The following is a 115,343-nucleotide window of genomic DNA, read 5'->3' as shown; positions in this document are numbered from 1 at the left end:
TTTGGCTGGATCATGAAAAACGGTTTGATAGCGGGTATTGTCCGTGGCGTCTGCATGACGCTCAAAATATGGCGGGATAGGTAGCTCGCCATATCGCTCTAGCTGCGGCAGGATAGGAGCATCAAAGGCTAGGATAAATAAATTATCCTGACGGCCAATCATGACCGCATGTATATGACCATCGCCGAGCTGCAAGCGCTGTCCAAGCTTGGGCGCTTTGCTGGCTTTTATGTGACCAAGTGCGATATGGTCAGTGCAGACCGGTTGATCATCCGCGGTCGTCAAATGCAGGGCGGCGGGCGCCAAGTCTGCAATATCGACCAAACGCTCGATCAGCACCTCGATCTTACCGCCCGTGTCTTTTTGTCCAAACAGGCGCGCTTTCATCACCTTGGTGTCGTTAAACACAATCAAATCACCCGCATTTAGTAAATCTGGCAATTCAGAAAACATGCGGTCTTCGGCACGGCTATCTGCCACAGTGGCAGGATTGTTGGCGGGTAAATACAATAATCTTGAGGCCGAGCGCTGCGCTAGCGGATAGCGGGCGATTAAGTCATCTGGCAGCTCATAGTCATAGTCATTAACGCTCAGATAGTCTAAGTCATTATGGTTTTTATGAGCATCAGTTATGGTATTACGATCTAAATCTACAGCGTGGGAGTGGGTCATAATGGGTCTTTCAATGAAGAGTGGTGAAGGATGATATGAGCGTAATTGTAGCAGAAATGACAGGATAAACGCATGCCTCATTGAGTGACTCACAGGCATAATGTGTCATAACGACCACGTTATTACGGCCATGTCGTCATGACCGCGAGCGCTGCCACAAAAACCTGACAGCCATACTGATGGCTTGAGGTAACCATCGCTCAGATATCAATCAGATATCAATCAGATATCAATCAGATATCAATCAGATATCAATCAGACTCATCTATTCAAATAGTTTTAACTGAGGCAAGAGCAGGGCGGCGGGCACCAATGAAGAGAAAGTCACACCGACCAGACGTATGGGCAGCTGACGCGGGATGTCCAAAAACAGCTTGTCTAGCCAATAATGGGCGGATTCGGCGCTGTCAAAGGCCGTCGATAATGTGTGTGAGCGCGTGACTTGAGTAAAATCCGCGTATTTAACTTTTAAAGTGATGGTATGCGCGACCAGTTGTTTTTTTTGCATTTGATCAAACGCGTCTTCATTTTGTGCATAAATTTGTACTTTTAGCTCAGCATCGTCGTCAAGATTATCCCGAAAGGTGGTCTCAGAGCCTACGGATTTGTGCGTGCGCTGCGACTTGACCGTACGCTCATCGCGGCCATGAGCGATATCATGATAGAACTGACCACGTTTTCCAAACTCCTGTACCAATGCCGCCGCTGGCAAGCGCCGCAAATCAGCACCCGTGCGCACGCCCATGGCATGGAGGCGCTTGGCAGTGGCTTTGCCAATACCATGAAAGCGCTCGATGGGAAGGGTACTAATAAACGCATCGGCATCGGCTGGGGTGATAACTGCGATACCATTGGGTTTGTTGATATCAGAGGCAATCTTGGCCAGCATCTTATTAAATGAGACGCCAGCAGAAGCGGTCAGCCCTGTGTGCGCCAAAATCTGCGCTCGTAGCCAATTGGCCATCAACGTCGCTGAGCCCTTATGTACAGATAAGCCGGTGACATCCAGATAGGCTTCATCCAATGACAGCGGTTCGACATGAGGCGTCAATTGATGCATGATTTGGCGTATATCGCGACTGACCGCCCGATAAACCTCAAAGCGTGGCCGAACAAATATCGCCTCAGGACAGCGTTTACGCGCTTCATAGCATGACATCGCTGAGCGTACACCAAACTTGCGCACCTCATAACTGGCTGCTGCGACAACCCCGCGCCCGCTTGGGTCACCACCGACTACCAAAGGCAGACCTCGTAACTTTGGAAAGTCACGTTGTTCGACACTGGCATAAAAAGCATCCATATCAATATGAATGATTTTGCGGGGTGAAAGAGGAGTAGAAGCAGTCATGACCACTATTTTACCCCAATTAGCAAAACTATTTTAGCGGCAACCATAAATATGGCTTGATTTTATAAATAAATAGGATCTTAAAACAATTTAAAGAATATCAGTGGGTTAAACCCGCCAATCTCCCTAAGCTCGTACCTTTTGTTTACCGTTTAACCTAAAGGATTTGCCGTCTATCATGAATAATGCATTTAGATGTTACGCTTTTGCTTCAGACGTTCTACACTAAAGTAAGTATCGAAGTAGACGATTGTTAAAAGGATAAACAACTTCTTTATACGCCCTAGTCTATAGCGAATAAAAAGGTTGTTTATGGCTCGCACCACACTCGCCTATAGAGTATTGGTAAACTCGCCGCCTAAGGGAACATACTTAGGGGTGCATGAGGGACTAAGGAGCTGATGATGAATAAACTAACAGGGAGCGAATTGACACGCGCAATGCTAGCACGAGGAGATAAAGATATCTGGTGTGCAGTTTGTGATGAGAGTGATGAGCTGGCGATGATGGATCTGTATGGCAATGATTTTACCGTCTATATTGTAGATTATCGTGACGGATATTTTTACTGCCGTAGCGGCACATCTTGGGCCTGTGCAGTACCTATAAAGATAGCAGCCATCACGCAAGAAGATATTGATAGCCCAATGATACAATAAATCTTATAAACACAAAAAAACCTCCCATATAGGAGGCTTTTTTGTTAAAAATGGTACCAGTGGTCGGACTCGAACCGACACGCTTTTAAAGGCAACGGATTTTGAATCCGTCATGTCTACCAATTCCATCACACTGGCATGTAAGTAGATAACGTTTATAAAAACAACAGTTATCGAATTGGGCTACGGTGTTCGCCGTATAGGCTGCGTATTATAGCAGCCTATTTTTTGTCGTCAAGAATTATTTTAAATAATTTGCAGTTATTTGACGATATAGCAAAAAACGCAGACCTAACCGACAAAGGCTCGTTCAACGGCATAGTCGGCTTGTACGCCCATACGTGGGGAGACAGTGAGGCCAAAGCCGTCTAGTATCTCTGATACTTCCGCGTTAAATGGCATGCTACCGCATAGCATGACACGATCATCGTCTTTGTTCATCGGTGGCAAGCCGATATCGTCAAACAGCTTACCTGATCTCATCAAATCCGTGACTCGGCCTTGGTTTCTAAATTCTTCACGGGTCACGGTGGGGTAGTAAATGAACTTTTCGCGGTACCATTCGCCAAAAATTTCATCGTTAGGCAACTGGTTTTCAAACATATCGCGATAGGCCAAGTCTTCGACATGACGCACGCCATGTACCAAAATGATTTTGTCAAAACGCTCATAAACCTCAGGGTCACGTGCCAATGCCAAAAAAGGCGCAAGTCCAGTACCCGTCGATAGCATGTAAAGATGCTTACCTGGTAACAGGTCATCCAACACTAACGTGCCTGTGGGTTTTTTACTGACCAATAACTCATCGCCAACTTTGATGTGTTGCAAGCGTGAAGTCAGTGGGCCGTCTTGTACTTTGATCGAAAAGAACTCTAAATGCTCTTCGTAGTTGGGACTGGCAATAGAGTAAGCGCGCAGCAGCGGTCTGCCATCGACCACGATTCCAATCATCGCAAACTCGCCATTACGGAAGCGTAAGCCATCGTCACGCGTGGTTTTGATGCTAAATAGAGAGTCATTCCAATGATGAACCTCTGTAACCGTTTCGGTGCGAAGTTTTGACATAAAGTCCTCGTTAATAAGTGATTATCGGTATCGTATGGGTTAAATAGGTATAAGATAAAATTTTTCAATGACCGTTTCGGCGCTAATAAGGCGTTGGGTTTTATAGGCGGTATGAAGCGCTATTTTAGCCTTTTATATACTTTAACTTATATATTTTAACATTTTATATAATGTTATAAATGACAGCGAATGCCTGTGGCGTCAAGCCATGAAAATCAGTTTGTTCAGCCAAATCTGCCCACTAAGATAAGGCAAAACACGACAAGGTATCACTATTTTTATCAAAAGCGGTTTCGTCAGCGCGCCTAGCCTATCAAGTCGCCTCTATTGAACTGCCCATATCAAATTGCTTTTATAGAGCTGTTTCTATAAAACTGTTTTTATAAAAATAGGGGCGGTCATCAAATTCTCGCTCATAATACCAAACTTTAAAATAAAAATCCGTCTGGCAGCGACTATGTGGCATGATAAAATAGAATATCGTTAGTAAATAATTTTGTATCATGCAATAAGCGTGTTTTTGGAGAATTTATGCCTGTATCAGGTGACGATGTGCTCGCCGATTGTCATCGGGCGCCTATTATTGGCTATCATCGTGCGCCGCTCTCGCAAAAGTTTGGGGCGCCAAGACAACCAAACTTGGTGGCGATGATGAGTGTAGTTGAGATGGTTGCGCCTTATGATACGCCCGCCGCTTTTGTTGGTTTAGAGGCGTTTAGTCATATCTGGCTGAGCTGGCAGTTTCATCATAATGATACGGCCAAAGCTGGCAGAGTGAGTGCAGCCGCACCTGCCGGCGAAGAGGATGCGACAGCGGCGCGCACGACAGCAAAGGGGCATTTTCGTCCGCAAGTGCGGCCACCAAGATTGGGCGGCAATCAAAAAATAGGCGTGTTTGCCAGTCGTAGTATGTATCGCCCATCAGCGCTGGGTCTGTCTGTGGTCAAGCTTGAGCGCGTCGAGGTAGTACAAGGTCGCGCGTTTCTTATCATCAGTGGCGCTGATATGATAGATGGTACGCCCATCATCGATATCAAGCCCTATGTGGCGTATAGCGATGCGCTGATCGATGCTCGTAGTGGCTTTGCTCCTACGGCACCTGAGCTGCTAGAGGTCACAGTCACTGACACCGCTTATCAGCAGTTTTTGCAGCTAATGCCTGATGCGCTTACTAGAGAAACTGCGCAAGGTGCTGGCAGGCAAGTGTTAATTGATCAGGCGCGCTGGCAACTTGTCGATACGGATATGGCCATTATTCAAGCACTTATCGCTCAAGATCCGCGTCCTGCCTATCGCCGCAAGGAAGTGCACAAAACCTTTACGATGCGCTATAAGTCTGTCGATATAGCGTTTTGGCGGCTTGCCTCAGGGGCGCTGCAGATCACAGAGATTACCGGCATAGCATAACGTTATATAGTATCACGCTAAAGAGCTTATATAATGCTGCAGCTGAGCTTGGCCAATCTAGACAATGGCCTCACATGTACTGACCAAAAAAGAAGAAAAATATGTCTGAGCAGAAGTATTCGATAGTCATAGATTTACGGTGGTGCCTAGATGAGTTACTGGCGGATAGAGTCATTGATCAACGCAGCTATAATTTGGTCATTACCAGCCGCCGAGCCAAGGAGCAGCACCCACTACTGACCATTAGCGAGTTTGGTTTGCCCAATGCTCATGCGCTAGACAGCGCCTCTGAGGCCAAACTAACGCTGTCATGGCTCAACCAATGGCTGGCAGCCAAAGCGGGTATGGCGATGGTGCGTATTGATCCGCTAAAGGTTGATGTGCCAGCAGTCACGCAGCTGATGTCTTTTGAATATGCTCGCTCGCAGCATATTTTGCCGATTGAGGTCACATTAGATGAGGTCGTCATTGGTACAGACCAGCCGTTTTTTACCGATTGGCACGCCAATATCGAAAAACTGATCAAATCCAAAACCTATCGCACCGTCTATATCAGTCCTGATCAGCTCAAGCGCTATCGTCAAGAGTTTTATCAAGTGACACAAGCGATTGCGGGTGCCAACTCTTTACATAAGCGTGCTGCCGCTGATGTGACCAATGTCGAGGCATTATTGCAGCTTGGGGACAACACCAACCCCGATGCCAATGATCAACATATTGTCAAAGTTGTCGACTGGCTGCTGCAGTATGCCTTTGAGCAGCGTGCCAGTGATATTCATTTAGAGCCTCGGCGTGAGATGGGGAGGGTGCGCTTTCGTATCGATGGGGTGCTGCACACAGTATATGAGATGCCGCTGGCCATCATCGTCGCAGTGACTGCGCGTATCAAAATCTTGGGGCGGCTAAATGTCGCCGAAAAGCGCAAACCGCAAGATGGCCGTCTAAAGACTCGTACGCCAAAAGGGCTAGAAACCGAGTTGCGACTCTCTACTATGCCGACCGCCTTTGGCGAAAAGCTGGTGATGCGCGTCTTTGACCCTGAAGTGTTGGTACGCTCGTTTGCTCAGCTTGGTTTGTCGGGTAAGCAGCTCGAGACATGGCATGAGCTGACCGCCCATCCAAACGGTATTATTTTGGTCACCGGCCCGACAGGCTCTGGTAAGACCACCACCCTATATAGTACGCTCAAACAGCTGGCGACCGAGCAGGTCAACGTGTGTACCATCGAAGACCCTATCGAGATGATTGAGCCGAGCTTTAATCAGATGCAGGTCAATGCGGGAGTGGATTTGCATTTCGCTGATGGTATCCGCTCATTGATGCGTCAGGATCCAGATATCATCATGGTTGGGGAGATTCGCGATACTGAGACGGCCAATATGGCGGTACAAGCATCGCTAACTGGGCACTTGGTACTCTCAACACTGCATACCAATGATGCACCAAGCTCACTGACACGTTTGCATGATTTGGGGGTGCAGCCGTTTTTGACCTCAGCGACCATACTCGGAGTCATGGCACAGCGTTTATTGCGTACCTTATGTCCACACTGCAAGCAAGCGCTAGAGGTACGCCCCGAGAGTGAGATTGCCATTCAATGGCAGGAGCTGGTGCAGCCTTGGCGCGCGCCCTTGCCTGCGCAAATCTACCGCGCAACAGGCTGTGAGCATTGCCGCCAAACGGGCTATCAAGGCCGTGTGGGCCTGTATGAAATCATGCCGCTATCCAATGAGTTAAAAAAGTTGGTCGCAACCGATGCCAATGTAGAGGCACTAAAAAAACAAGCCTACCGCGAAGGGGTGCAGCCGCTGCGATTATCGGGTGCCAAGCGTATCAGTGAAGGGGTGACGACCATAGAAGAGGTGATGCGCGTGGTACCGCTGCATTAAGTGTATGCGGCAAATAGACAGCTGTCCTTCATGTCTGCATACTGCCTTAGCGCTCCCAGCGTACATTTTGGCGCATGATTTTCGCGGGCGTACCTGCGACCATGCAGTTTGGGGTGGTAATGGGTTTGTTGACAAAAGACCCTGCGGCAATGATACAGCCGCTAGCGATGGTGACATTTTTGGAGATAGTGACGTTGGCTGCGATCCAGATATGATCTTCCAATACCACATCAGCGCGGGCCTGGTTTAGGCGCTCGTTGGACTCGGTGTCGTAGACTTTGTGGACATCGGTTGCACGGATTTCTATCCCGCGCGATATCATGCATGCTTTGCCGATGCGCACGCTTTTGTCACGTGCCAACACATAGCAGTCAATCGCCGTGGTCCGATCGCCGATATTAATGTGCAAATGATCGCCCACAATCAGCAGATGGCCTGAAAATTTGACGTGCTTACCGATGGTAATATGATTATGACTGCCATTGATATCGATATTGAGCTTGTTAAACTTCCCGTGCTCGCCGATACTGATTTGATTGTCATGACCTTTACGTATGGTAATGGCTGAGCCGCCGATGATACGTGCATCATGGGCGATATCGATATGATTGTCCTGTCCATTATCTGTCAATAAAAACCGCTGTCTGTAGAGTTGTTTGGGGAGCAGGGTTTTGAGGATAAGGGGCAGGGTCACTGTCTTTTTTGGCATCATAATAGCAGGGCTTATGTGGATGAATGTTAGGCGTGATAGGCCGCTGGTCGCAGCGCTCTATGGGTCTTTATGGATTATGCCTTGAAAACAGCGCAAGTCAGAGCAATAAATAGCACAGAGACGAGGTATTTTATACTGTGAAGGTCATTTTTTAACTGTCATTTCTCAAGTGCCATGTCTTATTTTAAAATTTACCACTTATGTATTTAATTAACGAGATTGTTTATGTTTACTGATACGCATTGCCATCTAAACCGTCTGGATTTAACCAAATATGATGGTCAACTGTCCGGCGCAATTGACGCGATGAAAGCGGCCAATGTCACGCGCGCGATGGCGATTATGTGTGATTTTGCTGAATATGATGACATCGCTCATATCGTCAGCACTCATAGCGATGAGGTGTTAGAGCTGGGCATGAGTGTCGGCATTCATCCTTGTGAAGATATCACAGTGCTGCAATCCGCGACAACCGAGCGGCTGATACAAACCGCTGATGCTGAGCATGTCTGGGCCATCGGGGAGACGGGACTGGATTACTACTGGTCAACAGAAAATAAAAAAGAGCAGCAAGCAAGTCTTGCTCGTCATATCTATGCCAGCCAGCAGCTCAAAAAACCCTTGGTGGTGCACATGCGCGATGCCAAAAAAGATACCCTTGATATCTTAAAAGCAGAAGGCGCTGAGCATGGCATCATTCATTGTTTTACTGAAGATTGGGAGACGGCCAAACGAGCGCTGGATCTAGGATTTTATATCTCATTTTCAGGCATCGTCAGTTTTAAGAGCGCACAGATGATTCAAGATGCGGCGCGCAAGATGCCCAAAGATAGAATCCTCATCGAAACCGACAGCCCTTATCTGGCTCCTGTCCCCAAGCGCGGCAAACCCAATGAGCCTGCCTATGTGCCGTATGTCGCCCGTTATCTGGCTCAGATGTATGAGTGTGACAGTGAGGAGGTTGGAGCGCTGACAGCAAAAAACTTTGAAAATTTGCTGGCACAGTACTGCTAAAATGGTTATGCTATGACCACTCAGTCATTTGTCGGGTAATGTGAGGGTTTTGTCTCTTTTTTATTTCTAATGTCGAGCATAATCAGGCAGTTGCCCATGACTATTTAGCAAACACGAGCATATTCCCTTTGGCAGTTCTCGAGCAGTCTTCATATAGTTGCATACGCTTGTTGCCGATACATCCGTATAAACGATGGTTATATGCTTAATCTTGTCAAGTTTTAGGAGAGATTATGAGTCGTCAGCATCAGTTCAAAGCACGAGAAGAGAATATCTTAGCGATGGCAGAGCAACTGTTACTTGAGTCCGGCGATGGTGATATCACTTTGGACAGTTTGGCAGATCAGCTGGATTTGGCCAAAGGCACGTTATATAAGCATTTCTCCAGTAAAGATGAGCTGTATCTGCGTATTATTATTCGTTATGAAGAGCAGTTGTTTGAGATCAACCGTATTGATGACTGCCCATCAGCGGGGGTGGCTCGTATGATTTTGCAGCAACTGTTTAACCCCCAAAAAGCCATGCTGCTCAACCAGATAGAAGAGCGTCTGGCGGCCTCGGTGACAGGTCTTAATCGCTTGTTTGGCGAGCTATACGATATTCGCCGTCAGCGTATGAAGCGTTTGATCGACATCATCAGCGCGTATCTAAAAGACGAGCACAGTAGTTTGAGCACTCGTGACTATTTGTCGTCGATTTGGGCGATGGGTCAAGGCGGGGCGGGGTTATTAAACTCAAGTTTTTATCAGCGTTATTTGGGTCGCCGCGACACCTTGCGTTATGCTTTTGTGCAGCAAATGCTGGAATTGCCAAGTCACTACCCAGCTGCTGACGATGACGTGATGGATGAGGATATGCAAGAGTTGGTAGAGCAAATCGATACAGAATCAGAAGAGCACCGTAACACCAATTATTAGCGCGTTTCTCGTGTTAAAAATGATGACTTACATGAGTTAAGAACACATATCCCAACAGATAAAAACAGTGCCCAATGTAGGCAGTCACATCGCTCTGTGCTGTGGCCTTTTGGCAGGCAGCACAGCAATTTTTGTACTTACCTTAATATAATCATGAGCTTATAGGTGCAATATGCCGGTCACTGTCAAGACTCAGACTCGCTCAGCGACCAGCTCTCTAAGATTGATTCAATCAGAATTTAGTCAGTATAAGCTGTATGATAAGGCGTTTATGCCTGATGCTGATGACCCTACACTTCCTTTCATAAAAAACGCCCGTACTTCTTTTGTTCATACATCTGCTTCGGCACACTCGCACTTCATGTCTTCTAAATCTCAAACAGGTTTTACGCTGGTCGAAATCGTGGTAGTGGTGGCCATCTTGTCGATATTTGCTGGTATGATGAGCCTATCTGTGGGCAGTAGTGAAGCGCGTAAAAACCGCGCGTTTTATGAGCATCTGACCGACTCACTCAGCTATGTACGGTTATTGTCCGCTGAGCGTATGCAGCCGATGGGTCTTAGTCTGCAGGCCGATAAGCGCGGTCAGATGACGCCTGTGATTGTGACCTTGTCCAATCCCTATGCCGCGTATCAAGCAGCGAGCATCTCAGCAGATACCAATGATAGTACGCCCAAAAATGCCATGGAGCTGTCGGCAGAGCTGACTACCATGAGCGGTGGTTCTGATGAAGCTTTGCCAACGCCAAGCTGGGAGACTGAGACGGGGGTGACGCTGCCTGAGCTGCCATCTGGTGTTCATATCAGGGTGCAGAGCTTGGCGGCTGTAGAGGTATCAAGCACTCAGCAAGCTCAGACATTGCAGCCTTGGTTTGTCGGTCAAATGGTGCCGCAGGTGGTTTGGTTTGGTACAGGGCAGGCCACGCCGGTGACCATCGAGGTGCTGCATGAGGCGCGGCTGGTGGGTGATGTAATCACGATTATGCCCGACGGTAGTATGATGATTGGACAAGGACAGTAAGTGATGAGCCAACACACCAACGCTTATGATAAAGCTGCCTCATCACATTTAGAGCAGAGCCAGCGCGGCTTTACGTTGATAGAGGTGATGGTGGCGCTAGCGATTTTGGCTGTGGTTGCTGTTGCAGCCAGCCGTGCCAGTAGCGCTTATTTAAGCTCAGTCGACATACTGCGAACCCGTACACTGGCGCATTTTGTGGCACAAAACGCGGCGGCGGATTTACGTATTCAAGAGACGTGGCTGACGGCCAATCGCACCCAAACGATCAATGCCCAAGGCCGAGATTGGCAGGTGGTCATGACGGTCAATGAGGCGATCACGCCTGCGCTAAAGGAAGTAAATATCTCAGTTGCGCCGATAGTAGATGGCCAAGCACGTACGGCTGTGACCGATATCAGTGTGATGCTAAGCAATAGTGAGCAAGACATCGGCAGCCTAGATATGGCAGGTTTGGCCGCATCTGGCGGTGCGCCATGAGGCAGCAGCGGGGCTTTACTTTACTAGAGCTACTGCTAGCAATGGCGATATTTGCCATGCTCGCAGTCGCAGGGTGGCAAGTGTTTGACAGTGTTAGCAAGTCGCGTGAGCGCGCCCAGCGTCATGCAGATGATTTGGCAGTATTACAATACGCGTATTTGCAGTTGCAACAAGATATGGGGCAAGTCATTGCTTATCAGGCGAGTGAAGCGTCAACGACTGACGACTTAACCAATAATAGCAGCACAGATCCGCAAGCAACACTTCCGCCGCCTCAGCCGTTTATGAGCGTGGATGGCGAGTCTGTCAGTTTTGTACGATTTGCCGATCCGGATCCACGCTATCAGAGTAGCGCTAGTGTGCAGCGGATCGCCTATGTGTTTGCTAACGATCAGCTAATCCGCCGTCAATATTATACTATTCATAGTATGAATGGCGAGAGCCCAAGCTTAGATAGTGTGCTATTAAAAGGCGTGAGTGCAGGACGCTGGCAGGCTTTAATACCAGAGCCAAGCGATCAGTTCCCTAATACAGAGGGTGGCCGCTTGGACGCATCGGCAAATCAAACGAGCCGCGTAGCCAATACAGCCAATACACAGGCCAAAATCACTCTTTTGCCAGAAGGTATGGCGGTGAGCTTTACTTATCAAGACATGCCAATCACGTGGCAATGGGCGCTCGCTCCTAAGTCGCTAGCTGTTGGTAGCTTTAAAACAGCAAATACAGTTAATGATGGTAACAGTAACAATGATGATAATGGCGGTGCCCAAAACGATGATGCAGGGGGCGGTGTCTAAATGCATCATTTATTCGATACTAGAGGGCAGTTATGTCGATGACAGCGAACTCACAGCGCGGGGTTGCCTTATTGACGATATTGCTACTGGTGGTCAGCATCACTGTCGTGGCAGGTGCCATGCTGGCCAGTCAAAAGATTGCCATCAGACGCAGCGGGTTGTTGTTTGAGCAAAACCAGCTTTTACAAGACATCCATGCTGGTCAACAGCTGGCCGTGACGCTGCTTCGCGCTGATGATGCGCTAAATGATACGGACAGTGAGCAAGATATTTGGGCGCAGTCGATCCCGCCGTATACTTTGGATGGGCACAGTATCAGTATCGAGGTGCGTGATGAAGCCAGTCGATTTAATATCAATAACTTATATCATGACGGCGCAGTGGATGGCACCGCATTGGTGGTATTTCAGAGGTTGTTGGTACAGTTAAATTTGGCACCAGAGATTGCTATAGCCGTGCTTGACTACCAAGATAGTGACAGCACGGTTTATCAAGATGGCGGTGATGAAGGTGTGGTCTATGGACAGCAATCGAGGGGCGCGGCCAGCACACTGCCCAATCAGCCATTTGTCAGTGTGGAGCAGCTGCAAGATATCGAAGAGGTCAGCGCTGAGGATTTAGCAGCACTACGTCCTTATATCACTGCAGTGCCTTATTATTTGCCTATCAATATCAACACTGCCAGCCCGGTTTTGCTCGCTGCCCTGACAGAGACGGCTGATCGTCAGCAGATGCAGGCGCTGGTCGATATGCGCGGCCAGCAAGCATTAGCGGCGATTGATGCGCTGTGGCAACTACCAGCGCTTGGTACGGTGAGCGCTGACGAGCGCCAAGCGTTGACTCCGCTGCTTGCTACCGAAAGCCAAGCATTTATGGCGCTGATCACGGCCGCTGATACTGGTGCAGGAAAACAACGCTTTGCCACCATACTGATCAGCAAAACGCCTGCCAATGTCGCAAACAGTAGCGGCGGCAACAACGAGAGCGTCGCGAGTGAGACCGATAAAACCACTAAGCATATTCAGGTGGTGGCACAGCGCTTGTGGGCCTTTAGACCCAGCTTTTAAGCTGTAGAGCCGCTAATCTTTTAGACGGGTCTCTTCGCTTGATTTCCAGTTGTACGCACCATAAAACAGCATCTGTGCTTGCCGAGTACAGTTATGGAGCATCAGCTGTTTGTTTTTTTCGATTTCATTTAGATCGATCTCATCATCATGATCTTCGGTGTAAGTCAGCTCCAACCAATCGATGATCCAAGAAAAAAACATATTGATGCCAGCTTCAGCCAGTAGCCGTCGATCATAAGCATTGATGTGAGTAAAGGCTGGCTGCAACGCTAAGTCATCCGCTAAGTTTTGCGTGTGGTTTTTGACCAAATCGCTGATGGCTTTGCGCACCGCATCAGAGCCGCCATAGCGCTCACTGACCAAAAACTGCCAATAGTACGGCTGATCGCTGACCATATACAAAAACAGCTGGATACTTTTGGCAATTTGCCGATCAAAACTGCGCTTACGGCCAATCTGCAGGCTGTCACTCAATATAGCGAGTGTGCTGCCAAGCTCCTCAATCACTAAGGCTCGACCAAGCGATTCCATATCGTCAAAATGCCGATAAAATGCCGTCGGCACCACACCCACCTCGCGGGTGACCTGCCGAAGACTAATAGAGCTAAAAGCTTGCCCAGTCATACATAAATCGAGCACCGCATTAAAAAAAGCGTGCCGAGTTTGAAGTTTTTTTTGTTCGCGACTACTCATAGTATTTCAAAAATTATCCAGTAAAGGGTTATCATACGCATTTTAGCGCACAAATACGACCAAAATACGCAACGACTGTTAACTCAATAGTCGCCATATCGCACCCATTCATTTTTTTATCACGGTTTTTCAAACGGACGCGGTTTATACCATCGTCCCCCAATGCCCCTGTAACTCTTGCGCCAGTCGATAGGCTTCATGATCGTTCATACCCGTAATAAAATCTAGAATGCTTAAAATATTATGATAGACATTGTCTGATAACGTACGGCGCTGCTCATCTAAGTGCGGCTGTAGCAGCTTTAGCAAACGCTCCTGCTCAAAAGACATAGGCTGCGCGGCGCTTATGATCGTACTCCCCGTCCACGCCAGCGGCATAAAGGCATCTAAAAGACGATGCAGGCATTGATTGGCCATCAGCTCCATACGTACTTTACTTGGATGGTTAAATATTTGCTCACGCGCCAGCTGTTTGGCTTGATGGATGCCGTTTTGTACGCTGGTATCACAGTGGGCAAACAGACTACCGCTGAGGTTTCCGGCCAGTAATGCGTCATCATTGGCAACAAAAGCATCCGTCACTGTGTTGACCAGGCGCATCATAGCCCGCGCGCGCAGTGATGCCAGACTTTGCCTGACAGACATATGAGCAGGTAACTCGATGGTACAAGGTCGCTCACCGATCAGCTCATAAAATATCGCCGCCACATCTTGATAGGTCAGCATATTTAGATTGATGCCGTCTTCTAAATCAATCAATGCGTAACAAATATCATCCGCCGCCTCTAATAGGTACGCCAGTGGGTGACGGGCAAAACCATCATGCTGCTTGGAGCGTGGCAGGTTTAAACACGATGCTAAGGTTTCTAGCTGCGCCGTTTCACTATAAAAGCAGCCAAATTTTTGTACTTTTTTGGCTTGCGATGGACGGGATTGTAAGGTGGCAACAGGGCGCTGCGGATAGGTAAGTTGTGAGCTGTCATTGCTGTGGGTGGCCAGCCAAGGATATTTCATAAAAGCGCCCAAGGTTGCGCAAGTCAAACGCATACCGCCTTTATCAGGATGATGCTCGTTACGTGCGAGCAAACGAAACCCTTGTGCGTTACCTTCGTAGGCCAATAAATCCAACTGCTCAGAGGGGGATAAATGCTGCAAAACCGCCTGCCGCTCAGTATGGGCAAACCAGTCGCGAATGGCGTACTCACCTGCGTGCCCAAATGGCGGGTTGCCGATATCGTGGGCCAAACATGCCGCTTGCACGATGACGCCGACATCAGCAGGCGAGACCCCAGCGGGCAGACCGTGGGACAGCTTATCATGGAGCTTTTCTGCTGCCATCATACCCAAAGAGCGCCCAATACAAGAGACTTCAAGAGAGTGGATCAGACGGGTATGAATACCCAGCTGATTGGTCAATGGATGTACTTGGGTCTTTTGATTGAGCTGACGAAAAGAGTGCGAAAATACCAGCCTGTCATAATCTTTATGAAACTGAGAGCGAGTGCTGGTATTGGCATTGTGTTTTTTATGAGCGCCGAGGCGCTGAGCGTTTAGAAGATGAGACCATTGGGTGGTGGCAGACGACAAAGACATAGAGGTGCCTAGCATATAAAAATATCCAAAACCAAGGGAGCCTCTAGCATAGCAAAAATAGCATCCTTGGCACAGCTGCTACTTAGTACCGCTTTCGTATTTCATACCACCGCTCAGCGTGATGATTGCTAGGCTGTATGGCAGTTAAAAAGTATCTGCTCATCGCTGATGGCGACCTCATCATCTAAGGTTTTGTTCAGTAGTATCGCCTCATCACCACTGACTTGCCAGATGATGCCGTGGCGGTCATCAAGACCGATATCGCTCATATAGGTTTGTTGGTCATTGCTCTCAGCGCTAGCGGTCAAGTCGTATTCGATACCATCGATGAGCAAATGCGCTGTCTGCGGTGTACTGTCGCTATGATAAGAAACGCCAATAGTAGCAGTAGGCTCACAAGAGAAAGGAGTGCTGTTGCTGGTATGAGCGGCATGATCGTGACCTGCGTGCGCATGTTCCTCATGACTATGACTCTCATGACTGTGATCTTCATGATTATTAGGCCCTTCATGACCGTGTTCCATATCGCTATGCTCTTCGTAGCCGTGCTCTTCATGCTCTTTATTGTCATGCATTTCATGACCTTGTTCATGATCGGCGTGATTATCTACTGGTGCTTCTTCAGATACCGCTGTATCGGTATCGTTGTTTGGCTGACAGCCCAATAAAGAGCCTGCCATCACACTTCCTAATATAGTAATACCTGCAAGTCTAGAAAAATAATTATTCACAGTATGAGTCCTCAAATAAGTAAAATAAAGATATGTTATAATATAACAATGTAGTGATAAAATAAAGCCGATGATGGAGAATATCCAACATCGGCCAATTAACTTTAAACAAACTATACTATTGAAAGTTACACGTTAAATCTAAAGTGCATCACATCGCCGTCTTGGACGATATAGGTTTTGCCTTCTAGGCGAGATTTGCCAGCGGCTGCAGCGCCTTTTTCGCCGTTATACTCGATAAAGTCATCATAAGCGATGACCTCAGCACGAATAAAGCCGCGCTCAAAATCGGTATGGATAACACCAGCAGCTTGCGGTGCAGTAGCGCCGATAGCGACCGTCCATGCGCGCACTTCTTTGACCCCAGCAGTAAAGTAGGTCTGCATATCAAGTAAGTCGTAACCTGCACGAATCACTTGATCAAGACCAGCTTCTTCCATGCCCATGTCTTCTAAAAAGTCTTTTTTGTCGTCTTCGTCGAGCTGCGCGATTTCAGATTCGATTTGGTTGCACAAAGCGATAACGATCGAGTCTTCGCCTGTGGCGTAGTCGCGCACCGCATCAAGGTAAGGGTTGTTTTCAAAACCATCCTCGCTCACGTTGGCGATATACATGGTCGGTTTCAAAGTGATCAAACCATAGCTGCGGATCAGTTTTTGTTCATCTTTATCCAGACCTGCTGCGCGTGCTGCTTTGCCTTCAGCCAATAAAGGTTCGATTTTCTTAAACACCTCAAGCATGGCCTGCGCGTCTTTATCACCGCCTTTGGCTTTTTTGCTTTGGTTTTGAATAGCGCGCTCGACTGCTTCTAAGTCTGCGAGCGCCAGCTCTGTATTGATGGTTTCGATGTCATCGATAGGGCTGACACGGCCGTCGACGTGGACGACGTTGTCATCGTCAAAACAGCGTACTACGTGTGCAATCGCGTCGGTCTCACGGATATTGGCCAAAAACTGGTTACCCATGCCTTCACCTTTTGATGCTCCTGCGACCAACCCTGCGATATCGACAAACTCCATGGTCGTGGGTAGCACGCGCTCAGGATTGACGATATCGGCCAGTTTTTTGAGACGAGGATCTGGCACAGGCACGATGCCGGTATTGGGGTCTTTGGTACAAAACGGAAAGTTCTCAGCAGCGATGCCCGCTTTGGTCAACGCATTAAATAAGGTGGATTTGCCCACGTTTGGTAGGCCGACGATGCCGCAATTAAAACCCATAATGCTCTCTCGATAGTATTATAAAATAAGGTCGGCCGATGCTCGATGAAAGCGCCAGCCAAAATTGGGCATATTGTAGCAAATTTTCCGAGGATAAGGGTGAGGTTGTTGCGGTGTATTTGGACTCAAATATCTATCGCAAGACTGTGCTTAGTACTGACATTAAAATACACATATGACGATGCCCTTGTTATGGGCGCTCTTATGATATATCACATGTATGATTTGCGCGCAGGTGCGCCGCTATATCAGGCGAGTGGGGTGCTTGCGGGCTTTATGTCTGATAAAATAGCCTGTTATTCCTGAAAAAAATACCTTTATTAAAAACGTATAACCAAAAGTATTTTTCGGCGAAAAAATCCGTTAAATATGGGTTTATTAATTATCAGGTTCGCGTTATTATCACCCCCTGATATGCAAGACTCTACTACCTGTTAGGAAAGGATATTCTATGCGCTATGAGGTTATTGTTATTGGTGCTGGCATGGTTGGCACCTCAATTGCGTGGCATCTACAAAAAAATAATTCGCAAGTACTGTTACTAGATAAAAAACTCCCAGGGTCAGAGACCTCTTATGGAAATGCTGGCTTGATCCAGCGTGAAGCCATCCATACTCATCCTTTCCCGCGTCAGCTGACAGAGATGATTCGCGTACTGCCCAACCAAGGTACCGATATCCGTTATCGGATACCGGCTCTTTTGCGTTATCATCAAGCCTTGCTGCAATACTGGAAGTACTCGGCGCCAGCCACGGTTAAAAAAATCGAAGCTGAATGGCAGACGCTGATTGCGCATTGTACCAGCGAGCATCAAACCATGATTTCGGCATCTGGTGCAGATGAGCTGATCACGCGTGATGGATGGTTGCAGCTGCATCGCTCTGAAGACACCTTTAAAGAGGCGATCGAATCAGCCATTGCGGCTCGCGAGCAGGGCGTCGAGCACAACGTACTGAGTCTTGCAGAGTTGAAAGCGATGGAGCCGAGTGCCAACTTTGATGGGTTTGTGGGCGCGATTCATTGGCTCAACTCGTGGCAAGTTTCAAACCCAAGCGCCTTGGTCAAAGCTTACGCCAAAAACTTTGAAGAGATGCAAGGGACAATCAAAGAAAGTGACGTAAAAGAAATCGTCAAAGAAGGTGAAGGCTGGAAAATCATCACGGATAAAGAGACCTACTATAGTGATAAGCTGGTCATCGCCGCCGGCCCTTGGTCAAACGACTTGATCAAACCACTGGGTTATAACCTGCCGTTGTTCCCGATGCGCGGTTACCATCAGCACTTTAAAGTGACGGACAAAAACACCATCCATCACAGTATGTTTGATATGGACAAAGGCTTTGTCATGGGACCGATGCAGCAAGGTATTCGCATCACCACCGGTGCTGAGATGACCACCATGAACGCGCCAAAAAACTTCGGCCAATTACAGACCGTCCTAAAATTCGCGCGCAAAATTCTACCGCTAGATGACGCTGTCGAGAGCGAAGCGTGGGCAGGCTCGCGTCCTTGTATGCCAGATATGAAGCCGGTCATTGGTCCTGCACCTAAGCATGACAAGCTCTGGTTTGCCTTTGGTCATAGCCATCAAGGCTTTACTTTGGGGCCGATGACAGGACGCATCGTAGAAGAGATGATTCATGATAAGCCGCTATTGGTCGATATCACCCCATTTAGCGCTCAGCGTTTTTCTCGCTAGGCGTTAGAGCTGCTTACCGGACAAATGCAACTTAACTTTCGTTAGATATTAAGGATAAAATACGATGAAAAAGCTACACAGCAATCAGCGTATGAGTAAAATCGTGGTACACAATCAGACCGTTTATCTGTGCGGTCAGGTGGGTAACGCAGAAGACGACATCAAAGCCCAAACCCTCACTTGCCTAGAAAAAATCCAAGCATTGCTCGAAGAGGTTGGTAGCGATAAATCAAAGCTACTCTCTGTGACCGTTTGGATTAAAGACATGGCAGACTTTGCCGCGATGAATGAAGTATGGGATAAGTGGTTTGAAGGCATACAGCCACCAGCGCGTGCTTGCGGCGAGTCTGCACTGGCGCGTCCTGAGCTACTCGTCGAGATGATTGCCACTGCCGCAGAGTAACTTAGCGTTGCTACGAACGTAGTGCTGCTATTATAGTGAGTTCAATATAAAAACGATACAGTGGGACTGGGATAAATTTTACGCAGCATCGAGCAGCGCAGGCACAGCACGCAAGGAAAATTTATACCAGTTCCACGTTGATATATAATGTATCTGTTTTATTTAGAATTGACTATAGTAAGCAGTCAGAGCCAAACAAAAAGGACATGATAGCGATATCGTGTCCTTTTTTATTGGTGTTTTTTATTAGTATTGTCCTTTGGCTTCTTGCTGTTAGCTTTTTTGTCATTACTCTACTGCGGTTTATAAATGCCAAGTTAAGCCCCATATCATAAAAACCATATACAACAAAAAAGAGTCTTATGATTTTTATCAGCCATACCATGCGTCTGAGCGATAGCGACGTGGACATGCATGCCATTCGTGCGCAAGGGGCAGGCGGACAAAACGTCAATAAAGTCGCCTCGGCCATTCACCTACGCTTTGATATCCATGCCTCAAGCTTAAGCGAGGAGCACAAACAGCGTTTATTAAACAGTAAAGATAGCCGTGTCACCAAAGATGGTATCTTTGTATTAAAAGCGCAGCAGTACCGTACGCAGGAGCGCAATAAGATAGATGCGCTTGAGCGCCTCAAAGCCTTTATTTTGCAATCCACGAAAACGCTGCCGACACGTAAACTAACCAAACCCAGCAAAAGTGCTAAGCGTAAACGAGTCGATCAAAAGACGCAGCGCGGCAAAATAAAAGCGTTACGCGGCAAGGTGGATTTTTAATCACATGTTTAGTCATGCTTTTCAATCACATTATGGTGGCCAGTCACACTGGCGCGTGAGTCTTATCGTCCCGTCCATACAGCATCGCGCTTTTCGATAAACGCATCAATGCCCTCACGCACGTCATCTGCCATCATATTGCAGCTCATCACTTTGCCTGCATAGTCATAGGCGTCTGCCAAGTCCATCTCCAACTGCTGATAAAACATATCCTTGCCAGTTTTGAGCGCGACAGAGGATTTGGCAGTGATGCTATCGATTAAAGTGTGTAGGCTGGCCGCCAACTGATCCGCTGGCGCGACACGGTTAATAAGCCCTTGCTGCAAGGCGGTACGGGCATCGATAAATTCACCAGTGATGAGCATCTCAAACGCTTGCTTGCGAGAGAGGTTGCGACTGACAGCGACAGCCGGCGTCGAGCAAAACAGCCCGACATTGATGCCAGAGGTGGCAAACTTGGCTTCATCAGCCGCCACGGCGAGATCGCAAGCGGCGACCAGCTGACAGCCTGCGGCAGTGGCGATGCCCTGTACTTTGGCAATCACGACTTGCGGCATCTGATTGATGGTCAGCATCATCTGGCTGCATTGTTTAAATAATGCGCTGTGAAATGCTTCATCCGAGTGGGCGCGCATCTCTTTTAGATTGTGACCTGCACAAAATGCCTTGCCAGCCGCCGCGATGACGACCACACGGATATTGCTGTCTTGGGCGATATTGTCCAGCTCTGTCTGCATGGCGGTGAGCATATCGCTTGATAGCGCATTGAATTGTTTGGGGCGATTGAGAGTAAGCGTGACGACGCCGTTTGCCTCTTTATGGTTTTCTCTGATAACGAACGGCTCATTGGTCTCAGGCATAGGGTTACCCGTAGGTGTATGGGTGTTGTGCATTTATCTTCCTTGATAATAGGGCATAAACCCAAATGATAGCATGGCTTATCAGTGATATAACAGCTGGCTTGTGATAAAAATAGCGTACTCAAATCATGAGTACGCTATGTATGAGGCAATAAATCTGCGGCCTAGTATGCACCCTCGCTATATATCAGCTCATAGCTGTGGCTATATATCTCAACGATATTGCCAAACGGGTCTTCCATATAAATCATACGACAAGGCTTTTGGTTAGGGTAATAATAGCGCAGTTTTTCCATACGCTTTTTGCCACCAGCGGCGACGATGCGCTCGGCCAGCTCTTCTACGTTTGGGTCTTGCACACCAATTGCCATCGAAGCAGTAAAAAGCTGGCTAACCTAACAAAGATAAATATCATATTTTACCTACTGTTTAATGATCAGGGCAGTGGCATTATATCTTGCTCGAGAGATTGCCCAAGTTTAATAGCCGCTGCAATATTGACCGCAGTGGTCTCAATATTGTCATAAGCGCTGCCTAATACCTTATCTAGGCTATCTAGTTTTTGGATACTGGGCATGACGATGTCAAAGTGACTGGCTTGATCCGCGGTCAGTCCATCCACGCTACCACAAATGGCAATCACAGGTTTGCCGCCAGCTTTGGCAAGTTGGCTGATACCACCTGCGACTTTGCCCATGGCGCTTTGGGCATCGAGCCTGCCTTCACCAGTAATCACCAAGTCAGCGTTTGCAATGTGTGCTGGTAAGCTGACCGCCTCGGCCACGGTATCAAACCCTGATTTTAGGCGAGCGCCGCAAAAGCTCATCAAGGCAAAGCCAAGACCGCCTGCAGCGCCGGCACCCGCGACTTCTTGACAGCTTTGATAGCCATGCTGTTTAGATACCTCTCCAAAATGACTTAGTGCCTTATCTAGTAGCGCTACTTGCTCAGGACTGGCACCTTTTTGTGGCCCAAAGATAGCACTGGCGCCCGATGATCCGCATAACGGATTGGTCACATCGCAGGCCACTTCAAAGGTGGTATCTTGCAGTTTTGGATGTAGTTTTGAGATATCTAGCTGTGACAGATGAGCAAGCGCACTACCGCCTTGTACCAAAGGCACGCCATCATGATCACAAAACGTAATACCCAGCGCCATTAGCATACCGAGTCCGGCGTCGTTGGTAGCACTACCGCCTAGACCAATAATGATGCGCTTGACGCCTTCATCCAACGCATCGGCGATCAGCTCACCCACTCCGTAAGTGCTGGTAATGAGCGGGCTGCGCTCCTCCGTCGTCAATAAATGCAGACCGCAGGCGTGTGCAATCTCAATCACGGCCGTCTCGTTTTCTAGTAATAGATACTTGGCGGTGATGGGGCGCATAAGTGGATCGTTGACCGTCACTTCTTTCCAGCGTCCGCCCCGTACATAAGAGAGCACCGCAGAGGTGCCTTCGCCGCCATCAGCCATAGGCAGCAGCGTATAGTCGGCATTGGCAAACACCTGACTAAAACCAGACTGAATAGCGCGGCACACATCCAGCGCTTCTAAGCTTTCTTTAAATGAGTCGGGGGCAATTAAAATATTCATGTATGTCTCTTTGTTTGTCTTATATTTTTTGCTTATATGGTCGATTCAATTTTATAAACCAGCAATTAAATAAATACCAAGGTTAACAGCCAGATAAAGAGGATACTGGTCACCCCTTGAATGCCAGTCGCCATTGAGTGCGCTTTGTACGCTTGCGCGACACTCATACGACTAAACTGACTGACAATCCAAAAGAAGCTATCGTTGGCGTGTGAGATCGTCATGGCACCGGCGCCAATCGCCATCACACAAAACACGCGCCCAAGCTCGCTGTCGAGACCAATTTTATCCAATAACGGTGCAACCATCGCTGAGGTAGTGACCAGCGCGACAGTGGTCGAGCCTTGCGCGGTTTTTAGCGCAGCCGAGACGATAAATGGCATAAAAATACCCAGCCCCAATGCCGACAGTGTGGTGCCTAAATAGTCGCCTATTGGCGTGATCTTTAGCATAGCGCCAAACGCACCGCCTGCGCCAGTGATGAGCAAGATAGGTGCTGCCACCACGAGACCTTGCGAGATGCTATCGCTAATCTCCTGCGTTTTTTGTTCAGTGTTGATCAGTAAAAACGATAAAAACAGCCCAATAAGCAGCGCTGTCAAAGGATTGCCAATAAAGATGAGGATGTCTGCCAGCATGCCGCTACCAAATGGCGCGCTTGGGAAGTTGGCAATAGAAGATAAGCAAATCAAGACGATAGGCACGATAATCGGCAAAAACGCCATCGTGGCTGACGGCATGTTGCCATAATCATCGCGTGTTTTGATATTGTCAGGCATTGTCGCTGCGGGTGCGCTTGCATTATCAGGCGTGACATTCAAAAAGCGATTGGACCACCACCAGCCGGCCAATACCGCAACCGCTGTCACTACCACGCCGACCATGATGACCAAACCCAGATTGGACTCTAAACCCAAGTTACCCGCTGCAGCGATGGGTCCTGGGGTTGGCGGCACAAAGGTATGAGTGGCGTATAGACCAGTTGCTAAAGCAATACTCATCGCCACGCTAGATACTTTTAAGCGCTCGGCCAAAGACTCTTTTAATGAGTTTAAAATAATATAACCTGAGTCACAAAATACAGGAATTGAGACGACGGCACCGACGATAGACATGGTCAAAGTCGGGAAGCGTGGCCCCAAAACTTTGATGACAGACTCCGCCATCACAATGGCAGCACCGGTCTTTTCTAGGATAAGCCCGATGATAGTACCAAAAACAATGACCAGACCAATATAGCCTAAGATACCACCGAAGCCATCAGAGATAGTCTTGGCGACGGTGTTGAGCGGTACTTGATAAAATAGCGCGACCAAAAAGGCAGATAGGATCAGCACTAAAAACGGATGCCATTTTAGCTTTGCGGTGGCAAAAATAATAAAAAGAATGGTCAGCACAAGCCAAAATACAATCATTACTGTCTCTACATAATAGGGTGGATATCATCACTGCTTGTGTCATTGGTTATGCTGGTGTCAGTGCCCATATGCTTATCAGCAAGCATCTGCCATCAAGCAAAGCCATCATAGAACAACAGCAGTCATGATATGAGTTTTTAAAGGCGCATATTCTATAGCAAATACAGGCAGCGAGGAAATTTATTTAGCATAGTAGTCGGTGTCGACTGCCTTTGGTTATGCCAAAAACCCCATACTCTGCTAGTATGTCTCTTTGTTTAATAGCATCGACATTAGGATGACTGCCTTGACTATCTTGCCCACCTTTACTGCCCCAACCATTGCCACGATAGAAAACAACGAGCGACGCCAACAGCTACAGCAAATCATTGACCTCAAAACCAAACCACGTGGCGCGCTGGGTCGTTTAGAGTCGCTGGCGCTGCAAATCGGCATGATTCAAGGGACGACGAGGCCGCAGATTTATCAGCCGCAAATTCGAGTGTTTGCCGCCGATCACGGTTTGACCAAACATGGCACCTCAGCCTATCCAAGTGCTGTCACCGCGCAAATGGTCTATAATTTCTTGCAAGGTGGTGCTGCTATCAATGTGTTTGCTCGTCAGCATGATATCGAGCTAAAGGTCGTCGATGCGGGAGTGGACGCAGACTTTGCCAACTCTCCTTTTAAAGATCATCCGCAGCTGCTCGATTATAAAGTTCGATACGGTAGCCGAGATGCCATGAGCGAGCCTGCCATGAGCGAAGCGGAGTGCATCGCTGCCCTAAGCAGTGGTATGGAAGTGGCTAAAGGCTTGGCAGGTAATTTGCTCATCGTCGGTGAGATGGGGATTGGCAATACGTCGGCGGCGAGTTTATTACTGGCACGCTTGGGTGAGATGTCGATTGCCGATTGTATCGGCCGCGGTACGGGACTTGACGATGCGGGACTACAGCATAAGACAACAGTTTTGACCCAAGTATTGCAGCGGCATAAAAACGCACAGACGCCATTAGAAGTGCTGGCGGCATTAGGCGGGCTTGAGATCGCCATGATGGCAGGGGCGCTGATTCAGGCCGCCAGTGAGCGCCGTATTTTATTAATTGATGGTTTTATTGCCAGTAGTGCATTATTGGCTGCCGATCATCTAGCGCCAGGTGTCGCGCAGTATGCCATCTTTGCTCATCACTCAGTCGAGCCAGGACATGCGCATTTATTAAAATTACTTAATGCTGAGCCATTACTCGATATGGGTATGCGTCTGGGCGAGGGTAGCGGGGCTGCGCTTGCTTATCCACTATTGCTGTCCGCGTGCAGCTTTATAAACGAGATGGCAAGCTTTAGTGATGCTGGCATCAGTGAGCAAAACAGCTAATGTCAAAGTTGCTGAACGAGCCACCAAACCAATTGCCAAACCAGCCAAAAGGTCAGTCAACGGAGCAACCAACACGGCAGTCAGAAAACGCGCCTTTAGATCGATCAGCGCCGCCACAGCAGTCTGTCGCAACGCCAAGCATTGGTCAATGTATCAAACAAGAAGGCATACTGTTACTGGTTGCGGTGCAGTTTTTGACGCGCCTGCCGGTGCCCGCGTTTAAAACCTACGATCCGCAGTGGTTACACCAGAGTAGTCGTCATTTTCCCGCCGTTGGTTTGCTCGTTGGGCTGCTTTGCGCTGGCGTGTTTTGGCTGGCCAGTTTGCTGTTTACGCCCTTGGTCGCGGCGGTGATAAGTACGGTCTTTGGAGTTAGGCTGACTGGCGCTTTTCACGAAGATGGTCTTGCCGATAGCTGTGATGGACTGGGCGGTGGTCTGACTCGTGAGCGCACGCTGACGATTATGAAAGACTCACGTTTGGGCGCTTATGGCGTGTTAGGGTTAGTCTCTGCGCTATTGATTAAGATTTCTTTATTAGCGTCCATGCCGTTATCGGTGGCTATCGTCGCGCTAATTATGGCTCATACCGCGTCGCGCTTATTATGTATCAGTTTGCTTGCGCTATTGCCGTATGGCGGCGAGGTCGAGCATGCCAAGGCCAAACCAATGGCGCAGCAGTTGACACCGCTACAAGCGCTGTTTAGTAGTGGTTGGCTATTGGTGGCAGGCGCGCTCGTTGTCTTCTTGCTCCCGAGCACGGTGCAGCAGATTGGTCTGAGCCAGTGGATAGTAGCGCTGATATTGGCGCTGCTGGCGACAGACTATATGCGCCGCTTATTACGCAGGCGGTTAGATGGCTATACGGGTGATGGGCTAGGGGCGACGCAGCAGGTAAGTGAAATCGCCATTTATGCTGGGCTGGCTGCTTCTATACCTTTTGTCTGAAGTATATAGTCAGTCCTAAATGAAAAGAGTACAAGTATTATGACGCGCTATTGGTATAAATTTTCCTTGCTTGCTGTGCCTACGCAGACAGATGCTACGAAAAATTCATTCCAGTAGCACTGTGTTTATTTTATGGTGAATTGACTATAAAAAAACAGGAGGCAAATCCATCAATGACGCTTTATATTTGGCGGCACCCCAAACCCATGGCCACTGACGGGTGCTGCATCGGCCAAAGCGATGTGGCCGTCGATAAGCGCAAATTAAAACGTCTGGCGCATCGTATCGAGCGTTTTGTGCGGCGGCATCAACTACCAAAGGTGATCTGGGTAAGCCCATTACAGCGCTCACTAAAAGTCGGGCAGATATTGGCGCAGCGCGGTTTTGCCTGTCATGTCGCCCCTGAGCTCGCTGAGATTAATTTTGGTCAATGGGACGGTCAAGATTGGGCGCAAATCGCCAAGCAAGAGATCGATGACTGGTGTGCTGATTTTGCTCACTTTGCACCCGATGGTGGTGAGAGTTTGCAGCAGTTATTTGAACGTGTGGAGAACTGGTTAAATGACATGGCTGCGCAAAATAGTGGTCAAAAACCAGTATTAGCAGTCGGTCATGCGGGCTGGATAACTGCTGCAAAAACACTCGCCGCTGGGCAGGATGTACCGAAGATAGCAGCAGATTGGCCAGCTTCAGTGGCGTACGGAGAGCGCCAAGACTTGTCTTTTCTTTTTTGAGCGTATTTTTAATGCCAGCTTCCATAATAATCCAATTAAAAAAAAGCCCTAATAACATGCTCTAATAAAAAGGCTCATAGCAAAAAACTGGCCATGTGTAATGACCAGTGTATTTTATCTTCTGCAGCGATGGACAAGAGCTTTTGCATCATTTAAGCAATCTTATCAAACCATGCTTTGTTATTATCAGGCGTCATAGAATCAAAGCTGACATAAATACCTTTTTCATCTAGTGTGGCATACCAGTGATCCTCATTACTGCCAGTTAACAGTTGAAAATACTTATTATTTACAATTCTACCGACGGTATAAACCTCACCTTCTGCATAAAACTTATTACCTTGGATACATAACAATTTATCATTGGTATTGATCACACGACTGTCTAATGTTTTATCGTTCAACGTATCGTTATTTGGCATACTATTCGTCGTACCCTATCAACAAATGAGAGGGCGATAGCATAACAGTCAGATAATTAAATATATAGAGGGTTTTATAGAGGTTATCTTATCATTAAGTATAAGATATTTAAGGGTTTATTGCAGATAGTTGCTAGAGTATATCAGCGGGTAGCAAAAAATAAGTCAAGCGAGATTAGCAGCGATCAAGAATAAAAAAAGCCAGCAACATGATGTCACTGGCTTTTTTAGACTGCTACTAAGGCTTACTCTTCTGAGTAATCTTCGTTGTCGTCTTCTACATCGTCAGCTGCGTTTTCATTGTCGCCATCTTCAGACAAGATAGTAACCAAGATGCTAGCAGTAACGTCATGGTGTAGCTGAATATCAACATTGTATTCGCCCACTTGACGTAGAGTGCCTTCAGGTAGCTTGATTTCAGCACGGTCTACTTCTAGACCTGAGTTAGTCAAAGCTTCAGCGATATCGCGAGTACCGATAGAGCCAAATAGCTTGCCTTCGTCACCTGATTTAGCACGCATGATGACATTAACGTCAGTTAATGCGTCAGCACGCTCTTGAGCAGTAGCGATTTCTTTTGCTTCTTCAGCTTCAAGCTCAGCACGACGTGCTTCGAACTTTTCAATGTTAGCTTTGGTCGCAGGTAGCGCTTTGCCCTGAGGGATAAGAAAGTTACGACCGTAACCTGGTTTTACATCGACAGTTTCACCGAGTTTACCAAGGTTGACGATACGCTGTAACAAAATAATTTGCATGAGTCATTCCTAGTTAACGGTTAAATTACTGATGGTTGTCAGTATACGGAAGTAGTGAAAGGTAACGAGCTTGCTTGATAGCAGTGGCTAGTTGACGCTGATACTTAGTAGACGTACCGGTAATACGGCTTGGTACGATTTTACCATTATCACTGATGTACTGTTTTAGCAATTCAACATCTTTATAGTCGATGTGAGTGATGCCTTCAGCAGTGAAACGGCAGAATTTGCGACGGCGATAGAAACGTGCCATGAGTATTCTCCTTTAATTAGTCTTCACTGTTGTCGTTGTCGTCGTTTTCACGATTGTCTGGACGACGAGTAGTTGCTTTGCGTGCGCGTTTTTCATCGGCATTCTTGGCTAACTGCGACTCTTCAGTGACAGCTTCGTCACGGCGCATAACTAGACTACGAATGATCGCGTCGTTATAGCGGAATAATTCTTCAAGTTCAGCTAAAGTATCACCGTCAGTTTCGATGTTGAAAAGAACGTAGTGAGCTTTGTGAATCTTGTTGATTGGATAAGCCAATTGACGGCGGCCCCAATCTTCAAGGCGATGGATAGCACCACCGTTGTCTTGAACCAACTTGATATAGCGTTCAACCATGCCGACCACTTGGTCGCTTTGGTCTGGGTGTACAAGTAACACCAGTTCGTAATGTCGCATTATGACTCCTTACGGATTAGTAGCTATTGACCCTATGTCAATAGCAAGGAGATTTATAAGGTAAACCCAACGCCCAGTTTTATAACACCCTATTTATAAAAATAGTTCTTATAAAATCTTGGAGATAAGCTTAGTTTATAAAGCGCCGTATTATAACAGTAGTGAGTGGCTAATACAAAGGTTAATCACTCATGCGCTGCTTATAGTACTAAAAAAGCAACGATCATACGCCGCTTTTTTAGTATGTAAAGATGTATTTAAGGATGAATTTAGAGATCGAGTTTGTTATTTATCGGTGGATTACTTCAGAGTTGGCTCTTTTGTCAGCTGACTGCTGTCGGCTTTGACCACCAACGTCTTAGCCAGTTTGTCATGCCAACCGATGTTTTCAGGGCTTTTGGAGGCCATATAATAATGAACGGCGACAACAACAAATCCTAAAAAGCTGGTAAACGAAAACAGCAAATTATAAATAATAAACAGCAGTAACGTACGCATACCGATGAGCTTGGTAAATGAGGGCAGGCGATGGGTGGTTTGATCGACTACACGAATACCAGTGATTAGCTTACCCAGTGACTGCCCGCGTAATGCGATAAATACCAGTTGCAGCGCAAATAGGCCAAACACCATGATTTGCGACATCATCAATGTGCTACTAGGTAGGCTCTCCATTAGTGTCATAGAGTACTGGTACGCGGCGTCCATGTCTTGAATGTTTTGAAACTTACTATAGTCGACATCCATTTTGGTCAATGCCATCACCAGCGGAAAGATCGCCAGCAGATATAGCAGTCCATTGATGGCAGTCGCTAAGACCCGTGACATAATTGGCGCTAGTACGACGTCGCCAACGACTTTGTCTTGGTTGGTGGCAGCTTTATTCAGCTGGGTTTTGTTTAATGAGACGTTATGATGCGGGGTGTGGTGACGATTGGTCGTCATGTCGACCTTGGTATTATTCGCCGTATCTTTACGCTCAGGCTTGCCGTACAGTCTATCTAAAGACACAGGCTTGTCGGTTTGATTACCTGAGGCATTGTCTTCTGGAAAGATAGTGACGTTGTTGATGATAGAGTCGTTGACCTCAGCGCCATTAACCGGAGCGGGTGTATAGACCGTTTGGTTGTTGGTTAAGGTGCCGACACGTTGCCATTGCTCCAAGCCTTCATGCCACATTAGGTCATCTAGCACCACTTCGCCAGATGCCAACATGATATTGAGCTGCTCCAAATTGTATGGACCAGCTTGTACGTTATTTCGAGCAAGAAAAATTTGCATAATTGCCTGCATAGTTAGTCAAATATTAAGTCACTGTTTTTAAGCCACTACTTGTCTCACATTATATTAGGGTCTATTTGAAAAAATCAAATAGACCCTAAAAGTAGTACTTGTAATGACTGTATCAATCACCGTCGTGACTTAATGTAACGGCTTATTTTTGGTCTTCACCAGCTAAGAAGAACCAAGTGTCTAGCACTGAGTCAGGGTTTAGTGACACAGAGCTGATGCCTTGTTCCATGAGCCAGAACGCAAGATCTGGATGATCTGATGGACCCTGACCACAAATACCGATGTATTTGTCGGCTTTGCGGCAAGCCTCAATCGCCATAGACAATAACTTTTTAACCGCAGGATCACGCTCATCAAATAAATGTGAGACGATACCTGAGTCACGGTCAAGACCGAGCGTTAGCTGAGTCAAGTCATTAGAGCCGATTGAGAAACCATCGAAATGCTCAAGGAATTCTTCTGCCAATAGAGCGTTGGTCGGTAGCTCACACATCATGATGACGCGTAGGCCGTTTTCACCACGTTTTAAGCCATTTTTCGCGAGTAGCTCGATGACTTCTTTGGCTTCGCCAACGGTACGTACAAATGGAATCATGATCTCAACGTTGGTCAAGCCCATCTCGTCGCGGACACGTTTTAGTGCTTTACACTCAAGCTCAAAGCAGTCGCGGAAGTTGTCAGACACATAACGGCTGGCACCGCGGAAGCCTAGCATTGGGTTTTCTTCTGATGGCTCGTATAGCTTACCACCCAATAGGTTGGCATATTCGTTTGATTTAAAGTCAGACATACGAACGATGACAGGCTGGTCCATAAAGGCAACTGCTAGGGTTGAGATACCTTCGACCAATTTATCAACATAAAAATCGACAGGTGAGGCATAGCCTGCGATACGCTCATGAATGGCTTGTGAGATTTCGCGTGGCAAGCTATTCATGTTTAGTAGCGCTTTTGGATGCACACCAATCATACGGTTGATAATAAACTCAAGACGGGCAAGGCCGATACCTTCGTTTGGCATTTGGGTAAATGAGAAGGCACGGTCTGGGTTGCCGACGTTCATCATTACTTTAAATGCTAGCTCTGGCATGGTCTCGACAGAGTTTGTTTGTACTTCAAAGTCGATCTGACCTTCGTAGATAAAGCCTGTATCGCCTTCGGCACAAGAGGCGGTGACGTCTTGACCGTCGACCAATAGCTCAGTGGCGTTACCACAACCAACAATCGCTGGTACACCTAGCTCACGAGCAATGATAGCCGCGTGACAGGTACGGCCACCGCGGTTGGTGATGATCGCAGAGGCGCGTTTCATGACCGGTTCCCAATCTGGATCCGTCATGTCTGATACCAATACGTCGCCTTCTTCTACTTTGTCCATCTCGTTTAGGTTGGTGACGATGCGTACTTTGCCTGAGCCGATACGCTGACCGATTGAACGACCTTCGCACAATACTTTGGCATCAGTGGTATCGATGACATAACGCTCCATGACATTGCTGTCTTGGCGGCTTTTGACGGTCTCAGGGCGCGCCTGTACGATAAAGATTTCACCGCTGTCACCGTCTTTTGCCCACTCGATATCCATCGCTTGGCCATAATGCTGCTCGATGGTGACCGCTTGCTTGGCAAGTGAGGTTAGCTCTTCTGTGGTGAGTGAGAACTGCATGCGATCTTGTTTTTCAACATCAACGGTCTTCACTGATTTTGACGTGCTGCCTTCATCGCCATACACCATTTTTTTATGCTTGCTACCGAGGTTACGGCGAATAACTGCAGGCTTACCATTGGCAAGTAATTTTTTAGAGATGTAGAATTCGTCTGGGTTCACCGCGCCCTGTACGACCATTTCACCTAGGCCGTAGCTTGAGGTGATAAAGACCACTTGATCAAAGCCACTTTCGGTATCAAGGGTAAACATCACGCCCGCGGCGCCTGTTTCTGAACGTACCATACGCTGTACAGCAGCAGACAATGCAACACCTTCGTGCTCAAAACCTTTGTGCACGCGATAAGAGATTGCACGGTCGTTATACAAAGAGGCAAATACTTCTTTAATGGCGATTAAGACGTTATCAATACCGCGAATGTTCAAGAAAGTCTCTTGTTGACCGGCAAATGACGCATCTGGCAAATCTTCGGCAGTCGCAGAAGAGCGTACCGCAACCGCGATGTCTTCGCCGCCGCTCATGGCTTCAAATGACTTGCGTACTTCTTGCTCAAGGTCGCTTGGCAGCGCTTGCTCAATGATCCAAGTACGGATTTTTTTACCAGTGGCAGCAAGTTTGTTGACATCGTTGACGTCTAAAGCTTTTAGCTCGTTGTTGATCTTATCGAGCAAGCCTGTTTCGGTCAAAAAACGATTGAACGCATTGGAAGTCGTCGCAAAACCGCCTGGAACACTAACGCCTAAATCAGATAGGTGGCTGATCATCTCGCCGAGTGAGGCATTTTTGCCACCGACCATATCGATGTCGTCTTTTCCTAACTGATCTAGATTGATTACAAGTGCTGTAGATTGCGCTGCCATGATAACTCCAGAAAATAAGGTTATTTAGTAAAGATTATAACGGTGAATTATACCGCTATATTTGCAGAATTTCGAGGGGTTGACCTAAAAAACTTGTGAAAAAGATACAAATTGTCGGATTTGCTACATAATTTATGATGACGCTATAAAAGCAGCTCTTATAAAGGTCGATCTGTGTCCAAAAAATCTAAGCAAACAATCCGTTCATTGATATCTTCAAGTGCCCACCGTTTCGACTGATTTTACCAAAATCACCAGCAATGATAACCACTAAAACCATCGATGGATGTTTTATAAAGCCTGTCGCCTCAAAAACCACATAACATGGCTGGTTTTTAGGAAGTATGGTGAGGCTGATAGATCGCCGTTGCAGCGCACAGCCTTTGAGCCGGCATGGATGTTGGTGATAAGTGTACGCCTGTAACATTGATTTCTATTAGACTTTTATTATGCGTATAATATACAGCAGAAAAACAGGGCGCTCAGCCGTGCACGGTATGTATAATAAAGACCCAGATGCTATATATCAGACAACATATCAGATAACGCCATATAATAGACAAAAACTAGATGAAGACTCCTATTGAGTTTTCAATCGATGAGTTTTCAACCGAGGTATCCACGCATGTACTCAAGCAATCCAGCTGAACAAGTCAAGCCCACCATTCAAAACCGCCACGCGCTAAACTTGGACAGCTCTCAGGCCATCAGAACCGCGTTTTTTATCTCAGATGGTACGGCGATTACGGCGGAGACGCTGGGACGCGCGATCTTAAGTCAGTTTGCCTCGGTTCCTTTTGAGACCAGAGTGTTGCCTTATGTCGATAGCCTAGAGCGTGCTGAGGATGCGGTTGAGCAAATCAATATGGCTTATCAGCGTGATGGTTTGCTGCCATTGGTGTTTGATACCATCGTGAGCCCCGAGATTCGCGAAACAATCAACTCAGCGCACAGCTGTAACTTGGATATGTATGAGGGGCTAATCGGCCGCGTCGCAGAAGAGACTGGGGTAGAGCCAGACGGTCATTCAGGCCACGCTCATGATGATGTCGACTCCGAGACGTATAAAGAGCGTATCGACGCGGTGCACTTTGCATTAGATAATGATGATGGGGCACGCACCCGTCATTATAATGCTGCCGATATTATCTTGGTGGGGGTATCACGCTCGGGCAAAACGCCGACGTCACTATATCTTGCGTTACAATTCGGTATTCGCGCCGCCAATTATCCATTGACCGAAGATGATCTGTATGACAATCAATTACCAAAAGCCCTGCGCGAACACAAAGACAAGCTGTTTGGTTTACTGATTGATACCGATCGCTTGGTCAAGATTCGCCAAGAGCGCCGCGCGGGTAGCCGTTATTCGAGCTATCAGCAGTGTCAGCAAGAGCAGCGCGCCATACAAGGTATTTATATCACTCATGGTATCCCAAGCCTCGATGTCTCTGAGATGTCGGTAGAAGAGATTGCCACGCGTATCTTGCAGATGACGGGGCTAAAACGCCGCATCGGTTAGAATGCTGAGCGCTCACATTTTATACCTCCAGATTTATCACACTATCTTTATCAAACGGTCATTTTATATAGAGAAGATTATGCGTTCACTTTATCAAGCCAAAAAAACGCCTTTATTATTGGCAAGCGTCATTAGCGCCGCGACGCTATTGAGTGCCTGCCAGACATCGCCATTCGCTCGTGAGCCTGTGCCTGAGCCACGTTATATTCCGAGTATTGTGCTTGGTGACGCTCAAACGCTCACCATTATGCCCAATCGTGTCGCCTGCGCCTCAGCGCTACCGATGCAATGCTTGCTGGCCAAATCTAGCAAAGATGGCAGTGTGTTTCAGATTCCTTATGACTGGATTGATGATTTTGCGCCAAGCCTTGGCACCGAATACGTCATCAGTGTACGGCCACAGATCGACGAGGGGCAACAACGTCTGACGGGTCATTGGACGTTGCAAAATATCCTATCTCAACGTATGGTAGGCACCCCTTAGAGCTATGATTAAAGCTATGATAATGAGAAGATCCATGACGCTGTTTCATGGGCGATACGATACATACATTAATATATAAAGAGGACATAATGGGAAGTAAAAAACCAAGCGATGCGACCAACGATGTTGGTGAAGATACCCATACCGAAGTATCTAACAAACAAAGCGCGCCTATACCAAACCCTGAACACACCAAAGGTAAAGATAAAAAAGAGAAAATCGAGCAAACCCACGAGCAAGTCACCGAAGACATCATGCATCATCCTGACTTGGTCAATCCGCTCGATGATACTCGTATCGATATCCAAACTGGTTTTACCAAAGACTCGCGTCGTCTAAAGGGCGATAAGCATCAGTATGAGTATGATGTAGTAGTCTTAGGGGCGGGTCCTGCTGGTGAAGCGGCGGCCATGAAGCTGACCAAAGCGGGCAAAAAGGTGGCGGTAATTGATCCCCGTGAGCAGGTCGGTGGTAACTCAACGCACGTCGGCACCATACCGAGTAAAGCGCTGCGTCAATCGGTGTTTAACTTGATCAACTTTCGCCGTGATCCCATGTTTACCAAAGCGATGGAATACAAGCAAGTCCCGCTCAATGAAGTGCTGGCCAAAGCGCGTCAAGTGATTCGCCGGCAAGTTAATACCCACACGCGTTTTTATGAGCGCAACCGTATCGACGTGATTCATGGTTGGGCAAGTTTCGTCGATGCCCATACTCTGCGCGTCGAAACCGATGACAATATCTTTGAGACCGTCACGTTTAACAAAGCCATCATCACCGTCGGTAGCCGCCCTTATCGCCCAGATATTCTTGACTTTGATCATCCACGGGTATTTGACTCTGACAAAATCTTGCAGATGGACTATGTCGTCAAAAAAATCATCATCTATGGCGCAGGGGTTATCGGCTGTGAGTATGCTTCTATCTTTACCGGCCTTGGCTACAAAGTTGACTTAATCAATAACCAAAACCAGCTACTGAGCTATTTAGATAGTGAAATTAGCGATGCGATTGCTCATGACTTTAGGCAGTTTGGCGTTCTGATTCGTAGTAATGAAGAGATTGACTATTTAGAAACGCATGACGATTATGTGGTCTTGCACCTAAAGAGTGGCAAACGCATCAAGTCGGACGCGATCTTGTGGTCCAATGGCCGTTCAGGCAACACAGAAGGCCTAAACCTAGAGGCCATCGGTCTTGAAGCCAATAGCCGAGGCCAGCTAAAAGTCGATGATACTTACTGTACCGAAGTCGACAATATCTATGCAGCCGGCGATGTGATTGGCTGGCCGTCTCTGGCGTCGGCCGCTTATGATCAAGGGCGCTGTGCGGCGGCCTTTATGGTCGGTGACAGTGATGCAGAGCCTGTATCCAGTGTACCGACTGGTATCTATACCATTCCTGAAATCTCTTGTATCGGTAAGACAGAGCAAGAGCTGACGGACGAAAAAGTCCCTTATGAAGTAGGTCAAGCATTCTTTAAACATCTGGCGCGGGCACAGATCATCGGCGAGCGCTCTGGTGTATTAAAGATATTATTCCACCGTGACACGCTGGAGATTTTGGGTATTCATTGCTACGGCAATCACGCCTCAGAGATTATCCATATCGGTCAAGCGGTGATGAAGTGCAAGAGCAATAACACCCTTGAGTACTTTGTAAATACCACCTTTAACTATCCAACGATGGCTGAAGCGTATCGCGTGGCTGCATTAAATGGACTAAACCGCGTTTTTTAAAAATGACGCGCGACGTTCAGCCAAATAAAAAAGCGCCTGCTTATGATTAGCAGGCGCTTTTTTTATGGCATTTTTAGATGGCTATCGATTGAATTGAGGACACGCCCTAGAAAGCTTTTAAACGAGCCGAGCCGCTAAGAGATTTGCGTATGCTTTGGCGCATTGTACCAGCGAAGCCACATGAGTAACGCAAAATACAGCATCCATAAGGCCGCTAGCGCATAAAACCCAGTCGCGACCTGAGAGATACTCGCGCCCATTTGGTTTAGCTGGACTGAGGTATTGATGGCGGGCGTAGTCGGAATAAACCAGCGCACTATTTGTAAGAAAGTAGGCAACTGGTCGGCAGGCCATGGGTAGCCGCTGACAAAAAACATCGGCAATGAGCTAAAAATCAAAATCTGCATGCTGCGCTCACGCTGACGAAACCAAAGCCCAAGTAGGCAGCCCAGTGTCGCCACCGCCGGACAAAACAGTAAAAGAAATAGCAGGCTGCCGAGCATATTTTGCCCGCGTGGGTAGTGATGTAGCTCAAACGCCCAGCCATAATAAAAGCAGCCGATCAAAAAGCTTAGTGCACTAAGCGCTGTGATGCGCCCAAGCCAGCCGCTAATGCTGGTCTGATGCCGCCGCTGCTCATACCAAGTACCAATGAGCATGGCAGTGGCCATGAGTAGTGTTTGCTGCAAGATGATAATAGAAACGGCGGGCACCACATAAGCGCCATAGCCTTCTGTCTGGTTGTATAGTGGGACAATCTGTAGCGGTACGGCCTGTGCGTTTTGTGCGGCTGTCGGGGCATAGGCACCTTGCGCGACACTCTTTGTGATTTTGACACCAGCGGAGACCGTGCTAACCGCTTTTAAAAACCCCATCTGTACGTTTTTGTTGAGCAAAAAATAACCGCCATTACCAAGAACACTGACACTAGCTGCTTTACCCGACAGCACGTTTTGCTCAAGCCCACTTGGGATCACCATATAGCCTGCAATTTCATCTGCCCAAATGGCTTCCTTAGCGCTTTGTTCGTCTAAAAACCGTCTGGTGTCGAGCTGCGGGCTGGCGCTGGCATAACGAACGATGGTGCGTGATAAATCGCTGTTGTCTTTATCAATGATGCCGACTGGCACATGATTGACGACCTCCGATGAGTATGGCCACGGATAAAAAAAGCCATAGATAATGGGGGCAATAATCAGCATCAATACAATGCCTTTGTCCGTAAAAACGTCTGTTAGGGTCTGAAAAAAGCTTGCAAAAAAGCCTTGTACTGGCGGCTGCGGCTGGGTGCCTTTAGCGTTATGATCTGTTGATAATGGCGGCATTAGCGTGCTCCCCAGCGCTCAGGATGTGCCAGTGCACGTTTGGTGAGTAGGGTAGTCAGCATCATAGCGACGACAGTGGCGATGGCAAGGCCATAGAGTATCGGCAGGGAAATGGCGACAGGCGCTTGCATCTGCATCTGCGCGATATGCAGCTTAAGATAATGGGTAAGTGGCAGGGCATCTGACCAATGCTTGGCGCTGTCACTGATGGCAATATAAGGAAAGGTCACGCCAGCAAAGGCATACGAAGGCGCGGAGATAAAACCAGTGGCAGACAAACCCATACGTAATGAAAAAGAGCCTAAAGTAAAAATAGCGCCCAGCCAAAACGATAGCATCATCAAAAGCAGCAGGCCAAGATATGTGGCAAAAACAGCGCTGCTCGCTACGGACTCTTGCGGCGTGGCCAGCCACAGCGCCAAGATAGACCAGAGACCATAAGTCAGCATCGGCCAAAAGTACTTACCCAACAACCCAAAAAGCAAAACACCCATGTGCACGCTCGGCAGCGTAGATACAGGTTTTTGATTGGTATTGTCCTTAGCGGCACTATTTGGCAGTTTAGTTGCAGGTTGACTGAGCGCGGCTATCTTTTGCACAGTGTTATCAGCTACATTATTATTCACATTGGCACTAATATTGGCACTAATATTGGCACTAACACTATCACTAATACTGCCACTAATATTGTCATAAGCCTGAGCAGAGGCGATAAAACCATACCAACGGCCAAGCTGCCTATCTCGTAGCTCACGGCCGATGGTCGTGGCACCGATGACCATGGCCAGTATGTGTAATAGCGCTGGTATCACGGTAGAGGCCAAAAACTGCTGATAGTCGGTGGCGGCATTAAACAGACTGATGCGTTGTATGCTGATTGGCGAATAGGCGATTGCCGCTTGTGATGGTGCCATGCCTTGTTTGATCAAGCGCTGAATCTCAACACCTGCTGACAGAGTACCTGCAACCGCCTGCACACCAGTCTGAATAATACCTGAGTGCGTGCCATACTGGGCATTTACTTGTAAAATAAGCGGTGCGGATTTGCTCGATAAGATATTGCGCGAGAAGTCTTCAGGGATGATGACAACAGCGTAGATATCGCGCTGCAAAATAGCCGATTCTGCCTCTGCGGCTGAATAATACATCTGTCTGACGCTCAGCGTTGGGCTGGCATCAAGATAGCGCACGGCGGTATTGGCCACTGGGCCATTGTCTTGATCAATGACTCCAATAGGCAGGTTGGTAATCTGAGTCTGCGAAAATATCCACCAAATCAGCAAGACGGTGAGCAAGGGAATCCATACCACCATGGTCAAGTCCCATGGGTTTTTGCGCAAAAACCGCCGCTCATAGGCGGCGCTACGTATAAAAGCCTTACTTAGCTGAGTTAGGCGCATGGCTTACTCTTGGCTCATGGTGGTTGGGTCGATAGGTACGATGACGCTCATGCCGGAGCGGATACGAGCATCGGGCACAGTCGGGCGAGCCTTGACCTCAAAGGTGCGCACATCAAAACCATCATCGTTATTGGTCGGTCGCCATGTGGCAAAGTCGGAGAGGGTCGAGGTGGCATAAACGGTAAATTGTTTTTTGTAGGGCTTGCCGGCAGAAGATAGCGCTGGGATGGTGCCTGTAAACACTTGACCGATGGCAAATTGATTGAGATGCGACTCGGTGACATTGAGCACCACCCACTGATCGTCGGTGTTGACCAGCGTCAAGATTGGCACCCCTTGACCGACGACTTCGCCTGCGCTTACGATGACATTATCAACGATACCAGCAATCGGACTTTTAAGATTGGCTTCTTCTTTTGCGACCAAAGCCTCGTCAAGCTGGGCATCAACCTGTGCCACTTGTGCGGTGGCCGCTGATTTATCCTCACTGCGCGCACCTTCTAATGCCAAGTCATACTGCAGCCGCGCCGCTTCGGTCTGATCTTGGGTGGCCAGATACTGTGCATAAGCCTCATCGCGTTTTTGCCGTGCCATCAAGCCTTCTTTATAAAGGCGATTGACACGCTGATAGGTGTTTTGTGCCAAATCAGAGGCGGCTTTGTTGGCCTGCCATGCCGCTTTTGCCTGCGCAATCTCTTGCGGGCGCGCGCCGTTTTCGGCTTTATCCAACTGGCTTTGAGCCATTTGCTTGCCTGCCCGTGCTTGAGCGATCTTGGCGTTGATCTCAGGCGAGTCCATTTCAATCAGCTGCTGGCCGGGTGTGACGTCATCACCTTCGGTAACTAAGATTTGAGCGATGCGCCCTGGCACCTTTGCGGCGATAGACGTTTGCTGCATTTGCATCTGTCCTTGCAGCGTCACAAGCGGCGGCTCACTTTGCGCGGTGCTTTTGTATAGGCCATAGGCAATGACAGCAATGATGATGAGTGCCACGCCAGCCAGTAGGGCTTTTTTTCGCATGGCTGCATTATCTGACTTTGGCGTGCCGCGATAATAATCGGCCACGGCTGGTGCTGGGCTGTCATCAGGCGTCTCTTTTACAGACTCCGTTGGCGTCTGTGCATCATGAGGCCGCGCTGATTCATCAGAATCAGGGAGTTTGCGTGAGTCGTCTGATTCGTTTGGAAATTCAGTCATGACGGTGAGAGTCCTAAAGCAACAAAGTTGAAAACAAAGAGGATATTAATACACACGAATCGCATAAGGCTTGGCGTTTTCGATCGTCTCAGCGTTAAAAATAGCACCAAAGGCGACGATAAACGCTGAATAATACAGCCATAGCATAATGACCACAGCAGCCGAAAGCGCGCCAAACTCAGCGCTATAATTATTAAAGTTTTGTACATACAGTGAAAACAATATCGACAGCACAATCCAAAGGACGGTCGCTACCAGCGCACCTGGCACCAGTTTTTTTAGCGCGACCGCGTCCCGATTGGGCGCTAATCGGTATAAACCCAAAAAGCATAAAAATATAATGCCTGCCAGTATCGGCCATCTGCTCCAAAGCGCCACTGTCTTGGCGACTTGCGGGAAGGGCAGATAAGCGGCGGCGACAGGAATAATCGCGATAGAGGATATGGCTATAATCAAAACCACCACTGCCGCCAAGGTCAAACCAAGGGCGCGTATGGTGCCTTGAATAAAACCGCGCTCTTGGCTGATATGAAAGGCCAGATTGATAAGAATGATTAATGATTTAATCCCTTTGGAGCCTGCATATAAAGCAAGTAAGGCTGAAACAGTCAGGCCAAAAGTGAGGGTAGAGGCGGTGTTAGAGACCAGATCGCTTAGGCGCGAATCTAAGACGTCATATACCGTATTAGGTATAAAGGGGCGTAGCAGTGATATCTGCTCTTGCATCTCGGCGGGCGAAAACGCCAAGCCGTACAGCAGCACAAACACAGCCATGACTGGAAAAATCGACAAAAAACCAAAATAACCGACGCTTGCGCAGTGTGCCCAAACGTTTGAGGTATTGGCAATACGCCACGTCTCTAGTAACGTCTGTCGCCAATTGCGGGTCGAGGTAGCAGTCAGATTTTTCATAAAACAATCATTCATACTAAAGGTTAAGGTTAGGTGTCTCTATCAGCCATGTTAAGTAAATGACGGTAGCTTACTTAAGTCGTTGTGATTTTTTATGGTTATTTGTTTTTTTATTGCTGAGTATATAAAGTCGGCAGTTGAATGTCAGCGGCATTGAGGTAAGCATTGAATGCCAACGGTGTGCCGCAGCTTTGCATCAGGGCGGCCAGTGCTTGTACATAGTCATGTGCTGCTTGTGCCTGCTCGGTACGGGCTTTGAGCGCTTGTGTTTGTGCTTGTACCACCTCTATCGTGGTATTGACACCTTCTTGTAATCCCAAACGGCGTAAGCGCAGCACCTCTGCGGCCAGATCTACATTGCTCTGCAGGGCTTGATAGCGTGCTTGGGCATTATTGACATCATGCCAGTTTTTTTCGACCAGCAGGAGTAAGTTGTCACTGACCTCGATCTCAGACAAGTCGGCTTGACGAATCTGCGCGCTACTAGAGGCCAGTGATGCGGTTTTGTCGAGCCCGCCCCACAGTTTCCAGCTGGCAGAGACACCAGCGACCCAGCTTGGGTCTTTTTCAACTTGCCCGTAGCCATAAAGCATGATCGTCGGCTTGTAGCCTGTATCGGACAAGGCATGTAGCTGCTGCGCCTGCGCGCGCTTGGCTGCAACTTTTTGTAGCCCTGGGTGATTGTTGAGCGCCAAGTCCTGAAAGTAGCTGACATCAGGCAACGGGCGGCTGGAGACAAACAGTGGCGTAGTGGGCTTGATACGGTAGTCAGTGCGCAGCAGTCTTTGTAGTGCAATCATCGCAAGGCGAGCATCGTTGTTGGCTTTGACAGCTTCGCTTTTGGCATCTGCCAGCGCCGACTGTGCCTCTAGTCTATCGACATGAGAGATAAAGCCTTCTTCATACAAGCGCTCGGCCATATGGTCGGTCTGTTTTAACGTGTCATAAGCATCATCGCGTAAATAGGCGGCAATGATGGCAAGCTGCGCTTTAAAATACCGCTCGATTAATGTGTTATATAGTGCGTTTTTATCCAGTATGCTGTCTGCGAGTGTTTCTTGGGTACGGGCGCGGGAGGCTCCCGTTAGAGCTGCGGTGCGTCCGGCGGTATAGATGGGCCACGCCACGCCTAGGCCAGCACTGGTCGTCTCGCCTGATCGCTTAAAATCATAAGAATCCGGCAGGCGTTCGCCGACGAGCTCACCGAAGTTTGGCAAATCTGGGACAGGCGGCGGGACAATGCCATCGACGCTGTTATTGATCTCATTGACAATGCCGCTTCTGAGTGAAGACAAATCGATATCCTCATCGAGGTGGTAGGCACTGGCTGAGACGCGCGCAAACACCAGTGGGTTGTCTAAGGTTTTGAGAGCGTCGGTTTGGTATTCACTGGCGGCGATGGCTGCATCATTGGCCGCGATCTTGGGTGAGACTTGCAATAAGATGTCTTGTGCTTGCTCAAGGCTCAAAAAACTAGACACATCCAGCGCATAGCTGTTGTCCACTGTCTTATGCGTGATGGGGTCGATAAGCGTACTTAAGGGCTTTGTCGTACGCTTATGGTCATGACTCATCGCACTGTGTGTGATGCGGATGTCGTCGGTTGCCTGAATATGCGCCGCGCTATCCTCTGCCTCAACGATTTGCGTGATGGTTTGTATCTCATTTTGAGAGCTGGCGTGGCTAGGCGCTGCCGTGGGGTTTACATGAGTGTCTGTGTTTGCATGGGTAACTATCGATGCACTCATTAGAGTCACCGTCGTCATAGCAATAGAGAGAGCCGATAAAGCAAATTTCATAAGTCACATAAGCCGTTAATGAGAGTGCAAGGTATGATTCAAGACCATCAGACCTGAATAAAAAAGTACACTGGTATACAGATTGCTACGGGTATGACTGCATATCGCAAGCCGGCAGCAGATAGCATTGTACATTTATTATAGACTATTCATCCAAAGCAAATAAGTGAGGATGTGCCCTATTATGAGCACACTGTAGAGCCTCAATCGTGACGGGTCAATGCTCAGTATTTTGACTTTTTCTATTGTGTATTAAATAGCGCTATGATAGACAATCAGCTACAGTAAATAAATAGACATCAAACCGCGCAAAAGATGGCTATACATAGGGCAAGCAGTGCCGGCAAAATACCGCGCTATAATCGGTATCATAAACCTAACATCAAAAATAGAAGACTTAGCGTTATATAGGACATATAGTCAGTTGAAAATGAAACGGTTATATAAACTTAAACGCGCTACTGGTATAAATTTTACTTGCGTGCTGCGTTCCCAGAGGCTGCGCAACCGACGTTTAAAAATAGCATCCCAGTAGCGCTATGCTCTTTTTAGAGTACATCGACTATACTCAGAATAGGACAGACTCAGGACATATTGTAAACTGAGCTGACGATTATTTAGCATATCAGTAAAAAAGGGGCAGGTAATGGCAGGATATATATTGGCCTTGGACCAAGGCACGACATCGAGCCGAGCGATACTCTACGACGATCACGCCCGCCCCATTAAGATGGCGCAGCAACCGACGACCTTGCAGACACCTAAGGCAGGTTTTGTGGAGCAAGATGCCCAGCAAATTTGGCAGACGCAGATTAGCTGTGCGCACGATGTGATCAACCTCGCAGGCCTGCTGGCCACCGATGTCAGTAGCATTGCCATCACCAACCAGCGCGAATCTATTGTGATGTGGGACAAACAAACCGGCAAGCCATTAGCGCCAGCGATTATTTGGCAAGACAGGCGTACGGCCAGCTATTGCAAAACTCTGGCCGCTGAGCCTGCAAGTCGCGGCGAGTCTGACAGCGGTGTACGGGGCAAAAGCGCATTGAGCAAGATTGCAGGTAGCGACACGGGTCTCAATAGCGGCGCGCAGCATAGCATGGCAGAAGAGGTGCAGCGCCTGACTGGCCTGCGCCTCGATCCATATTTTAGCGCCAGCAAAATCGCTTGGCTGCTCGAAAACAACCCTAAGCTGAGCGTGCGCGCCAGTAGAGGTGAGATAGCGGTGGGCACCATCGATAGCTGGTTGATATACAAACTGACTGGTGGCGAGCATGTCATCGATGTGACCAATGCATCTCGGACGTTATTGTTTGATATTCATAAACTGGCATGGTCAGAGGCGCTGTGTGCCCGTTTTTCGATACCCATGAGCATCCTACCCACCGTTTTGCCGTCTGACGGAGATTTTGGTAAGACCAAAAAAGGCCTGTTTGCCAAGCAAATACCCATTCAGTCGGTATTGGGCGATCAGCAAGCGGCGCTCTTTGGCCAAGGCTGTCTGGACGCGGGTATGGCCAAAAACACCTACGGGACTGGGTGCTTTATGCTGATGAACATAGGCAAACAACCAAAAATCAGCGAACATAAACTGCTGACCACCATCGCGTGGCAGCGAAAAACCAGCCCAACGCGCCCAGATAACTTATCATTTGACCAAATCGTTCAGTCAGGTATGCGCCTATTACAGCCACCAAAAAAAGAAGTGACCTATGCCTTGGAAGGTAGTGTGTTTATGGCAGGTGCCATTATCCAGTGGCTACGAGATAATTTGGGTATGATTAAGACAAGTGGTGAAGTGGAGGATTTGGCACGGCAAGTAGACAGTAGTGAGGAAGTGGTACTATTGCCAGCTTTTACAGGACTTGGCGCGCCTTATTGGTGCTCTGATATCAGCGCTAGTATCACTGGGATGAGCCGCGGCACTACTAAGGCGCATATTGCTCGTGCAGCGCTAGAAGCGGTCGCTTATCAAACCTATGATGTGCTGATTGCAATGCAAAAAGACAGCCCCCATCCGCTTACAGAGCTCAGGGTAGATGGCGGCGCGGCCAATAATGATTTGCTGATGCAGTTTCAGGCAGATCTACTGGATGTGCCGGTGCTACGTCCTAGGGACACAGAAATCACCGCAAAAGGTGCAGCAATGCTCGCGGGTCTAAAAACAGGGCTGTATGATGACACCACGATGCAAGCGTCTTGGCAAGTAGAGCGTATATTTGAGCCGAGCATGTCGGCAGATATGCGTGAGCAGCATCTGAGTAAATGGCAGCAAGCCATCAAACGATCCTTAATGACGCTATAAAACAACGCGATAAATAATGATATAGAAAATTAAGGAGACGATAAAATCAATAAAGGAGTATTACTGAAAACCTGAAACGGCCGTACACGAACGTGAGAAAGATACAGGCTGTAACGTAAGGCAATCTGAAGTGGGACAGAGTTTACATAACGCGTCTATCGAAGCTTATTCATAAATTCCTATACTTTAATGGTATTCACAAGTCCGCAAGCTTGGCGGTCTGAATAGTTAAAATATAACAAATAATTTAAGGATAATATTATGAGTAACCATGACGGTATCGATCGCAGTGAAGTAAAACACATGTCAAAAGAGTCTAAAAAAGACCTAAACGCAGACATCATTACCGGTGAGCCAGGCTCCCATCCTGTTGGCACAGGTGTTGGCGGTGTTGGCGGTGCAGCAGCGGGCGCGGCTATTGGTACAATGGCAGGGCCGCTAGGGACACTAATTGGCGGCGCGATTGGTGCGGTCGTCGGTGGCGGCGCCGGTCATGCAGCTGCAGAAGCGATCGATCCGACACGTGAAGAAGCATACTGGCGCGCTGAGTATGCCAATGCAGACTACTATCGCGATGGCCTAGATTTTGATCGTGATTTGCACCCAGCATATGCAGTAGGCTACGCCAATCGTGCGCGCTATCCAGCCGATGCGCGTTTTGAAGACCACGAAGCTGACTTAGAGCGCTCATGGCATGAAGTAAAAGGCGAGTCTCGCCTAGAGTGGAATGATGCTCGCCGAGCCTCACGCGATGCATGGAACCGTGTTTCTTAACTGGCTTCTTTATAAGACACTAAAAGTCTTATAAAAACTCATCAAAAAATATAAATAAAAAGGCGTAACAGTCTAAAAACTAAGCAGTATTATAAGAACTTACTATGACGTTACAGCAGAGAGTTTAATTGTACATTAGTTTCTTTCAATCGCTTTTATTTATATTATTTATGTTATTTTGAGGCTTCCGAAGGCATCTTTGGAAGCTTTTTTTATGAAAAAAGTTTATTATGTATGGATGTTAATGAATATATCAGACATTATAAAAATAATAGGGAATATATGAATAATAAGGCTGATAATCATCAATTTTATATCGCGACTGCTAACTTATTGAACTTTGCAAATCCCAATCGCATTTATTATGACAATGCCCCTGCTTATAATGATACTGAATACAATCATAAGCTACGCGGTATCAGTGAGCTACTGGCGAAGGCTCATGCCGATATTATCGCTGTACAAGAAGTTTGGGATAGTGCCGCTTTAGTAGCGCTGGCGGCGTCTTTGGGTTTTGAAGCAAAGCACGTCATCGCACCGCTGGCAAGCAATGATGCGGCCAGCCCTCATACCCAAGGGCAGGGTGCCCAAAAGACACCAGCGGTAGGCATGATCAGCCGTTTTGAGCCGTTAGAGGTCAGTTTGTTACAGGAGGTGGCACCGAAGGCGGTGATTGATGTCCCTGATGTGGGCCTCTACCAGCGCTTTAATCGGCCACCACTGATGGTGCGAGTTGATGCTTATGGTCAGCCAATCACCATCGTCACCGCGCATCTAAAAAGCAAACGTGCTTTTTTCCTGCGTGATGAGGCCGGCAACTTGCTAGAAGATATGGATGACCCTAATATCAGGGTCCGTGCCAAGCTACGAAGTCTTTGTATGCGTGCGGCCGAAGCGGCTTCGATTCGTATGTCTATCATCGAGCGTTTGCAGAATACCCGTGAGCCGCTGATTTTGTTGGGTGACATGAATGATGTGACGAATAGCGTCACCACGCAGCTGATGACGGAGACGGGCGAGGTCAATTATGATAAAAGCATGCGCGATGTCGCACTATTTGATGCTGCCCGTATTCAAGCGCGTTATGGCTGGATGAAAGATGTGGCTTATACTCATATTTACCAAGGTATGCCAGAGGTCATCGATCAATTATTTGTGTCAGAAGAGTTCTTACCTGATAGCAAGTTTTCCCTCGGTCAGGTAGAGCGGGTGGACTATTTTAATGATCATTTAAAATGGGATTATGCAGATAGGGTCATCGATCATGGTATTATAAGAGCGAAAATCAAACTAAATAATTAGCAGTATCATACAGTTATATCGACATTGTTATGTTGTTGACTCATATATTATTTTTAACCCACTAAACTGCCTTGCTTGATAGTATACAAGCGTTTATGATGCCTCCTTATTGAAAGGGGTGGCGATGATAGTAATGACTTATTGTTAGTCAATCATCGTTGTTTTTTATTTAAGACCAAACTTTCAATAAAGACCGTATTTATAAAATAGGGCGTAACATTAAGAGACTTACAATGAGCGAAAATAAAGACGAAAAGATTGAAGACGTATTGGTAGATTCGGAGCTGGCCAAAAAGCTAGTGCCAAATAAGTTTAAGTTTACCAGTCAGCAGGGTCGTGCACGCCGTCAAAAGCTATTGGCTGGTGCCAAAAAGCTAAGCGAAACCCATGCTATTAACGATATTACCCTTGCAGCGGTGTGCGAAGAGGCAGGTATTCCGCGCGCATCTGCTTATCATTTCTTCCCTAATATCGAAGCGATATTTTTAGCGTTGCGTTTTTTGAATGCAATCGAGATATTAGAGATGGTAGAGACGGTCGATATCGGCAATTACGACAGATGGCAGGGGTATTTGACCGCGTTGATCGATAAGTGCGTGACAATCTTTCATAATGATGAAACCAAAGCCAAGCTGATCTATGACACCAATACGCCTGATTTTGAAGGAGACAGTTTCGGTGAAGATATCGATCATCAAATCATAGACTTGGTGTATAAGCGCTTATCAGAGCGCTATGAGATGCCGAACTTTGATGATATTCAAGACACGTTATTGATTGCTTATAGCATCGTCAATGCGATCTTTACTTTGTCTTATCGTCGTCATCAAAGCATCACCAGTGACTATATTCAAGAAGCAAATACGGCATTTATCGCTTATTTGCGCTGTTATTTGCCAGAAAAACTACCGCGTAAAAACCGTTAGTTGACAGTATGCTACTGGTCAAATAGCAAAGAAAAAGCCGACATGCTCACTGCATAGTCGGCTTTTTTATGTCTGTACTTATGCTTGGTGCTTGGTGCTTGGTGCTTGGTGCTTGGTGCTTGGTGCTTGGTGCTTGGTGATTAGTTAGCAGGGTAGGTGGCTTATATAGGAGAGAGCGCTTGCCCATGACATGTGTCTTCTCCTGAGTCAAGAGGGGCGTACGCCTCATAATAGCGAACGATACGCGCTTGCAGGGCAACATTGGTCTGTGAGTCGTGAGAATTGACGTAGGCTTGGCGTGCTTGCTCAAGCCAGCGATCGGCCATGCGAAAATGAATCCCTGACTCTCGCCTGCCGCGCGCGCATTGATTGGTGGCCGCCCAAATCAGAGCCACTTCACTAAACGCCATCTCACGCGGGGCAACAGCGATGCCGTCACTGTCTTTGAGGGCACTTATAGTTGCCCATAGGTCTGGCCGCATCAAGGCAGACATCGCAGGGATGTCTTGATACAGGCTGATATTTTTTTCTGTGCCATTCTTTAATGAGTGCAGTATGGACTCTGCCGCTTGGGCAGCGTCGGCACCAGCGGTAGAGCGACTATTGATACTGTCTTGATGAATGGCGTAATTCAGCCATGCTTGCGCTTTGTAGGCCCAGTAGCGCTGGTGTGCTGTCTTATCCGCTTGCTGATAGGGTTTTACCTGTGTGAGCATACAGCTCAATGCCTGCTGCTCGGCGCTTTGGTATTGATAAGAAGGGATATGATTTTCTAAATTGCTATGGCAGTAGTCATTACTTATCAGTGTATTCGCTTTGACACGGTCGCTTGCTGCCAATGCTGATGAAGCAGACGTGAGTAGCAATACTGTGGACAGTGCCGTATAAAAAGAGCGTTTGTAGGTGGCTACTGTGCTGGCAGACTTCGACATATTACAACCCTTTTATTCAGGCAATCGGTTTTATTTTTAAGTGTTTGTCAATATCAGGACATACCCTAATCACTATATCAAACGTTTATCAGTATATATGAGCCAACTGAAAAATATCAGTACAGTAATGAAAAAATTGCCGCAGCTCAGAGCGACGACAGTTTTGTTAGATTATAGCGTCGCGTTGCTCGGCAAACGCTTATTTTTGCGTGGGTCTTCGCGTTTGAATAAATCCTCATCAAACTTAAAGCGTAATCTAAAGTAAGCGCCTTCTTGCGTACTGTCGTCATAAGCGATATCTTCATCTTCAAAGCCCATAAAGTTGTAGCCAAGTGACAGCCATAGGTTGGTCATCGGGCTGTAGCCGACTTCTGCCCCAAGCATATATGACATATCATCCGCTTGCTTATTCCAGTAAGTACCGGCTTGTAGGCCTATATCCCAGCGCTCGCTGATGTCATATAAACCGCGTGCATAGGCAGCATGCGCGGTATTTTCGCTGACGATATCATCAGCGTCATATTGGGTATATTTGCCCGCATAGCGACCAGAGAGGGTGAGCGCGCGCGTTGGATGGTAGTTGCCGCTCCACGACCATATCGTTGTATCTTTTTGATATTGGTCAGTGCCAGTAGCATTGTCGTCTAAGCGGTACTCAAGTTTTGCTAGCATGTCTAGCTGATTGCTATCATAGTCGCGATAGGCAGCGCCTAACTGAAAACGGTTGATGGTGCGATGGCCATCATCATAGTCGACCTGTGAGTAGATGTCCTTGGCAAGTAGGGTAATGTCATCAGTATAACGATAGGCGATGCCTGCACTTCCTAATAAGGTGTCGCTGGTCTCGCCCCAACGTTTCTCAAAGCGTCCTGAGGCTTTGTAGTTTTCTTTGGCTAAGTATTCGACGCCAATGCCCGCTGCGGTTGCTGTATTGGCTGTCTCGCCTTCTAGCGATTCGACGCGCTCAAACAACGTGCTTAGGGTCAGGCCTTCTTGCACGTACCATTTGTTTTTGAGACCGATAGCAGCTTCGGCTTCGCGCGCACTGATGGCATCACGCATGCGGTATTCGCTATAAACTTTGCCGTCTTTCATGTAGGTAGCATCAAAGCCCACGACCGTACGCTGGCGCTCGTCTGTATCATCAAGGCCATAACTGCCAGATAAGCTATTGATTAAGTCGTGACGCGCATACAAGCGACCGAGGTTACCCAGCGCTGTCTCACCGCCGATAGAGGTGGCGCTGCGCTCGCTATTGTCAATATCTTGCTCATATTCGGCAAATACCAAAGCGTTATTAAGTTTAGGCAGCCGCGCGGTAATACGCGCGCGGGCGGTGGTGCCCTCGATGTCTTTATCTGTATCACTGACGCCATTAAGCGCTGATTGATTGATGATGTCATCGTTAAATACCGTATCATCAGTGATATTTACCACATCAGTTGCCGCTTGCGTATTGCGTGAGGCTGCCGTGGCATCTTGCTTATAGTAGCGCAGACCAACTTCGCCCACGATGTTTTTGCTCAGGCGCTGTTCGACACTGGCCTGTACGCCTTCACGGCTGGCATCAGTGGCGTGGTCTTCTGTGCGTACACCTTCTAGTTTTAAGGCGGTACTTTTGTCATTAAAGGTATGGGTGACTTCTACGCCAGACTCATTACGGCCAGCGGTTAGCGGCGATGCACCGGTGACAAACCCTATATCGGCATCATGATAATAGGCTTTGGCGCGGGTGTTTTTCTTATCATCATAATCAAGCTCCACTCTGAAAGCGTCGCCTTCGACGTCATTGCCAGTAAGCTCATTGCTGTTGATCTGATTGCTGGGGTCGTAATTGGGGTTTTCTGCTTTGTTGCTAGCATATTCAGCGACCAGTTTTAGCTTGTCGTTAAACTTAATAACGCTGTTAATACTCGCCAGCTCTTCTTTATTAAGTGGGTCATCACTATGGATATAGCTACCACCGATAGCGACTTTTTTAGTCAGTTGTTGCTTGGCGGCCACACCACCTACCCAGTATTTTTCGCCACCTTCATCGACCTCGACCGTCACCCGTAGGTAGATCGGGTTGCCATCGATATCGAGACTGGCAATTGGCGATTTTAGATATAAACTGCGGCTAATCGGGTCGATTTCATAATCGGCAAAGCGGGTCAGTGTTTTACGGCTGATAATAAGCCCTGAGTTGTTGGCATCACGAGTGATGACTTCGACCGTCTCTGAGTTTTCAAGTACCGCATCAAAGTCTTCGCCAAGGGGATAAGGGCCTGAGATACCAAGACCACGAGTCTCATTGACGCGTTGTGAGGTGCTGGTTTCGGCAGCAAAGGCGGTAATACGGGTATTATCGTCCTCAAATTGCGCTTTTAGACCAGTCAAGGTGCGATTGTACTGACCAAGCTCAATCCCTTCATCGTTGTCGATTTGGGTTTTTAGATCACCGTACATCGCAAACGAGCGGCCTTTATCGACACGTACATAAAGCTTGCTGGTCGATTGGGCATCAAAGCCTTTGGCCGATGAGTCGCCATATACAGGATAATACTCGCCCGGCTCGATATCACGGAACAGGCGCTCGCCTTTTTTGTCGCTATCATAGGCCAGTGTCAGCAGATAATCGCCGCGTACTTTGCCTTTTAGGAACATTGCTGCACGACCAGTGGCAGAGTAATTATCATTGCCTGATATTTCATGCAGCTCTTGCTCAAATGCGCCTTGTGCATCTGTGATATTGCTGCCATCAAAGTCTTTGAGTGAGATGGTGCCTTCTACGATACCCACAGCGATCAGCGGGCGCAGCTTGGCAGTGAACTGTAGTGGAACCACTTGCTTGCTACTACCCGTATCGATGACCAGCTCACCTTTGCCCGGCGCACTTGGCGCGATGACGGGGATGAGCAGCTCGCCACCATTGACGGTGACTTGGGTGCCAGCCTGGTCTTTATTGCTATCAGGCAAATTGATCCGACCGATGCTGGTGTCGATGGTCATCGGGGTAGAGGCGACATAAGGACGGCCATCACGGTCTTTTAGACTGATGACGATTTGATATTCGCTGACGCCATCGGCTGGTACTAAGCTATCTTGGGTACGATAATCAATCGCCTGTAAGCTATCAGGAGTGAGCACTTCAATAGTCTGCTCTGAGATAACTTTGCCAGTCACGTCAGTAGCCACACCGCGTAGAGTATTGCGTCCACGCTTTAGGTCGACGGCATAATAGTCAAAAGCGATGACTTTTTGTTTTTCTTGCTCAGCGGTTTTACCGATTTGCTGTTCGGATACGGGCTTGCCATTGGCATATAGGGTAAAGTTTGAGACCAATGGCGCTTGTACTTGAACCAATTGCTTATGTGAAGCGAGCTGCTGACCGCTGCTCAAGTTAATAAAAGCAACCTCATTGCTTGCCACTTCTTTTAGGAACTCTTCTAACAGTTCAGCTTTTGGCTGCTTGATGGTGTTGACAGCCATTTCTATACGCTCAGCACTAGGTGTAGTCATGTCATTGACGATCGCCGAATCGCATGTAATACCTTGATCTAAGACATCATTAGATTTGCAGCCGCTGGCCTCGATATCGTCTGTACTATCACGGTTGTAATCAGGCTCTAAAGTCAGCTCGTTTTGTATCGCTTTTTCTAAAGCATCGTTTTTTGTACCTATACTCTTGCTACGCTCTGCCAGCTCTGCATTTAGACGATCTGTGCTATCGCTCATACCACCGACGATAGCGAAGTCAGCGCGATGCAGTTCGCCATATTTTAGGTCAACGAAACGGCTGCCAGCATCACCAGCATTGCGGTTACTTTGAATAACCAGCTCAGTGTCTCTAGGTATGGTTGTGCGGTCAACCTTTAGCACATGCGTCTTGGCACTCACGCCATAAAAGTTATATTTACCTTCAGGGTCAGTGACGATAAAGTTACCGTTTTCCATATAGATGCGCACACCAGCGACACCCAGCTCACCATCTTCTTTTTGCTGGATACCATCGCGGTTGATGTCATGGTAGACCTTGCCGATGATGATGCCGTCCGTATTCATCACCCCGCGGCTGACCTCAATTGGCCACTGCGCTTCTCTAGAGGTAATGGTCGTGCCGCCAGCTTTAGAGTCGCGACCCTGTGCAATGGCGCGGTTGATACCGTCGCCGCCTAATGCTGATGAGCCAATGAGCACGCGATAAGTGATATTTTTGGTTTCTCCAGCAGTCAGATCGCCTAAGGTTAGAACCTGATATTTGCCATCTGTTCTAAACTCTGTCGTTTGTGCTTGTTGGATCTCAACGTTGCTGGTGCCTTTGTCGACACGTACGCTGCCTTTGACATAATCAAAGCCGCGCGGCAGTGCGTCTTTTAGCTTTACATCGTAAGCGGTTGCTTTACCATCGTTGGTCACGCTGATTGTGTAATTGACGTAGTCGCCAAACTCAGCAGCTTTGACATCGGCTTCTTTTTGTACCGTCAAGCTAGGAGCATCATCGATGATGGCAATGCGGCTGCTGATGTTTTCTGTCAAAAAGTTTAAGTCAGCAGTGGACGGCTGCTCGTTTAAGCCGACTGAAGGTGCGATACAAGCGTCTAAGCTGATGACTAAGTCATCGCCCTGCAATGTTTGGATGACTTGATCATTAATAGCGTTGGCGTTGTCTTGCGTGGCGGCAGATAGGTGGTATTTACCCGTATTGTCGCCCGTCTCTATGCCCTTTAGCGCATAGCTATCGCCAGTCTGAGGAGATTTTATTGTCACCCAGATTTGATCAGGTTTATCATACTGGGCATTACACTGAGCGTAACCTGCTTCGGCGTAGACGCGTTTGCCCACTTGAGAGGTGTCTTTATCACCAAGAAAATCAGCGTTGGTAAAGCGAATGTTAGGCTCGACGATGACCAAGCTATCTGTGGCTGAGGCAATCACTGACTCATCGTTTGCCACGACGGCACCGAGCTTAATATCTGCGGTGTCACCATCTGCGGCATCGGCTGCAGCCAGCGCTTGGATGATGAGCTGAATACTCTCACCTTGTCCGATTTTTATTTGATTTGGATTGCGCAGCGCGGACTCATTATCATCAATACGGCCATTTTTATTCAGGTCTTGATAAACCTTAAAATTAGACAAGCTGCTTGGATAGTCGTAGCTTAAGGTGACGATCTCATCATAAGTGCCATTATTGGATAATACATTGACCCACTCGATAGTGTCACCGCGCTCGATGGTCTGCATCGGCGGCTGAGTGAGGCTGATCGCATACTGAGGGAGGGTAAAGGTTTTGACTTTTACATTGTTAGAGGTGCCTGATTGAGGGCTGCCATCGGCCACGACATAATTGACACTGGCGATATTGTCGATATCAATCACACCCTTGCCGTTTTCGGCATGAGCGATATTTGCTTGCATAAGTAGCATCGACGCTGCCAGCGTAGTCAACGCACCGGTCTGATAGCGTGGGTTACGAGACAAAAATACGGCTTGGCGCATAATTAGTAATCCTACTTATGTGAGAAAATATGATAAAACCGCTCCAAATGTTTAGGAGTAAGGGGCGCTTTCCTGACCGTGGGTGAAGAAAGCGCCTAAAATATCAATAATGTTTAAGATGGTGGATTAGGGTTTAGTTTGTGCCTGTCTGAGAAATCTTGGCAGAAAAATACACATTCCCCACTTCTTTTCCGACCAATTTACTAAACGTACCAGTTATCAAGCTGCCGTTGATGCTAGGCGTTGCCACTGGCGAGTTGGCAGAGGTATCAGAGGCAAAATCATTCTGATATGTAGTGCTTTTGAGCGTATCTGACAACACCACATTGTTAATCTGAGTGTTGGTAAAGGTGTTGATGGCTTCTAGTTTATAAAAAATACAAGCACCAGCAGTGGCGTTGATATCAGAGGTAACCCAGTTAGTAATCGCTGTTGGCGCTGTGCCACACGCTGCCACTGCTTGGAATTTATCCAAATCAATGCCTTGCATGGTAGTGGTTGAGGTGGTATTCACATTGGCAGGTGCTGGCGTGCCATTGATCACCGTTTGCGGTAGTACAGTGATCGTCATTTTTTCAGAGGTACCAATGTCAGTGACGTTTGGAGATTTTTTGCTACCTGAACCGTTGGTATTTACCACAACACCGATGACAACTGAACCTGCAGGAGTATTGCCTTTAGCAGATACTAGACCATTTGGTGCCGCTTGGTTTAGGTCGTACTGGTTGTTTGGGTTGGCAGTCAGTATCGTTTCACCATTGTCCAATTTGCCATTGTTGTTTGCGTCGACGAATACTTGGCCGATATTAATTTTTTGGTTGTCATCGGTTGGCAGTACAGTAAACAATACTTCACCTGGGTTGGCCGCTTCGGTCACATCACTACCTTTGTTGGTGATGGTGTAGTTGTACACATTGTTTTGACTTTGTAGCGCCACTTCTTTGTCGGCAGAGGCAGTAATTGTCAGCTCACGGTTTTGACTGGTCGGCGTTACCGCGGCATTGTCGTTATTGTCTTTGCCGTCACGATCTGCAGGTAGGTTTGAGTCTTCGTAGTTGTTTTCTGGCGTGCCGTTTAGTGTTTTGTCACCTGAGTTATCGATCAAGTCAAACGTACCATCGCCATCGACATCATCTTTGACAACCGCGTAGTTGACAAAATCACTGGTCACAGAAGCATTGGTGGATTTTTTTGCACGGAAGGTGACAGTGATGGTTTGTGTCTTAGCGATATCTACACCAGCAAAGGTGATTTTATCGTCGGTGACAGAAGGGGTGATATTGACGACAGTGCCATTACGCTTGATGGTAGGGGCAGTGTAATTGGCCTCGCCATTTTTGATAAGCATCAAGCCGTTTGGTAGCGCGTCTTCAATAGTGACGTCTGTGCCGTCAGCGTTACCTTCGTTGGTCACACTGATGGTGTAATCAACATAAGCATTGGCATTATTCAAGTCGATATTACGAGTGCCCAAATTGGTCACTGCAGACTTGGTGATGGCATAAATAGGGGTCGTGGTGATAGCGTTATCAGTGTTGCTGGCGGTTGCAGTTTGTCCCTTACCATTTAGATAAGCACTGGTTGCCGATACGGTCAAAATACCGTTTTTACCAACGGTACGAGCAGCATCAGTGGTGGCAGCGATAGTAATCTTCGCAGACTCACCAGCACCTAGCGCGATATTGCCTCCATTGGCGACGGTCTCAACCCCACCAATATTGTTGTTATTGGCATCTACTTTTTGATAGGTAATGATGCTTTTGGCAATGGCATAGTCAAATTGATCGTTTGAAGCATTACCAATATTTACCTGATAGGTATCGGCGACGTTACCATCGTTTTTGAGCGTATGATTGAAGTTTACAGTCGCGCCGGCTTTTGGCGCAATGTTTTGATCTTTATTCAGATCGTCATTAGGATCGTTATCCACTGAAGTAGGAATTAAGCTAAAGGCCCCAGTTTCTGTGACATTGACGGTGACTTCGTTCGATTCGGCAGTCTGCGTTGTATCGTTACCCACGACTTTATATGTCGCTGTTGCGATGTTTCTGACTTTAAATGCATTGTTTTGATCATAAGTGACATTGGCAGCATTGCTACTGATTGCTGTGCCCATCGCAGCGATGACACCAACGGTTAACACGGAATGTTTAAATAATTTCGCTCTCATGCGGTAACTCTCCTAAGGGGGTGTAAGGTGTCAACAAAACATCAGTCAACAATGGTATTCAGTGCCACGGAGGCAGATTTCTTTGCTGGCAATAATTTGATATTCCAACGAAGGCTACGGTATTCAGATAAAGGGATTTTGACCAGCTTGCCATCGACCTTACGCATGAGTGGCATATCTGCATAGTTTTTGCCATCAATACTGGCTTGCGCGCTAGTAGGGAAGACCTCGCCAGTAAACGTCATGTTTGCTGGAATAGGTAAGGTCACGGCCAGATCGTTGATGTTTTGATTGATGGTGTTGGTGTAGGTTGCTTTGTATTGAACAATAGTGCCTGCAGGCGCTGTACTGACCGGTAAATAGCTGATTTTACCTTCTGCATTTTTGACTACTTTATTGGCAGTTAGCTCCATTTTTAGAGATTCGTTAGCGTGTGCCATGTTTAACAAGCCAGCGGATACGATGGTCGCCAATACAGTTGTGCGGATAGCGGTATAAAATGTCATATGATGTCCTTACGAATATCGTTGCTGTAGATTTGGTATTTGCTCGATGACAAACAGGTATTTAGAATGTGCAATATATATGCCATATGTCCTAAAAGCGCAAATAACATCGACAGCGCCGAGGTGTATTCCATACAGGCATTATTACAAGTGGATAACAATTAGTCACCAGAAACATGATAAGTGGTAGCTGAAGGGAGGTGGATGGTATAAATCCAAAAATAACCATATAGGAAGTTAATAAATATTTTTGATTTTTTCTTATATATGCTTGATATTATTGATTTTTTATATGGTTTTAAGGCGTGTGATTTAAGAGAAAAGAGGGTTTTATCGATCTAATCGACAGGATATTGAGAAATAAAACGCCTCTATTATTCTTTAATAGAGGCGTCAGTTGCTGATACGATGCTGATAGGCATAGGTTACAAAAATATAACTAACGGTTGGTCCTTATCTTAACGGAAAACTTCATGGTTGCTGTCCCTTGGGGGACTAATTGAGCGTATAAGTGTCATTACGGTTACCGGTGCTGGTCAACGTATGCTGGAATACTGCAAAGCCATTGGGCGTGGCATCTAGGTTTTCATTGATCGTGTCATTTGGTGTGCCATCTTCATTGTTTGCCGTTAATGAAAAAGACAATTGCTCAGAGACCTTGACGACAACTTCGTTAGATCGCACTTCTGGCTGTTTGACACCAGAAATATCATAATTCGCTGTCGCTATGTTTTTTATCAATACATCAGTCGTCGTGGTACCAGTAGAGGTATTGGCCATTGCACTGGCTGAGATACCTAATGCAGCGGTAACGCCAACCGTCATTAAGCCATATCTAAAGAGACTGGGTTTCATAAATAATTCCGAAACGAGAGTTAATGATTCAGGCAATCGTAATAAACGTCATATGGGTCGCGTCATAACAACAGCAAGCATAGATAACGGCGTTAAAAACAGGCGGTATAACGCACCCTATCGGCTTAACTGCATAGTTACAAAAAGACTATGGCATGTCATGGGAAAATTGATAAATGGCGGTTTGAAGTGGCTATCTTCTCAAAACGAACCATGAGAGATACAGTCAGTTCAAAATAAAATGGTCATAGATTTAAGCGCGCTACTGCGTCGTGCCATATCTGGTATTGAAATAAAAGTCACGTTTAGAGCGTGGCGGTAGTACAAAAGGCTTGGTCTTTACCGTACCGTTTTGGCCAACGGCGGGACTGCTGCTGTCGTAGTCTGCCGATGTGAGCGCGGGGTTTGCCAATGTCGATGTCACTGTGGCATTGGCCACCCCTTTTTTCTGAAGCTCATCTTGCATCACAAAATTGTCAATATTGACATTAGCGCGATTGGTGGCCGTGATTTTATAAGCGATACATCTACCCGGTGCGATGCCAGCTATCAAGTTTGTACTAAAACCGGTTTTTGGACTTGTGGAGTCGTTGATATTGGTATAGTTGAGTGTCGCTGGGCAGTTGTTTACATATTGGGACTTTCGCAAGACCAACGCGGCATTTTCGGCAATCACTCTACCAAAGTCATTATTTGGGTAGTGATAGGTATTGGCCGCTACATTAATCGTTTTTATGGATGAGGTCGTGCGAATAGGGTAGGAGGTGCCAGTTCTTTTTTCTAGCAAGCAAAGGTTGGGGTTGTTAGCCAAAGTCGTTTTAGGAATACTGATCTGATACTCTCCGAGAGGTGCATTATTTCTAATCACCGACTGAGTAGGGTAGATAGCGTCTGTATTAGAGCAATTGACCAACTGTACAGTACTACCTGCAATACCTGTTTCAGAAGCATTCGGGTCATATCGACCATTAAAATAGTTGGGTCTATTGGCATAAACACTGCTTGCAGAGGTTATGTCAGCATTGTCTTTGTCCGCTTTATTTTCAGGAATACCTCCGTTATCGTCGAAGACTGTACCAGAAAATATATATTGAGGAACATAACAGTAGTTATCTACTCGAAAGTCAATTTCTTGGTTAGTGGCTGTAGCCAAATATCCTGTATTCGAGTAACGGACATTTACAGATTTTACAGGTTCAGAAAACTGAACAGAGCCTTGGCATTGAGTACCTAGATTCTTAGCTGGACAGTTAGGATCATTGGTTGTTCTGGTTAATAAACCTTGCAAGTTTTGGCTGAAAATAATGTTGGAGTTAGTGATAGGTTGAAAGGTACCAGTAATGGTAGCACCCGCTTCATTTACTCCAGTAATTTGTATAAAGTCATCAAAGCTATTACCGCTACTATTTGCATAATCAATATCAAACGCACTTAACGCAACGTTGGTCAAGTAGATTGGTTGCATGGTAATGCTATTACGAAAATCTAGACGGATATCTGTAAAGGCCGTGGTGTTAGGGAACGTTCTTCTGACATTGATGGCTCTGACTCCTTGAGCCTCAATAACACCAAAGTTACCCAATATGGTGTTCGAGCTCGACTCTGTAGTATTCATCTTAATCTGTAAGGGAATACTGCCTGATGCATTGCCTGCGATGTTGACATAATTATCAGTATTCACTGCTGAGACTAGGTTAGTGTAGTCTGCGTTTGTCAGGCTGCTTTGAGAAGCACCAGTCACACCTTGGCAGTTGGCTCCTGGGTTAGGCACAATCGCATAGGAGGAGTGATTGATAGAAAGTAAACCTATAGCTCCTACAAAAGCCAAGAATAATAGTTTGTATCTTTGGTATGAATCTACATGCTGAGATTCTGTATAGTGCTTAGCCATATACATAATAGTATCCCTATCTATTCATATCGACATCTAAACCATGGGCGAAATCCATACACTGCTGACTTAATAAGCACATGTATAGGTTATGTAATTTGATACCTTACTATAAAGTATGAAAGCTTGTTGTAAGGAGTCGATAAGCGGCATATTTATTATGATAGAACGTAGTCAAAGTAACGCTTTAGATGGTTTTTACATGAATAACAGCTTCTCGCCTCATGGATTGTGCCTTAGAGCTGTATGTATTTTTATTTCAGTGTTGTTATTGCCTGCCTAGCTTCAAATAATAAACAAACCATTCACCCAATCACTAATCATTATTTATTTAAAAAATACATCTCATATCGCCATTTTTTTATCGCTATAAACAACTTTCCCATAAGCGCCTATAATGGAGAGTTATTATCATTTGATGATCAAATATAGCAGTCGATACATCTCTTAAAGTACGCCAGAACCACTCCGATAAATTTAACAAGGAAGTCCTTGAGTAAACCATGTCCACACGCCAGTATGAAGTAATACTTTGATTTAATAATACCCTGCCACCGAGTAGGGATGACCGATAGAAAAGGATTCATAACGATGAACTATTATAAGGATGCTGACAGCACCGAAACCCAAGAATGGCTTGAAGCCTTTGAGTCTGTGATCAAACATGCAGACAAAGATCGCGCGCAGTTTTTACTAAAAGCCTTATACAATATGGCGGTGCAAGAAGGTCTGCCATTCAACCGCCTTGATACTGCTTATATCAACACCATCGCAGTCGAGGACGAGCCGATGTATCCTGGCGACTTGACCATTGAGCGTAAGATTCGTGCGCTGATTCGCTACAACGCACTGGCGATGGTGATGCGTGCCAACAAAAACGATGACGATCTAGGTGGTCATTTGGCGACATTTGCCTCTAGTGCCACGTTATATGAGACAGGCTTTAACCACTTTTTCCGAGCCGCAAGTGACCATTTCGGTGGTGACATGGTTTATTATCAGGGTCACTCCGCGCCAGGTATCTATGCCCGTTCTTATTTAGAAGGCCGCTTGAGTGAAGACCAGTTGGATAATTTTCGCCGTGAGGTCGGTGGTAAAGGCTTATCAAGTTATCCGCATCCCTATCTGATGCCGGACTATTGGCAGTTCCCAACGGTCTCTATGGGACTTGGCCCGATCATGTCGATTTATCATGCGCACGTTCATCGCTATATGGAAAACCGTGGCTTGCTCGAAAAAGAAGGCCGTAAAATCTGGACTTTCTTAGGTGATGGCGAGACAGACGAGCCGGAGAGCTTGGGTGCCATCTCGCTTGCTGGCCGCGAAAAACTAGACAACCTAATTTGGGTCATCAACTGTAACTTGCAGCGCCTCGATGGCCCTGTGCGTGGTAATGGCAAGATTATTCAAGAGCTAGAGTCGGTATTTCGCGGTGCAGGCTGGCGCGTGATTAAAGTCATCTGGGGTGGTAATTGGGATACACTGCTTGATAAAGACGTGACAGGTGTGCTCAAGCACCGTATGGAAGAAGTGGTCGATGGTGAGTACCAGCTATATGAGGCACGTACTCCTGAGTTTACTCGTAAAGAGTTTTTTGGTAAATACCCAGAGCTTGAAGAGATGGCCAATGAGCTGTCTGACCATGACATCTCGCGTCTAAACCGTGGTGGCCACGACCCAATGAAGGTCTATGCTGCCTTTAGTGAAGCCATGAAGACCAAAGGTCAACCAACAGTTGTCTTGGTCAAAACAGTCAAAGGTTATGGGCTCTCGACGCAAGCGCAAGCGGTGAATAAATCGCACCAAATCAAAAAGCTAGATCATGAGTCATTGAAGTATTTCCGCGATCGTTTTGATTTGCCATTCAATGATGAAGAGCTTGAGACGCTGCCGTTTTATCGTCCAAAAGAAGACTCGCTTGAGATGAAGTATCTAAAAGGTCGCCGTGAAGCGTTGGGCGGTCATTTGCCAAACCGTCGTAGTGGTCATATTCCTTTAAATATCCCTGATTTATCGATTTTTGATCGTATCTTAAAAGGCAGTAATGGCAAAGAGCAGTCGACGACCATGGTGTTTGTCCGTCTGTTATCAGCGATGCTAAAAAACAAAGACATTCAAGATCGCGTCGTGCCGATCGTTCCTGATGAGGCGCGTACCTTTGGCCTAGAGGGCATGTTCCGTCAGTTAGGTATTTACTCGGCGTCAGGACAGAAATATACACCAGAAGACAGTGAAGCGCTGATGGGCTATAAAGAAGCCATCGACGGTCACATGTTGGAAGAAGGCATCAACGAAGCAGGGGCGATGAGTACTTGGATTGCGCTGGCGACCAGTTATTCGGTCAACGCTTTGCCAATGATACCGCTGTATATTTACTATTCTATGTTTGGCTTTCAGCGTGTGGGCGACTTGGCATGGGCGGCAGGCGACTGTCAGGCACAAGGTTTCTTACTTGGTGCGACAGCAGGCCGTACGACACTCAATGGCGAGGGCTTGCAGCATCAAGATGGCCATTCGCAGATTTTGTTTAACACTGTGCCGAACTGCGTGAGCTATGACCCATGCTATGGTTATGAGCTGGCGGTCATCATGCATGATGGCCTACGCCGGATGTATGGTGAGGGTGAGCGCGTGTATTATTACTTGACCCTCATGAACGAAAACTACGAGCAGCCAGCCATGCCAGAGGGTGCGGAAGAAGGCATCAAGCGCGGGATGTATTTGCTAGAAGACAATGGCTCAAGCCAAGTACAGCTGCTTGGTTCTGGAGTTATCCTACGCGAAGTACAAAAAGCGGCGAAGATTTTAAAAGAAGAGTTTAATATCACTGCCAACGTTTGGAGCGTCACCAGCTTTAATGAGCTGACGCGTGACGGTATGGCATGTGATGACTACAATCGCTTGCACCCAATGGATGAAGAAAAAGTGCCATGGGTCACAGAGCAATTGGCACCGCATAAAGGGGTGGTGGTCGCGGCAACAGACTATATGCGTAACTACTCAGAGCAGATACGTGGCTGGTTACCTGATAGTCGTCCTTATACCACATTGGGTACCGATGGTTATGGTCGCTCAGATACCCGCGAAAAACTACGCAGCTTCTTCCATGTAGATGCCGCTCATATCGTGGTGGCGACGCTCAAGCGCTTGGCAGATGAAGGCGAAGTAGAAATGCGCTTGGTCAAAGATGCAATCTCAAGCTTTGAGATTGAGGCCGATCAGCCGCCAGCATGGCAGCAGCAGCCTTATTACGATCATTTCCCAGATGCACCAGCTCCTGACAACATCAACCCAAGCCCTGTGCCTGAGTTTGTCAGTGAAGAGGATGATGAAATCAGTAATGAAGGCCGCGCCGAAGATCAAGCTGACGCGACGCTGCTCAATAACGATGATGTCAAAGAATAATAACGATAAGACGAGGAGATAAACCATGGACATTAAAGCCCCCGATTTGGGTGTCGATAGTGCCGAAGTCAGCGAAATTATGGTCGAAGTTGGCGATGTCATCGAAAAAGACGACAATATCATTTTATTAGAGTCTGACAAGGCATCAGTGGAAGTACCAAGCTCTGCTGCTGGTAAAGTCACCAAAATCAGCGTTGCTGTTGGTGATCAAGTCAGTGAAGGCATGGTGCTCATTGAGCTTGAAAGCGCTGCGGCCGATACACAAGCAGAAGCACCAGCCAGCGAAAAAAGTGCTGATGACGCCCGCAATCAAGCGGAAGAAAAGGATGCTGGCGCACAGTCTGAGGCCACAACTGAGTCTCAAGCTGCTGATGCTAGCTCGTCAGAGTCCAAACAGCCTGCGCCGAGCGCGGGTACAGCCAGTACACATGCATTGCCAGATTTAGGTGTTGAAGAAGCGCAAGTGGCCGAGATCATGGTCAGTGTCGGTGATACCGTCAGTGCCGAGCAATCGATTTTGTTGATTGAGTCGGACAAAGCCTCGGTGGAAGTGCCAGCCCCTATCGCTGGCAAGGTCGAAAAAATACTGGTCGAAGCAGGCGATATGGTCGCCAACGGTCAAGATTTTATTGTCATTATTGGTGAGGATGAGACCAATAGCACGTCTGAAACACAGGAGTCTGGAACAGAAGCTGTGTCAGCCAAAGCAGATGGCGAGGCTGGCAGCAGTGAGCAGCAATCCAGTGCTAAACAACAGCCGACAGCTGCGCAAAAACAAAGCACTCAAGCGACAGGCGCTAGTGCTGCCAGCAAAAGCGGTGGCAAGCTGACAGAAAGTCAAGTGAATGAAAAGCTTGTCGATGTGTATGCAGGTCCTGCCGTACGTAAGCTGGCACGCCAAATGGGTGTGGATATTACTCAAGTGAGTGGCTCAGCGCTCAATGATCGTATCTTAAAAGAAGATGTGTTTGCTCATGTCAAAGAAAGCTTAAGCAAACAAAAAGCGGCACCGACAAACAGCGCTGGCGCTCAGGCGAGCCTGCCAAACTTACCCGATATGAGTAATACCGAGATCTGGGGAGAGACTGAGACTCAGGACTTAAGCCGCTTACAAAAGGTCTCTATACCGCAGCTTAACTACAATACCTTGCTGCCACAAGTCACACAGTTTGATTTGTCCGATATCACCGAGACTGAAAAACTGCGTGGTGAGCTCAAAGGCGGTATGAAAGCTGAAGGTATTGGCTTTACTATCCTAGCCTTTGTGGTAAAAGCGACGGCTCATGCCTTAACGCAGCATCCACGCTTTAACAGTCATTTGAGCGATGACAATACTCAGATTATCGTACGCAAAAGCGTCAACATGGGTATCGCTGTGGCGACGGATGATGGGCTTATCGTACCCGTTATCAAAAACGTTCAAGACAAAGGTCTTAAGCAGATCGCCATCGAGATAGGTGAGCTGGCAGCAAAAGCTCGTGATAAAAAGCTTGGCACTAAAGACTTACAAGGTGCAAGCTTTACCATATCGAGCCAAGGCAACCTAGGGGGTACCGCCTTTACGCCGTTGGTCAATTGGCCACAAGTGGGTATCTTAGGGGTCTCTGAGGCCAGTATGCAGCCGCGCTGGAACGAAACCAAGCAGACGTTTGAGCCGCGTTTGATGCTGCCGCTGTCGTTGTCTTATGATCACCGAGTGATTAATGGTGCTGATGCAGCAGTATTTACCCGTTATATCGCTACCTTGTTAGCAGATCCGCGCCGTATCTTGCTGTAGCTCTGACCGACAGCGCTTTTGAGTGCTGTTTGGCTAATAGCGGCTGATAGATTGCATCAATGGTTATGTATTACAAAGAGACTGTCCGCATGGATGGTCTTTTTTTATGAGCTTATGACGTAAAGTGCGCCAACGTGATGTTGGGTTGGTTATAAAAAAATAACAATAAACAGATTGCAGCAAATCATACAGACAAAAAAGCCAGCACATCGGCTGACTTCTTATCTGGCATACTTTACTTGCTATGATAGATTTATTAGAACTGTTTTACAAACGCAACGCCATATACCCATGGGCTGATATCGACTTCACCTAAGTCATTACCGTTTAGGCTAGCGTCAGTTTTGATGTCCATGTAGCGCGCGTCAATACGGAAAGACTCAGTAGGCGCATATGGGATGTCAAGACCGATATGGCCAGCAACGCCAACGCTATCGTCTAGCTCTAAATCATTACCGTTACCTAGGTAGACTCTTTCTTTAAAGAAAGTTGTATAGTTCACACCAACACCAACGAAAGGCTTCACATTCATAGGCAAGTTATAGCCGTCGAAGTGATACTGTACAGATAGAGTAGGTGGTAGATGCTGAGTTTTGGCATCAACTTCGTTACCATTTGCATCAGTTAGCGTGATGTCATGATGGAATGGGATGGCTGCTAGTAGTTCAACACCAACGTTATCAGCAACAAAGTATTCGCCACTGATGGTTGGGCGCACATCGCCATCAACATCTACTGATAAGCCATTGTTTAAAGTACCGTTGTCGCTTTTAGGGTCAACATAGTGTGCACCAGCGGCCACTGTCCACGTACCAGCAGGAACGGCAAAAGCAGAAGTCATAGTAAGTGCAGTAGCAGCGGCTAAAACTAGGGATTGTAGTTTCATCGTTTGATTCCTTAACGTAATAGAGGATTATCAGTCAGCTAATGAGGGATGACAGTAGTGACCAATACATAATATTATGATTATTGATTAATCTGTAACATTATAACGCCATTATAATACAAAACCACTATTTCTGTAAGGTAATAAATGGTTATTCTCAGTATTAAACCAATACTTTTGCGTAAAGTTATCGATATCGAGGTATTGTGAACTTTTAGAAGTGGGTTATAGGTAAAGGACAAATGTTTTATTTTATAAACGGAGGCGCGCCATACTATGCTTGGTTATTGTAGTAACTCTCCTCTGCGTTGTACTAACGCACGGACGATGCAGCTATTAAATGAAGTAGATGGTTGTTGTCCTGAGTGCCATCTGTTTTTGTTGCCTGCCCAAAATGTCAGTCAGCAGTTAAAGATCGATGAACGGTTTTTACGATTGGCCGTTTTGGCAATTGCCTTTACGCTGCTGATAACTGTCTATATTTACTATAAAAATTTTGTATAATCTGAGGGTACACGCTAGCTGTAGATAACACGCAGCAGCCGATCGACGCCTTTTAGGTCAGCTTTGGCATTATGGTGGTCACGGTGGTTTTTTGCGGCAATGGCGATTTATTTTATTTATCCACGCGCGGATTTTACCGCATAAGGTCAGCATGCTACTCCAATCTATACGGCGCTTGCGTCTTTTTGTTTATGATATTTTGCAAAATGATGAGCATGACACGCGGTTTAGTCGTTATGTGGACTACTTCCTGATTTTTTTGATCATGACCAATGTCGCCGCTGTGATTGCCGAGTCTGTAGACAACTGGTATTACCCTTATCAAGACTATTTTATTTGGTTTGAAAACTTCTCTATCGTTATTTTTTCTATTGAGTATTTACTGCGTTTGTGGAGTGTGGCCGAAGCCAAACCAGATAATACTACTTGGCGTCAGCGCTGGGAGTGGCTCAAAAGCCCGTCGGCGATGATCGATTTGATTGCAATTGCCCCTGCCTTTTTAAACTTCTTTGTCTCTATTGACTTGCGTTTCTTGCGTATTTTGCGTCTGTTTCGGATTCTGAAACTCACCCGCTACTTTGCCTCTATGCGTATCTTGCTGGTGGTCATTAGTAAAGAAAAAGGCTCGTTTCAAGCGGTTATCTTTATCTTGATTATCATGATTGTCACCGCCTCTAGCGGGATTTATTTGGTCGAAAATCACGCGCAGCCAGATGAGTTTGAGTCGATACCGAAGGCGATGTGGTGGGCGGTGGTGACGCTGACGACCGTCGGCTATGGTGATGTCACGCCGATCACCAATGCAGGCAAGATATTGGGTGCCATCATTACCATATTGGGTGTGGGTCTGGCGGCATTGCCAGCTGGTATCTTAGCGACTGGTTTGGCCAATGAGCTGGCTCAGCGCCGCGAGGAGTTAGAGCAGCATTTTCGTGAGCAGCTGATTGACAGTGATTTTGATTTGGTGCAAAACCAGATGATGATTGACAAGATTCGCCGTGAGCTGGGGCTGGACAAGGAGCAGGCGCAAAATATCGTTTTGCAAGTACTACGTGAGCAAGAGCTTGAGCGCCGCGAAAGAGAGGTAGAAAGGCGGCAAAAAAATTACTGCCCGCATTGCGGCGAGCCGTTATAACACAGTGCACTACTCAACACGCGCTAGTCTTTTTTATCCCTTTTGTGGTTGAGTAGTTTTACGGCGTTATTTCGACAGCTTCATTCCTGCGATTTCATTTTTATGGTCTCATTTTTATGGTTTTAATGGCTGCAGTCAAACGCCGTGGCTGATTTCTCTTTATAGGCTTTTTATAGGCCTTGGGGAATAGGAAGGGCGCGCGCCAGTTCATAGGCGACTTGCTGCGCGGCTGTGGCCAAATCCTCTGCTGCCAGTGGTAAGTTTTGCAAAGTTAGATGCCAGTCATCTACTTCTCGGCGTAAATGAGCGACCCAAAGTGTTTGGCAGTCGCGTGGCAGCTGTTTGAGATTGACTTCAAAACAGCGATTGCCTTCATCATCACTTAGGTGTATCTCGCCTTTTTTGACTCGAGAAAAAGGGTGGCCGTGATAAGAGTTGGCCATCATGGCGATATGGGTGATATGCGCAGGGATTTTGTCTAAATACAGTCTGATCTGCTCTTGATCAAGCGGTGCCAAATACATGGCCTGCTCACCGCGATCTTTGCCATTTAAGCTATCGCCTTGATGGCGTACCGACTCCGCTTTGTCTCGCAGCTGCTTAAACCAGACGATATCGCTGATGGTGCAATTGTCATCGTATAACGCGCACGCGATGTCGATATCTATCGCGCCTTGGTTTTTTTTAAAACGTTTTAGCAGTCCCTTTGGCTCAATTCTGGTAAATTCGTAGTTTAGCGCAAAAAACAAAGTCCCCGCATCTAAGCCTAGTCCTCTTAAGCTGTCGGAAAGTAGTGGCGATGGGGTCGTGGTCGACATAGTATTCCTTTTACAATGGTTCGAGTTGCAATGGTTCGAGGGTGTTATCGTATTTGAATCTGTAACTCTTCAGTCAAGATAATGCCAATTAATCAGGCTTATTATCAGTGGCGTTATTGGTACTGTTATCCAAGACGGCTCGATATAGTAGCTCGGGCTGGGCATTGAGCAGGCCACTACCAAAGCCGCGCAACCACCAAACCAGCTGTGAGGTTAGGTTGACCGTGGCTTTGATGGTTAGAGTGTCGTCATCATTGACGGTGACGGTTTGATCGTCGCTAAGCTTGCTTTCTGTCAGACTTTTGCCAGCTTGTTTGGTGAATTGTAGCTCAATGGCCGTGTTTTTGCCACGCTCAGGCAGCTCGCCAAACAACGGATGACTAAAGCCCATACTGCCTGCCTCCAAATAGGTGTCGAGCTGAAAATCCTCTGGCGTTTGTGCCGGACTCTCTAAAATCTCGACGCTATCAAACCGATGCAGAGCAAAGGTGCGAATGATGGCTTCTGGGTCATCGGTACGGGTCGCTAGTAAATAGATAATCACGCCGCGCTGAATGATGGCAATGGGGTTTAGCGTATATTCGCTGGCCTCATTTTTGTTGCTACGGGTGTAGCAGGCTTTGACCTGCAATTGATAAAAGAGCGCGTGATACAGATTGTCTTTGCTCTCGAGGTCAATATGCGGGGCGATTAAGGGCTGGGTGGCAGGCTCAATGCGTACTCGGTCAATCCAAGAGTGCGTGACTTTACTGTTTTTTAGCTGTCGTCTTGCTAAATCAAACCAAGGAAACAGCTCGTCTAAAATCACGGGCGGTAATAGCTGGGTGAGGTTGGCCTCTACCATATTAAAAGCCACCGCTTGTGATAGATTCATATGCGGTAGGCTGTGTAGCGGGGCATCGTCACGCCAGCGCCAGCCTTGCGGGTTGGCGTTGTTTTTTTCGATGGGAAAGCGTTTGGACAAGGCATTTAGGTCGCGCTGTACGGTGCGCAGACTGATGTCAAACCCTGCAAGTTTGAGCTGCTCGTAAATGTGCGTCGTTCCCACCCAGCGATTGCGCTGTAACTGTGAGAGTACTTGCCACTGCCGCGCTGTGGTCGCCGCGCCATGACGATTATTATGATGAGTCTCTGCAGCAGGGGCACTGGTGCTCGTGCGCTGCTCGTCTATTCGCTCATCTGTGTGGGTATGATGTACAGTCATTCAGAGATAACCTTTATGAAGTCGTAAATCAATGTCGCAATCGATATGGATATTTTAATGCTGGTATTTTAACGAATCCGCCGCGGGTTATCATGGCAGAAAAGCAGCTTGACGTCTATCTTGACATCTATGTTGTGTCTATCACTGATGAGCAGCGTATGATAAATGACGGTAGCAGGTCGTCAGCCCATGCTCTGATGCCTGTCACCATCAGGGCTGGGCGATGTCAGGCGACTCATCAGCTGTCGTGATATCCGCGCTTGAGTGGTCGTCATTGCCTTTTTTGCCCTTATCCTCTTGACGTTGACGTCTTTTTTTCTTGTCTTTTTTCTTTTTTGCCTTGCGCTTTTTTTGGCTGGTTTGCTTGGCATCTTTGTCCTCAATATCGTCATCGACGTTTTGGTTTTCGTCCCACAGTAATAAGCGATTTAATACTTTGCCAAACAACGTGTCTTTACGATAGCGGCCTTTTTTATTCATGGTGTCGACAGGCAGTCCTGTCATCAGTGTCAACGCTTCACTCAGGCTCTGCACTCCATAGATATGAAACTTACCCGCTTTGACCGCAGCGATGATGTCGTCGCGCAGCATCAGCTGCTGGACGTTGGCAATAGGGATGACCACGCCTTGCTGGCCTGTCAGTTCTTGCTCGCGGCAAGCATCAAAAAATCCAGCGATTTTAGCGTTGATACCACCGACAGCTTGTACCTCGCCTAATTGGTTCATGGAGCCAGTAATGGCTAAGGACTGATCGATTGGTACATCCGCTAAGGCTGAGAGCAGCGCGCAGCCTTCGCTGACCGTGGCGCTGTCGCCATCGATCTGCGCGTAGCTTTGCTCAAAAGCAAGTGAGGCACTAAAGTTAAGGGCATGGTGTTGACTAAACAGCGCCCGCAAATAGCTGGTCATAATCAGCATGCCCTTAGCATGTAGACTACCGCCCAAATCCACATCGCGCTCGATATCGAGAATCTCACCTGCGCCGATGTTGGGTTGAATGACGGCGGTGAGGCGTGCTGGCATGCCAAACTCGCTATCGGCATAGCTGACCACGGTCAGGGCGTTGACTTGCCCGACCGCATGACCTTGGGTTTGAATGAGCTGCTGGCCGTTTTTTAGCTCATCCCAATATAAGTCGCGCAGATACCCTGAGCGCTCGTCCATATCGTCAATGGCTTGCATGACGTGATGGGCATCAACGATATGCTGGCCATCTAAGCGCGCATGGCGATCAGACTCGTGCAGCAGTTTGATCAACAAGTCGCTGTGTAAGCTTAAGCGGTCTTGGTCTTCGGCTTGTAAGCTCAAATGCTCAAGCAGCGCCGCCTGTGCATTGCGATCGAATGGATAGAGGCTAGCATGATCGATGATATCAGCCATTTTTGCCACCAATGCCAACTCGTGCTCAGGGCTGCGCGTCACATCGTCGTGGAAATCGGCACGCACCTTAAAGACGGCATCAAACTCAGGCTCAAGCTCCAAAAGCTCGTAATATAGGTCAGCTTCGCCCAGCAAAATCACCTTGACCTCAAGGTCAATGGGTGATGGCGCAAGTGATAAGCTACCCGTCAAAGTCAGCATTTGCTCAAGGCTGGAGAGTTTGATTTTGCGTGATTGCAGCGCGCGTTTGAGACCTTGCCAAGCATAAGGATGCTCAAGTAAATGACTGGCCTCCAACAACAGATAACCGCCATTGGCACGGTGTAGAGCGCCCGCTCGAATCATACTGACGTCAGTGGTGACTGTGCCCAACTGGGTGATTTGCTCGACATGGCCCAATAGGTTTAGATGCGTCGGCAAATCCTCAAAGACCACAGGTGCACCACTGTCTGGCGCGTGACTGACGATGACATTGACCGCATAACGACTGGGAGTGGTGGCCAGCGCTGCTGTGACAAACTCTTCATCATCGCCATTGACGATGCGCTCAGCATGCGTGACCATATCTGCAGATACGGCTTTTAGGTAATCGACGACTTGTGGCTGAGCTGCAAACTGCTGATAAACAGGGGCAAATAATGGCTGTAGGGCACGGCGTGCAATGTCACGATGCAGCGCTTCGATGGCGTCATTGGCTTCGTCTTCTAATTGCTCTAGTGCGATGGTGAGCTGACTTAAGCGCTTTTGCATGTGGTTTTTTTGTACGAAGTTGTCGAGCTCGGCTTCGTACTCGTCATCGCCAGAGGGCACCTTGTCTTGCTTGCCACGACGATGCGCCGTCTCATTGGGCTTGGCCGCGGATTGCGGATTATCTGATTTAGGGCTAGCGGGAGGAGTGTGCTCAGCGGCGGTATCGGCGGCGCTGCTACTCTCCGTTGGCAGCTGACTTGAATGGACAAACACCGCTTTGTTATCAAACGAGCGAAACGTCAAAGCCAAGTCGTATTGCTTGCCTTCGGCATTGAGCACATCATAAGCCTGACTTTCTTTTTGATGGGTGGCGTTTTTGATGGCTTCTATTTTGCTTTGGTATTGATCACTGCGAAAACGCTGACTGAGGCGTTTTTTGGCTTGCTGCCACAATTGGCTCACCTGCTGCTGCAATATCTCTGCTTGTCCAGCAGGTAGGGATAATGCTTGCGGCGTACGAGGATCAGCGAAATTATGCACATAGACCCAGTCATCAGGCGTTGGCGCATCGGCAGCGATGCGAGTCAATAAACGGCTGATGACCGTACGTTTGCCCAAACCGTTTTCGCCCGCGGCAAACACATGATAGCCACTGGCTTTGATGTCTAGGGCGGTTTGCAATGCTTTTAGCGCTCGCTGCTGGCCAAAGCCCACGTCCAAATCAGGGGCAGATCGGGTGTCGCTTGGCAGTGCCGCAGGATCGCTATAGCGCTTCAATTGCGCAGCGCTTAGGTGGCAGTGCTGCTTCACTTCTAAAAAACGTGGATGCAGCTGCGTTACCTTTTTTGCGTGTTTTGTCTGTTCTTTGGTGGTGTCTATTGCTGGGTCGGTCAGCTGAGTCGAGGGTGTTACCATATCATTAGTGTCTTGTTTGGTCGCGTTTTTGATGATTGGGAAGTGTTGCTATGAGGCGGTTTGATTATCGGTGTCTAGGATGCGGCCTTTAAAAATGAGCGATTGGTTTTTTAGTATATTTCATCATAAAGCTGCGGTCTTTGCTGCATATGATAGCAGTAAATACTCAGCGGTTTGCTATGATTAAAGAACAATAACGCCTCAAAGACTGCGCAGATAGTATAAGATGTCTCACATTGGGGCAATCTGCAACTATTCAATACGCGGAGTGCGTGATAAAATAGACGGTTCACATGTCAAAACTGGATAATGCGCCTTATGTCAGCTTCTGCCAAAAAAACCTCATCATCTACCAGCGTGAATCATGCCGCTATCGATCCGGCCGGCTTTGTTAAACTTGGCATACAGCTGCCAGCACTGGCCGATACGTTGGCGCAAGCGATCAATGAGCTGGGTTTGTCTTTGAGTGAGACGCAGCAGCGCACGCTATTATTGTACTTAGATCAGCTTTTATTGTGGAATAAGGCGTATAATCTCACCGCCATCACTGATCCCAAAGAAGCGCTGATCAAGCATGTGATTGATTGTTTGGCTATTATACCGCATTTGCCGTCAGGGTCACTGTTAGATATCGGTACAGGGGCAGGGCTGCCAGCCGTTATTATCGCGATTTGCCAGCCTGAGCGCGCTTGCACAGCCTTAGACAGCAATCAGAAAAAAATTCGCTTTATCAAACAAATCAGTAGTGAGCTTGGCCTACATAATATGCAGCCTATTGCCTCTCGTATCGAGGCGCATGAGGCCAGCTATGAGGTGGTGACCTCGCGAGCCTTTGCCAGCCTGATTGATTTTGTCCACGTGGCACAGCCAAGACTGGCCGCAGAGGGGCGCTTGTGTGCGATGAAGGGCAAAGCGCCAAGCGATGAAGAGCTGCAAGCGCTCGAGCATGACTGGCGTATCGACACCATAAAGTTAACAGTGCCGCGTTTACATGATAGTCGTCATTTGATTGAATTGTCTGCTAAAAATGTCTAAGCTATGAGCCCGTGCGGTCGTGAAACATCGTTTACCTTGATATCCAAATAGCATATATTGATGAGCCTCAAGGTTGCAGGGTGTTGAGATTGCAGGCGATGTCTGCAAGCATCAGTAAAACATAGAATAATAGTAATAGATCCTAATAAAATTGAGTGAGTGTATGGAAATCATAGCAATTGCCAATCAAAAAGGCGGCGTGGGTAAAACCACGACGGCGGTAAATTTGACCGCCAGCTTGGCTGCTAAACGCAAGCGTGTCCTGCTGATTGACCTAGACCCACAAGGCAATGCGACCAGTGGTACAGGTGTCGATAAAAACGAGCTGTCCTTGACCATCGCTGATGTGCTGCTCGATGGCGTCTCACTGGCTGATGTGATTGTCCCAAGTCCTGCTGGGTTTGACGTGATTGGTGCCAACCGAGATTTGGCGGGTATGGACATCACTTTGATGAACAAAACAGACAGTCATGAGCTATTTAAAAATGCCATGGCGGCGCTGGTAGAGCAGCAAGCCGCTGCCAACACACCGGCTTATGATTATGTGATTATCGATTGCGCGCCGAGTTTGAATTTATTGACGATCAATGCTTTGGTGGCAACTGACGGCGTGATTATTCCGATGCAATGCGAATACTATGCGCTAGAAGGGCTGGCCGACTTGTCGCAGACTATTGAGCGTTTAACGGAGCTCAATCCAAATCTCTATATACGCGGCGTCGTAAGAACCCTATATGATGCACGTAACACACTCGCACGCGATGTCTCAGCCGAGCTTGAGGCGCATTTTGGCGATATCATGTACAAAACCCACATTCCCAGAAACATTCGTCTGGCAGAGGCACCTGCTCATGGTCTGCCGGTGATTGCGTATGAGAGGTGGTCAAAAGGGTCGCGCGCTTACCAAAAACTGGCCGCTGAAGTGATCAAGCAAAGCGCCTAAAAACGCGGCGTGGCCAGCGTTAGAGTAGATAAGCAGTAACTATCATATTTATAAGTAATGAGTAAGCCGCATTTGTAAAAAATGGGCTTTTATTTTAGTGTTAGAGGATAGGTAATCATGGCGAAAAAGAGAGGGTTGGCGGCCAATCGAGGCTTAGATGCCTTATTAGGGTCAATCAAAAAAGAAAAGCAAATTACCGCCTCTGCCTTGCAAGACGATATGGCTGCGCGTGGCAATGCTGCGCCCGTCGACACGTCAGATACCTCGCCATCAAACACGAACGAAAAAGCGCCTAGTGTCGCGACTCGCTCTGAGCGTACCAATGCTGCTAAAACCCAAACGCGTGCTGCTGATAGCAGTGGCCGAAAATCACGGGCTACAAACAAGGCAGCGGCCAAACCGCGTGCCACAGGTACAGACAACAGTGTGCTTGAAGATCAAATCAGCTTGGTGCAGATCGATGTCAAACGCCTGCAAGCGGGTAAATACCAGCCGCGCCGTGATATGAGTGAAACGGCGCTGGCAGAGTTGGCATCGTCTATCGAGCAGCATGGCGTCATGCAGCCTATCGTGATTCGTCCACTACTGGCCAGTGAAGATAAGAGTGAGGATTTTGTCACGCACGAAATCATCGCAGGTGAGCGGCGCTGGCGTGCGGCCAAGATGGCAGGTAAGCCAGTCATTCCAGCGATTGAACGCGCTTTGTCTGATGAGCTGGCGATTGCGCTAGCATTGATTGAAAACATCCAGCGTGAAGACTTATCCGTGATTGAACAAGCCGCTGCACTGCAGCGCTTTCATACCGAGTTTGGTATGAGCCATGCGATGATCGCTGAGGTGGTCGGTAAGGCGCGTACCACTGTGTCAAACTTGCTGCGTCTCAACCAGCTGCATGACACGGTCAAAGATCATTTGGCCAACAATGCGCTTGATATGGGGCATGCGCGTACCCTGTTGGCGCTCTCTTCTGAGCAGCAGCCGATCATCGCCCAAAAGATCATCGATGGCGGCATGACGGTACGCGAAGCTGAGAAGCTGGTAAAATCCATCCTCCAGCCTGCGCCAAAAGTCAGCTGCGCTGAGCAAGTGCAATCACGTGACGTCGAGCGTTTGACCCAGCGCCTGACAGATATGCTCGGCGCTGAAGTAAAGCTTAAGCACAAAAAAGACGGACAGGGCAGTGTCGAGATATTTTTTCATAGTCAAGACCAGCTGGCCGCTTTGATCAAACAGATAGAAGCGCAGGCTTAACAAGCGCCATCTTTATAACAACTATTTAAAAAAACATAAAAGAGAAGCAATATGTGGGAGTTGGTAAAGGCAGGTGGTTGGTTGATGACGCCGATTGTGTTGTGCTCAATTTTGGCATTGGTCATCATTATCGAGCGTAGTCATACCTTACAGTTTAACAAAATCGTTCCAAGCAGACTGCGTGAACAGCTAATCACACGCTTGCGTGAAAACGGTGATATCGGCCGCACTCAGCTGATGAACGTTAAAGAAAAAACCCCATTAGGCGATATCCTAGCGACAGGGCTGCTCTATCGCCAGTATGGGCTAGACTCGATGACCATGCACATGCAAAACCGTGCCAGTGTGCAAATCCATCAGTTAGAAAAAAACATCAATATGCTCGGCACCATCGGCGCGATTGCCCCACTGCTCGGGCTATTGGGTACTGTACTGGGTATTATTTCATCGTTTTTGGCAATTACTGATGGCGCGATGCAGGACCCGACGATGCTAGCTGCTGGGGTATCACAAGCGCTGATAACCACAGCTGCAGGGATGATTGTGGCCATCCCTGCACTGGTGGCCTATCGCTATTTTCAGCGCCGTATCATTGATATCAATGCACAGTTTGAGACCCAAGCGGGCTTGATGATTCAAGAGCTATACGACTATCACCTGCTAGCAGATAGTAATCTGGCGGATATGCGTCAGTTTCCTTCTGCTGCAGTAGAGGGCGCGGCAGACTCAGCGCCTGCTATGCATGGGTTAGAGGTCAATGCTGAAGCAGCCATGACCTCATAACCTGCGTCAGTGGTTATCAATATTCTACGTTATCAGTATTCTACCAAGTGTGGTATTGAGTCAATTAAAGAGAATGGTATGCGCTTTAGAAAACCGACGGTCGAGCCCCTTGAAATCAATCTGACACCGATGATTGATTGTTTATTATTCTTAATCGTGTTTTTGTTGCTGGCCACCTCGTTCAATCATTTTAGCCGTTTAAATATCATTCTCCCTGAGGCAGAAGGGGTGGCGCTGACAGAGCAGAACAATACCATCGAAGTGGCAGTGCAAGAAGATGGCAATTATCTTGTCAATGGCATCACACTTGCGAGCAGTAATGAAGCGGAGCTGACCAGTATGCTTCAGCAAGAAGCCGGCAGCAATCGTGAAATGCTCTTTGTCATCGCGGCAGATGCCAATGCCACGCACCAATCAGTCGTGCGCGTGATGGATGTCGCTGGCAAAATGGGGTTTTTGAACCTAAATATCAGTACGGTTGTGCCGCTTGGCCAGTCGTTACCGCAATAATATATGGCGTGCTCGATGCCGCACTTATCTGTAAAGCTGTAGTTCAGTGAAGCTGCAGTTCTGTGAAGGTGCAGTATAGATACAGTCCATTCATGTTATGACACCCAAATTGAGGCTTTTATGAGCCAAGCTTATTCATCTGACGCTAAAAAACCGTCTGCGAAAAAACAGTCGGCTGCGCCCTCAGGTACGCCAAAATACCAGACATTGCTGCGGCTGCTACGCTATCTTAAGCCGTACTGGTGGGCATTACTGCTGACGGTTGTGGGGTTTGCGATCAATGCGGCAACCGAGATTTGGATTGCCAAACTGCTGCAATACATCACTGATGCCATCAATCAAAATGACCAGAGTAAGCAAGATTTGTTTCCACTGCTTATTATTGGTCTGTTCTTTGTTCGCGGTGTGGGTAGCTTTTTGGGTAACTATTACTCCGCATTGGTGTCACGCAACTTGGTGTATGAGCTGCGTGTGGAGGTGTTTAATAAGCTGCTGCGTTTGCCAAGTGCGTTTTATTTGGCCAATCCGGCAGGCACTATCTCCTCAAAGCTGATATTTGACGTCGAGCAAGTCACCGCTGCCAGTACCGACTCGATGAAAACGGTGTTGCGAGATGGTTTGACTGTGATTGGTCTGATTGGCTTTTTGCTTTATAGTAATTGGCGTTTGACCTTGATTTTGTTTGTGGTGTTGCCGCCCATATTATGGCTGATTCGCATCGCATCCAAGCGTTATCTCAAGTTGTCAAAAGGTATCCAAGAAACCATGGGGGATGTCAGCCATATCACCAATGAAGTCATCGGTGGCTATCAGGTGGTCAAAAACTACGGCGGCCAAGCTTACGAAGCCGAGCGCTTTGATAAAACCTCCAAAAAGAACCTGCGCCAAGGTATGAAGGTCGTCGTAACCAACAGTATCAACACCCCAGCGGTACAGCTGCTGATGGCCATGGCGATGTCGGTGGTGGTTTGGCTGGCCCTTAGACCATCGGTAATCGACAATATCTCTGCCGGTGAGTTTATCTCGTATATCGCCGCGGCAGGACTGCTCAGTAAGCCGGTTCGATCCCTGACCGATGTCAATCAAAAACTGCAAAAAGGCATTGCCGCGGGTGAGTCCATCTTTGCGCTACTTGATGAGCCAGAAGAAAAAGACACCGGCACGGTCAGCCCAGCGTTGTCTGGGGAGATATCTCTGGACAATATCAGTTTGGTGTATCCCGATTCGACAGTAGCGCTGCGCGACTTTACGCTGGATGTGCGAGCAGGGGAGACGGTAGCCTTGGTAGGGCGCAGCGGTGCTGGTAAGTCTTCATTGGTCAACTTGTTGACGCGTACTTTGTCGACCTCCTCGGGGCAGATTACCTTGGATGGACGGCCGATTGAGGATATCAAGCTTGAGAGTCTGCGCGCGCAGATTGCGATGGTCAATCAGCAGGTAGTGCTATTTAATACCACTGTTTTTAATAACATCGCTTATGGCAGTTTGGCCAATAAGAGCCAAGCAGAGGTAGAAAAAGCAGCCAAAGATGCGTTTGCTCATGATTTTATTATGAAGCTGCCAAATGGCTATCAAAGCGAAATCGGTGCGGAAGGTCTGCAGCTGTCAGGTGGTCAGCGTCAGCGTTTGTCTATCGCTCGGGCACTGCTAAAAGATGCACCGATCCTTATACTAGATGAGGCAACCAGCGCGCTGGACAATGAGTCAGAGTACTATATCCAGCAAGCACTTGATAATGTTATGAAAGACCGGACGACATTGGTCATTGCTCATCGATTGACGACTATTGAGTCCGCCGATCGTATCGCAGTCTTAGATGGTGGTCAGCTTGTAGAGCTGGGCACCCATGATGAGCTGATGCAAAAGCAAGGTCATTATGCCCAGATGTATGCCCGCGATTTTGAGTAGCCGTCAGTGCGTGTAAAGCTTCAAATCAACGAATAAGTGAGCAACCAGCCTTGAGTATTGAGACGACAGTGACGCGTGCATGGCAACGCAAAGCCGCTTGGCTATGGCTGCTGTTGCCTATTAGTTGGCTATATGGTCTCATCATCACGCTGCGTCGTCAGGCTTATCGATGGGGGGTGTTTGCCAGCTATCGGGCGCCCATACCTGTCATGGTCATCGGTAATATCAGTGTGGGCGGTAGCGGCAAGACGCCGCTGATTATTGAGTTGGTGAGCCATCTACAAGCGGTACATCGTATCAAGGTGGGGGTGATTAGTCGCGGCTATGGCGGTGATAATAGCCAGATGCCAGCGCTGGTCGATGCCAGCAGCACCCCTAGCGTGGTCGGCGATGAGCCGTGTTTGATCGTCAATATGACAGGCGTACCGATGGCAGTCAGTCCCAATCGGCAGCAAGCGATCACAACGTTATTGGCCGCTCACCCAGACTTGCAACTGATCATTGCCGATGATGGCTTGCAGCATTATGCACTGCAGCGTGATATAGAGTGGATCGTCGTGGACACCGCTCGCGGTTTTGGTAATAAGCAGCTACTACCGACAGGGTTTTTACGTGAGCCATTGTCTCGGCTTAAGGGTGCCACTGTTGTGTATCATAGCAAGCAACAGACAAGTCCAGCCGCCGAGCACGCAAGCAAGCAAAAGCAGCCGAATCAGCGCCTGCTTATGTATATGCAAGCGGACAGCATGCAGCCTTTATGGGCACCTTCATTGGCGAATACCCAAAAACCAAACGCTGCGAAGGCCGATATACAGACGAGTGAGCAGCAAGATCATCCGGCAGCGCCAAAGACAGGCAGTCAAGTACATGCAGTCAGCGGCATCGGCTATCCGCAGCGTTTTTTTGAGACGCTCACAGATTTAGGCTTTGAGGTCATCGCTCATCCTTATCCAGATCATTATGATTTTACTTTGGCGGAGCTGCTACAGTATCGTCAGCATCCTATTGTCGTTACCACAAAAGACGCTGTAAAAATCAAAGCATTACTCTCAAAGGCCATGGCTAATAATGCGCTAGATGATGATTACCAAGCACTGGTGAGTAGGCTCTGGGTATTACCAGTCACCGCAGTGCTCTCTGATGATTGCTACCACTTATTGACAGAGCAATTACAGAGACTGGATATCGATATCAAATCTCATCAAGCCCTAAAATAAACAAAAAAATAAAGCGGCTCTAAAAACAGTCATTATCAAAGATAGCCATTATCAAAAACATATAAGACGGTACGTCACATCAAACCTGCTAAGGAAGTAACCATGTCTAACATTGAGTCTGTCATTGACCCTGCTACTGCGTCTATGGCTGCTGTCAAAACTCACATTGTGATTCCTGCCCGCTTTAAGAGTACTCGACTACCTGGCAAGCCGTTGTTAGCTATTCATGGCAAACCGATGATTTTGTGGGTCGCTGAAAAGGCGCAATCGGCACATTTTGCCGATGACCTGTGTATCGCAACTGATGATGAGCGCATTGCTCAGGTTTGTGTGGACGCAGGGTTTGAGGTGGTGATGACCAGCCGCGAGCATGCTTCGGGTACAGATCGCTTAGCGGAAGTTGCAGCCATCAAAGGCTGGGCCGATCAGGATATCGTCATCAACATGCAAGGCGATGAGCCGCTGGTGCCGCCTTTATTATTAGAGCAAGTAAAGAATCTATTGGTCGCGGATAAAGCCAGCGTCATGGCCACCTTGTGTGAGCCGATCGATGATTATGAGACTTTTTTGCGTCCCTCAGTGGTCAAGGTCGTCAGTCAATATACTAATGCACTGCAGCGCGCGCTATATTTTAGCCGCGCGCCCATTCCTTGTGACCGTGACGTGGTATTGGCAGACGAGCCAAACAAACAACCACCCCAAAACGCTTATCGGCATTTGGGGCTTTATGCGTACCGCGTGAGCTTACTACAGCAGTTTGTACATTGGCCACAGACCCCGCTTGAGACCTTAGAGAGTTTGGAGCAATTACGCGTACTAGAAAACGGTGGTCATATTGCCATCGCGACTGCAGCGTGTCATCTGCCGGCTGGGGTCGATACCCAAGAGGACTTGGATCGCCTCAATGCAATGGCGTTCACCGACTTTCAGAGCCCGAGCAGCATGACTAACTAAAATAGCCTAAGCAAAACTACCATTAAGCTTTCAAGTCATTTTATAAAGCTGGAGCCATAGGTCATACAATGGAAAATATAGGTGCATCAAAGACTGCAGATGATATTTACTTTGCGCCATTATTGCCATGGCAGCAAGCACTATGGTCGCAGCTCACTGACCGCGTCACTCGGCAGCAGACTTTGCCGCATGCTCTACTGGCCGCAGGCATGCAAGGCATGGGAAAACGTGCTTTTGTTTGGCGTCTGGTGGCGTGGCTGTTATGCCGCGAGCGTGCAACCCATCCGCAAGGAGCGTGCGCCACGTGTGAAAGCTGTCAGTGGCTCAGATCTGGTACACATCCAAGCTTGCAGACGTTGCCACTTATCAGTATGCCAGTCAGTATCGACAATATAGAAACTAAAGAAAAAGCCGGTAAAAAAAACACCAAGACCACAAGCAATAGCGCCTTAAAAATAAAAGTAGATGACATCCGCGCGCTACAGCCCTTTATTTATCAAGGTGGCCAAGGCCTGCGCATCTGTGTGTTAGACCATGCAGAGCAAATGACGGTCGCTGCTGCCAACGCGCTGCTCAAGACCTTGGAGGAGCCGCAAGCGCAGGTACATTTGTTTTTGATTAGCGACAGTCCAGCCCAACTGTTACCCACGATCAAAAGCCGCGTCCAGCAATTGGCGTTACAGATGATTGAGCCTGCAGTCGCCATGGATTATGTAACGCAGGCACTTGGGGCGACGGTCAACCGTGAAGCCGTGAGTCCAGCCGCGCTTCGCCAGCTTATACAACTGGCTAATGGCGCGCCGCTCGCTGCGATCGCCTTGGCCAACGCCCCATGGTATAGCAAGCGTGCCTTATGGCTGACGACTTGGCTGGCGCTGCGAAGTGGCAAACGTAGTAGCGTGGCGGCTAGTGACTATTGGCAATCACAGCTTAGTATTATAGAGTTTATTCAGCTCTCTGAGCTGATGCTGCTCGACATACGCCGCGTCTGTTTAGGTCTAGCAGTGCTACAGCAGGATATCAATTGGACAGCGCTTACGAGCGATCAGGCTGATGGCAGTACCCCTGACGACAGTGCTATAGAAGCATTTTTTCATCGCTTACAGCAAAGCAAAGTTGCGCTACAACAAAATGTGCAAGAAAAATTTGCCTATGATAAGCTGATGCAAGAATTGGCGCGTTTATAAACCAACATTTAAAACGAGCGCTCACTCATAAACATTTAACCCAATGACTAAAGGAAGCTGACTATGGCCATGCCAGGACGCGGCGGGGTCTTAACCTGCCATATTGAAGACATCGAAACGCTATATGCCAGCTACTTATCTTTTGTGACCAATGGAGCGTTATTTGTACCGTCTGATCGTCCACAGCAGTTGGGCGATGAAGTGTTTATTGCCATCACGTTGCCAAACTCCAGCGAGCGTTTACCGATGAATGGTAAGGTGGTATGGATCAACTCTAAAACCCAAAGTGGCCGGCCAGCCGGTTTTGCGGTACAAATCGGCACCGATATCGCAGGGCAAAGAATCAAAAACGAAGTAGAACGTTTATTGGCTGGCAAAATCGACAGCTTGCAATCTACTTATACCATGTAGCTGACGCATTATGGTGATGACTGGCACGCTATGCTAGGCGTATAAAAAAGGCCGCGGTATCTCATTTAAGATACCGCGGCCTTTTTGTTTGAGACTGAGTAGGGTGAAATAGCCGTAAGCTGTCAATAACGCGGTGGCACGTACATATCATCTGGGATAGGCTCGCGGTAGTATTCATCATCGCGTTTGCGCTCTGGTAGCTCGACTTCATCACGCGGTACTTCTTTATAAGGGATTTGCTCGAGCAAATGGGCGATACAATTGAGGCGCGCGCGTTTTTTGTTATTGCCTTCTACCACCCACCACGGCGCTTCAGGAATATGAGTGCGCTCAAACATGGTTTCTTTGGCTTTGGTGTAGTCCTCCCAGCGTCGCCGCGACTCCAAATCCATTGGGGAGAGCTTCCACTGCTTGAGTGGGTCATGAATACGGCTCATAAAGCGTGAGTGCTGCTCGTCATCGGTGATCGAAAACCAGTATTTGACCAAGCGAATACCCGAGCGCACGAGCATGCGTTCAAACTCAGGCACCGACTGAAAAAACTCCTCATACTGAGCATCGGTACAAAACCCCATGACGCGCTCAACCCCGACGCGGTTGTACCAGCTGCGATCAAACAAGACGATCTCGCCAGCCGCTGGTAAGTGAGCGACATAACGCTGAAAGTACCACTGCGACTGCTCACGCTCTGTCGGTGCGGGCAGAGCAGCGACGCGGCATACCCGTGGGTTTAGGCGCTGGGTGATGCGCTTGATCGCGCCGCCTTTGCCCGCCGAGTCGCGTCCTTCAAATATCACAACGATACGCTCGCCGCGATCGACCACCCAGTCTTGTAGCTTGATAAGCTCGCGCTGCAGGCGCACCAGCTCCTGAAAGTACAGTCGGCGATCCAGCCTTTCTTGTTCGCTCATCTCCCGCCCATCAAAACGAAAATCACGCACATAATCATCTATTTCGTTTTCTAGCTCTTCATCATAGGTGTCGATAAGGTCTTCGTGCATTTTACGGCGTAGCTCATCATCAAACACTTCCTTGTCCATCCGACTGATAAAGCTGTTTTGCTCGGGTGGGCTAAGCTTTTGACGCTCTTGTGTGGTTAAGAGTCTTGGGTCAATCGCCGAAGGAATTTTACTCATAAAAAGCTCCTGCCAAATATTATTATGATTTTGTTTGTTGTGGTCTTTACTTTAGCACATCTGGCAGGGGGACTAGGCGGTAGGTGTGTTTGATTATTGTGTGAAGTGGCCTTTGATAAGACAACGGTCATCGGTTTTATTGGCTGATTGTATACACAAAAAAACACCCATTAATCGCGTGATTAATGGGTGTTTTAGACAACCGAAGCTATCTGTCTGTTAAACAGACAATGGCGGTATTATTTTTCTAGGATACACGTGACGCCTTGGCCACCTGCTGCACAGATAGAGATCAGAGCGCGGCCTGAGCCTTTTTGATCCAGTAGCTTAGCTGCAGTGGCTAGGATACGGCCGCCTGTCGCTGCAAATGGATGGCCTGCTGCCAATGATGAACCGTTTACGTTTAGCTTGCTGCGATCGATGGAGCCAAGTGGTGCATCAAGACCCAGACGTTCTTGACAGAATGTCTCATCTTCCCATGCTGCAAGCGTTGAGAGTACTTGTGACGCAAACGCTTCGTGGATTTCATAAAAGTCGAAGTCTTGCAGCGTTAGTCCAGCACGCTCAAGCATACGCGGTACCGCATAGGCAGGTGCCATTAGCAAGCCTTCAGTAGTACCTGACTTGCCGATGAAATCAACAGCCGCTGTTTCTTGGTGCGTGATGTACGCCAATGGCTTGAGGCCGTGTTCTTTTGCCCACTCATCCGTACCGAGTAGGACGCAAGAGGCGCCATCAGTGAGTGGGGTAGAGTTGGCCGCTGTCATGGTTGGGTTGGCGTTCTTTTTACCAAATACTGGCTTTAGCTTGCCCAACTTTTCGAGCGTGGTGTCTGGGCGCAAGTTGTTGTCACGAGTTAAGCCTTTATATGGCGTGATAAGGTCGTCAAAGAAGCCTTCGTCATAAGCACGTGCTAGGTTTTTGTGGCTGTTAAACGCCAGCTCGTCTTGGGCTTCGCGGCTGATATTCCACTCAAGCGCGGTGATGGCTTGGTGCTCACCCATTGATAGGCCGGTACGCGGCTCACCGTTTTGCGGGGTGTCGATCAAATCTTTAGGGTTTAGCCCCATTAGTGCTTTTAGGCGCTGCTTGTTGTCTTTTGCCGCACCGAGTTTGATAAGGACTTTGCGCAGACCATCACCGATAGCGATAGGCGCATCAGAGGTGGTATCGACACCGCCTGTGATGGCTGAGTCAATCAAACCAAGGGCGATTTTGTTGGCAGAGGCAAAGGTCGCTTGTAAGCCAGTACCACAGGCTTGTGAGATATCGTACGTTGGCGTATGAGGGTTTAGAGCTGTGTTTAGCGTCGCCTCGCGCGTTAAGTTGATGTCGCGGCTCAGCTTCATGACCGCACCAGAGACGACTTCTCCGATGATTTCGTCTTGTAGGTTATAACGCTCGACCAAACCATCTAATGCAGCGGTTAGCATGTCCGTATTGCTGACGTCAGCGTAAGTGCCGTTTGAGCGGGCAAAGGGGATACGGTTGCCGCCCAAGATTGCGACGCGGTTTAGGTTTGAGGCTGGTTTGGCCTTTTTTGATTGGGTAGCAGCTGCTGTTTTGCCGACGGCTGCGGCAGCGCCCTCAGTGGTTTTTTTGCTGTCAGCACCTTTGGTTGTAGTGTCTTTTTTGCTGCTATCGGTAGATTTTACGACAGTGCTTTCAACGACTGGACTATCAGGGTGATTGTTTTTATTACTCATAATATTATCCTTAAAGAGTATGGGTACAAAAGAAAAAGGGTGGCTGCTGGCCATTATTTATTACTTACTATGGTCATCTATGATAAGACGTTTTTACCAGCATAATGTATGTCTTTGGCAAACGATGTGACGCTTACTTGTCGCCGCTTGGTCAGGATTTTTAGAAGCAAAAGAGCGGCTTGAAAACTCAGACTATTTTTGTAAACTCAGGCGTCTCGATTATTATCATTGCATAATAATGCATTTGATAATATATTGTTATCGATAATTGCATTTGCCATAACTTATGGGTCTGATTTTAACACAGTATCAGGCACGGTGACGCGAAAAAAAGTTGCCATCTTGTATACTGGCTTGTTTACAGATTGTTGTAGACTTTGTCAGTTTTTGGACTTGTTTATAGCGGAAGTGTATAGTTAAGCCAGATTTTAATGCATTTACTAAATATCAATAATGATGCGTCCGGTGAGTCTATATAATAGGCGCATTGCATTTTTAATTATTTTAACCATTTATTATAGGGATTATATTATGTCAGACCGTTATGGTGATTTTGTTCAGTCGTCTATTGGCAAAAAAGTGGCCAAAAATTTAGGTCTACCACTGCCAGTGACGTTAGATCGTTTTGAGAGCGGTGAGCCTTTGGTACGTGGCAGTGTGTTGGTTGGTCGCGCTGATGGCGACGACAAAAGCGTAAGCGCTGCAGTGGCCCGCATCTTATCAGAGGTCCATGCAGATGTGTACGTCAATAGTAGCGACGATATCAAAGATGCGCTGGCTGATGCTGGTGTAGACGCAAAAGCCAATACTGGCGGCGATGATAAGTTTAAAGTATTGCTATTTGATGCCAGTAATATCAGTAATGCCGACCAGCTAAAAGCAGTATATGCATTTTTTCATACAGTGGCGCGCCGTGTCGAAAAATCAGGCCGTGTCATCATTATTGGCCGTACGCCAGAAAACCTCACAGACATTGAAGCTGCCTTGGCGCAGCGTGCGCTTGAGGGTTTTGTGAAGTCTGTTGGTAAAGAGTTTAAGCGCGGTATCACCGCCCAGTTGGTCTACGTCGAAGAAGGTGCTGAGCAAAATCTTGATTCAACGCTGCGTTTCTTTACCTCAGCGCGCTCAGCGTATGTATCAGGACAAGTGGTACGTGTCAGTAAAGGTGACACAGTAGATGTCGATTGGACACAGCCTTTAGGTGGCAAAACCATGCTGGTGACAGGTGCCAGCCGTGGTATCGGTGAAGCAATCGCGCGCGTATTGGCTCGCGAAGGCGCTCACGTTATCTGCTTAGATGTACCTCAGCAGCAGGCAGATCTACAAAAAGTCGCAAGTGAAATCAGCGGCTCTGTGCTGACAGTCGATATCACCAGCGAGGATGCAGGCAAGCAAATCGCAGAGGCGGCACAAAAGCGCGGTGGGCTTGATTCAATCATTCATAATGCTGGAGTCACGCGCGATAAGACGTTGGCAAAAATGGATGAAAAAAAGTGGGATATGGTCATCGATATCAACCTAGCTAGCATCGCACGACTCAATCGCTATCTATTAGAAAATGATGTATTAAAAGACAACGCACGTATCGTATGTGTGTCATCTATCTCAGGCATCGCAGGCAACATGGGACAAACCAACTATGCCACTTCTAAAGCGGGCGTCATCGGACTGGTCAATGCCACCGCCAAACAGTTAGAAGATAATGCCAAGGGTATGACCATTAACGCTGTGGCACCAGGCTTTATCGAAACGCAAATGACAGAGGCCATCCCTTTTGCTATTCGTGAAGCAGGTCGCCGCATGAACTCCATGAGCCAAGGCGGTCTGCCAGTAGACGTGGCCGAGACCATCGCTTGGTTTGCCTCTCCTGCATCGGGTGGCCTAAATGGCAACATCGTTCGCGTTTGTGGTCAAAGCTTACTGGGTGCTTAATACAAGCAATTGTCCGTGCATAGCTAAACTGTGGCAAAAGTAAGTAAGGTAAGTATCGCTAAAGAATAAAGCGGTGCTCACATCGTAATGTGAGGTTTTTCTTGATTGCCTAACATATGCTTACGAAAAAATTGCTGATAAATTGTAATAAAGCTGCCCAAGGGTGGCTTTTTTATGATAAAAACGTAGAATTCATGATAACAATGCCCCAAAAGGTTTGCTCCAGCCCCACTTAGGATTTATTTATGTCAGACAAACACTATGATGCGTTGCCAAAAGCGCATACAACTTATGCCAATATCGTCAAAAGCTTATTGCCTATCGGTAACAGTGGCAAAGTCAGTAAAGATCAGTTACCACAAGCGACTTACTACGTCGATGACCTCCATATTGATCAAGAGAATTTAGACGATTATCGTAAGATTTGTGGTTTTGCAGATAATGGCAAAGTGCCTATTACTTATTTTTCTGTGTTGTCGCAGACGCTGCAAATGAACATGATGGTCAAAGAGCCGTTTCCCTTTGCGATGCTCGGTCTCGTACACGTAGACAACAGTGTGACGCAGTATCGTCCTATCGGCGAGCGTGAAACAGTGGCGATGTCTGTGACTTTTGATAATCTGCGTGACCATGCCCAAGGTCAACAGTTTGATTTTGTCACGACCGTCAAATCAAAAGACGAGGTGGTGTGGGAAGGTACATCAACCTACCTATCACGTGGCAAAAAACCCAGCAGCAGTAAAGATAAAAAAAGCAAACCGCGCCCAGTTACCGTAAAACCGACTATCGATGACAATGGGACCCACAGTGTTTTTGAAGTACCAGAAGATATTGGCCGTCGTTATGCGTTTGTCTCAGGGGATTTTAACCTCATTCACTTGCATCCGCTATCGGCACGGGCCTTTGGTTTTCCAAAAGCGATTGCTCATGGTATGTGGTCGAAAGCCAAATGTCTCGCGCTGATGGATGAGTTGCCTGATGCCTGTACTGTCGATGTGTCCTTTAAACTCCCTATCTTTTTGCCTGCTGAAGTAGAGCTGATTGCCGAGCCGGTATCACAGCTACAAAACACAGATGATGGTTGTGAGTTTGGTCTATTTAGCGCCAAAAACGACAAGCCCCATCTAGCGGGTTTGGTAACGCTCAAGACCGCTAAGTAAATACAGCTGGGGCTCTCGCGTAACTGCTATCGAAAGTTATGGCGAACGGATCAAGCGCGTTTAAGGATTAAAGCGCGTTTGTCTTTATATATATCCTACGTAGACAGACTAACGAATCTTTTTATTATTATGACCTCACATACTACAGTAACAACCCCAAATCCAGATCAAATCAATGATGTCGCAGCGACTAACACCGCTGCTGCCAATGACGCTGCAGCAGGCGACAGCGCCACAGCTGATGCGGACAATGTGGACAATGGCATCGAGCTTTCGACCATCTTTGAGCCTTATTTTCGTCCTGACGCCAATACCATCGTATGCGGCGCTCTGGATGAACAAAAAGTTGAGGCATTGGCAAAGGCTGGCGTCGAGCTGGTCATCAACTTGCAGCCTGATGACGAGCTGAGCTTCGATGAAGCTGCCGCCGTCAAGCGCGCAGGCATGTATTATGAGCAGCTGCCTGTCAGCGGCGCTGCTGATTTAAAGCAGCTAAAAGTATTGGCATTTGATAATATCCTGCGCCAGTATCACGGCAAAAAGGTAGCCCTACACTGTGGCTCTGGTAATAGAGTGGGCGCGGTGACGGCACTGCGCGCCGGCTGGCTACGCGGCCGCAAAATGGATACGGCCATGGCACGGGGACGTAGTCACGGTCTGAGCAAGCTAGAAGATGAGGTGTATAATCGTTTGTTGGTCCCGCGCTAAGAAGATATACCCTAAAGTAATCGGCTAATAGAACAAAAGGCGACCAAACGGTGGCCTTTTTATGATAATAGAGTAAGGCTGCCATGACTGAGACAATGAACAAAACCAACGAACGCGATGACGCTCAAATAAATACTACCCTGCAGCAGCGCCAACAGCAATTGCTGACAAAATTACAGCTTGATGATGCGCCAGCTGGCGGGGCGCTAGTAGTCTATCAGGCGGGCGAGTGTATCGCTCGTGCTAGTGTGGGCTTGGCGCGTCCAGAGATGGCATGGCAACCGCAAACCCTAGCGATTAACTTTTCGACCGGTAAAGGGGTGCTCGCGGCTCTGGTTCATGTATTGGTCTCCAAACAGCTACTCGCTTATGACGTCCCCATTGCCCAGTATTGGCCGGCATTTGCGGCTAATGGCAAAGCGCATGTTACGCTGCGGCAGGTGATGTCGCACCAAGCTGATCTCTTTGCAATTACCAGTATTGAGGCAGATAGCGAGGCGGTACTAGACTGGTCGTATATGCGCAAAAAAGTTGCCGACATGACCATGACTCAACCTGACCAAGCCGACGCTTACGACTCCGCTTATAGTGCGCTAATCTACGGCTGGGTGCTGGGCGGCTTGGTAGAAGTCGTCACCAAGATGCCACTTGCGCAAGCGCTAAGCCATTATTTGACGACGCCATTAGGGATTGCTGATAGCTGCTATTTTGGGGTGCCAGATGATAAAGTCGACCTTGTCGCCACGCTGGCCAAAGACTTTGATACAGACGAGATGGCAACCCCTAAGCTGCGGCAAAAACGACAAAAACCCACATTAAAACCAGACTCGGCAAATACCTTATTTGTCTATAATCATCTACCAAGTGTGGCGTGTTGGCAGCAGCAAGCCTTACAGATGCAGCGCTCTGTAGCTGCTTCTGGGACGGATAAAGGATATCACCGCCAGCCGGCGTTAACCACTGCAGGTATCAGTCGTCTGTATTTTGATACCAGCCACCTCAATCTAAAAAACTACAAATCAGCGCTTATCCCAGCCGGCAAGCAGCCTATTGATTACTATCAACGACAAACGCTACAAGCCGTTATCCCTGCTGCTAATGGGGTTGCATCGGCTGAGGCGCTGGCGACGATATATGCCATGCTTGCCAATGGCGGGGTATGGCAAGGTCAGACGCTAATCGATCGCGCTACTTTTGAGCAGTTATCCACGCCCCAAGTCACAGGGTTAGACGCAGTCATGCCAGCGCCTATGCATTGGCGCTTGGGTTATCATCGTCTGTTTAGTGTCTGTGCTGATACTGCGGCGGGTTTTGGTCACATGGGCTACAACGGCTCAGTGGCGTGGTGTGATCCATCGCGGAAATTGTCGTTTGCTTTTATTCATAACTTCGATACTACGATGCTCAATGACGTTCGTCAGTTTGCTTTGACCGAAGCAGTACTCGCGTTGATAGCGCCTTAGCAGCACGTAGATAGTGTATAAATTGCTAACATGTTCGATAATGCTTATGTCGAAGGCGGCTTGCTGGGTGTTATTTTGAGCAGCTTTGGCGCACTCAAGCCATGCATAAAGATAGATATCAAAATCACAATAGAGCAGACCACCCATAACTTGAGCGCATCATCGTCTGCAAAGTAGCCGTGGTTGAGCGCATAGGATAAATAATACAAGGTGCCGATACCGCGAATGCCCAAGGCTGAGATTGCGTATTTTTCGGAATGAGGTAGGCCTAGCCCCGATAGGGCGATAAACCCGCCGATAGGACGTATCAGAAGTAAAAACACAAAGCTGACGATGTAGACTCGCCATGTCAGCTCGATGCCTGACTGTAAGCCTTGACCAAGCAGCATCCCAAACACCACCAGTACCAGCGACATGAGTAAGCCTTCTGACTGCTCAGCGAAATCATGGAGTTTTTGATGGTAATCATGCTGGTGCTCTGAGCGGCGAAAGGCAAAGGCTGCGACAAACACCGCGATAAAACCATAGCTCTCTACATACTCGGCCAGTCCATAAGCGACCAGCGTCAGAGCGATCACCACATAGCCTTGCGAGATGGGCGTTTCTTGACTGTATTTAGAAAACACAAGCTTGGCCATGGCTTTGCCAACGACGATACCCACCATCAATCCTGCGCCTATCTTCCACAAAACATCATGAGTAAACCATGACCAGAGCATCTCGCCATCGAAACGCTGACCTGCGCTCAACGCTTCTGCCACCTTGATGGCCAAATAAACAAACGGAAACGCCAATCCGTCATTCAACCCTGCTTCTGAAGTCAAGGTAAAGCGCGGTGTGTCCTCACCGCCAGTGTTTGGTGGGCCGACCTGAATGCTAGACGCCAAGACAGGATCGGTCGGTGCCAACACCGCACCCAACAAAATCGCCGCCCCCATACTCAAACCAAAAGCATAGTAGCCCAACGCTGCCATGGCAAAAATACCAATCGGCATGGTGATGAGCAGCAGCCTGATCGTCGGTCGCCACAGCCGCCAAGAAAGCTCGGTATCAATCTTGATCCCCGCGCCAACCAGTGATACCAAGACCACGATTTCTGTGAGTTTTTCGATGATAAGGCCATTGTCAATCGGATCCAAAAACGATAATGTCGTCCACCAATAACCCATGAGCAATCCAAAGCTTACCTGCAGCATCGGCAATGAGATCGGGGTGCGTTTAAACACGATAGGAAACAGCGCCCCAAACAAAAAGGCGATACCGCAGACCAATAAGAAGACGTTATAGTTTTCAATCATAAAGGGGTGCACGCGACTATGTTATAAAAATATGTTATAAAAATTCTTATCGATAACTATTTAAAAATATTTAATGTATGACGACCTAGTCGATAACCAGCTCACCTAAGTTATCTGACCGGTAGTTTGTCCGAAGTTGTCAGCGCCGCTGCTCTGAGTCAGTCTTATCATGACGCCAAAAATATATTATTACCGCAAAAAATCGTTATCAAAACGCGTGCTGCGTTGTTTTTTGGTGAAAAAAAAGCCTGCGCGATGCAGGCTTTTCTCAACAGCTTGATGTTTTAGAGGGTCGGGATGTCGTTAGCGTTCAACTTGACTCACGTCGCGTATCGCCCCCGTATCTGCACTGGTGGTCATGGCAGCATAAGCGCGTAAGGCTGGTGTCACATAACGCTCACGGCTGACAGGCTTCCACGCATCACGGCCACGTGCTTCCATCTCTTCGCGGCGCGCCGCCAGCTCGGCATCACTGACTTGCATGTTGATAGTGCGGTTTGGGATATCGATATGAATGGTGTCGCCTTCCATAACCAAACCAATCGCGCCGCCTTCCGCCGCTTCTGGGCTGGCGTGACCAATAGAGAGGCCAGAGGTACCACCAGAGAAGCGGCCGTCAGTCAGCAGCGCACACTCTTTGCCCAAGCCTTTAGACTTAAGATACGTAGTAGGGTATAGCATCTCTTGCATACCAGGGCCACCTTTTGGTCCTTCATAGCGAATGATGACCACATCACCTGCGACGATCTCATCTGCCAATACGGCGGCGACGGCTGCGTCTTGCGACTCAAAAATACGCGCGCGACCTGTAAAGGTTAAAATACTTTCATCAACGCCTGCGGTTTTGACCACACAGCCACGCTCAGCGATATTGCCATAAAGCACGGCAAGGCCGCCATCTGTTGAGTAAGCGTGTTTGACACTACGGATACAGCCTGACTCGCGATTGACATCGAGGTTTGGCCACTCTTTCGCCTGCGAAAACGCTTGAGTGGTACGTACACCGCCCGGTGCTGCAACATATAGCGCCCGTGCTTCGGTGTTATCAGGATTCATAATGTCCCATTTGTCGATGGCTTCTTTCATCGTGGCACTATGGATGGTCGGTATGTCGGTGGTCAATAGGCCTGCTCGATCAAGCTCGGCGAGTAATGCCATCACGCCGCCTGCACGGTGGACGTCTTCCATATGGTACTTTTGTGAGGCAGGCGCGACTTTAGATAGGCAAGGCACACCGCGGCTTAGGCGATCGATGTCCGCCATTTTAAAATCCACTTCTGCTTCGTTGGCGGCCGCCAGTAAATGCAAGATGGTGTTGGTCGAGCCGCCCATGGCGATATCGAGGCTCATGGCGTTTTCAAACGCAGCTTTGGTGGCGATAGAGCGCGGCAAGACAGACTCATCGTCTTGCTCATAGCGGCGTTTGGCCAATGAGACAATCGTGCGGCCCGCTTCTAAAAACAACTCGCGGCGTAGCGCATGGGTTGCAAGCAGTGAGCCATTGCCGGGCAATGATAGCCCCAGTGCTTCGGTTAAGCAGTTCATGGAGTTGGCAGTAAACATACCAGAGCACGAGCCGCAAGTCGGGCAGGCAGAGCTTTCGATAGCCAAAACGTCTTCGTCACTGATGGTGTCATCAGCGGCATCCATCATGGCATCGACCAAGTCGAGCTTGCGAATGGCGTTGCCTTTACTATCAGTGGTATGGACATCGCTGCCGCCATCATTGTTATGACTATGAGCCACCGTACTGGCTATGACTTTACCAGCCTCCATAGGCCCACCAGAGACGAATACTACAGGAATATTAAGACGCATCGCGGCCATCAACATACCTGGGGTGATCTTGTCACAGTTAGAGATACATACCAAGGCATCGGCGCAGTGGGCATTGACCATGTATTCAACTGAGTCAGCGATCAGATCGCGGCTGGGTAATGAGTACAGCATGCCGCTATGGCCCATGGCGATACCATCGTCGACCGCAATGGTATTAAACTCCTTTGCCACACCGCCTGCTTTTTCGATCTCACGTGCAACCATCTGACCCAAATCCTTTAGGTGTACGTGACCGGGTACAAACTGAGTAAATGAGTTGGCAATGGCAATGATTGGCTTGCCAAAGTCGCCATCAGTCATGCCAGTTGCACGCCACAGTGCGCGAGCACCTGCCATGTTGCGACCACCGGTAGAGGTTTTTGAGCGATAATCCATGTGATTTTCCTTACAAATAGGCGAGGTTTATAAAAAAGTGCAGCCTCAGCTGTGATGATAGTGTGCTTTTTATACTAAATAACGACCAATGAATAATACTAGGTCATGACCATACCATTAGATATGAATGACAAAAATATGCCATGATCATGTGGTATTCATCGTATCGATAAAATCTTATTTTAATAGCAATGTGCCGTCCTGCAAGCGCATCAACGATAAACCACAAGAAACCATAAGGCGGCCCAACACGACAATTTATGCTAGGCGCTCTAAGATGGCTTTGTCAAACCAAGGCAGATCGGTTTTATCCGCTTCTAGTCGGGCGATAACCTCTAGAGCGTGAGGCGCTGGCAACAGCTGATACTCAGCGCTGGCGGCGATGGGTAATATCCGCTCGTTTGTCGCGGTTTGTGAGTCAGTATCCTCTAAAACAGAGACAAGCGTTTGTTTGTCGTTTTTGTAGAGTACATCGACGCGGCCAAAGAACTGCCAGTCTTTTAAGGCGGTGCTCAGCGCATCCACCGCTTCTTTGGTATAGATCTGCTCGGTGTCTTTGCCCGTATTGGTCCAGTGCAGACGCACAGCTAACTGCAGGGCCTCGCTAAACACCACCAGTGAGCCGATGACCTTGATGTGCCAAGGACTGCTGATGAGCGCGGCCTCAATCCCAATGAGCTGCGCGGCTTCACTGGCACTCATCGGCCTATTAAACTGAGCCAGTAGGGCAGGTGTGAGCGGGTTGGCTTGCTTGATGGTATCGTCTAAGCTGTCGTAATGATATAAAAAAGGCAGCGGCAACTCCTGCGTCACTGTTTTTTTGCTGACTTTGCAGTTGTGTATTTGCCAATGAATGCTGCTATCGGTCAGCGCCTCGGCCAAAATCACGCTATTAGGCGGCAGGCTCTGCGCTGGGTGCTCAGTACGCGTTTCTGCAGCAGAGCTGGCGGCTAAATGGTCGTTTAGGTTGTCGTTTGATAAAGGCGTCGGCAAGGTAGGCGAATCCATAAATATAGCATCATTAAAGTAGAGGGTTAATATAACATTTAAAGCCTATGAGTCGCCAATAAATTGCTGAGCGAGTCGGCGCATATTGGTATGGGCGTTTTGATTGACAAGTCAGCAATTGGCTTGTACTCAGGCGCTGTTTCGTCCACTATATAACACTTGTTGTGAGCAAAGCTTCCGAGTCATTCACTCACCACACTGGCCAATGAATAAAGGAATAACAATGAATCAAAACAATCACGTTCAGTATGACGACAATAACATCTTTGCAAAAATGCTAAAGGGTGAGATTCCATATCATAAGGTTTTTGAAGACGATAAAACCCTTGCCTTTATGGATATCATGCCACAAGCAAAAGGCCACGTACTGGTCATCCCCAAACAAAAAGCAATCGAATTGGCTGATCTGGAGCCAGAATATGCGGCAGCGGTACTGATGACTGCCAAAAAAGTCATGCAAGCGCAGCGCCAAGTGTTCGAGCGCGAAGGCATCATCCAAATGCAGCTAAATGGTTCGCAAGCTGGGCAGACAGTGTTTCATTATCATGTCCATCTGATTCCATCGAGTATTCATGAGCTAGGCCGTCATGCCGTCACCCAAGCGGATCAAGGCGAGCTGGCAGATCTGGCGCAACAGCTTGCCGCAGTTATTGCAGGATAATATTGCCATTGTAGACAAACAAATATATCTTATACATTAAAGGCGGCTAACAAGCTGCCTTTTTTGTTGCTTGGTAATAGTCATGTAACAATCGTTAAAGTAGTGTTACAAGGACAGAGATTGTCTGGGGTTTTTTAAAAGAGTGTGATAAATATCATAATGGCTGACTGTTGGTTAAGCAGTTCTGTCTTTAGAACCCATTCATCAAACCAGTGCCCATAAGCAGACAATGTCAGAAGTAAGAAGTCAAAAATGCAGTATCAAGTATTTATCAGACATTTTATGCAAAAAATATTTTAATAAGCACGGTTGATCGGTTTTGTCACTTTTTGAGGATATCACTTCTATGAGTAAATTACCTCGCTCCACTATTTTGTTGCCAGTTTTCGTCCCAGCGGCGGCTATCATGCTGCTATTGGTGATTGGTACTGCTATCAATCCAGAGGCGGCCGGTGAGCTATTTAGTACCGTGCTGGCATTTACCACTGAGACGTTCGGCTGGTTTTATATGCTGGCAGTTGCCATATTTTTGATGTTTGTCATCGTGTTGGCGTTTTCGCCTTATGGCAGTATCAAATTAGGCCCTGACCATGCAGAAGCTGAATATCAGTTTCTTGAATGGTTTGCTATGCTGTTTTCGGCAGGTTACGGCATTGCCTTGCTCTTTTATGGTGTCGCCGAGCCGGTCTTACATTTTGCCAGTCCACCACTCTCAGAGCCGCAGACGATTGAGGCGGCCAAAGAGGCGATGCAGATTGCCTATTTTCATTGGGGGTTTCATATTTGGGCGATATACGGCGTCGTGGGGCTGTCCTTGGCGTATTTTTCCTTTCGGCACGGCTTACCGCTGTCGGTGCGCTCAACCCTCTATCCCTTAATCGGTGACAAAATCCATGGGCCTATCGGACATACGGTGGATGTGTTTGCGATTTTGGGTACCATGTTTGGTATCGCCACCAGTTTGGGTCTGTCTGTGGCTCAGATTAATGCAGGCTTGAATTACTTATTGCCCGATATGATTCCAGTGAGCACCACCGTACAAGTCATCATCATTGCGCTGGTGACCACCGCAGCACTGGTGTCTGTGCTGGCTGGGATGGATAAGGGCGTCAAACGCCTGTCTATCTTAAACATGGTGCTGGCCACGGCTTTGATGATCTTTGTGTTTGTGGTCGGGCCGTCGATATTTATCCTAAATGCCTTTATGGAAAATACAGGCAGTTATTTGGGCAATATCGTTGAGCGTACCTTTAGCCTACAAGCTTATCAGTCGAGCGATTGGATCGGTAGCTGGACGCTATTTATCTTTGCATGGACGATCGCGTGGGCGCCTTTTGTCGGACTATTTATCGCCAAAATCAGTCGCGGCCGTACCATTCGTGAGTTCGTACTGGGCGTGATGCTTGTGCCAACGCTGTTTACCTTCTTTTGGTTTTCGGTATTTGGGGATACCGCGCTGCATATGATCATGGTCGATGGTTATGAGGCGCTGATCGGTGAGGTACAAAACAACCAAGCCATTGCCTTATTTAAGCTGCTAGAAAACTTACCCTTTACTCAAATTGTCTCGTCATTGACCGTCCTACTGATTATTACTTTTTTTGTGACGTCATCAGACTCAGGGTCATTGGTCATCGACTCGCTCGCCGCTGGTGGTCGTAGTGATACGCCGTGGTGGCAGCGCTCATTTTGGGTAGTTACAGAAGGAGCTGTAGCGGCGGTGCTGCTGATCGCAGGTGGCCTAAGCGCCCTGCAGACAGCGGCTATCGTCAGTGCCTTGCCTTTTGCAGTGATTATCTTAATCTCGACGTTTGGTATGTGGCGTGCGCTACGTATCGAGGGGCATCGTAATCAAAGCCTGGCCACTGACAACCATTTACCGCCGCATCTGCTCAAATTAGACGCATGGCGTGATCGTATTGATTATATTACCAATCAGCCAACGCGCGAAAAGGTGCTCGGCTATATCAAGGGCACGGTGATGTCATCGATGCAGGAGGTTGCAGAAAAATTTGCCGAGACAGGCTGGCTGCCTGAGGTCAACTATGATGAGGTAAACAATCGAGCGGTATTAGAGCTAAGACGCGGTGATAATGTCGAGTTTTGGTACGAGGTGCGCCTATCAGAGCATGAAGTTCCTGACTATTATACTGAAGATATGGCGGGTAATCTGCCACAAGAGCACCATCACCGTGCCGAGGTTTATTTGCGCCGCGGTGGCCAAACCTATGACTTGTATGGTTATCAGCCAGAGTCGGTGATCAACGATATCATCGATCAGTTTGAAAAATATCTGCATTTCGTCAATGTTTCGCCCGATATTTTGCCTTGGCGTATGCAGGAACATGACGATGATATCACCCTAGAGCAGGGCAGTGTGTTTGATAAGTAAGCGGCGCATCGCCTATTTGAAAGTCGTATTGGAAGTCATAGCGGCAAAGGATTGACGTGAATGGCTTGCAATATGCGTACGAACCCTTAGAATAACGGCTTGTTTTCTATGCAAATCAAGCCGTTTTTTATGTCTATAAATACTTCTGCTAATCCTGTGATGGCTGATTCTTCAGCACCAGTTGCCGCTCAGCATCCCTTATTACAGCCGCTTGATATCGGTGGTCTGAGTATCGAAAACCGTCTGATGGTCGCGCCCATGGCCGGCGTGACGGACAACCCTTTTCGTAGACTGTGCAAATCTTTTGGCGCAGGGCATGCTGTCAGTGAGATGATCATCGCCGATACCGCGCTTTATGCCAGCAAAAAGTCTTTGTACCGTGCCAATTTTGATAATGAAATTGCGCCCATCTCGGCACAAATAGCAGGGGCTGAGCCTGATAAATTGGCTGAAGCGGCGCGTTATCAGATTGACAATGGCGCGCAGATTATTGATATCAATATGGGCTGTCCTGCTAAAAAAGTTTGCCGTAAGCTGGCAGGCTCAGCCTTGCTGCAAGACGAAGATTTGGTGGCACGTCTGCTCGATGCGGCAGTAGGTGCAGTCGATGCTCCCGTCACCCTAAAGACGCGACTGGGTTATGAAAATGGCCGCGAAAATATCTTGCGAGTGGCACGCCGCGCTGAGCAAGCTGGTATCGCAGCGATTGCGATTCATGGGCGGACGCGTGAGGATATGTATACAGGTACGGCGCGTTATGAGCTGATACGCGAAGTCAAAGACAGTATCGGTATCCCTGTCATTGCCAATGGCGATATCGATAGCCCTGAAAAAGCCCAATATGTCTACGAGATGACAGGCTGCGATGCGGTGATGATAGGGCGCGCCGCTCAAGGTCAGCCGTGGCTGTTTCGTGATATTGGTCATTTTTTGCGGACAGGTGAGCGGCTATCAGCACCAAGTGTTCGCGAGATTAAAGAGATTGTGCTCGCGCATCTACAAGAGCTGTATGATTTTTATGGCGAATACTCAGGCTGCCGTATTGCGCGTAAGCATATTGCGTGGTATACCACGGGCATCCCAAATTCTAATGCCTTTCGCCAAGCGATGTATGGTGAAGAGAGTACCGCAGGACAGTTTCGTGTGGTCGAGGATTTTTTGTGTACGCATCAGTAGTCACTAGGGCGGGTAAATAATCATCAATCGCGATGTTTGTACTGACGACTCATTCACCTCAGGCCATATTTTTTGCTATCCTACAAAAGAACATAAAACAAACAAAAAGGACTTTTTATGGCCAACCCTTCAAAAAAAGCAATCGCCAAAGCGGTTAAAGATAAGCATATCGTAATCACGGGTGCCTCAAGTGGTATCGGCGAGCGTACCGCTTTTTTACTCAGTGAGTGCGGCGCTCATGTGATTTTGTTGGCACGTACCAAAGACAAGCTAAAAATTGTCGCGGACAATATCGAAACACTCGGTGGCAGGGCCAGTTATTATCCATGTGATTTGACCGATATGGATGATATCGAAGACGTCAGTAAACGGATTCTTGCTGATTTTGGTCATGTCGATGTGTTGGTCAATAATGCGGGGCGCTCGATTCGCCGTTCAGTGCATGAATCAGTCAACCGTTTTCATGACTTTGAGCGCACGATGGATGTCAATTACTTTGGTGCGGTAAAGATTATTTTGGGACTACTTCCGACGATGATTGGCAGAAAGAAGGGTCAAATTGTTAATATCTCCTCCATTGGCGTACTGGCAAACAGTCCGCGTTTTGCCGCTTATGTCGCCTCAAAAGCAGCGCTTGATGCGTTTAGTCGCTGTCTGGCAGCAGAGGTCAAAGGCGATAATATCAAAGTCACCAACATTTTTATGCCACTGGTGCGCACGCCGATGATTGCACCGACCAAGCTGTATCGTTATATGCCAGCATTGATGCCTGATGAGGCGGCGATGATGATCGCTAAAGCTATCGTCCATAAACCAAACAGTATCGCCAGCAACATGGGTAAGTTTGCGTCTGCAAGCTACTCGTTGGTACCTGCATTTAACGTGGGGGTGCAGTCTATTGGCTATCGTATATTCCCAAGTTCGACGGCTGCCCAGACTACCGATAGTAAGCCGAATTTAGCGCAGCGTATTTTTGCAAAAATACTGCCTGGTGAGCATCACTAGTATAAACGCTTAGTAGGGAGTGCAGAAAGGCTTTCTACTGAGGCTTGATCCTTTGAGCATGAGCTATTGATATGGCTTAATATGTCAACGTGGAACTGGTATAAATTTTTCTGGTGTGCGCTGCTCGATGCTGCGTAAAATTCATCCGGTTCTCACGGTATCGTTTTTATACTGAACTCACTATAACAAGCAAAAACAACAGACGGTTTTTTTGTTTTCACGGGGCTGAAGATAAGAGTTTGTTAGCGTTTATACCATTACGTATTTTGTTAAGCGCAGCTGGTAAAGGGCATGCCCTAATAAAACCCGCCATATCGCTCTAACCAAACACCCGCCATAATATCCAAAACAATCCCGCCATAATCACCACAATCAGCAATAAACGTTTTGTCCAATATGGCATTAACGGTTTTTTGTACCCCAAGTTATTTAGCTGGCTATCAACCCCTTGTTGTAAGTCTTTAAAATCTTGAGTCTGCTTGGTGGTTTTGACGCGTGTCTTGATCAGTTTGCCAGATTCTAGCTCTTCTTTTGTTTCTTGCTTTCGATCAAAGCTAATGGCGTGATTAGAGATGCCTTGTTTGTTTGCGATGGTATTGAGTTTTTGTTGCTGCTTTACTTTCAACGCGGTTTCATAAGCGTCTATTCGCACCTTGGCTTCATCCATACTGATATTTTCATCTTGCGCCAATGTTTTGATGGCCATGACGAGGTTGTTTTTTTCAACCATCATGATCACATCTTTTGGCAGCTTTGGATTGACTGGCTTTGAGCTTGGGTCGGGGTTAAACATGGTATTCCTTATTGTCGATGAGCATATAGCATGTGAGCACAGGTTATTATAACCATTTTAACCAAGCACCATTCAAGCGGTGAACGGCAGTTGAGCAGTGGATAAACAAAAAATACCGCCATCATTGTTATGACAGCGGTATATTGCAGTGAGATTATCTGGGTCTCAAGTGGTGGCTTATAGGTCTTTCCAGCGCTGGATAGACTCTTTGATGACTTCTTTGGCCTCAGCCACGTCGCCCCATGATTCAACCACAGTGGTGCCCGCTTTTTTCAGGTCTTTATAATGGCTGAAGTGGAACTGTAGCTGGTTGATCAGTTGTTTAGGTAGGTCTTCTAAGCTGTTGTACGCATTACCGGTATCACGATCGTCCGCTGGTACGACGACGATTTTGTCATCGACTTCGCCATCATCTACAAACTTCATCACGCCGATGACTTTGGCTTTTAAGAAAATACCAGTCGGTAGGGGCTGTTCTGTGATGATCAGCGCATCCAACTCATCGCCATCTTCGTCTAGCGTTTGCGGGATAAAGCCGTAGTTGCAAGGCTTGGCAAAGATTTGTGGGTCAATACGATCCAGCTCAAACACAGCCAATTCGCGGTTCCATTCGATTTTATGGCTGCTACCGGTAGGGATTTCTACTACCACGTTGATGATGCCGCCGTCTACGTCGCCTGCGTCCAAAATTTTATTAAAATCTGCCATAAAATACTCCGATTTGCTTTTGTTTTAAATGTCTAAATACAATAAGAAAAGCTCAAAGGTTGAGCTGAGCTGTCATATAAGTGTGACAGCTGTCTGTACCGCCAGCGATTATAGCAAGTTTGCGACAATTTTTCTCAAAATGCTTAAGTCTAAGCGTGCAAGATATTATGCAAAAAAAGACTCAAAGGCCACAAGCTTTAGCGACTTGGTTTGGGAGCCAACGCGCGCAGTGCTATCTGTCCTGCATGGCGCTGAGCGATATTGTCGATGAGTTTTTGTGTGACGCTCTCATAGCTCAAGGGTTCGCGGGTTTGATCTGCGCTTTGTGTCTTTGGGGAGGATACCATGTTGCTAAAATCAGCCAGCCTAAGCATTTGCATGCCAGCATAGCCACATGGGTTGATGGCATTAAACGCGGATAAATCACAAGTTAAATTAATAGCGATACCGTGGTAACTAAAACCATGCTTAATCTTAAAGCCTAATGACGCCATTTTACCTAACATGATGGACGACGGCTGGATCTCAGTCGATACAATGCCTTTATCGGTAGAGCTGTCGTCATGCTCTGCGCTGGTATCGGCATAGAGATAGACGCCTGGCGCATCACGGCGCGCTTGGGCACGAATGCGCGTATCATCAGCTGTGTGGTTTTGTAAGCAGTCATTGATCACATCTTCGATGGCTTGCTCAGCGTGTGAGACTAAATTGCGCACACTCCAGCCCAAGCTCTCTAAATCAAATAACCAATACAGCACCAATTGCCCATGACCGTGCCAAGTCACCTGACCACCACGATCGGTTTTGATAACTGGGGTGTCTGTACGCTGCAAAATGTGCTCTTCTTTACCCGCTTGTCCTAAGGTATAGACATCATTGTGATCGACGATCCACAGCTCATCAGGCGTGCGCTGCTGTTTGGTTTTTTTTAACTCAATACGTGTCAGCGTGCGCGCGAGCATCGCATCCAAGGTAGGGACATAATCGGCCGCGGACAAAGACTTACTGATCAGCGTGTCACTCAGGGGTTGTATGGCGTTTTGCATGGCAGTCACAACGTATGGTAGATATAGAGAATTGGTAAAAGATATGAAGGCAAGGGCGTGTCCTCTTCAATCGATAGCCATCAAATGAGTTAAAATGGCTAAATCTGACCAAACAGTATCAAATAGCTAAAGAATATCTCGATATTATCTGCGCTATTTTCGGTATTTGATTACAATGTTTGGCGGCAATTCATCTCATTTTTATTGCTATTTTTAAATGAGGGCACGCCCAAGTAGGTCAGTTGCCTAAAGTGTAGCAGTTTTTGGCAGTGTCGCCCAAACTTATCTGCTTATCAGATACCGCCCAAATAAAAATTTGGAAATTAGAAAGTTTGGCCGCGGCGTAAGCGATGACTTTTGCTCTATTAAAAAACGCACTAGTCAGTTTAAAATGCTATTCATTGCTCAGTCGATGCGCTACATTAAGGTAGCCCGTCAGAGTGTCTTAAAAGCGTAAGGGATGCAACTTTATGACTGTTTTTATGACGGATTTTGGTTGGGTCTGCTAAAGACGAAGACAGGTAGGATGTGCGCTAAAAATACAGCACCGCTCGCCCAAAAAAGTATATCAGTCCCAACGCATATAACAAGGAAGAGACATGACAGACAATACACAAAATATCAATGAGCATATGCCGCATCAAGCCTCTAGTATTGCGCACACCGCCGAAGAGATGCGTGCGCAATTTGAGCATCTACAAGCGCTGAGCCGTACGCAGCCGATAAACGACTGGGCCACGCGTGAGACGCAGCTGGATAACCTTGAGATGATGCTCAGCGACAATCAATCCAGCTTTGCCAGTGCCATCAGCGCTGACTTTGGCCATCGCAGTGAGTCTGAGACGCAGTTTGCTGAGTTGTTCCCGAGTTTTACAGGGATTAGTCATGCCAAAAAACACGGCAAAAAATGGATGAAGCCCCAGCGTGCGCCTATCTCGGCACTGTATATGCCAGCCCACAACGAAATCCAGCCGCAGCCGTTAGGGGTGGTCGGCATCATGGTGCCTTGGAACTATCCACTGTTTTTGGCCGTAGGTCCGATGATAGATGCGCTCGCCGCTGGCAATAGAATCATGATCAAAATGAGTGAGGCGGCACCAAAGTTTGCGCAGACGTTCGCCGATGCTGTGGCTCGTTATTTTTCCTCCGACATGATATGTGTAGTGCTGGGAGAGGTCGATATCGCGGTGGCTTTTAGTGAGCTGCCGTTTGATCATTTGCTGTATACTGGTTCGACAGCGGTCGGCAAAAAAGTCATGGCCGCCGCCGCCCCCAATCTGACGCCAGTGACGTTAGAGCTGGGTGGTAAGTCGCCGGTGATCGTCTTGGATGATGCCAATTTGGAGTCGGCGGTCAATCGCGTGATGATGGGCAAGACACTAAATGCCGGTCAAACCTGTATCGCCCCTGATTATGTGCTGATTCCCCGTCGTTATCATGAGTCATTTATCCAGGCGGCAAAAGACTGGATGGATAAGCACTATCCTGATATTGAGCACAATCCTGACTACTCGCGCATCATCAATGGCGCTCAGTTTACGCGCGTAAAAAGCTATTTGGACGCGCTACCAAGCGAGCAGGTGCATGCGCTGACCTCAGCTGATGCCAACAGCGAAACACGCCTGATGCCGCCTGTGATCGTTCGGGAACCTGCATTAGACAGTGAGGTCATGGACAATGAGATTTTTGCGCCGATTTTGCCTTTGATACACTACGAAACGCTAGATGATGCCATTCACTTGGTCAATTCGCGCCCGCGTCCGCTGGCTTTGTATGTATTTGGCGATCATCAAGGCGATATAGAGCAAGTGCGTAATCGCACGGTTTCAGGTGGTCTGTGTGTCAACGAGGTCATCATGCACGTGGCGCAGCACGACTTACCCTTTGGCGGCGTTGGTGATTCGGGGACCGGTGCTTATCATGGTAAGGCAGGGTTTGAGCGTCTTAGTCACATGAAGCCTGTGTTTGTACAGGCCAAGCTCAACGGCATGAATTTACTACTACCGCCTTATGGTGGACTGTTTAAAAAAGCCATGGCTCTATTTTTAAAGTAGCACTCAAACACAGTCGCCTTGTAAGTAACTGTATCCGATATAGTCATGTTCAATGTGGCCATGTTCAATGTGGCCTTATGGCGACATGTTTTACGCATCTACCTAGGTAGGTGCTTTTTTTTGGTCAAATAGCGGTATGCCGCGCGTCGGTAGTGAACAATAAGCATTTGTCATCTCTGTGAGAAGTCGCTACACTTTGTAGTACCTCTAAACAACGGTAACCTGTCATTTAAGCCAATCGCTCATGCGTGCTACTGACGCAAGAGATTCGTTCATACTTATGTGTAGGTATAGGCGAGCGGCACCCATCATCAATAGGACTGAGCATGCGCCAATGGATTGCGTTAAGTTTACTCTGTATGAGTACATTACTCCTGCCCGTGACGGCCTCGGCGGCCTGCCAATCACCTGTCAAATTTGGCGCGCTGACATGGGAGAGTGGTCAGTTTATCTCTGGGGTACTCAAGTATATCGTCGAAGATGGCTATGAGTGTGCGGTCGAGGAGGTGCCAGGTGCTGGCCCTGCGCTCGAAACCGCACTGGCGCAAGACGATATTCAAGTCATCGGTGAGCAGTGGGTTGGGCGCTCACCGATCATGGAGCAGGCCATTGCGCAAGATAAAGTTGCTGTCATCGGTGATACGCTCAAAGGCGGCGCAACCCAAGGCTGGTATGTGCCCAAATACGTGCTAGAAGAAAATCCGGGACTGCGCAGCTACCAAGATTTGCCCAAGTATGCCCATTTGTTTGAAGACCCAGAAGATCCAGGCAGTGCTCGTTTTATGAATTGCCCTTCTGGCTGGACCTGTGAAGTGTTTAACACGCGGCTACTGAAAAATACAGGATTGGATGGTGTGTTTAACAACGCGCACCCCGGTACGGGCGCGGCACTCGATGCCGAGATATCGTCTGCATTTGAGCAGCACAAACCCTTATTGTTTTATTACTGGCAGCCGACAGGGCTGATGGCGAAATACGACTTTGCCGCGCTTGAGTTTCCCGCGCACGATGATGCTTGTTGGCAGGATTTGCTGCGCGCAGATGGCAGCGCTGACTGCGTCTCAGGCTTCCCCGTTTCTCCTTTGGGGATTGCTGTCTCTACCCCGTTTATAGCGTCCCACCCAGCGCTGGTTGATGTTTTTAACAACGTACAGTTTAGTGCCGATGCGCTCAATGGCGCTATCTTAGAGATGAGTGAAAACAAACGTAGCGGCGAAGAGCAAGCGTTGGTGTTTTTGCGCGAGCATCCAGACGTCTGGCGCACGTGGGTGACTGACGAAGCGGCCACCAATCTAGCAGCGCAGTTAGGCATTAGCCTCACAGGTGCGGCAGCCAACGATAGCACTATCGCTCATGATGATGGCATCAATAATCACGCATTTGGCCTTGCATCGAGTTTCCCATCATGGTCGCTTGAGACCCCGCTCAATAACACCTTGGCAAGCGTGGTAAAAAACTACGGTGAGGTGTTTCGTACCATCAGTACTTTGGCGCTTACTTATTTATTATTACCGATTGAGCGGCTATTGACTATAATGCCGCCATGGCTGCTTATCTTACTCGTCACGGTGTTGGGATGGTTTGCGGTTCGTAAGGTGTGGTTTGCCTTGGCATGCGGCGCAGGGCTGTTTTTGATCGGTGCTTTTGGGCTGTGGGGCGCGCTGATTGATACTTTTGCCCTGCTAATCGTCTCGGTGCTGGTGACAGTGGTGATTGGCATTCCAATTGGGATTGCGATGTCGGGCAGTAAGATACTGCGTAAGATAGTCACGCCCATTTTGGATGTGATGCAGACCATGCCAAGCTTTGTATATTTGATTCCGGTGCTGATGCTATTTGGAATTGGTAAGGTGCCAGCGCTGTTTGCTACCGTTATTTATGCCTTGCCGCCGCTGATTCGCCTGACGACGCTGGGTATTACCCAAGTCGATCATGAGATGATCGAGGCAGGGCGCTCGTTTGGCAGTACGCATCGTCAGCTGCTGATTTGGATTAAGCTACCACAAGCATTACCAAGTATCATGGCGGGGATCAATCAAGCAGTGATGATGTCACTGTCCATGGTGGTGCTGGCTTCTATGATTGGGGCGCCAGGTCTTGGCGAGGATGTACTGCAGTCTATTCAAACGCTAAATATCGGTCAAGGGCTACAAGCAGGCACCGCGATCGTCATCGTCGCCATTATCATTGATCGTATCACTCAGGCATTTGGTCAAGGCAAGCGCGCCCGCCAACAAACCATCGACGCTGGCAAGCGTCCGATAGGTTGATAAGTAGCGGCTGCATCGAGCTAAGCTGTGCTAAACCGCATAAAAACCCCATAGCGAGAACCATGATGAACCATATTCAGCTTGAAAATATCAGTAAGATTTATAATGCCAGCACGGCGCAGGCGCAGGTAGCTTTATCGCTATTGGCGCAAGGGATGGACAGTACCGAGGTCAAAGAGCAGACAGGGTATTCGGTCGGGCTTTATGACATCAACCTCGCCATCAAAGCAGGGGAGCTGCACTGTATCATGGGGCTCTCAGGCTCAGGCAAGTCGACTTTGATACGGCATATCAATCGTCTAATAGACCCAAGCTGTGGCAAAATATGGGTCGATACCAGCCTGCATGCAACAAACCCTAGGCGCGCGCCTGCCACGGCAGTGGCAGAGGAGACGCAGACTACAGCGCAAACAGGATCGTCTGCTATCGATATATTGACGCTCAATGATAAAGCGCTGCAGCAGTATCGTCAGCATACCGTCAGTATGGTGTTTCAGCACTTCGGCCTAGTACCGCACATGACCGTCATACAAAACGTCGCCTATGGCCTACGGGTACGAAAGATGAGTACTAAAGCGCGCCATGAGATTGCACGGCATTGGCTCAATGAAGTTGGACTGCCCAATCTAGAGCACAGCTACCCTGACGAGCTATCAGGCGGTATGCAGCAGCGGGTTGGGCTGGCACGGGCACTGGCGACAGACAACCCAATCTTGCTGATGGATGAGGCGTTTTCTGCCCTTGATCCGCTGATTCGTGCTCAGCTACAAGACCAGCTGCTGGAGCTGCAAAATCGGCTGAACAAGACCATCGTTTTTATTACCCATGATATCGATGAGGCCATCAAGGTCGGCCAACGCATCAGCATCTTAAACGGTGGTCGTTTGGTACAGACGGGCACCCCGCAGCAGCTACGTCACGACCCTGCTGATGATTATGTGGCACAGTTTATGCACACTAAGTCGTGATGCTGCTAGTGGCTTTTTTATTGACAGCAAAGGCATTTTGCACGATAGAGTGTAGGGTTTGATTGGCGATACAGTGGTTAACAAAAACTCAATATGAAACCGCTGTTTTTAATATTGTCTGAATTGTATTTAGGCAGAGATGGTCGTACCATAAAAATATCTGCCACTCATAGCAGTGTTAGTTAAAGGACCCATTATGTCAGACCAGCCTACCGATAAAAACGATCAACCGCGCCACTTAGATTGGTACAAAGATCAGTCAAATATCAGCCACTCTATAAGTAACGTTGCCGCCAACCCCTCATCACAGCATTTAGTAAAACAGCCCTCTCGCTCAAAACCATCACGTTACCTAAAAAACGCCAGCCGCTATGGCGTGATGATGGTGCTCAGTGCTGGGCTGCTGATGGCTTGCGGACAAATGAGTAATGCTGATAATAGTGCCAGTAGTAGTGCTGGCAGGAGTGCCAGTCAGCAAAACAGCGGCGTGACCAGCTCACGAGATATGCTGCCATCTGACATGCTTGGGCAGATGCAAGCATTGCCGCAATTGACCACAGGTCTGGGCGAGACAGGCGCGGCAGTGATCGACCCTGATAAGCCGACCTTGGTTAAGTTTTGGGCGAGCTGGTGCCCGCTGTGTTTGGGCACGCTGGCTGAGACCGAAGCGTGGCGCCTCGATCCTAAGTTCTCTGGTTTAAACGTAGTCACTATGGCAAGTCCTGGTCATCTCAATGAGAAAGCTGAGGGTGAGTTTGCCTCATGGTATGCAGGCGTGCAGTCAGCGTATCCCAAACTACCGGTATTGACTGACCCTTCTGGCGCTATCATCAAGCAGCTGGGCGTGCAGGTCTATCCAAGCTGGGCGATACTGGATAAAAACGGCAACTTGGTACACTTAGTCAAAGGCAATATATCGCCCGAACAAGCGTATGCGCTGGCGGACAATGCCGAAAACGACTTTGCCGAGCTAAAGGCTGGCAGTAGCAAGCCTGCAAACGCCCAAGCGGCAGCCAGCAATAGTAAGATTGAAACCATCAAGCAAAAAGATGGGGTGTATTATAATGACAAAGGCAACGCCATCAATACCCGCTCTATCTATCTGGCAGGCGGCTGCTTTTGGGGTGTTGAAGCCTATATGGAGCGTGTCGATGGCGTGGTCGATGCGCTATCAGGCTATGCCAATGGGGATACTGCCAACCCCAGTTATGAGCAGGTCATTCGCGACTCAGGGCATGTTGAAGCAGTAAAAGTCACTTATGATGCTGATAAGATAGATCTTGATACGGTTTTGCAGCATTATTTTCGCGTCATTGACCCGACCAGCCTAAACAAACAAGGCAATGATCGCGGTGTGCAGTATCGTACTGGGGTGTATTATACCGATCAAGACGATAAAGCGGTCATCGACGCGGCGCTAAAGCGAGTACAGAGCCAATATAAGCAAAAAGTTGTGGTCGAAAATGAGCCGTTAGACAACTTTTATGTGGCGGAGATGTATCATCAAGACTATCTGGCAAAAAACCCCAATGGCTACTGTCATGTCGATCTCAGCCTTGCCGATGATAAGCTTGAGAGTACGGCGCCACCCAAGCTTGCGGCTGTCAGCACCGTCGCAGAAGCGCTAGAGCCCAAGCGTTATGCTGGGTTTGATAAAGGTGCGCTAAAGCAGACGCTCACCAAAGCTCAGTACAATATCACTCAACAAGCAGGGACAGAGCGGGCGTTTAGTCATGAGTATGATGACTTGTTTGCCCCTGGGATTTATGTCGATGTGGTCTCGGGCGAGCCTTTGTTTTTATCCACTGATAAGTACCAGTCAGGCTGCGGTTGGCCAAGCTTTACCAAGCCCATTGATATGTAGGTGATTACCCAGCACGAAGACCGAGCGTTTAATATGGTGCGTACCGAGGTGCGCTCGCGGGTCGCGGACTCACACTTGGGTCATGTGTTCCCCGATGGGCCAAAGGATCGTGGCGGCCTACGTTATTGTATCAATGGTGGCGCGCTGCAGTTTATCCCCGTCGATGTGATGCCGCAGTCAGGCTATGCGCCTTTGGTCAAACTGATTACATCGTAGTGGTATCGACAGCGTTGTACAATGTTATACACTGTTTTGCTATTTTTGACCCATTTAGCTGACTCTTAGCTGACTATCAATTAAATTGAGGACACGCCTTAATAAAAGCACCAAGAAAGCATGAACTCTGAAAAAAGCAGCAAATTTCGTTATACTTGACGACTGATGAATGCGCGCTGCAAACGTGCTGTTTGTGCGCCATATCTGGTTGTTTATCATATTGTATACTGTGTCGCTTTGAGTATTAGGTGACGTTATTTTTTATTTCTGTGTTTTTAAGGCCATAGTATGACCGTTACCTATGCACCTATTATTACCTCGTTACTTGATAACGATTTGTACAAATTCACCATGCTCCAAGCCATGCTGCATCAGTTTCCACAGACGCATGGGGTTTATCGTTTTCGTTGCCGCAATAATAAGGATACTGTCTATCCCTTAGCCGATATCAAAGACGCTCTAGAGCAGCAACTAGATAGTCTGTGCGAGTTACGGTTTTTGGAAGATGAATTAGAGTATCTGCGCGGTTTGCGCTTTATTCGTTCAGACTTCGTCGATTATCTTGAGCTGTTTAAGCTCAAGCGCCGTTTTATCACCGTCAGCACCGATGAGAAAGACAGACTGTGCATCGATATCGAAGGACCGATGATACAGGCGATGTTTTTTGAAGTGTTTGTTTTGGCCATTGTCAATGAGTTGTATTTTAGTGCCTTATCAGATTCTCAAGTCTTGGCAGAAGGCCAGCGCCGGCTAGACGCCAAAGTTGAGCTATTGCATCATTATGCAGCCGAGCAAAGCAGCTATAACCCCGATACACCGCCTTTTATCGTGGCTGATTTTGGTACGCGTCGCCGCTTTAGCAAATCTTGGCAAGCGCATGTGGTGGAGACCCTACACAAGGCTGCCCCAAAGATAGTTGGCGGCACCTCAAACGTTTATCTAGCAAAAAAACTGGGAATGACGCCGATCGGTACGATGGCGCACGAGTTTATGCAGGCATTTCAGGCATTGGATGTGCGTTTGCGCGATTCACAAAAAGCCGCGCTGGAAGCGTGGGTCCATGAGTATCGCGGCGACTTAGGAATCGCGCTGACAGATGTCGTCGGTATGGATGCGTTTTTGCGTGATTTTGACTTGTATTTTGCCAAGCTGTTTGATGGCTTGCGTCACGACAGTGGCGACCCCTATGTGTGGGGTGACAAGGCCATCGCGCATTATAAAAAGCTCAAGATAAACCCTAAGACTAAGATTTTGACTTTTAGTGATGGTTTGGATTTGGACAAAGCGTGGGAGCTGCATCAGTATTTTAAAGACCGTATCAAAACCAGCTTTGGTATCGGCACCAACTTGACCAATGACATGGGCATCACCCCAATCAATATCGTGTTAAAGCTGGTCGAGTGTAACGGTCAGCCTGTGGCAAAATTGTCTGACAGCCCAGGCAAGACCATGATTAACAACGATACTTATCTTGCCTATCTTCGCCAAGTGTTTGAGGTGGATACGCCATAATAAAGCGCCATTAGCGGTTGCTATTTTGATCACTACTCTCTGTGCGATCTTCTTCAGCAAACGCCGCATCTAGCGCTTGCTGTACGGCATTGATGCGGGTTTCGCAGACGCGATACGCGGCGATTGACTCTTCGACCGTGGTCATAAGGTTGTCGATGTCTGGTTCATCTTGCTGCTGTAGCTGCTCGGCATTGGTCTTTAAAATATCGTAAGCCGCCTTAAAGGTTTTTGGGGCGGCTTTTTTGCGTCGGCGAGTCGGGGTGGTCATAAGGTATTCCTAATCTCTGGTAATGGTTTTGGTAGATAACAGGGTTTAAGTAATTAGTTCTTAAACGTTGTTGTCTGATTCGGTTAGCGTATTAGCAGATTCTGTTCTCTTGTGATTGTCTTTAACCTCAACAATCTGTGCCTGTGCTTTGCCATCCTTTAAGACGATATGAATGGTTTGCTCAGGATAAAGCTGCGTGCTGCTGGTCAGAGTTTGTTTGTCTTTGGCATCAGTGAGCATGGTATAGCCTTGCTTGAGCACACGAGAAGGACGGTGCAAAAGGACAATGTCGCGCAGATGCTCGCTGTTACGCTGCGCTTGTATGACGCGCAGCTGGGCGGTTTGTATCATTGTTTTTTGGTAGTTTTGACTATAAGTAGAAGCGGCTGCTAATTGCTGATAAGCCAAGGATTGAGTCTGTGCACGCAGATTGCTGGTGAGTCTGGCGGCCTGCTTAACTTGGCGCTGGGCGCTTTGCTGAATGCTACGCCACGCATAATCACTGTCTTTTCGCAGTGCGGTCAGCTGGCCGATGGTTTGCGATTGGATATGGCTCAATTGTCGTGACGTTTTTTGCTCAGCCATCGTGAGCTGCTGTGTGGCGGCTTGTTTGATTTGTGCTTGGTATTGCAGCGTTTGGGTAATGAGCTGAGCCAGATGGCTGATAATCGCTGCGATGACTTTTGATGGCGTATCAAAGCTGGTATGCGCCACCTCATCTAGAATGACTTTATCTCGCTCATGGCCGATGCCGACCCACACGGGAATAGGCTGCTCAGCCACCAATGCTGCCAGCTCATAGTCATTTAAGTAAGCCAAATCGCCCACCGCGCCGCCGCCGCGGATAATTACTAATAAATCTGGCAAACGCTGATAGGTATCTTGGAATTGCTGCTGCGCACTGACGATGGCTTGGCGAATCTCACTTGGCGCATGATTGCCCTGAAAGGTGGCATGATGATAATGAAACTGACAGGCACCGGTACTGGCTAAGCGGTCTGCATCGGCTTGAAAGTCGCCCAATCCTGCGGCTTTTTCGGGGGCGATGACCAGCACATGCTCGATATCAAACGGTGTCGGTAGCTGCTGATTGAGGTGCAGGAGTCCTTCGCCCGTTAAGCGGTCGACCATCTCAGCATACTGCCGCGCCAAATCGCCTAACGTGTAGCTTGGATCGATATCCTCGATCGTGAGCGAAAAGCCATACTGCGCATGAAAACCTGCCGATACTTTGAGCAGTACGGTCAGATCGCGCTCAAGCGGCATGCCCGTGGCGCGCTCAAACTTCGCCAAAACGCGGGCGGCCTTAAAGCGCCAGAGGTTGCCGCGGCAGCTGGCCACGACCTTACCGTCGTCATCTTTTTCGGCCAACTCAAAATAATAATGTCCGCCTTTGCTCGATAAGTTGCGAATCTCAGCCTTCACCCACACGCGATGGTTAAAGGTTTCTTTTACCACCATCTCTACCGCCGACAAGTAGTCACTTAAGCGCAGCACCGTGTCTTCTAAACTGACTTCTAGGCTGTTTTCTTGCTCAGCAAGCTCAGCTTCTAACGTCGCCAAGTCTTTGGCAGGGGCTAGGACTTTGGCTTGTTTGATATTTGAGAGATTGGGTTTGCGCATAATAGGAGACCAAAGCCGACTAAGACATAAAGGTATTAAAGTGAGACAGAAAGGTATGAAATGGTTGCTATCAAAACCAAAGAGACCATGTTGTAAAAAGCAATGCGGCAAAAAGCGCGGCAAAAAAACAACCAACCCTATCAATCAGAGAGCAAGACAAGTTGACAATCCGCGGAATAGCGCCGCGTGTATCGCTTGAGGTTTTGAGCTGATGATAGTTTACCTCAAAAGCGCAGTCACAAAAAGAGAAGCCAACCGGTCTGCTGCATAAATGCTGTGACAAACAGAAGGGCTGGCGAGTGGCTAGCGGCGGTGTTTGCGCACCATCACGTTATTGGCAGCGAATTATTGGCAGCGAAAGCTGATGGTGTATTCATAGTCGTCATCACGCGATAAATCTGGTGAACCGGTACCAAAGATACTACCGAGCACCGCGCCAGCTTGTCCAACCATGCGGCCTGTGCGCTCATCTAAGATACCATTGTAGTTGACTGTGTCCTCAATGATAATTACTTGCTTGCTGCGGCACGTTTTTTGAGCGCTATCGATGGCGTTTTGTTGCGCTTTGACTTTTGTATCGGCGATACCCGTGGTCTCGTAGGTAGCGTTGGCGCGTTGAATGACCGGTGATGACGGGGTGCTTTGGCAGGCGCTCAAAGCAAGTGCGGCGGCCAATGTGGCACCAAAAGCGGCGGTTTTATTCATAGTAATCATAATGTATTCCTCAATTTAGATGTTGAGTATTGTAATGATAAATGGCACTGACGCTTTGCCAGTCACCACTACACAATCAGTATGAATCTAACCCATTCGGCGCTTTGGTGTCTAGGTAGTTATTGTGTGCGCTCTTACCGTTGTCTTACTTGTAGGCATTTAGGCGGTTACTAGGGTGTGTCCTCATTTTAAAAATGGCGATAAAAATGAGATAAATCGCCGTCAAACAAGGAAAATAGCGCAGATAATATTGAGATATTAGTCAGCTATTTGACACCGT

At 47.9% G+C, this 115,343-nt stretch carries 91 protein-coding genes, 1 tRNA gene and 1 pseudogene (1 of these 93 running past the window's edge); 48 read left to right on the top strand and 45 right to left on the bottom strand.

Annotated features, from left to right (window positions below; translation table 11 throughout):
• Both queA and dinB read right to left on the bottom strand, forming a co-directional pair.
• On the bottom strand, positions 1–672 hold the 5' portion of the coding sequence (gene queA, locus J3491_RS00465) for a tRNA preQ1(34) S-adenosylmethionine ribosyltransferase-isomerase QueA (protein WP_207968830.1). Its footprint begins 543 nt before the window's first position; 672 of the gene's 1,215 nt are visible here — the first part of the coding sequence; it begins with the start codon at positions 670–672; its stop codon lies off the left edge, out of view.
• 265 nt (positions 673–937) lie between these two features.
• The gene (dinB, locus tag J3491_RS00460; protein WP_207968829.1) at positions 938–2,023 is read right to left on the bottom strand and encodes a DNA polymerase IV; all 1,086 of its coding nucleotides are present in this window, start codon (positions 2,021–2,023) and stop codon (positions 938–940) included.
• A gap of 404 nt (positions 2,024–2,427) precedes the next feature.
• Here dinB and J3491_RS00455 point away from each other — a divergent pair, with 404 nt between their 5' ends.
• Positions 2,428–2,682, top strand: a complete 255-nt coding sequence (locus tag J3491_RS00455; RefSeq protein WP_243455991.1) for a hypothetical protein — start codon at positions 2,428–2,430, stop codon at positions 2,680–2,682.
• A gap of 51 nt (positions 2,683–2,733) precedes the next feature.
• Here the strand turns inward: J3491_RS00455 and J3491_RS00450 are convergent.
• A tRNA-Leu gene (locus tag J3491_RS00450) sits at positions 2,734–2,820 on the bottom strand.
• A gap of 153 nt (positions 2,821–2,973) precedes the next feature.
• Complete coding sequence (locus J3491_RS00445; protein WP_075101595.1) at positions 2,974–3,747, bottom strand: ferredoxin--NADP reductase; 774 nt, start codon at positions 3,745–3,747, stop codon at positions 2,974–2,976.
• Between the two features lie 531 nt (positions 3,748–4,278).
• Here J3491_RS00445 and J3491_RS00440 point away from each other — a divergent pair.
• Together J3491_RS00440 and tfpB are read left to right on the top strand one after the other, a co-directional pair.
• Positions 4,279–5,154, top strand: a complete 876-nt coding sequence (locus J3491_RS00440) for a tRNA (N6-threonylcarbamoyladenosine(37)-N6)-methyltransferase TrmO (RefSeq protein WP_207968827.1) — start codon at positions 4,279–4,281, stop codon at positions 5,152–5,154.
• 101 nt (positions 5,155–5,255) lie between these two features.
• The gene (tfpB, locus tag J3491_RS00435; protein WP_207968826.1) at positions 5,256–7,043 is read left to right on the top strand and encodes a type IV pilus assembly ATPase TfpB; all 1,788 of its coding nucleotides are present in this window, start codon (positions 5,256–5,258) and stop codon (positions 7,041–7,043) included.
• A gap of 46 nt (positions 7,044–7,089) precedes the next feature.
• Here tfpB and J3491_RS00430 read toward each other — a convergent pair whose 3' ends face one another.
• Positions 7,090–7,755: an acyltransferase gene (locus J3491_RS00430; RefSeq protein ID WP_207968825.1), complete on the bottom strand. Its 666-nt coding sequence runs from the start codon at positions 7,753–7,755 to the stop codon at positions 7,090–7,092.
• A gap of 225 nt (positions 7,756–7,980) precedes the next feature.
• Between J3491_RS00430 and J3491_RS00425 the strand changes: the two genes are divergently transcribed.
• From J3491_RS00425 to gspK, 6 genes are all read left to right on the top strand, one after another.
• Positions 7,981–8,769, top strand: coding sequence for a TatD family hydrolase (locus J3491_RS00425; RefSeq protein WP_075101591.1), 789 nt, complete (start codon positions 7,981–7,983; stop codon positions 8,767–8,769).
• 233 nt (positions 8,770–9,002) lie between these two features.
• Positions 9,003–9,686, top strand: coding sequence for a TetR/AcrR family transcriptional regulator (locus J3491_RS00420; RefSeq protein ID WP_075101590.1), 684 nt, complete (start codon positions 9,003–9,005; stop codon positions 9,684–9,686).
• Positions 9,687–10,047: 361 nt separating this feature from the next.
• Positions 10,048–10,707, top strand: a complete 660-nt coding sequence (locus tag J3491_RS00415; RefSeq protein ID WP_243455990.1) for a type II secretion system protein — start codon at positions 10,048–10,050, stop codon at positions 10,705–10,707.
• 3 nt (positions 10,708–10,710) lie between these two features.
• Positions 10,711–11,184: a type II secretion system minor pseudopilin GspI gene (gene gspI / locus J3491_RS00410; RefSeq protein ID WP_100749542.1), complete on the top strand. Its 474-nt coding sequence runs from the start codon at positions 10,711–10,713 to the stop codon at positions 11,182–11,184.
• Positions 11,181–11,981 carry a type II secretion system minor pseudopilin GspJ gene (gene gspJ / locus J3491_RS00405; protein WP_207968823.1) on the top strand — a complete coding sequence of 267 codons (801 nt, stop codon included), beginning with the start codon at positions 11,181–11,183 and terminating at the stop codon, positions 11,979–11,981. Before gspI ends, gspJ begins: the two co-directional genes overlap by 4 nt.
• A gap of 38 nt (positions 11,982–12,019) precedes the next feature.
• Positions 12,020–13,048 carry a type II secretion system minor pseudopilin GspK gene (gene gspK / locus J3491_RS00400; RefSeq protein WP_207968822.1) on the top strand — a complete coding sequence of 343 codons (1,029 nt, stop codon included), beginning with the start codon at positions 12,020–12,022 and terminating at the stop codon, positions 13,046–13,048.
• A gap of 12 nt (positions 13,049–13,060) precedes the next feature.
• Here the strand turns inward: gspK and J3491_RS00395 are convergent, their stop codons facing one another.
• From J3491_RS00395 to ychF, 4 genes are all read right to left on the bottom strand, one after another.
• Positions 13,061–13,741 (bottom strand): TetR family transcriptional regulator, encoded by a 681-nt coding sequence (locus J3491_RS00395; protein ID WP_075101587.1) that lies wholly within the window; start codon positions 13,739–13,741, stop codon positions 13,061–13,063.
• A 144-nt stretch (positions 13,742–13,885) separates the two neighbouring features.
• Positions 13,886–15,334 (bottom strand): deoxyguanosinetriphosphate triphosphohydrolase, encoded by a 1,449-nt coding sequence (locus J3491_RS00390; protein ID WP_207968821.1) that lies wholly within the window; start codon positions 15,332–15,334, stop codon positions 13,886–13,888.
• A gap of 128 nt (positions 15,335–15,462) precedes the next feature.
• On the bottom strand, positions 15,463–16,014 hold the full coding sequence (locus J3491_RS00385) for a hypothetical protein (RefSeq protein WP_207968820.1): 552 nt from the start codon (positions 16,012–16,014) through the stop codon (positions 15,463–15,465).
• Between the two features lie 179 nt (positions 16,015–16,193).
• Entirely contained in the window at positions 16,194–17,285 is a 1,092-nt protein-coding gene (gene ychF, locus J3491_RS00380) for a redox-regulated ATPase YchF (RefSeq protein ID WP_075101584.1), read from the bottom strand.
• A 451-nt stretch (positions 17,286–17,736) separates the two neighbouring features.
• Between ychF and J3491_RS00375 the strand changes: the two genes are divergently transcribed.
• The 3 genes from J3491_RS00375 to arfB all read left to right on the top strand — a co-directional run bounded on the left by J3491_RS00375 (position 17,737) and on the right by arfB (position 20,163).
• Complete coding sequence (locus J3491_RS00375; RefSeq protein ID WP_075101583.1) at positions 17,737–18,984, top strand: NAD(P)/FAD-dependent oxidoreductase; 1,248 nt, start codon at positions 17,737–17,739, stop codon at positions 18,982–18,984.
• 64 nt (positions 18,985–19,048) lie between these two features.
• The gene (locus J3491_RS00370) at positions 19,049–19,387 is read left to right on the top strand and encodes a RidA family protein (protein ID WP_075101582.1); all 339 of its coding nucleotides are present in this window, start codon (positions 19,049–19,051) and stop codon (positions 19,385–19,387) included.
• A gap of 362 nt (positions 19,388–19,749) precedes the next feature.
• The gene (gene arfB, locus J3491_RS00365; protein ID WP_207968819.1) at positions 19,750–20,163 is read left to right on the top strand and encodes an alternative ribosome rescue aminoacyl-tRNA hydrolase ArfB; all 414 of its coding nucleotides are present in this window, start codon (positions 19,750–19,752) and stop codon (positions 20,161–20,163) included.
• Between the two features lie 62 nt (positions 20,164–20,225).
• On the opposite strand, the gene J3491_RS00360 is transcribed toward arfB, so the two are convergent.
• From J3491_RS00360 to J3491_RS00345, 4 genes are all read right to left on the bottom strand, one after another.
• Positions 20,226–21,056, bottom strand: coding sequence for an enoyl-CoA hydratase (locus J3491_RS00360; protein WP_207968818.1), 831 nt, complete (start codon positions 21,054–21,056; stop codon positions 20,226–20,228).
• A 131-nt stretch (positions 21,057–21,187) separates the two neighbouring features.
• Entirely contained in the window at positions 21,188–21,382 is a 195-nt protein-coding gene (locus J3491_RS00355; RefSeq protein ID WP_243455989.1) for a VOC family protein, read from the bottom strand.
• Between the two features lie 77 nt (positions 21,383–21,459).
• Complete coding sequence (locus J3491_RS00350; protein ID WP_207968817.1) at positions 21,460–22,617, bottom strand: glycerate kinase; 1,158 nt, start codon at positions 22,615–22,617, stop codon at positions 21,460–21,462.
• Positions 22,618–22,682: 65 nt separating this feature from the next.
• The gene (locus J3491_RS00345; RefSeq protein ID WP_207968816.1) at positions 22,683–24,032 is read right to left on the bottom strand and encodes a GntP family permease; all 1,350 of its coding nucleotides are present in this window, start codon (positions 24,030–24,032) and stop codon (positions 22,683–22,685) included.
• Positions 24,033–24,312: 280 nt separating this feature from the next.
• On the opposite strand from J3491_RS00345, the gene cobT reads away from it, so the two are divergent.
• From cobT to J3491_RS00330, 3 genes are all read left to right on the top strand, one after another.
• Positions 24,313–25,389: a nicotinate-nucleotide--dimethylbenzimidazole phosphoribosyltransferase gene (cobT, locus tag J3491_RS00340; protein WP_243455988.1), complete on the top strand. Its 1,077-nt coding sequence runs from the start codon at positions 24,313–24,315 to the stop codon at positions 25,387–25,389.
• Positions 25,389–26,336: an adenosylcobinamide-GDP ribazoletransferase gene (gene cobS, locus J3491_RS00335; protein ID WP_207968815.1), complete on the top strand. Its 948-nt coding sequence runs from the start codon at positions 25,389–25,391 to the stop codon at positions 26,334–26,336. Before cobT ends, cobS begins: the two co-directional genes overlap by 1 nt.
• 173 nt (positions 26,337–26,509) lie before the next feature.
• Positions 26,510–27,070, top strand: coding sequence for a histidine phosphatase family protein (locus tag J3491_RS00330; protein WP_207968814.1), 561 nt, complete (start codon positions 26,510–26,512; stop codon positions 27,068–27,070).
• 152 nt (positions 27,071–27,222) lie between these two features.
• On the opposite strand, the gene J3491_RS00325 is transcribed toward J3491_RS00330, so the two are convergent.
• The 6 genes from J3491_RS00325 to ppsA all read right to left on the bottom strand — a co-directional run bounded on the left by J3491_RS00325 (position 27,223) and on the right by ppsA (position 32,735).
• Positions 27,223–27,492, bottom strand: a complete 270-nt coding sequence (locus tag J3491_RS00325; RefSeq protein ID WP_241900688.1) for a hypothetical protein — start codon at positions 27,490–27,492, stop codon at positions 27,223–27,225.
• 245 nt (positions 27,493–27,737) lie between these two features.
• The gene (gene rplI / locus J3491_RS00320; RefSeq protein ID WP_207968813.1) at positions 27,738–28,247 is read right to left on the bottom strand and encodes a 50S ribosomal protein L9; all 510 of its coding nucleotides are present in this window, start codon (positions 28,245–28,247) and stop codon (positions 27,738–27,740) included.
• A 25-nt stretch (positions 28,248–28,272) separates the two neighbouring features.
• Positions 28,273–28,500: a 30S ribosomal protein S18 gene (gene rpsR / locus J3491_RS00315; protein WP_058368567.1), complete on the bottom strand. Its 228-nt coding sequence runs from the start codon at positions 28,498–28,500 to the stop codon at positions 28,273–28,275.
• A 16-nt stretch (positions 28,501–28,516) separates the two neighbouring features.
• The gene (rpsF, locus tag J3491_RS00310) at positions 28,517–28,915 is read right to left on the bottom strand and encodes a 30S ribosomal protein S6 (protein WP_075102154.1); all 399 of its coding nucleotides are present in this window, start codon (positions 28,913–28,915) and stop codon (positions 28,517–28,519) included.
• 300 nt (positions 28,916–29,215) lie between these two features.
• A complete protein-coding gene (locus J3491_RS00305) occupies positions 29,216–30,196 on the bottom strand; it encodes an RDD family protein (protein WP_243455987.1) in 981 nt (326 codons plus the stop codon).
• A 154-nt stretch (positions 30,197–30,350) separates the two neighbouring features.
• Positions 30,351–32,735 carry a phosphoenolpyruvate synthase gene (ppsA, locus tag J3491_RS00300; RefSeq protein ID WP_207968811.1) on the bottom strand — a complete coding sequence of 795 codons (2,385 nt, stop codon included), beginning with the start codon at positions 32,733–32,735 and terminating at the stop codon, positions 30,351–30,353.
• A 625-nt stretch (positions 32,736–33,360) separates the two neighbouring features.
• Between ppsA and ppsR the strand changes: the two genes are divergently transcribed.
• From ppsR to sthA, 3 genes are all read left to right on the top strand, one after another.
• A complete protein-coding gene (ppsR, locus tag J3491_RS00295; protein ID WP_075102151.1) occupies positions 33,361–34,257 on the top strand; it encodes a posphoenolpyruvate synthetase regulatory kinase/phosphorylase PpsR in 897 nt (298 codons plus the stop codon).
• Between the two features lie 79 nt (positions 34,258–34,336).
• Complete coding sequence (locus J3491_RS00290; protein ID WP_100749539.1) at positions 34,337–34,741, top strand: DUF4377 domain-containing protein; 405 nt, start codon at positions 34,337–34,339, stop codon at positions 34,739–34,741.
• Between the two features lie 89 nt (positions 34,742–34,830).
• Positions 34,831–36,480 carry a Si-specific NAD(P)(+) transhydrogenase gene (gene sthA / locus J3491_RS00285; protein WP_100749538.1) on the top strand — a complete coding sequence of 550 codons (1,650 nt, stop codon included), beginning with the start codon at positions 34,831–34,833 and terminating at the stop codon, positions 36,478–36,480.
• Between the two features lie 134 nt (positions 36,481–36,614).
• On the opposite strand, the gene J3491_RS00280 is transcribed toward sthA, so the two are convergent.
• From J3491_RS00280 to J3491_RS00260, 5 genes are all read right to left on the bottom strand, one after another.
• A complete protein-coding gene (locus tag J3491_RS00280) occupies positions 36,615–37,805 on the bottom strand; it encodes an ABC transporter permease (protein ID WP_207968810.1) in 1,191 nt (396 codons plus the stop codon).
• Positions 37,805–39,205 (bottom strand): ABC transporter permease, encoded by a 1,401-nt coding sequence (locus J3491_RS00275; protein WP_207968809.1) that lies wholly within the window; start codon positions 39,203–39,205, stop codon positions 37,805–37,807. Before J3491_RS00275 ends, J3491_RS00280 begins: the two co-directional genes overlap by 1 nt.
• A 3-nt stretch (positions 39,206–39,208) precedes the next feature.
• Positions 39,209–40,402 carry an HlyD family secretion protein gene (locus J3491_RS00270; protein WP_207968808.1) on the bottom strand — a complete coding sequence of 398 codons (1,194 nt, stop codon included), beginning with the start codon at positions 40,400–40,402 and terminating at the stop codon, positions 39,209–39,211.
• Positions 40,403–40,447: 45 nt separating this feature from the next.
• Positions 40,448–41,314, bottom strand: coding sequence for a YihY/virulence factor BrkB family protein (locus J3491_RS00265; RefSeq protein WP_207968807.1), 867 nt, complete (start codon positions 41,312–41,314; stop codon positions 40,448–40,450).
• 110 nt (positions 41,315–41,424) lie between these two features.
• The gene (locus J3491_RS00260) at positions 41,425–43,062 is read right to left on the bottom strand and encodes a TolC family protein (protein WP_243455986.1); all 1,638 of its coding nucleotides are present in this window, start codon (positions 43,060–43,062) and stop codon (positions 41,425–41,427) included.
• Positions 43,063–43,759: 697 nt separating this feature from the next.
• Between J3491_RS00260 and J3491_RS00255 the strand changes: the two genes are divergently transcribed.
• The 4 genes from J3491_RS00255 (at position 43,760) to J3491_RS00240 (ending at position 48,420) form a co-directional block, all read left to right on the top strand.
• Positions 43,760–45,418 carry an FGGY family carbohydrate kinase gene (locus J3491_RS00255; RefSeq protein ID WP_207968805.1) on the top strand — a complete coding sequence of 553 codons (1,659 nt, stop codon included), beginning with the start codon at positions 43,760–43,762 and terminating at the stop codon, positions 45,416–45,418.
• Between the two features lie 261 nt (positions 45,419–45,679).
• Entirely contained in the window at positions 45,680–46,192 is a 513-nt protein-coding gene (locus J3491_RS00250) for a hypothetical protein (RefSeq protein ID WP_075102142.1), read from the top strand.
• A gap of 282 nt (positions 46,193–46,474) precedes the next feature.
• On the top strand, positions 46,475–47,494 hold the full coding sequence (locus tag J3491_RS00245; protein ID WP_207968804.1) for an endonuclease/exonuclease/phosphatase family protein: 1,020 nt from the start codon (positions 46,475–46,477) through the stop codon (positions 47,492–47,494).
• 233 nt (positions 47,495–47,727) lie between these two features.
• Positions 47,728–48,420 (top strand): TetR/AcrR family transcriptional regulator, encoded by a 693-nt coding sequence (locus tag J3491_RS00240; RefSeq protein ID WP_075102140.1) that lies wholly within the window; start codon positions 47,728–47,730, stop codon positions 48,418–48,420.
• A gap of 161 nt (positions 48,421–48,581) precedes the next feature.
• On the opposite strand, the gene J3491_RS00235 is transcribed toward J3491_RS00240, so the two are convergent.
• The 6 genes from J3491_RS00235 to J3491_RS00210 form a co-directional block, all read right to left on the bottom strand.
• Positions 48,582–49,352, bottom strand: a complete 771-nt coding sequence (locus tag J3491_RS00235; RefSeq protein ID WP_207968803.1) for a hypothetical protein — start codon at positions 49,350–49,352, stop codon at positions 48,582–48,584.
• Between the two features lie 171 nt (positions 49,353–49,523).
• Positions 49,524–54,833: a DUF11 domain-containing protein gene (locus J3491_RS00230; RefSeq protein ID WP_207968802.1), complete on the bottom strand. Its 5,310-nt coding sequence runs from the start codon at positions 54,831–54,833 to the stop codon at positions 49,524–49,526.
• A 133-nt stretch (positions 54,834–54,966) separates the two neighbouring features.
• The gene (locus J3491_RS00225) at positions 54,967–57,003 is read right to left on the bottom strand and encodes a DUF11 domain-containing protein (protein ID WP_075102137.1); all 2,037 of its coding nucleotides are present in this window, start codon (positions 57,001–57,003) and stop codon (positions 54,967–54,969) included.
• 41 nt (positions 57,004–57,044) lie between these two features.
• A complete protein-coding gene (locus J3491_RS00220) occupies positions 57,045–57,509 on the bottom strand; it encodes a hypothetical protein (protein WP_075102136.1) in 465 nt (154 codons plus the stop codon).
• A gap of 495 nt (positions 57,510–58,004) precedes the next feature.
• Positions 58,005–58,364: a hypothetical protein gene (locus J3491_RS00215; RefSeq protein WP_207968801.1), complete on the bottom strand. Its 360-nt coding sequence runs from the start codon at positions 58,362–58,364 to the stop codon at positions 58,005–58,007.
• A 262-nt stretch (positions 58,365–58,626) separates the two neighbouring features.
• Positions 58,627–60,261 carry a hypothetical protein gene (locus J3491_RS00210; RefSeq protein WP_207968800.1) on the bottom strand — a complete coding sequence of 545 codons (1,635 nt, stop codon included), beginning with the start codon at positions 60,259–60,261 and terminating at the stop codon, positions 58,627–58,629.
• A 585-nt stretch (positions 60,262–60,846) separates the two neighbouring features.
• On the opposite strand from J3491_RS00210, the gene aceE reads away from it, so the two are divergent.
• Both aceE and J3491_RS00200 read left to right on the top strand, forming a co-directional pair.
• Entirely contained in the window at positions 60,847–63,660 is a 2,814-nt protein-coding gene (aceE, locus tag J3491_RS00205) for a pyruvate dehydrogenase (acetyl-transferring), homodimeric type (protein ID WP_207968799.1), read from the top strand.
• A 25-nt stretch (positions 63,661–63,685) separates the two neighbouring features.
• Positions 63,686–65,437, top strand: coding sequence for a 2-oxo acid dehydrogenase subunit E2 (locus tag J3491_RS00200; RefSeq protein ID WP_207968798.1), 1,752 nt, complete (start codon positions 63,686–63,688; stop codon positions 65,435–65,437).
• Positions 65,438–65,693: 256 nt separating this feature from the next.
• Here the strand turns inward: J3491_RS00200 and J3491_RS00195 are convergent, their stop codons facing one another.
• Positions 65,694–66,323, bottom strand: coding sequence for an OmpW/AlkL family protein (locus tag J3491_RS00195; protein WP_207968797.1), 630 nt, complete (start codon positions 66,321–66,323; stop codon positions 65,694–65,696).
• A gap of 655 nt (positions 66,324–66,978) precedes the next feature.
• Here J3491_RS00195 and J3491_RS00190 point away from each other — a divergent pair.
• Positions 66,979–67,962, top strand: coding sequence for an ion transporter (locus J3491_RS00190; RefSeq protein WP_207968796.1), 984 nt, complete (start codon positions 66,979–66,981; stop codon positions 67,960–67,962).
• Between the two features lie 170 nt (positions 67,963–68,132).
• Here J3491_RS00190 and J3491_RS00185 read toward each other — a convergent pair whose 3' ends face one another.
• From J3491_RS00185 to J3491_RS00175, 3 genes are all read right to left on the bottom strand, one after another.
• Complete coding sequence (locus tag J3491_RS00185) at positions 68,133–68,780, bottom strand: TerD family protein (protein ID WP_075102129.1); 648 nt, start codon at positions 68,778–68,780, stop codon at positions 68,133–68,135.
• A gap of 88 nt (positions 68,781–68,868) precedes the next feature.
• On the bottom strand, positions 68,869–69,984 hold the full coding sequence (locus tag J3491_RS00180) for a helix-turn-helix transcriptional regulator (protein WP_075102128.1): 1,116 nt from the start codon (positions 69,982–69,984) through the stop codon (positions 68,869–68,871).
• A gap of 210 nt (positions 69,985–70,194) precedes the next feature.
• Complete coding sequence (locus tag J3491_RS00175; protein WP_207968795.1) at positions 70,195–72,969, bottom strand: ATP-binding protein; 2,775 nt, start codon at positions 72,967–72,969, stop codon at positions 70,195–70,197.
• 318 nt (positions 72,970–73,287) lie between these two features.
• On the opposite strand from J3491_RS00175, the gene rsmG reads away from it, so the two are divergent.
• The 10 genes from rsmG to J3491_RS00125 all read left to right on the top strand — a co-directional run bounded on the left by rsmG (position 73,288) and on the right by J3491_RS00125 (position 83,168).
• Entirely contained in the window at positions 73,288–74,004 is a 717-nt protein-coding gene (gene rsmG, locus J3491_RS00170) for a 16S rRNA (guanine(527)-N(7))-methyltransferase RsmG (RefSeq protein ID WP_207968794.1), read from the top strand.
• A 163-nt stretch (positions 74,005–74,167) separates the two neighbouring features.
• Positions 74,168–74,947 carry a ParA family protein gene (locus J3491_RS00165; RefSeq protein WP_207968793.1) on the top strand — a complete coding sequence of 260 codons (780 nt, stop codon included), beginning with the start codon at positions 74,168–74,170 and terminating at the stop codon, positions 74,945–74,947.
• A 117-nt stretch (positions 74,948–75,064) separates the two neighbouring features.
• Positions 75,065–76,198 carry a ParB/RepB/Spo0J family partition protein gene (locus J3491_RS00160; RefSeq protein WP_207968792.1) on the top strand — a complete coding sequence of 378 codons (1,134 nt, stop codon included), beginning with the start codon at positions 75,065–75,067 and terminating at the stop codon, positions 76,196–76,198.
• 51 nt (positions 76,199–76,249) lie between these two features.
• Complete coding sequence (locus J3491_RS00155) at positions 76,250–76,981, top strand: MotA/TolQ/ExbB proton channel family protein (protein ID WP_241900677.1); 732 nt, start codon at positions 76,250–76,252, stop codon at positions 76,979–76,981.
• 78 nt (positions 76,982–77,059) lie between these two features.
• Positions 77,060–77,491, top strand: coding sequence for an ExbD/TolR family protein (locus J3491_RS00150; protein ID WP_075102123.1), 432 nt, complete (start codon positions 77,060–77,062; stop codon positions 77,489–77,491).
• A gap of 120 nt (positions 77,492–77,611) precedes the next feature.
• Positions 77,612–79,399, top strand: a complete 1,788-nt coding sequence (gene msbA / locus J3491_RS00145) for a lipid A export permease/ATP-binding protein MsbA (RefSeq protein ID WP_243455985.1) — start codon at positions 77,612–77,614, stop codon at positions 79,397–79,399.
• A 50-nt stretch (positions 79,400–79,449) separates the two neighbouring features.
• Positions 79,450–80,616, top strand: a complete 1,167-nt coding sequence (gene lpxK / locus J3491_RS00140; RefSeq protein ID WP_207968791.1) for a tetraacyldisaccharide 4'-kinase — start codon at positions 79,450–79,452, stop codon at positions 80,614–80,616.
• Positions 80,617–80,718: 102 nt separating this feature from the next.
• The gene (gene kdsB / locus J3491_RS00135) at positions 80,719–81,570 is read left to right on the top strand and encodes a 3-deoxy-manno-octulosonate cytidylyltransferase (RefSeq protein ID WP_243455984.1); all 852 of its coding nucleotides are present in this window, start codon (positions 80,719–80,721) and stop codon (positions 81,568–81,570) included.
• A gap of 68 nt (positions 81,571–81,638) precedes the next feature.
• Positions 81,639–82,757: a DNA polymerase III subunit delta' gene (locus J3491_RS00130; protein WP_207968790.1), complete on the top strand. Its 1,119-nt coding sequence runs from the start codon at positions 81,639–81,641 to the stop codon at positions 82,755–82,757.
• Between the two features lie 63 nt (positions 82,758–82,820).
• Complete coding sequence (locus tag J3491_RS00125) at positions 82,821–83,168, top strand: PilZ domain-containing protein (protein WP_100749423.1); 348 nt, start codon at positions 82,821–82,823, stop codon at positions 83,166–83,168.
• Positions 83,169–83,290: 122 nt separating this feature from the next.
• Here J3491_RS00125 and ppk2 read toward each other — a convergent pair whose 3' ends face one another.
• Positions 83,291–84,304, bottom strand: coding sequence for a polyphosphate kinase 2 (gene ppk2, locus J3491_RS00120; RefSeq protein ID WP_241900678.1), 1,014 nt, complete (start codon positions 84,302–84,304; stop codon positions 83,291–83,293).
• 239 nt (positions 84,305–84,543) lie between these two features.
• Positions 84,544–86,010, bottom strand: coding sequence for an acetyl-CoA C-acetyltransferase (locus tag J3491_RS00115; RefSeq protein WP_207968789.1), 1,467 nt, complete (start codon positions 86,008–86,010; stop codon positions 84,544–84,546).
• A gap of 531 nt (positions 86,011–86,541) precedes the next feature.
• On the opposite strand from J3491_RS00115, the gene J3491_RS00110 reads away from it, so the two are divergent.
• The 4 genes from J3491_RS00110 (at position 86,542) to J3491_RS00095 (ending at position 91,273) form a co-directional block, all read left to right on the top strand.
• Positions 86,542–87,942, top strand: a complete 1,401-nt coding sequence (locus J3491_RS00110) for a 3-oxoacyl-ACP reductase (protein WP_075102117.1) — start codon at positions 86,542–86,544, stop codon at positions 87,940–87,942.
• Between the two features lie 245 nt (positions 87,943–88,187).
• Positions 88,188–89,102 carry a MaoC family dehydratase gene (locus tag J3491_RS00105; protein WP_207968788.1) on the top strand — a complete coding sequence of 305 codons (915 nt, stop codon included), beginning with the start codon at positions 88,188–88,190 and terminating at the stop codon, positions 89,100–89,102.
• Between the two features lie 129 nt (positions 89,103–89,231).
• Entirely contained in the window at positions 89,232–89,810 is a 579-nt protein-coding gene (locus J3491_RS00100; protein WP_207968787.1) for a protein tyrosine phosphatase family protein, read from the top strand.
• Between the two features lie 83 nt (positions 89,811–89,893).
• Positions 89,894–91,273, top strand: a complete 1,380-nt coding sequence (locus J3491_RS00095) for a serine hydrolase domain-containing protein (protein WP_207968786.1) — start codon at positions 89,894–89,896, stop codon at positions 91,271–91,273.
• Positions 91,274–91,317: 44 nt separating this feature from the next.
• On the opposite strand, the gene J3491_RS00090 is transcribed toward J3491_RS00095, so the two are convergent.
• The 3 genes from J3491_RS00090 to J3491_RS00080 form a co-directional block, all read right to left on the bottom strand.
• Entirely contained in the window at positions 91,318–92,571 is a 1,254-nt protein-coding gene (locus J3491_RS00090; RefSeq protein WP_207968785.1) for a cation:proton antiporter, read from the bottom strand.
• 303 nt (positions 92,572–92,874) lie between these two features.
• Positions 92,875–94,785 carry a dihydroxy-acid dehydratase gene (ilvD, locus tag J3491_RS00085; RefSeq protein WP_207968784.1) on the bottom strand — a complete coding sequence of 637 codons (1,911 nt, stop codon included), beginning with the start codon at positions 94,783–94,785 and terminating at the stop codon, positions 92,875–92,877.
• 258 nt (positions 94,786–95,043) lie between these two features.
• Positions 95,044–95,793 (bottom strand): hypothetical protein, encoded by a 750-nt coding sequence (locus J3491_RS00080; protein ID WP_207968783.1) that lies wholly within the window; start codon positions 95,791–95,793, stop codon positions 95,044–95,046.
• A 223-nt stretch (positions 95,794–96,016) separates the two neighbouring features.
• Between J3491_RS00080 and J3491_RS00075 the strand changes: the two genes are divergently transcribed.
• The 4 genes from J3491_RS00075 to J3491_RS00060 all read left to right on the top strand — a co-directional run bounded on the left by J3491_RS00075 (position 96,017) and on the right by J3491_RS00060 (position 101,027).
• Positions 96,017–96,454: an HIT family protein gene (locus J3491_RS00075; protein ID WP_207968782.1), complete on the top strand. Its 438-nt coding sequence runs from the start codon at positions 96,017–96,019 to the stop codon at positions 96,452–96,454.
• A 346-nt stretch (positions 96,455–96,800) separates the two neighbouring features.
• The gene (locus J3491_RS00070; RefSeq protein ID WP_207968781.1) at positions 96,801–98,846 is read left to right on the top strand and encodes a BCCT family transporter; all 2,046 of its coding nucleotides are present in this window, start codon (positions 96,801–96,803) and stop codon (positions 98,844–98,846) included.
• Positions 98,847–98,975: 129 nt separating this feature from the next.
• Entirely contained in the window at positions 98,976–100,022 is a 1,047-nt protein-coding gene (dusB, locus tag J3491_RS00065; RefSeq protein WP_075102159.1) for a tRNA dihydrouridine synthase DusB, read from the top strand.
• A 117-nt stretch (positions 100,023–100,139) separates the two neighbouring features.
• On the top strand, positions 100,140–101,027 hold the full coding sequence (locus tag J3491_RS00060) for an SDR family NAD(P)-dependent oxidoreductase (RefSeq protein WP_207968780.1): 888 nt from the start codon (positions 100,140–100,142) through the stop codon (positions 101,025–101,027).
• A 319-nt stretch (positions 101,028–101,346) separates the two neighbouring features.
• On the opposite strand, the gene J3491_RS00055 is transcribed toward J3491_RS00060, so the two are convergent.
• The 3 genes from J3491_RS00055 to lipB form a co-directional block, all read right to left on the bottom strand.
• Positions 101,347–101,820: a hypothetical protein gene (locus J3491_RS00055; RefSeq protein WP_207968779.1), complete on the bottom strand. Its 474-nt coding sequence runs from the start codon at positions 101,818–101,820 to the stop codon at positions 101,347–101,349.
• Between the two features lie 177 nt (positions 101,821–101,997).
• A complete protein-coding gene (locus J3491_RS00050) occupies positions 101,998–102,528 on the bottom strand; it encodes an inorganic diphosphatase (RefSeq protein WP_075102105.1) in 531 nt (176 codons plus the stop codon).
• A 197-nt stretch (positions 102,529–102,725) separates the two neighbouring features.
• Positions 102,726–103,574, bottom strand: a complete 849-nt coding sequence (lipB, locus tag J3491_RS00045; protein ID WP_207968778.1) for a lipoyl(octanoyl) transferase LipB — start codon at positions 103,572–103,574, stop codon at positions 102,726–102,728.
• A 599-nt stretch (positions 103,575–104,173) separates the two neighbouring features.
• On the opposite strand from lipB, the gene J3491_RS00040 reads away from it, so the two are divergent.
• The 5 genes and pseudogenes from J3491_RS00040 (at position 104,174) to pncB (ending at position 112,458) form a co-directional block, all read left to right on the top strand.
• The gene (locus J3491_RS00040) at positions 104,174–105,628 is read left to right on the top strand and encodes a coniferyl aldehyde dehydrogenase (RefSeq protein WP_207968777.1); all 1,455 of its coding nucleotides are present in this window, start codon (positions 104,174–104,176) and stop codon (positions 105,626–105,628) included.
• A 326-nt stretch (positions 105,629–105,954) separates the two neighbouring features.
• Complete coding sequence (locus tag J3491_RS00035) at positions 105,955–107,898, top strand: glycine betaine ABC transporter substrate-binding protein (RefSeq protein ID WP_207968776.1); 1,944 nt, start codon at positions 105,955–105,957, stop codon at positions 107,896–107,898.
• Between the two features lie 65 nt (positions 107,899–107,963).
• Complete coding sequence (locus J3491_RS00030; RefSeq protein WP_207968920.1) at positions 107,964–108,866, top strand: ATP-binding cassette domain-containing protein; 903 nt, start codon at positions 107,964–107,966, stop codon at positions 108,864–108,866.
• 406 nt (positions 108,867–109,272) lie between these two features.
• Positions 109,273–110,946, top strand: a pseudogene (gene msrAB / locus J3491_RS00025) (bifunctional peptide-methionine (S)-S-oxide reductase MsrA/peptide-methionine (R)-S-oxide reductase MsrB).
• Positions 110,947–111,234: 288 nt separating this feature from the next.
• Positions 111,235–112,458 carry a nicotinate phosphoribosyltransferase gene (gene pncB / locus J3491_RS00020; RefSeq protein ID WP_100749441.1) on the top strand — a complete coding sequence of 408 codons (1,224 nt, stop codon included), beginning with the start codon at positions 111,235–111,237 and terminating at the stop codon, positions 112,456–112,458.
• Positions 112,459–112,468: 10 nt separating this feature from the next.
• On the opposite strand, the gene xseB is transcribed toward pncB, so the two are convergent.
• From xseB to J3491_RS00005, 3 genes are all read right to left on the bottom strand, one after another.
• Entirely contained in the window at positions 112,469–112,726 is a 258-nt protein-coding gene (gene xseB, locus J3491_RS00015; RefSeq protein ID WP_075102099.1) for an exodeoxyribonuclease VII small subunit, read from the bottom strand.
• A 60-nt stretch (positions 112,727–112,786) separates the two neighbouring features.
• Positions 112,787–114,349 (bottom strand): exodeoxyribonuclease VII large subunit, encoded by a 1,563-nt coding sequence (xseA, locus tag J3491_RS00010; RefSeq protein ID WP_207968775.1) that lies wholly within the window; start codon positions 114,347–114,349, stop codon positions 112,787–112,789.
• Positions 114,350–114,694: 345 nt separating this feature from the next.
• Positions 114,695–115,063: a hypothetical protein gene (locus tag J3491_RS00005; protein ID WP_075102097.1), complete on the bottom strand. Its 369-nt coding sequence runs from the start codon at positions 115,061–115,063 to the stop codon at positions 114,695–114,697.
• Positions 115,064–115,343: the final 280 nt, after the last annotated feature.

This window comes from Psychrobacter halodurans (assembly GCF_017498075.1).
In the GTDB taxonomy this organism is placed as follows: domain Bacteria; phylum Pseudomonadota; class Gammaproteobacteria; order Pseudomonadales; family Moraxellaceae; genus Psychrobacter; species Psychrobacter celer.
The sequence above is the reverse complement of the archived record's forward strand: the minus strand, read 5'-3'. Positions and strand labels throughout refer to the sequence as shown.

What these genes read in the sequence shown, in the direction of transcription:
- dinB (WP_207968829.1), bottom strand. Translation starts at nt 2,023, where the DNA reads ATGACTGCTTCTACTCCTCTTTCACCCCGCAAAATCATTCATATTGAT.
- J3491_RS00455 (WP_243455991.1), top strand. Translation starts at nt 2,428, where the DNA reads ATGAATAAACTAACAGGGAGCGAATTGACACGCGCAATGCTAGCACGA.
- J3491_RS00445 (WP_075101595.1), bottom strand. Translation starts at nt 3,747, where the DNA reads ATGTCAAAACTTCGCACCGAAACGGTTACAGAGGTTCATCATTGGAAT.
- J3491_RS00440 (WP_207968827.1), top strand. Translation starts at nt 4,279, where the DNA reads ATGCCTGTATCAGGTGACGATGTGCTCGCCGATTGTCATCGGGCGCCT.
- tfpB (WP_207968826.1), top strand. Translation starts at nt 5,256, where the DNA reads ATGTCTGAGCAGAAGTATTCGATAGTCATAGATTTACGGTGGTGCCTA.
- J3491_RS00430 (WP_207968825.1), bottom strand. Translation starts at nt 7,755, where the DNA reads ATGATGCCAAAAAAGACAGTGACCCTGCCCCTTATCCTCAAAACCCTG.
- J3491_RS00425 (WP_075101591.1), top strand. Translation starts at nt 7,981, where the DNA reads ATGTTTACTGATACGCATTGCCATCTAAACCGTCTGGATTTAACCAAA.
- J3491_RS00420 (WP_075101590.1), top strand. Translation starts at nt 9,003, where the DNA reads ATGAGTCGTCAGCATCAGTTCAAAGCACGAGAAGAGAATATCTTAGCG.
- J3491_RS00415 (WP_243455990.1), top strand. Translation starts at nt 10,048, where the DNA reads ATGTCTTCTAAATCTCAAACAGGTTTTACGCTGGTCGAAATCGTGGTA.
- gspI (WP_100749542.1), top strand. Translation starts at nt 10,711, where the DNA reads ATGAGCCAACACACCAACGCTTATGATAAAGCTGCCTCATCACATTTA.
- gspJ (WP_207968823.1), top strand. Translation starts at nt 11,181, where the DNA reads ATGAGGCAGCAGCGGGGCTTTACTTTACTAGAGCTACTGCTAGCAATG.
- gspK (WP_207968822.1), top strand. Translation starts at nt 12,020, where the DNA reads ATGACAGCGAACTCACAGCGCGGGGTTGCCTTATTGACGATATTGCTA.
- J3491_RS00395 (WP_075101587.1), bottom strand. Translation starts at nt 13,741, where the DNA reads ATGAGTAGTCGCGAACAAAAAAAACTTCAAACTCGGCACGCTTTTTTT.
- J3491_RS00390 (WP_207968821.1), bottom strand. Translation starts at nt 15,334, where the DNA reads ATGTCTTTGTCGTCTGCCACCACCCAATGGTCTCATCTTCTAAACGCT.
- J3491_RS00385 (WP_207968820.1), bottom strand. Translation starts at nt 16,014, where the DNA reads ATGGCAGGCTCTTTATTGGGCTGTCAGCCAAACAACGATACCGATACA.
- ychF (WP_075101584.1), bottom strand. Translation starts at nt 17,285, where the DNA reads ATGGGTTTTAATTGCGGCATCGTCGGCCTACCAAACGTGGGCAAATCC.
- J3491_RS00375 (WP_075101583.1), top strand. Translation starts at nt 17,737, where the DNA reads ATGCGCTATGAGGTTATTGTTATTGGTGCTGGCATGGTTGGCACCTCA.
- J3491_RS00370 (WP_075101582.1), top strand. Translation starts at nt 19,049, where the DNA reads ATGAAAAAGCTACACAGCAATCAGCGTATGAGTAAAATCGTGGTACAC.
- arfB (WP_207968819.1), top strand. Translation starts at nt 19,750, where the DNA reads ATGATTTTTATCAGCCATACCATGCGTCTGAGCGATAGCGACGTGGAC.
- J3491_RS00360 (WP_207968818.1), bottom strand. Translation starts at nt 21,056, where the DNA reads ATGCACAACACCCATACACCTACGGGTAACCCTATGCCTGAGACCAAT.
- J3491_RS00350 (WP_207968817.1), bottom strand. Translation starts at nt 22,617, where the DNA reads ATGAATATTTTAATTGCCCCCGACTCATTTAAAGAAAGCTTAGAAGCG.
- J3491_RS00345 (WP_207968816.1), bottom strand. Translation starts at nt 24,032, where the DNA reads ATGATTGTATTTTGGCTTGTGCTGACCATTCTTTTTATTATTTTTGCC.
- cobT (WP_243455988.1), top strand. Translation starts at nt 24,313, where the DNA reads ATGACTGCCTTGACTATCTTGCCCACCTTTACTGCCCCAACCATTGCC.
- cobS (WP_207968815.1), top strand. Translation starts at nt 25,389, where the DNA reads ATGTCAAAGTTGCTGAACGAGCCACCAAACCAATTGCCAAACCAGCCA.
- J3491_RS00330 (WP_207968814.1), top strand. Translation starts at nt 26,510, where the DNA reads ATGACGCTTTATATTTGGCGGCACCCCAAACCCATGGCCACTGACGGG.
- J3491_RS00325 (WP_241900688.1), bottom strand. Translation starts at nt 27,492, where the DNA reads ATGCCAAATAACGATACGTTGAACGATAAAACATTAGACAGTCGTGTG.
- rplI (WP_207968813.1), bottom strand. Translation starts at nt 28,247, where the DNA reads ATGCAAATTATTTTGTTACAGCGTATCGTCAACCTTGGTAAACTCGGT.
- rpsR (WP_058368567.1), bottom strand. Translation starts at nt 28,500, where the DNA reads ATGGCACGTTTCTATCGCCGTCGCAAATTCTGCCGTTTCACTGCTGAA.
- rpsF (WP_075102154.1), bottom strand. Translation starts at nt 28,915, where the DNA reads ATGCGACATTACGAACTGGTGTTACTTGTACACCCAGACCAAAGCGAC.
- J3491_RS00305 (WP_243455987.1), bottom strand. Translation starts at nt 30,196, where the DNA reads ATGCAAATTTTTCTTGCTCGAAATAACGTACAAGCTGGTCCATACAAT.
- ppsA (WP_207968811.1), bottom strand. Translation starts at nt 32,735, where the DNA reads ATGGCAGCGCAATCTACAGCACTTGTAATCAATCTAGATCAGTTAGGA.
- ppsR (WP_075102151.1), top strand. Translation starts at nt 33,361, where the DNA reads ATGTACTCAAGCAATCCAGCTGAACAAGTCAAGCCCACCATTCAAAAC.
- J3491_RS00290 (WP_100749539.1), top strand. Translation starts at nt 34,337, where the DNA reads ATGCGTTCACTTTATCAAGCCAAAAAAACGCCTTTATTATTGGCAAGC.
- sthA (WP_100749538.1), top strand. Translation starts at nt 34,831, where the DNA reads ATGGGAAGTAAAAAACCAAGCGATGCGACCAACGATGTTGGTGAAGAT.
- J3491_RS00280 (WP_207968810.1), bottom strand. Translation starts at nt 37,805, where the DNA reads ATGCCGCCATTATCAACAGATCATAACGCTAAAGGCACCCAGCCGCAG.
- J3491_RS00275 (WP_207968809.1), bottom strand. Translation starts at nt 39,205, where the DNA reads ATGCGCCTAACTCAGCTAAGTAAGGCTTTTATACGTAGCGCCGCCTAT.
- J3491_RS00270 (WP_207968808.1), bottom strand. Translation starts at nt 40,402, where the DNA reads ATGACTGAATTTCCAAACGAATCAGACGACTCACGCAAACTCCCTGAT.
- J3491_RS00265 (WP_207968807.1), bottom strand. Translation starts at nt 41,314, where the DNA reads ATGAAAAATCTGACTGCTACCTCGACCCGCAATTGGCGACAGACGTTA.
- J3491_RS00260 (WP_243455986.1), bottom strand. Translation starts at nt 43,062, where the DNA reads ATGAGTGCATCGATAGTTACCCATGCAAACACAGACACTCATGTAAAC.
- J3491_RS00255 (WP_207968805.1), top strand. Translation starts at nt 43,760, where the DNA reads ATGGCAGGATATATATTGGCCTTGGACCAAGGCACGACATCGAGCCGA.
- J3491_RS00250 (WP_075102142.1), top strand. Translation starts at nt 45,680, where the DNA reads ATGAGTAACCATGACGGTATCGATCGCAGTGAAGTAAAACACATGTCA.
- J3491_RS00245 (WP_207968804.1), top strand. Translation starts at nt 46,475, where the DNA reads ATGAATAATAAGGCTGATAATCATCAATTTTATATCGCGACTGCTAAC.
- J3491_RS00240 (WP_075102140.1), top strand. Translation starts at nt 47,728, where the DNA reads ATGAGCGAAAATAAAGACGAAAAGATTGAAGACGTATTGGTAGATTCG.
- J3491_RS00235 (WP_207968803.1), bottom strand. Translation starts at nt 49,352, where the DNA reads ATGTCGAAGTCTGCCAGCACAGTAGCCACCTACAAACGCTCTTTTTAT.
- J3491_RS00230 (WP_207968802.1), bottom strand. Translation starts at nt 54,833, where the DNA reads ATGCGCCAAGCCGTATTTTTGTCTCGTAACCCACGCTATCAGACCGGT.
- J3491_RS00225 (WP_075102137.1), bottom strand. Translation starts at nt 57,003, where the DNA reads ATGAGAGCGAAATTATTTAAACATTCCGTGTTAACCGTTGGTGTCATC.
- J3491_RS00220 (WP_075102136.1), bottom strand. Translation starts at nt 57,509, where the DNA reads ATGACATTTTATACCGCTATCCGCACAACTGTATTGGCGACCATCGTA.
- J3491_RS00215 (WP_207968801.1), bottom strand. Translation starts at nt 58,364, where the DNA reads ATGAAACCCAGTCTCTTTAGATATGGCTTAATGACGGTTGGCGTTACC.
- J3491_RS00210 (WP_207968800.1), bottom strand. Translation starts at nt 60,261, where the DNA reads ATGTATATGGCTAAGCACTATACAGAATCTCAGCATGTAGATTCATAC.
- aceE (WP_207968799.1), top strand. Translation starts at nt 60,847, where the DNA reads ATGAACTATTATAAGGATGCTGACAGCACCGAAACCCAAGAATGGCTT.
- J3491_RS00200 (WP_207968798.1), top strand. Translation starts at nt 63,686, where the DNA reads ATGGACATTAAAGCCCCCGATTTGGGTGTCGATAGTGCCGAAGTCAGC.
- J3491_RS00195 (WP_207968797.1), bottom strand. Translation starts at nt 66,323, where the DNA reads ATGAAACTACAATCCCTAGTTTTAGCCGCTGCTACTGCACTTACTATG.
- J3491_RS00190 (WP_207968796.1), top strand. Translation starts at nt 66,979, where the DNA reads ATGCTACTCCAATCTATACGGCGCTTGCGTCTTTTTGTTTATGATATT.
- J3491_RS00185 (WP_075102129.1), bottom strand. Translation starts at nt 68,780, where the DNA reads ATGTCGACCACGACCCCATCGCCACTACTTTCCGACAGCTTAAGAGGA.
- J3491_RS00180 (WP_075102128.1), bottom strand. Translation starts at nt 69,984, where the DNA reads ATGACTGTACATCATACCCACACAGATGAGCGAATAGACGAGCAGCGC.
- J3491_RS00175 (WP_207968795.1), bottom strand. Translation starts at nt 72,969, where the DNA reads ATGGTAACACCCTCGACTCAGCTGACCGACCCAGCAATAGACACCACC.
- rsmG (WP_207968794.1), top strand. Translation starts at nt 73,288, where the DNA reads ATGTCAGCTTCTGCCAAAAAAACCTCATCATCTACCAGCGTGAATCAT.
- J3491_RS00165 (WP_207968793.1), top strand. Translation starts at nt 74,168, where the DNA reads ATGGAAATCATAGCAATTGCCAATCAAAAAGGCGGCGTGGGTAAAACC.
- J3491_RS00160 (WP_207968792.1), top strand. Translation starts at nt 75,065, where the DNA reads ATGGCGAAAAAGAGAGGGTTGGCGGCCAATCGAGGCTTAGATGCCTTA.
- J3491_RS00155 (WP_241900677.1), top strand. Translation starts at nt 76,250, where the DNA reads ATGTGGGAGTTGGTAAAGGCAGGTGGTTGGTTGATGACGCCGATTGTG.
- J3491_RS00150 (WP_075102123.1), top strand. Translation starts at nt 77,060, where the DNA reads ATGCGCTTTAGAAAACCGACGGTCGAGCCCCTTGAAATCAATCTGACA.
- msbA (WP_243455985.1), top strand. Translation starts at nt 77,612, where the DNA reads ATGAGCCAAGCTTATTCATCTGACGCTAAAAAACCGTCTGCGAAAAAA.
- kdsB (WP_243455984.1), top strand. Translation starts at nt 80,719, where the DNA reads ATGTCTAACATTGAGTCTGTCATTGACCCTGCTACTGCGTCTATGGCT.
- J3491_RS00130 (WP_207968790.1), top strand. Translation starts at nt 81,639, where the DNA reads ATGGAAAATATAGGTGCATCAAAGACTGCAGATGATATTTACTTTGCG.
- J3491_RS00125 (WP_100749423.1), top strand. Translation starts at nt 82,821, where the DNA reads ATGGCCATGCCAGGACGCGGCGGGGTCTTAACCTGCCATATTGAAGAC.
- ppk2 (WP_241900678.1), bottom strand. Translation starts at nt 84,304, where the DNA reads ATGAGTAAAATTCCTTCGGCGATTGACCCAAGACTCTTAACCACACAA.
- J3491_RS00115 (WP_207968789.1), bottom strand. Translation starts at nt 86,010, where the DNA reads ATGAGTAATAAAAACAATCACCCTGATAGTCCAGTCGTTGAAAGCACT.
- J3491_RS00110 (WP_075102117.1), top strand. Translation starts at nt 86,542, where the DNA reads ATGTCAGACCGTTATGGTGATTTTGTTCAGTCGTCTATTGGCAAAAAA.
- J3491_RS00105 (WP_207968788.1), top strand. Translation starts at nt 88,188, where the DNA reads ATGTCAGACAAACACTATGATGCGTTGCCAAAAGCGCATACAACTTAT.
- J3491_RS00100 (WP_207968787.1), top strand. Translation starts at nt 89,232, where the DNA reads ATGACCTCACATACTACAGTAACAACCCCAAATCCAGATCAAATCAAT.
- J3491_RS00095 (WP_207968786.1), top strand. Translation starts at nt 89,894, where the DNA reads ATGACTGAGACAATGAACAAAACCAACGAACGCGATGACGCTCAAATA.
- J3491_RS00090 (WP_207968785.1), bottom strand. Translation starts at nt 92,571, where the DNA reads ATGATTGAAAACTATAACGTCTTCTTATTGGTCTGCGGTATCGCCTTT.
- ilvD (WP_207968784.1), bottom strand. Translation starts at nt 94,785, where the DNA reads ATGGATTATCGCTCAAAAACCTCTACCGGTGGTCGCAACATGGCAGGT.
- J3491_RS00080 (WP_207968783.1), bottom strand. Translation starts at nt 95,793, where the DNA reads ATGGATTCGCCTACCTTGCCGACGCCTTTATCAAACGACAACCTAAAC.
- J3491_RS00075 (WP_207968782.1), top strand. Translation starts at nt 96,017, where the DNA reads ATGAATCAAAACAATCACGTTCAGTATGACGACAATAACATCTTTGCA.
- J3491_RS00070 (WP_207968781.1), top strand. Translation starts at nt 96,801, where the DNA reads ATGAGTAAATTACCTCGCTCCACTATTTTGTTGCCAGTTTTCGTCCCA.
- dusB (WP_075102159.1), top strand. Translation starts at nt 98,976, where the DNA reads ATGTCTATAAATACTTCTGCTAATCCTGTGATGGCTGATTCTTCAGCA.
- J3491_RS00060 (WP_207968780.1), top strand. Translation starts at nt 100,140, where the DNA reads ATGGCCAACCCTTCAAAAAAAGCAATCGCCAAAGCGGTTAAAGATAAG.
- J3491_RS00055 (WP_207968779.1), bottom strand. Translation starts at nt 101,820, where the DNA reads ATGTTTAACCCCGACCCAAGCTCAAAGCCAGTCAATCCAAAGCTGCCA.
- J3491_RS00050 (WP_075102105.1), bottom strand. Translation starts at nt 102,528, where the DNA reads ATGGCAGATTTTAATAAAATTTTGGACGCAGGCGACGTAGACGGCGGC.
- lipB (WP_207968778.1), bottom strand. Translation starts at nt 103,574, where the DNA reads ATGCAAAACGCCATACAACCCCTGAGTGACACGCTGATCAGTAAGTCT.
- J3491_RS00040 (WP_207968777.1), top strand. Translation starts at nt 104,174, where the DNA reads ATGACAGACAATACACAAAATATCAATGAGCATATGCCGCATCAAGCC.
- J3491_RS00035 (WP_207968776.1), top strand. Translation starts at nt 105,955, where the DNA reads ATGCGCCAATGGATTGCGTTAAGTTTACTCTGTATGAGTACATTACTC.
- J3491_RS00030 (WP_207968920.1), top strand. Translation starts at nt 107,964, where the DNA reads ATGAACCATATTCAGCTTGAAAATATCAGTAAGATTTATAATGCCAGC.
- pncB (WP_100749441.1), top strand. Translation starts at nt 111,235, where the DNA reads ATGACCGTTACCTATGCACCTATTATTACCTCGTTACTTGATAACGAT.
- xseB (WP_075102099.1), bottom strand. Translation starts at nt 112,726, where the DNA reads ATGACCACCCCGACTCGCCGACGCAAAAAAGCCGCCCCAAAAACCTTT.
- xseA (WP_207968775.1), bottom strand. Translation starts at nt 114,349, where the DNA reads ATGCGCAAACCCAATCTCTCAAATATCAAACAAGCCAAAGTCCTAGCC.
- J3491_RS00005 (WP_075102097.1), bottom strand. Translation starts at nt 115,063, where the DNA reads ATGATTACTATGAATAAAACCGCCGCTTTTGGTGCCACATTGGCCGCC.